Genomic DNA, 115,343 nt, shown 5'->3' with positions numbered 1-115,343 from the left:
TGAAAGACATGATCGTGAAAGCGAAAACGCTGAGCGATTTTGATGCGCCTTATGTGCCAGGCTGGGACTGTCACGGCTTGCCAATTGAGCTGCAAGTTGAAAAGAAACATGGCAAACCGGGCAAAAAACTGAGTGTGGCTGAGTTTCGTCAAAAATGCCGCGAGTATGCACTGACTCAGGTTGACGGCCAGCGTGAAGATTTTAAACGGTTAGGCGTATTTGGTGATTGGGACAACCCATATTTGACCATGAACCCGAAGCAAGAAGCCGATAGCATTCGTGCGCTGGCGAAAATTATTGCCAATGGCCATATGCAACAAGGTTTCAAGCCGGTGCATTGGTGTACCGATTGTGGCTCGGCACTGGCTGAGGCGGAAGTTGAGTACCAAGATAAGCGCTCCCCAGCTATCGATGTTGGTTTTACGCCTGTAAACGAAGACGAGTTGGTGGGTAAATTTGATCACCCAGACGGCCATGCTGGCGAGGGTGAGGTGATGGTTGTTATTTGGACTACCACGCCGTGGACTATTCCAGCAAACCGCGCAATTTCGTTGCATCCGAGCCTTGATTACACGCTCGTTCAGGTTGAAGCCACCGATGAGCGGCCGGCGATGCGTTTGGTACTTGCTGATGAATTAGTTAAATCAGCAATGGAACGCTGGGGCATTGATGCTTATCACAAGCTTGGCTTTGCGAAAGGCGAAGCACTTGAAAATGTGAAAGTGAATCATCCGTTGTTTGCAGATATTCAGGTGCCATTGATTCTTGGTGAGCATGTGACCACTGATTCGGGTACGGGCTGTGTGCACACGGCGCCAGGCCACGGTGTTGATGACTTTATTGTAGGTCAACGTTACGGCATCGAGGTGTATAACCCGGTTGGCGATAACGGTGTGTACAAAGATGACACGCCAATGTTCGCTGGTCAGCACGTGATGAAAGCGAACCCCAATATTGTCGATGCGCTACAAGAAGCTGGGCGCTTGATTCATCATGAAGCCTATAATCACTCGTATCCACATTGTTGGCGCCATAAAACGCCGATTATTTTCCGTGCTACCCCACAGTGGTTCATTAGCATGGACAAACAAGGCTTGCGCGCGAAAGCATTAGAACAAATTAAGCAAGTGCGTTGGGTACCTGAATGGGGTCAAAGCCGCATCGAAAGCATGGTGGATGGTCGTCCTGACTGGTGTATTTCGCGTCAACGCACTTGGGGTAATCCGATTGCTGTATTTGTACGTCGTGATAATGATGAATTACATCCGCGTACGTTGGAGCTGATGGAAGAAGTTGCGAAACGCGTTGAAAAAGATGGCATTCAGGCGTGGTTCGATTTAGAGCCAGAAGCGTTATTAGGTGATGAAGCCGCGGATTATCGCAAAGTGACCGACACGCTAGATGTCTGGTTCGATTCGGGTGTGACGCACGAAGCTGTGTTGAATAAAACGCCTGGCTTGCAGTGGCCTGCGGATTTATATCTTGAAGGTTCTGACCAACACCGTGGCTGGTTCCAGTCGTCATTGTTAACTGGTGTGGCGATGTACAAAAAAGCACCATATAAGCAAGTGCTAACGCATGGTTTCACGGTTGATGGGCAAGGCCGCAAAATGTCGAAATCGATCGGCAACGTCATTGCTCCGCTTGAAGTGATGAACAAGTTAGGCGGTGACATCTTACGTTTGTGGGTTGCGGCAACGGATTACTCGGGTGAAATGACGGTTTCTGATGAAATCTTAAAACGTTCAGCCGATAGCTATCGTCGTATTCGTAACACCTCGCGTTTCTTATTGGCTAACATAAACGAGTTTGAGCCAAGCAAACACGCTGTTGCGGCCGACGATATGGTTGCGATTGATAAGTGGATTGTGGCGCGCGCCGTTAGCTTGCAAGAAGAGATTCTAAAAGCGTTAGATGACTACCAGTTTCACGGCGTCGTGCAAAAGATTATGCACTTCTGCTCAATTGAGTTAGGCAGCTTCTATCTAGACGTGATTAAAGATCGTCAGTACACAGCGAAACGAGACAGCGTGGCGCGTCGTTCATGTCAGACTGCGTTGTATCACATTGCCGAAATGCTGGTTCGTTGGTTGGCACCGATATGTAGCTTTACAGCGCAAGAGATTTGGGATGCCTTACCGAAGCAACTCGCCAACGGGGAAGCGCGCTCGCGTTATGTGTTTACCGAAAGCTGGTATCGTGACGCCGCACAGATTACTGTGAGTCCAGCGGATAACGCTTTGTGGCAAACAGTGCTTGAAGTGCGTGATGAAGTGAACCGTATGCTTGAACAAGCGCGTCGCGATGATGTGATTGGCGGTAGTTTACAAGCCGAAGTGACGGTATACGCAGTAGCTGATATTGCTGCGCAATTAAATAGCCTTAAAGATGAGCTACGCTTTGCCTTTATTACCTCTGCCGTTGACGTGGAAACTGTTGACGCGGCACCAGCGGGTGCTGTCGCAACTGAACTTGACGGTGTTTGGGTGAAGGTAGCGAAATCGGCTCATGAAAAATGCGAGCGCTGTTGGCACCATCGTGAGGAGGTTGGCACGATTGCGAACCACCCAACGCTATGCCAACGCTGTGTGACCAACGTTGATGGAGCTGGAGAGGAGCGCCATTTTGCTTAAGCCAACTGATTTACAAAAGCGCGCCAGTGGGTTGCGCTTTTTGTGGCTAACTCTATTGCTTATTGTTTTGGATCAATTTACCAAGCAATGGGTGATTCGTGTTTTCGATTTATACGAAAGCATTGAGGTGATGCCCTATTTAAATTTGACCTACGTGCGTAACATGGGCGCCGCTTTTAGCTTCTTGAGCGATCAAGGCGGCTGGCAGCGCTGGTTATTCACATTTTTAGCGATTGCCGTGAGCGTGGTATTACTCATTTGGCTACGCCGTAATCCTGCCAACATGTGGCGTCAAAATCTTGCTTTTGCGCTAATTTTGGCTGGCGCGATTGGAAATGTTATCGACCGCATCATGTATGGTTATGTTATTGATTTTATTGATGTGTATGTGAATGATTGGCACTGGCCGGCATTTAACGTTGCCGATATGGCGATTACTATCGGCGCAGTACTCATGTTATTAGAGGCGTTTTTTGAGCAACGTCAGGAGCCACAGTCATGATCAGTCGTCTCCCGATCGAACACGGTCGCGAAGTGATTTTGCATTTCACTATTAAATTAACCGATGATTCGGTTGCTGATAGTACTAAGATGTCTGGCAAACCAGCGAAATTTCGAATGGGCGATGGCTCATTAACGGAAAATTTTGAATCGTGTTTGGTCGGCTTAAAAGCCGGCGATGCCCGCGAGTTTGAATTGGCACCAGAAGATGCTTTTGGTATGCCGAACAAAGACAACTACTATCAGGTAGATACCACCAAGTTCGGCGCAGATCGCCCCGAAGTTGGTCAAATTTTTACTTTTCCACAACCTGATGGCACCGAGTTGCCAGGCATTGTGCGGGCAATCAATGATCAGTTTGTGACGATTGATTTTAATCATCCGTTGGCAGGCCAACGTGTACGATTTGCCGTTGAAATTATTGAGGTAAATCCGTAAAAAAGCGAAAGCGATATTAGCACTTAGATATTAGATATTAGGAAATCGAAAACGATATTAGCTCTTAGATATTAGATATTAGCTCGAAAATTTTGGCTTGTTCCAATATCTGATATCCAATAGCTAATATCGACCTTGCTCTTCTAATATCTAATATCCAATAGCTAATATCGCACTTGGAGTTTTTATGAATATTGTTTTAGCGAATCCGCGTGGTTTTTGCGCCGGCGTTGACCGCGCGATTACTATCGTCGAGCGTGCATTAGAAATCTTCGAGCCACCTATTTATGTGCGTCATGAAGTGGTGCACAACAAATATGTGGTGGATTCCTTGCGCGCACGTGGTGCGGTATTTGTTGATGAACTGCATGAAGTGCCAGACGATAGCATTGTGATTTTCTCGGCTCACGGTGTGTCACAGGCCGTGCGTCAAGAAGCGAAAGATCGTGGTTTGCGGGTGTTTGATGCAACCTGTCCGTTGGTGACTAAGGTGCATATGGAAGTGACGCGCGCGAGCCGTAAAGGTCATGAGTGTGTATTAATTGGGCATGCGGGGCATCCGGAAGTTGAAGGTACCATGGGGCAGTACAATAACCCAAAAGGTGGTATCTACCTGGTGGAATCGGTCGACGATGTCGCAAAACTTGAGGTGAAAGATCCGAAACAATTGCATTACATGAGCCAAACCACGTTGTCGGTTGATGATACCGCCGATGTGATTGATGCGTTGCGTGAAAAATTCCCAGAAGTACAGGGGCCGCGTAAAGACGACATCTGTTATGCCACCCAAAACCGTCAAGATGCGGTGCGTGAACTTGCTGCTGAAGTTGATGTGTTATTAGTGGTTGGAGCGCGTAATAGCTCGAATTCGAATCGTTTGCGCGAATTGGCCGAGAAAATGGGTACGCCTGCTTATCTCATCGATGATGCGACCTGCATTGACCAAGCTTGGCTTGATGGCAAAGAGAATATTGGTGTTACGGCCGGTGCTTCAGCACCAGAAGTTCTTGTTCGCGATGTGGTGAAGCAGTTGCAATCGTGGGGCGGTCAGACGGTACAGGAGCGTAGTGGGCGCGAAGAAAATATCACGTTCTCTATTCCACCCGAACTCCGCGTCGTCGAATTGTAGCCCGGCGTTTCACGCCGGGTAGCGCATCGCGCTGTTAATACACCACTTTTATCAATGTGCGTTCAATTCGACAATAACCGCACCACTTTTATCAATGTGCGTTCAATTCGACAATAACCGCACCACTTTTATCAATGTGCGTTCAATTCGACAATAACCGCACCACTTTTATCAATGTGCGTTCAATTCGACAATAACCGTGGCGTAGCCACGTCCCGGCGTAAAACGCCGGGCTACTGCCAGCAGGCGGTGGGGGTTTTTTGATCGTTCTGATTGATACTCATCGTCGCACATTCCGTATCTGAAACCTGAGCACCAGTCGCTGTAGCCGTCAACGTATACGTTTCAGCACCGATGTTCGATACACTAAAAGTGTAAAATTCGCTTGACGATGTAAAGCCAAGATCGGCTATCGTCGCATAGCTTGAATTGCGTAATCGGTACTCTTCTTGAGCCATCTGTAACTTCATTAATTCGCCCATGGCGTCTGCTCTGCGGCTCTGTTTGACGTAGTCGGTAAAGTTCGGATAAGCAATGGCTGCAATGATGCCGATAATTGCTACAACAATCATCAATTCAATCAAGGTCATACCGGATAACTTTTTTTCAACTTGCATTTATTCCACCTGTTTATACTATGCTTAATGCATCTGCTCATTAGTACGACAATTTTGGAACAAACGCAATGCGTCAAGGATTTACTTTACTAGAGCTTATCATCACGTTGTTAATTCTCAGCATTGTGCTGGGTTGGGGTGTGCCTGCGACGATTGAAATGGCTCGCACCATGCGTTTGCAGGGGGCTGCCCAAGACACCTATGCATTATTGCAATATGCGCGCTCTGATGCTTTAAGTAGCGGCGAGAACCGGTTTGTGGTGTGGGACGACGAGGATGGCGCTTGGTGCGCAGCGGTTGCAGACAATGATGATTGTGACTGTTTAACCGAGGATTGTTCCATTGATGGTGTGTTACGCCAAATCAATGGGGCTGATTATTCTGGGGTAACGATGGCATCCGCGTCTTTTTCCGGCGGCGATCACACGCGGTTTGACGCACTTCGCGGATTGGCTGAAGGCAATGCGGGTACCGTTAGCTATCAGTTGCGCGACAGTAGCAATGCAGTCGAGAAGGAAATTCGCGTGGTTGTTAGCACGCTTGGACGTTTGCGTTATTGCCAAGTAGGCAGTGTGGGGAGTTATCCGGCATGTTAAAGCAGCGCGGTTTATCACTTGTTGAATTAATGATCACCATTACGCTCGGCTTGATTTTAATGGCGGCGCTGACATCTGTGTTTTCGGCAACCCTTGGGACCAATTCGCGAAGCCTCCAGTTAAGTCAGCTCCAAGAGGAATCAACGGCAGTTATGGATTTGCTTTTGGGTGATTTGCGGCGAGCGGGATACCGCGGTAACGCGCATTTATTGGTGGTCGACCCAGATAACGCGGTGACGGCTTTCAACAATACGATTACGGTTTCACAGCATCCTAGCGAAGTCGGTTCGAGTTGCTTACTGTTTGAATATGACGCTGATAATGATGCGATTCATGACGGTGCTGTTGAGCAATTCGGTTATCGGTTGCGTAATGGCCAAGTTCAGCGTCGTCAGGGTGGCGCGACCTGTGACCAAGATGGTTGGGAAGGCTTAACCAGCCCCGATTTAATTCAAGTGGATGTGCTTGAGTTTATTCTTACCGAGCGCATGCTTGATGAAGTCAATGAACAAGTTGTCGAGGTATTGATGGTGGTGTCGCTACCAAGTGACGCCCAAGTATCACGAGAGTTAGCAACAGAGGTGGTGCTTCGCAATGCGTTTTAAACAATCGGGCTTTGCCACAATCACAATTACGGTTTTATTACTCTCCATTATTATTTTGGTGACGCTTTATACCGCGCGCTTTAAAGTTCAAGAGCAGCGTATTACGCGCAATCACGCCAGCATGCAAGAAGCGACCTTGGTGGCCGATGCGGCGATTGAGCAAATTGTGATGGAAGTGAACGCGGAGAAATCAAACCTTAACCGCACCATTGACGGTGTTATTGGCGGTGCTCAATACAATGCAACGCTTTCGAGTACGCGGTTTGACGATACTATTCGCGGCGATGTGGATATTGTTGACGTGGTATTAACCGCCACATCGGCCGATGCGCGTGCGACACGAACCTTGCGCCAGCAAGTTGCGGTGCTTCCGATGATACGCTCGGCCCCAGATACACCGGTTGCGATTAAAGGCAGTATGAACGTTTCGGGTAACTTTGAGGTGGTAGCTAACCCTAACGGTGGTGGTGATGGTGTACCGTTATCAATTTGGACTGAAGGTGACGTTGATATTAACGGTAGCGGAACCACGTGTGGTCAGCAGGAATACAGTGAAGGTATGTGCTCGTCGCAACCGTTCAGTGAACGTGGCGACCACGGCGTCGATATCTTAGATAACGACCCTAATTTCCCTGATGATCTCTTAGAGTATTTGTTTGGCGTGCCCGAGCCGAAATGGGAAGAATTACGTGATTCTGCCAATCAGATTGTGAATGGCTGTGATTCAATTGGGCCTGCATCAACCGGCTTAATTTGGGTGATCGGTAATTGCTCGCCTTCGGTTGATATTGGTTCCCCTGAAAATCCTGTAGCGTTGGTAATTCAAGATGGCGACTTGTCGATTAACGGTAATACGGTAGTCAATGGCTTGGTTTTCGCATTTAGAACGCCAGGTAACCTTGCTGATTATGAGTTAAAACTGAATGGTGGAGCGACCATTAACGGTGCTGTTATGGCTAACTTTGATCCAACTTTATCAAATGGAACACTGTTAGTTCGTTACCACGAAGAAATTCTCACTAATTTAGTCAGTAATGATGCTTTCAAACGAGTTTTGCGAGTAGGAGGAAGCTGGCGTGATTTCTAATTTTGCGAGTTCGGCGCAGAAGCGCGGATTTACCTTTGTTGAGGTGCTGGTTGCACTGGTAATTATTGCAATCGGTGTCACGGGTCTTGTTAGCTTGCAACGCACGTTCATGCAAAGTTCAGTAAGAGCTGCAGAACATGCTGCTGCTTTGAAGATAGCGCAACAGCGTCTTGAAGAATTACGTTTTGAGATTTATGCGGATATTGATTCGGGCACGGACAGTGTCGTTCTCGATGACAAGACGTATGCGGTTAGTTGGACGGTTGCGCCGCAATACTTTAATGGCTTATGGCGAACCACGGGTGATCCTGATTTGCCGAACCCATTACCGCCAACGCCGGACGCAAAGTCGGTTAATATTGAGGTGGCCTGGCAAATGCGGGGCGGGGAAGACCAGCTCTTAACTTTAGAAGGCTGGGTTGGCCGCATTGCGATGCGTGATGGTGGTCTGGCTGTAACCGCACCACCGCCGCGTAATGAGCCGAGTGTCACTTATAACCCAGGGGCTGCACCCGAGGTAATCGCGGTTAAATTGACTGAAGACGAGACGGCGACGCAGTACCAAGTGAAAGAAACCACGCGCCCAACACCGACAGTGATGCAGCGCGGCGACAAGTTAACCGTGCGATTTGATACCGTAACGTATGATGAAGCCACACAAACCCAACGCGTTGAAGACTTTATCACGATTAATTGTTCGTGCATGTTTACTGGGTTTGAAGATAACGCGAATACGCCGCATCGGCTAATGCTGAAAGATGGTCGCTTGGTTTTAGATCCAAATGGTGGTCAAAAAACCAAGAAAATGACCGGTGTTGTGAACCCTGCTGTTTCTAACCAACCTGAGCTATGTACGCAATGTTGTCGTGACCACCATGATAACTCGACCATGGTTGCAGAGCAGGTTGTGTTTAAACATGACACAAACCGTAAGACGAACGGCAACCATCGCCATTTTTATCGTGACGCCAGTGGCAACTTGGTTGAAGCAAACCAAGGCTCTAATAACGTTTACGAAGAATCATGTCGTATGCGTCGCATTGACGGCTGGTATGCCATGTATCCTGACTGGCAGTTCCACGCCGTAACCGCGACTTCGGCAAGTTTTTTGATTAACGAAACTGGCGCACAAACCTATACGCAGTATGTTCGAGATGTGGTGAAAGCGCTGGTGATGGGCAATGATCTTCCGGCGTCTCCAAGTGGTCGTGATATTTCTGTGACACCGGGCTCATACCAGCTCATCGGTCGCGGTATTTATTTGGATGATATGACTGATGCGCATTTGCAGGAAGTTAGACAATCGATTTTGAATAATGAACCTGACTGGATTGCTAAAGTACCATTTTATGAGGTCAACCTGACATTGTTGGGGGGCTGGGATACCACCAACACAGCGGTTGCTGATGTGACGAATGAGCCTATTCAGACGATCGTTGATCCTGAACAGAATTATTACGGTACCTACAGTCGCGGACGTATAAGTGCGCTCGATGGTGGTGTTGCAACAGTCACCATGAATGCGGCACTTGGTAATGCAAGTGTACTCGGAAGTAAACCAATTCATCCGCTGGAAGATGGCGAACTTAACAGCAGCGTCAATGTCACTGTTACCGCATCGGATGGTACAACACCGTTATACTCGGTTACCGGTGAAATTTACTGTCTTCAGTACAATGGCGATGCCTGTAAAAACACGCACTATCGTGACGTTAGCGTCTCGGGTGTCGATGTTACCTGTACTTTCTCGAAACAAGGGAATGCAGATACTGGTGCGTATGCGTGTAATGGCATACCGGCGGGTACCTCAACCGTAATTAACTTCAGTAAATCTGGATTTACCTTCACACCATCGAGTGTGACGATTTCAAACTTAAGTTCGAACGAAGTTCATAACGTACGAATGGACGAAAATTGATAGGTAAGGCTTATATGGCCTTGTAAACCTGTGGTACTATCGGGTCACTTTTTTTGACCCGATAGGTTGCCTCAACTCCAATGTCTGTTGTTATCGAAGCCAAACAACTCACGTCGGTACGTGCGGGACGCACGTTATTCTCCACACTCTCGCTGCAACTCGGCGCCGGTGAAATTCTCCATGTTGAGGGGCCAAACGGTGCGGGTAAGTCGACCTTACTTCGAATCATCGCTGGATTATTACAGCCACTTGAAGGTGAAGTGTGGTTATTTGGTGAACCACAACATCGAGATCCTGAGCTCTGGCAACGTCAAACCCTATTCATTGGGCATAAGCCGGCCGTAAAAGCTGAGCTCACCGCCTTAGAAAATCTTCATTTCCAGACACAACTTGATGGCGCCACTGATGTTGATGCGTGGCAGTTACTCGAGACAGTGGGCTTATTAGGGCTAGAAGACATTTCTGCACAGCAACTTTCGGCTGGCCAGCAACGACGCATTGCCTTAGCACGTCTTTGGTACAGCCAAGCCAAACTATGGATTCTTGATGAGCCTTTCACCGCGTTAGATACGTACGGGATTGAGTTACTCCATCAGCGCTTTCAACAGCATCTCGAAAATGGTGGTTCGCTTATTTTAACATCACATCAACCGCTGACGTGGTCGGGTGAACGATTACAGAAAATTCGAATCGAACATAACGACGAGGAGCTCACCGATGAATAAGGCGAGCTCCTGGCAGTTGATGACAACTGTGATGCGGCGCGATTTAGCCGTAGCGTTGCGCCGACGCAGCGATATTATCAACCCGCTGTTGTTTGTCGTGATTGTAGTGACCTTGTTTCCGTTAGCCGTAGGGCCCGGTCCTGATATTTTAGGGCGTATTGCTACTGGGGTGATCTGGGTGGCAGCGTTGTTGTCATCGTTAATCGGTTCTGAGCGCTTATTTCGCGATGATTTTTTGGATGGCAATTTAGAGCAACTGGTTCTATCGCCAGCGCCGCTGCCGTTGTTGGCGTTGGGCAAGGTTGTTGTGCACTGGTTGCTCAGTGGCTTGCCGTTGGTGATCCTCGCTCCGGTTTGTGCGTTATTACTTAAACTGCCGTTTGAAGCTTGGGGCACGTTGATGCTCACTCTCTTAGTAGGTACCCCAATGTTGAGTGCGATGACAGCCGTTGGTGCCGCATTGACAGTGAGTTTAGGGCGCGGTGGCGCCTTATTAAGCTTGTTATTGCTGCCATTGTTTATCCCTTTGTTGATATTTGCAGCGGCAGCCGTTGAGAGTACGCTGGTGGGTACATCTGCTTATGGGCAAGTGTTACTATTAGCCGGACTGATGTTATTGACGTTAATGTTGGCGCCTCTGGCCGTCGCAGCAGCAATTCGAGTGAGCGTGAATTAATATGTGGAAATGGTTACATCCGTACGCAAAAGGCGAAGCAACCTATCGATTATTAGGCTTATGGCAGCCGTGGTTAAGCGGTTTAGCCTTGGTTTTTGTAACCGTCGGGTTGGTGTGGGGATTGTTTTATGCACCACCTGATTATCAACAAGGCGATAGCTACCGCATCATTTTCATTCATGTTCCAAGCGCCATGTTCTCGATGGGGGCATATACCGGAATGGCGATTGCGGCGTTGATTGCTCTGGTGTGGCAAATTCGCACGGCTGAATGGGCGATTGCCGCGATTGCGCCGGTAGGTGCGGTGCTCACTTTTGTCGCATTGTTTACTGGGGCTGTTTGGGGCAAACCGATGTGGGGCACTTGGTGGGAATGGGATGCGCGCTTAACGTCACAACTTATTTTATTGTTTTTGTATATCGGTGTGCTGGCGCTTTACTATGCCTTCAATGACGCACGAACTGGCGCTAAAGCAGCTGCAATATTGGCTTTAGTTGGCGTAATTAATGTGCCGATTATTCACTTTTCGGTGTATTGGTGGAATTCATTGCATCAGGGAGCCACGATTACGAAATTCGAAAAACCGTCCATGCCACCTGAAATGCTTATCCCGTTACTGATTAGCATCGCCGGCTTTTTGTTCTTAACCGCTGCGCTGATAACACAACGGTTGCGTAATGAGATATTAAAGCAAGAGCTGCACCGTCCGTGGGCAATGGAAAAACTGGGTGTGGAGGCCAACCATGGCGTTTGATAGTTGGCAAGAAGTGATTTGGATGGGTGGCTATGGGTTTTATGTATGGCTCGCCTTCGGGGTTTCAATATTAGCTATCGCAATATTAGTGGTGCACGGGTTGCTAACGCGCAAAAAATTAGCGCAAATGGCTGTAAAAAAACAGCAACAACAGCAACGTATCGCGCGTCGTAAACAGCAAGAGCGTCATAGGAGTATGGTGACCAATGATTCCACGTCGTAAAAAACGCCTCGCTTGGGTTTTATCTTTGGTGGTTGGCGTAGCCGCAGCCATTAGTTTGATTTTGTATGCGTTAACGCAAAACATTGACCTGTTTTATACCCCGTCAGAAATGATTGAAGGGAAGGGTGTTACTAAGGTTCGCCCAGAAGTAGGGCAGCGTATTCGAGTTGGCGGCATGGTTGTTGAAGGTTCGGTGAAGCGCAACCCGAAAACACTTGAAGTAAGTTTTCAGGTAACCGATACCGGCCCTGAAGTGACCGTACTCTACACCGGTATTTTGCCGGACTTGTTCCGTGAGGGGCAGGGTATTGTCGCGCAGGGCGTTTTGATTGAACCAACCGTGCTAAAAGCAACCGAAGTATTAGCGAAGCACGACGAAGAGTATATGCCTCCGGAATTGGCAGAAGCCATGAAGGGCATTAAACACGTCAATCCGAACCAGCCGGATTACACCGGTTCAAAAGCAGAAGATTCTGACCAACAAGACAGCTCTGGAAATAACCAATGATTGCTGAATTTGGACAATTAACGCTGGCGTTAGCGCTTGCGTTCTCCGTTTTACTCGCGATTTATCCATTATGGGGCGCTTGGCGCGGTCATAGCGGCGCGATGTTGCTGGCTCGGCCTCTTGCCTATGGTCAGTTCTTATTCACGGCGTTAGCTTACGCTGCGCTCACCTATGGCTTTATTGTTAACGACTTCAGCATTTCCTATGTGGCACACAATTCAAATACGGCGTTGCCGTTAGTGTATCGCATCACTGCTGTGTGGGGTTCACATGAAGGCTCGTTCTTGTTGTGGATGCTGATGCAGGCTGGCTGGATTGCGGCTGTCGCTATGTTTTCGCGGCGAATGCCATTAACCATGATGGCGCGGGTGTTGGCGGTGCTCGGGCTCATTAGCATCGGCTTTTACTTGTTCATGCTGAGTGTATCGAATCCGTTCGATCGGGCGTTACCACTGATTCCAGTGGATGGGCGTGACTTAAACCCGCTGTTGCAAGACCCAGGCATGATCTTCCACCCGCCACTGTTATACATGGGCTATGTCGGCTTCTCGGTTGCCTTTGCTTTCGCAATTGCAGCACTCGTTAGTGGCAAGCTTGATGCTTCATGGGCGCGTTGGTCACGGCCGTGGGCGACGGCAGCATGGTGCTTCTTAACCTTAGGTATTGCGCTGGGCAGTTGGTGGGCTTACTACGAATTAGGCTGGGGCGGCTGGTGGTTCTGGGATCCGGTTGAGAACGCCAGTTTTATGCCGTGGCTGGTTGGTACTGCATTGATTCACTCTTTAGCTGTTACGGAAAAACGGGGCGCGTTTAAATCGTGGACCGTGCTTTTAGCAATCTCCGCCTTCAGTTTGAGCTTGCTTGGTACCTTCTTGGTGCGTTCTGGTGTGATTGTCTCGGTGCATGCGTTTGCAACAGATCCTGCTCGTGGTCTATTTATTCTCGGCTTGCTAGCCGTTGTTATTGGTGGCTCGCTATTATTGTTTGCCTTGCGCGCTGGCGCCGTTAACAGCCAAACCAAATATGAAGCGGTGTCGCGTGAAGTGATGTTGCTTGGTAATAATATTTTATTAATGGCGGCAACCTTAGTTGTGCTCCTTGGCACGTTGTTGCCATTGGTTCACAAAGAACTTGGTCTGGGCTCAATATCGATTGGCGAGCCGTTCTTTAATCAAATGTTTACTTGGCTGATTGTGCCGTTTGTGTTGTTGATGGGCTTAGGGCCGCTATTGCGTTGGCGTCGCCAAGAACTGAAGCCGTTAGCGACTGATTTGTTCCTTGCACTTGCTCTTGCTGTATTGCTTGGTTTCGCTCTGCCGTACGTGTTTGCCGATCAAGTTCTGGCAATGACGGTGTTAGGTTTGGTGATGGCGTTGTGGATTGTGATGACGCTGGTTACTGAGTTGAAGCAGCGTATACAGCAACGTGGTGAAGGGCTGGCTAGTCTAACTAAATTAGGGCGTAGCCACTGGGGTATGGTGCTTGGCCACCTCGGTTTTGCCGTGACACTGGTTGGTATTGCGGCGGTAAGCCAATACGAAGTTGAACGTGATGTCCGCTTGGCACCAGGTGAATCGGTACAAGTAGAACATTATCGTATTCAATTTGATTTACTTAGCGAGCAGCAGGGACCAAATTACACGACAGACCATGCTGAATTTAGTGTGTATAAAGATGATCGTAAAATTTCAGAGTTAGTCTCTGAAAAACGGTTCTATACCGTACAGCGCATGAGCATGACCGAAGTCGGTTTAGACTCTGGCTTTTTACGTGACGTGTACGTCGCATTGGGCGAGCCATTACAAGATGACGAAAATCCGAATGCGTGGGCAGTACGCATCTACATTAAACCATTTGTGCGCTGGATTTGGCTTGGCGCCGTGATCATGGCTTTAGGTGGTGCATTAGCGATGAGTGACAAGCGTTATCGGTCACAGCGAAAACAGCGAGGTAACTATGGCACAGCGTAGTAAATTACGTTGGGTAATTTTGGCCCTGCCGTTGTTGGCATTTATATGGTTAACCCTATTTTTGTTGCGCGGCTTGTTTTCTGATCCAACCGAACTTAGCTCGGCACTCGTTGGAAAACCGGTGCCGCAGTTTACGGTGCCTGATATCTACGATACGAGCAAAATGCATACTGAAGCCGTGCTGCAAGGTCGTCCGATGTTATTGAACGTATGGGCAACTTGGTGCCCAACGTGTCGCGCCGAGCATGAATATTTGAATAAGCTCGCAGCGGAAGGAGTTTATATTGTTGGTTTGAACTACAAAGATGACTCGCGTGCGAAAGCCGTCAACTGGCTCAACACCTTAGGTGATCCGTATCAACTCAATTTGTTTGACGAACGTGGCATGGTTGCCCTTGATTTCGGTGTATATGGCGCACCCGAAACGTTTTTGATTAACTCGGCCGGTGAAGTTGTCTATCGTCATGTGGGCGATGTAAACGACCGTGTTTGGAATACGATATTAGGACCACAATACGACGAATTAATGCAGTCTTATCAAGGCGCGGGAGCGAAGCAATGATGAGAAACTTAATCACCATGCTCGTAGTCGCGTTTAGCGTGACCCTTAGTTCGTTAAGTGTCGCTTATGCGGTTAACCTTGAAACCTATAAATTCGATGACCCGCAGAAAGAAGCCTTATTCCGCGAGCTTATCGATGAGCTGCGCTGTCCGAAATGCCAAAATCAAACGATAGGCGATTCTGATGCGCCCTTAGCCAAAGATTTGCGTGACCGAACTTATATGATGGTGCAGCAAGGCGCATCGAAGCAGGAAGTGGTTGATTACATGGTTGCGCGCTATGGCGACTTTGCCTACTACCGACCGCCGGTTAAGGTGAGTACCGTTGTGTTATGGCTGGGTCCAGTTATTGTGATTTTAGTTGGCGCAGGTGTCATTTTGATGCGCGTACGAGCCCGCAATAACGCAGAAGTTGAGTTAAGTGAGCAAGAACAAGCGCAATTAGCCGCGCTGCGTGCTTCAAAACAGGATAAATCATCATGATTGTACACATTGCGTTGATTTTAGCCGTGGCATTGGCCGGTGGTTTATTTCTATTGCTAACCGGACGCCGCCAACGTGATCAGCAACGCACACGCTTAGACGTCAACCGCGAGTTATATGAGCAACGCAAACTTGAACTTGTGCAAGAGCGCGAAGACGGTTTGCTCACTCAAAACGCATTTGAGCGTGCTAACAATGAATTAGATAAACGTTTTGTTACTGAAAATACTGAGTTAGAGCAGTTGCATGATGAGCAAGTTGGTCGCAATATTTGGCTACCAGCGGTATTGGTGGTGGTGTTAACTGTCGTACTTTATAGCTTATTTGGTAGCTGGACGCTGCAACGTCAAGCCGATGAAGCCATACAAGCGCTCCCTGAATTAGGTAAAAAGGTACTCACCAACGACAGTGCGCAAACGACTCGCGAAGAACTTGAGACCTTTGCGCTGGGTTTACGTCAGCGCTTAGCGGGTGAACCGAATGATGCTGTCGCTTGGTTGGTTTATGCGCGCTCAATGACTGCTCTGGGTCAATTGGAGCAAGCCATTGAAGCTTATAAGAAGTCATTGAGCATGGAACCGAACCGTATCGGCACACTGCTAAGTTATGCACAGTTATTACTGCAAACGGGTGACGACGAGATGATGCCGGAAGCGGCGACGATGCTACGCCGCGTACTCGAGCAAGAGCCAAACAACCAAGAAGGTCTTTCGTTATTGGGCTTTGTGGCTTTTCAGCGTGGTGATTGGGAGCAAGCCATCACAGCATGGGAGTTGTTATTACAACAAATTCCTGAGTCTGATGAACGCTATCAGCCGGTTGCAACAGCTGTTGCTGATGCACGGGAACGCCTCGAGGCAACGGAATTGGAACTGACTGTTACGGTCGATATTAGTGAAGAACGAATGGCTGACGTGCCCGAAGGTGCAACATTGTTTGTTTACGTACGCGCAGCTGATGGCCCGGGCATGCCAGCAGCGGTTGTTCGTCAGCCAGTTTCCGAGTTCCCGGTTACCGTCACCTTATCGGATGCTAACGCGATGCTACCGGACTATCGCTTGAGTCAATTGAACCAATGGCAGGTGATGGCTCGTATATCAGCTGATGAACAAATTGATGCGGCTGAGGGTGATTTGGATGCGGTGCCACTGATCATCGACCCAGCCACCACCACCGTGCGGTTAGTGATCAAGTAAACGCAAGTACGATATTAGCCGTTAGATATTAGATATTAGCTCGGCTGTTTTAGTTGTTTTCTAATATCTAATATCTAACGGCTAATAACGGTTTTGGTTTTAAGGGAGTTTTTATGAACAGACTTTTAGCAATTGCTGCAGTTGCCTTATTGGCAAGCGGTTGCGCGAGCGCCCCACAGGACGATACTTGGGCTGACGAACGAGACCCGTTCGAGCAAGTAAACCGTGAAGTGTGGGACTTCAACGAAGAGCTTGATGATGCTGTGATCCGCCCCGCTGCAAAAGCATACAGCCACGTGCCAAAGCCGATGCGAAAAGGTTTGTCGAACGCGGTAGAGAATCTCGATGAAGTATCGTCGTTGGTCAATAATGCGCTACAGGGCAAAGTGGTGGATGCTGGTGTGAGTTTCTGGCGTTTCACGATTAACAGCACCGTTGGTGTGCTTGGTATTTTTGATGTCGCTACTGAGATGGGTATCGAGCGTCGCGAAGAGGGTTTTGGCGAAGTATTGGCATCCTACGGTGTTGCTGATGGTCCCTACTTGATGCTACCTGGTCTTGGGCCAACCGTTGTGGTTGATCGTGGTGGTGATGTTGTTGATGGCATGTATTTCCCACTAGATAACTTGAGTGGACCGACAAGTGTGGCGCGTTGGATGATTAAAGGTCTCGAAGCGCGTATTCAACTGATGGACTTAGAGCCAATGTTGGAAGAATCTTTGGATCCGTATTCGTTCGTGAAAGAATCGTATTTTCAGCGCTGGCAAGACAAAGTTTACGATGGAAATCCGCCAGCACAGTCGGAAGAAGAGGAACTGGACGACGATTTTTACGACCAGTTTTAAGCCTCGAAGCCTTGCACCATGCAAGGCTTCTGCGTTATAAAAGCCCGTCACTGTTATAACTTGAATAACTATAATTACATTTACTGAGGAATATTATATGAGCCAGGCGCCTGCGAAGTCTGAACTTTGGGGTCACCCGAAGGGCCTGTATGTGCTTTTTACTGCCGAAATGTGGGAGCGTTTCTCTTACTACGGCATGCGCGCATTGTTAGTACTTACTTTGGTTGCAGCAACTGAAGCGGCAAACCCAGGATTCGGCATGAGCGATGCGGATGCATTATCGCTTTATGGTATGTATACCGGTCTTGTTTATTTTACGCCACTGATTGGTGGTTGGTTAGCTGATAACTATTTAGGACAGCGCCGCTCGATTCTACTCGGCGGTATTTTGATGGCTGCAGCGCAGTTCACCTTGTTTGCGGCGACCCCGCACAGCATTGAACTGTTCTACATCGGTTTAGGTATTTTGATAGCTGGTAACGGCCTATTTAAACCAAACATTTCGACCATTGTTGGTGATTTGTATCAACAAGGTGATGCACGTCGTGATAGTGCGTTCTCAATTTTCTACATGGGTATTAACTTAGGTGCGTTTATTGCGCCACTGGTTACCTCGACGTTGGGTGAGAGCCCTGATTATGGTTGGCGCTGGGGTTACTTTGCCGCTGGTATTGGTATGACGCTAGCCGTGATTACTCAAGGTTTATTCTTCCAGCGTTTCTTAGGCGATATTGGTAAAATTCCTGGTGCAAAACGTGACCGTGATGCGGCCGGTGGTGTGAAGAAGCCACTATCAAAAGTTGAGCATGATCGCCTTCGCGTTATTTTGTTCCTATTTGTGTTCGTCACGGTGTTCTGGTTAGCGTTTGAGCAAGCCGGTGGTTTGATGAATATTTACGCTGATCGTTACACTGACCGTAGTTTTGGTGATTCGATTATTCCAGCTGGATATTTTCAATCGCTGAACCCGCTATTTATTCTGCTATTCGCACCTATTTTCTCCGTATTGTGGGTGTGGTTACACAAGAAAGATAAAAGCCCAGATGCGCCGATTAAGATTTTCGCAGGCTTGGTACTCACCTCAATTGGTTTCGTATTCTTGATTTTGGGCTTATTTGAGATTCAAGTAACCGGTCAAGCGAATATGATGTGGTTGATACTCGCGTATCTATTCCACACCTTGGGTGAACTTTGTATTTCGCCAGTTGGTTTGTCACTGATGACAAAACTCGCTCCGTTGCGTTTAGCATCATTAGTCATGGGTGTGTGGTTCTTGATGCCAGCAATTGCCAGCTACCTTGCGGGCATGGTTGGTGCATTCAGTGAAAACGCAGGCGAGTATGACTTCTCGATTCAAGTAGCAACGTCAATTGGCCTTGACCCAGGTTATGCAGGCTTATTAATGGTATTTGGTGGCGTTGCGGTAGGTTTACTATTTTTCGCTGTGGTTCTTTGGTTTATCTCTGGCATGCTTGTTAATTGGATGCATGGGGCAGAGCGTGTGGAGCCAAGAACGACGGCCGAAGGACTTGATCAAGAGCTGGAAGCTGTCGCCGAACACGAAGGCCTAGGCACAAAAGCTGAAAAGCAATAAAACATTAAACAATAGGATTTGTTGAACATGGTAAAAAAAGTTGTGATTCCGGTGGCAGGTCTGGGGACGCGGATGCTGCCAGCAACCAAAGCAATTCCAAAGGAAATGCTGCCGTTGGTTGACCGGCCGTTGATTCAGTATATTGTCGAAGAGTGCGCTGCAGCTGGGCTAACCGATATTATTTTGGTGACTCACTCAAGCAAAAACGCTATCGAAAACCACTTCGACGCCAACTATGAATTAGAGGATATGCTGGAAAAACGGGCTAAAGATCAACTTTTAGCTGAAGTGCGGGCAATCTGCCCGCCTCAGGTTACCGTGATGGCCGTGCGCCAAGACGTTGCAAAAGGTCTTGGCCATGCCGTGCTTTGTGCGCGTCCATTGATTGAAGACCAGCCATTTGCAGTGGTACTGCCAGACGTATTGGTCGACTCAGCAAGCTGTGATTTAAGTCGAGATAACTTGGCCGAAATGGTCGCTAACTTTAACGCCTCTGGCGCAGCACAGGTTATGGTCGAAAAAGTGCCGGCTGAGTTAGTTAATCAATATGGCGTTGCTGACATCAACGGCGTGGAGCTAGCGCCGGGCGAGCAGGCTTCAATTAAACGTTTAGTGGAAAAGCCGCCAGTTGATGAAGCACCATCGGATTTAGCTGTGGTTGGTCGCTACGTATTCCCAGCCGCCTTGTGGGCGCTACTGGAGAAGACACCGCCGGGCGCTGGCAATGAAATTCAGTTGACTGATGCAATGGCAATGCTACTCGAGCAACAGCCGGTTAATGCCTATTACATGAAAGGCAAGAGCCATGATTGCGGCAACAAGCTAGGTTACACGCAAGCCTTCGTTGAACACGCCATGCGTCACCCAGCCCTCGGCACCGACTTCAAAGCCTGGCTCGCCAAGCAAAGCTAATACCTTGACGTTTACAGCCCATCGCGTTGATGCTTAGAAGCCTTGACGTGATGGAGCTTATCCCACCTACATCTGAATATGTCAGCAATAAGCCAAAAAGCTAAGTGGATATGAATTAATTAAAGTCCGCCGGTTTGGTGAGTGCCTATACTTCCTCTTTTCTGTACTCTGGAAGCAAACCAATGAAATCTCCACAAGAACTGCAAGACGAAGTTGTCCGTAAGCTAGCGAAATTTATACGTACCGAACGTGAGTATAGAATGAGTCAGATAGCCTTTTCTGAGAGGTTGTATTGTGGTCGCGCAACCATTTCAAGAATGGAAGGTGGTCATAGTGTACGCAGTGAATATTTAATAGCGGCACTCGTCGAACTCGGTTTAGCCCCGAAATTCATTGAAATCCTTGATGCAGCGCTGGCTGAGCCGCCATCTAAACGCGAAAAGGATGAACGTCAACGAAGATTCGATGCCATTATGGCTCCCTATCTCTAAAGAACCGCAACATCAGTCAATTTGCACAGCCCAAGGCCCATAACTCAAAAATATCGTTATCGGAATAATAATCCAAGGTATCAATTAATGAACTAACAAGCAGAGAAGAGTGGGTATATGCCAATAAAAAATAAGTGTTCAGTTGCATCAAAAAGAGAGCAAAACGAGGGGGCTAAAATGCTCCATTTTTGATGCAACTGAACACTGAAAATAAAATAGGGTGGCATGCCTATGCCTATGACTATGGCCATGCCTATGACCATGCCTATGACTATGGCCATGCCTATGACTATGGCTATGGCCATGCTTATGACCATGCCCATGCTTATGACCATGCCCATGCTTATGACTATGGCCATGCTTATGACCATGCCCATGCTTATGACTATGGCCATGCTTATGACTATGGCCATGCTTATGACTATGGCCATGCTTATGACTATGGCCATGCCTATGACCATCGGCGTAAGCTCGGGCATTCACGATGCTACGCATCACCCGGCGTAAAACGCCGGGCTACGGGTTGGCGATGATGACGGCGCGGCGTGGGGCGGGGTAGCCTTCGATGGTGCGGCTGCGGTCGTTGGGATCGAGGAAGTCGGCGAGTGATTGACCTTGCATCCATTCGGTGGCGCGTTGTTCTTCGAGGCTGGTGATGGATTCGTCGACCACGCGCGCGTTTTTGAAGCCGACTCGGCTCATCCAGTGTAATAGGGCTTTGGTGCTTGGGATAAACCAAACGTTGCGCATTTTGGCGTAGGTTTCGCCTGGCACTAAAACGGTATGTTCGTCGCCTTCAACCACCAATGTTTCGAGTACAAGTTCGCCGCCCGTTTTTAATTGGGCACGAAGTTGTGTCAGGAAATCAATTGGCGAACGACGGTGGTATAAGACGCCCATGCTGAAGACGGTGTCAAACGCACGGAGTTCAGGAAGATCTTCGACACCGAGTGGAAACCAGTGGGCTCGTGCGGCAAGTTCGGCAGGCATGAAGTGCCGAATGGCCATAAACTGTGCCATAAACAACTGGCCTGGGTCGATGCCCCAAACTTGATCGGCGCCGGCTTCAAGCATGCGCCACAGGTGATAGCCACTGCCACAACCGATATCAAGTACTTGGCGGCCGCTGAGGTCGCCGTTATTGCTTAAATGGGGCAACACGCGCTGCCATTTAAAATCTGAACGCCATTCGGTGTCGATGTGCACGCCGTGCAGGTCGAACGGTCCTTTGCGCCACGGTGTGAGTTGCATCATGAGGCCGCGAATACGGTTTTGCTCGCCTTCACTAATATTCTCGTTCGCTACGGTAATCGTATCAGCAAGAGAAACGTGTTGCGGTTCGATTTTAGGTAGTTGCGCAACGCAACGAAGCCACTTGGGTAATTCGCCGTGCTGTTGTTCTTTTTGCCATGTTTCTAACTGCGCTGGCAAGGTTGTAAGCCAATGCTGCAAAGGTGACTGGGCAACAGAGATAAGATCTTGGGCGAACAAATTCATCATTTCTCCGGTTAATTCTCGGCAAGTTATTTAACGGCTAGCTATTTAACGGCTAGTAGTGCCGCGAAATTGTAGCATTGGAACCACACTTGGGTGTGATTAAAGCCAATTTCGTGCAGGCGTTGATGGTGCGCCTCAAGTGTGTCGATGCGCATGACGTTCTCGATGGCTGCGCGTTTCTGGGCAATTTCGAGTTCACTGTAGCCGTTGGCGCGTTTGAATTCGTGGTGAATATCTACAAGCAGCTCGTTCATTTGCTCATCGGCACTGCGGAATTTTTCGCTCAACAACAGCACGCCGCCCGGTTTTAGGCCGTCGTATATTTTTTTCAGTAAGTCGTAGCGCTGCTCTGGCGGCACGAACTGCAAGGTGAAGTTCATGGTCACCACGGAAGCACTTTTAATGTCAGACTGCTGGATGTCTTCGCAACGCACATTCACAGGCACGTCGCTACGATAGCCTTGCAAGTGAAGCTTGCAACGCTCAACCATGGCTTCGGAATTGTCGATACCGATAACCTGAATGCCGCTAAGGTGCTGGCAGTTTTGGCGCATGGCTAAAGTCGCAGCGCCTAACGAGCAGCCTAAATCATAGAGATTAGAGTCAGATTGTGCGAAACGTTTGGTGAGCTGGCCAATGCCTTGCAAAATGCTTTGGTAGCCAGGTACTGAGCGGTTGATCATGTCGGGGAATACTTCCACCACGGTGTGATCAAACACAAAATCGCTGACTTGCGGCAATGGCTCTGCGAATATCGAATCTTTCTTCGTCATACGTCTCAATAATCTTTGGCTGACAGACACTCGATGTATTTTAACGTAACGTAGCCCGAAACAGTAGCACCATGGTTGTTCTCATTATTAAATTGCGCCGACAGTTACTGACATTCAGTGTAAGTCCGTTATAATGTGCAGCTTTGTAAATTCTTAATTTGTGGTAGGGATGATCCCATGCGTAGCCATTACTGTGGACAGCTTGAAACGAGTCTTGTAGACCAATCCGTAACTTTGTGCGGTTGGGTGAATAAACGCCGTGATTTAGGTGGTTTGATTTTTATTGATATGCGCGACCGAACTGGTTTGGTGCAGGTAGTGTTTGATCCTGACCAACAGGCGCTTTTCGAGACTGCAAACAAGCTACGTCAAGAGTTCTGTATTCGTTTAGTGGGCACCGTGCGTGCGCGTCCTGAAAGCCAGGTTAACAAAACTATGGCGACCGGTGCGGTTGAGGTGATGGCGACTGAGCTTGAAATTATTAGCCGTGCCGAGCCACTGCCAATTGATTTTAATCAGCAGGTAAGTGAAGAGCAGCGCTTGCGCTTCCGCTATTTGGACTTACGTCGTCCAAACATGAACCACAACTTACAGTTCCGAGCCAAAGTAACCAGCGCGGTTCGTCGTTTCTTAGATGACCATGGTTTTTTAGACATTGAAACACCAATGCTGACTCGAGCAACGCCTGAAGGTGCGCGTGATTACTTGGTGCCAAGCCGCACACACAAAGGGAAGTTCTTCGCATTGCCACAGTCGCCGCAGTTGTTTAAGCAGTTGCTGATGATGTCTGGTTTTGATCGTTACTACCAAATTGTGAAGTGTTTCCGTGACGAAGATTTACGGGCAGATCGCCAACCAGAATTTACCCAGATTGATATTGAAACATCGTTTATGTCGTCTGACCAAGTGATGGCGGTAACAGAACAGATGGTACGCAAGCTGTTCTTAGAAATGCTTGATGTTGATTTGGGTGATTTCCCGCGGATGACGTGGCACGAAGCGATGCGTCGTTTCGGTAGCGATAAGCCTGACTTGCGAAATCCACTTGAGTTAATTGACGTGGCTGACTTGCTCAAAGATGTTGAGTTTAAAGTATTTGCCGGCCCAGCGAATGATCCGAAAGGGCGCGTCGCTGCGCTGAAAGTGCCAGGCAAAGCGGAAGCAATTTCACGCAAGAACATTGATGAATATACCAACTTTGTTGGTATCTATGGCGCGAAAGGCCTAGCGTGGATGAAAGTGAACGATTTGACTGCGGGCCGCGACGGAATTCAGTCGCCGGTACTTAAGTTTATTCCAGATGCGGCACTTGAAGGCATCCTAACCCGTACTGAAGCGGCTAACGGCGATATTATTTTCTTTGGCGCCGATAAAGCGACTGTGGTTGCTGAAGCCTTAGGTGCATTGCGCTTGAAAGTGGGTAATGATTTTGAGCTTGTTAGCGATGAATGGCGCCCTCTATGGGTAGTTGACTTCCCTATGTTCGAAGAACACGAAGGCCGTTTACACGCAATTCATCATCCGTTCACGGCACCTGTTGGCGTGACTCCTGATGAGTTGAAGGCGAACCCAGAAGCAGCTCTATCGAATGCATACGATATGGTGCTTAACGGCGTAGAAGTTGGCGGCGGTTCAGTTCGTATTCACAATAACGAAATGCAGCAAGCGGCGTTTGAAATTTTGGGTATTGGCAAAGACGAAGCGCAAGAGAAGTTTGGTTTCTTGCTTGAAGCCTTGAAGTACGGCACGCCGCCACATGCGGGCTTGGCCTTTGGTCTTGATCGTTTAGTGATGCTAATGGTGGGCGCAAGTTCTATTCGCGAAGTAATTGCATTCCCGAAAACAACAACCGCGGCGTGTGTATTGACTGACGCACCAGGCGTTGCCAACCCAGAGGCATTGGCAGAACTCAACGTTGCTGTTACCTTGAAGGACAGTGAATAAAATACCTTACTGATAGGAGCGAATCATGGCCATAATTCTGGGAATTGACCCAGGTTCACGCCTTACCGGCTATGGTGTGATTCGCCAATCAGGCAATCAAATTACCTATTTAGGCAGCGGCTGCATCAATGTGATGCGCAGCCTTAAAGGCGAAGCCGAACCAACTCTTGCCGATAAGCTCAAAGTTATCCATGATGGTATTGTTGAGCTTATTGCGCAGTTTCAACCGACTGAATTCGCTATTGAGCAAGTGTTTATGGCACGCAACCCTGATTCTGCGCTAAAGTTAGGTCAGGCTCGAGGTGCTGCGATTGTCGCTGCAGCCGGTGCTGGTTTGCCAGTGGCAGAATATGCTGCGCGTTTGGTGAAACAGGCGGTGGTAGGCACGGGTGCTGCTGACAAGACGCAAGTGCAGCACATGGTCATGGCGATGCTGAAACTGCAGCATAAGCCGCAAGCTGATGCCGCCGACGCGTTAGCTGTTGCGTTGTGCCATGCGCATACACGCACACAACTCATACTAAAAACAACAAGGGGACGCGCGTGATTGGTCAATTAACAGGAACGTTAATCGCTAAGCAACCACCTGAAATTCTCATTGATGTACACGGCGTTGGCTATGAAGTTCAGATGCCGATGACTTGTTTGTATGAACTTCCAGATATTGGCGAGCAAGTAAAAATCATCACACACTTTGTGGTACGTGAAGATGCACAACTGCTTTATGGGTTTAATACGTTTGCGGAACGCATGCTATTTCGGCAACTGATTAAAGCGCAAGGTGTCGGCCCGAAGTTAGCCCTTACTATTATGTCTGGTATGACGGCGCATCAGTTTGTTCATGCTGTAACACACGATGATGTCTCCACGTTGGTTAAACTTCCGGGTGTAGGCCGCAAAACAGCGGAACGCTTAGTTGTTGAAATGCGCGACCGATTAAAAAATTGGGGTACGGCAACACCTGCAACCGATGCTGCACCAATTGACATTGGTGAGATGAATCCAACGATTAGCGGTAGCTCGCGGCGCGACGACGCGCTGAGTGCATTGCTGGCGCTTGGCTACAAGCCAGCCCAAGCTGAGAAAGCTGTCGCGGCTGCACTCAAAGCTGAACCCGAAGCACCAAGCGAAGCCCTCATCCGCTTCGCGCTGAAGAATATGTAGCCCGGCGTTTCACGCCGGGTGGCGCGCAGCGCCGTGAATATCAGGGCTTCCGCGGTGTTCTATTCAGCGTACCAAGATGTCCGAAAATATAGAGATTGGTAGTAATTTGGGAGAATAACAGCGCGTTGCGCTACCCGGCGTTATAAAGTGTAACGACGGGCAATAACAGCGCGTTGCGCTACCCGGCGTGAAACGCCGGGCTACGGGGTGTTAACAATGATTGAGCCAGACCGCATAAATCAACCGCAGGCGAGCAGCGAAGATGAAGTGATTGATCGCGCTATTCGTCCTAAGCATCTTGCTGATTACACCGGCCAGAAGCATGTGGTTGAGCAAATGGAAATTTTTATTCAGGCCGCTAAGCAGCGTTCTGAGGCGCTCGATCACGTCTTGATTTTCGGGCCGCCAGGGCTTGGCAAAACAACCCTAGCGAACATTGTTGCCAATGAATTGAACGTAAATATCCGGCAAACTTCAGGGCCAGTGCTAGAAAAAGCGGGCGACCTTGCGGCATTGTTAACCAACCTTGAAGAGCATGATGTGCTGTTCATTGATGAAATTCACCGGTTGAGTCCGGTGGTTGAAGAAATCTTGTATCCGGCGATGGAAGATTATCAGCTCGATATTATGATTGGTGAAGGCCCTGCGGCTCGTTCGATTAAACTCGATCTTCCACCGTTTACGTTGGTGGGAGCGACAACGCGAGCTGGCGCTTTAACGTCGCCGTTGCGTGACCGGTTTGGCATTGTCCAGCGGCTTGAGTTTTATAACGTGGAAGAGTTAACCACGATTATTCGTCGCTCAGCTAAATTCTTGAACTTGGATTTAGAAGCTGATGGAGCGCTAGAGATAGCGCGCCGCTCGCGTGGTACGCCGCGTATTGCAAATCGTTTGCTACGACGTGTGCGTGATTTTGCCGAGGTAAAGAATAGCGGTCATATTGATCAACCAACAGCGGCAGCTGCACTTGCGATGGTCGATGTTGACGAGGCGGGATTCGATTACATGGACCGCAAGTTGCTATTGGCAATTATCGAGAAGTTTATGGGCGGGCCAGTCGGGTTAGATAATTTGGCGGCAGCGATTGGCGAAGAGAAAGACACGATTGAAGATGTGTTGGAGCCTTATTTAATTCAGCAGGGGTTTTTGCAGCGAACTCCGCGGGGAAGAATAGCGACGCCACACGCCTACGCCCACTTCGGCTTAGGGAAAGACTAAGACGATATTAGATATTAGCTATTGGATATTAGCTATTGGATATTAGCGCTGAAGTATCGGGTATTTGTGGTTTATCTAATATCTAATATCCAATAGCTAATATCGCATTTGAATTTAGGCAAAAAAAAGCCCGCTCATGGAGCGGGCAAAATACAGAACAACAAGGAAGTTAAATCCAGGGAACAATAACAGGAAGAAGTGACAACCGGTCTCTTCGTATCTGATATCTGACGCGCATTATACGGAGGACTGACCACCTTTCAAACGAGAAAAATTGTGTTTCACATTATTTTTACTAATGCGACTCTGGTTTTGGTGGTTAAAAAATGCGCTAACATAAATTGGTCAGACCAAAATAGGGCTCGAATATTAAGGGTTTTGTAAAAATTGGTCAGATCGTTAAGATAAAAAAATGTCTGGTGTAAAATTGAACAAGTTAACATTTGAATGGCCGATTCGGGTCTATTACGAAGATACAGATGCTGGCGGTATCGTTTATTATGCGAACTATCTCAAATTCCTTGAGCGGGCGCGGACAGAATGGTTACGCTCTTTAGGGATTGAACAGGATACGTGGCTGTCGCATCGAATTGGTTTCGTCGTGCGCCAGGTGCAGATGGATTTACTGCAGCCGGCAAGATTTAATGATGAACTGATAGTAACGGTTGTGGTCGAACGCCTCGGAAAGGCGTCGGTGGTATTTACGCAGCAAGTGTTGCATGCCAATCGATCGGTTTTATGTCAGGCGCAAATTAAAGCTGCTTGTGTCAATTTAGGAGAATCTGGTGAGTCGGTGAAAGCGGTGCCGATGCCAGCAGAAATATTTGAGGTGTTAAAACGTGCAAACTGAATTGTCGATAACTGCGCTGATTTTGGAAGCTAGTATTGTTGTCCAGCTGGTAATGCTGTTGTTGTTAGCGTTCTCGGTGGTTGGTTGGATGATGATTTTTCAACGTGCGAAAATTATTAAAACAGCAACGCAACAAGCGTTAAGTTTTGAAGACCGGTTCTGGTCCGGTGTTGATTTGGCTCGTTTATTTCAGGAAGTTTCGGCGCGCGCACAAAACGCCTCAGGAATGGAAAAGATTTTTCACGCCGGCTTTAAAGAATTTGCCCGTTTACGCAAGAACGAAACGTTAAGCCAACAGCAGATGTTGGATGCGTCATACCGTGCAATGCGCGTGGTTCACTCACGCGAACTCGATCGTTTAGAGAGCAATTTGTCGTTTCTAGCGACAATCGGCTCAATTAGCCCTTACGTCGGCCTATTTGGCACGGTTTGGGGTATCATGAATGCGTTTATTGGCTTAGGAGCGGTGCAGCAAGCAACACTTGCTATGGTTGCACCAGGTATCGCTGAAGCACTGATTGCAACAGCGATGGGCTTGTTTGCGGCAATTCCAGCAGTTATTGCGTACAACCGATTTACATATCGTGTGGAAAAAGTAGATAACCAATACGTCAACTTTATGGACGAATTAATGGCGATATTGCAGCGCCAAGGTTCGCAATCAAAAGCAGGTGCTGCGGCATGATGACGGTAACGCGTCGGCGCCGGAAGCAGGTGTCGGAAATCAATGTGGTGCCATACATTGATGTCATGTTGGTTCTACTGATTATCTTTATGGTGACGGCACCATTGATTACGCAAGGTGTGAAAGTGGATTTGCCGAAAGCATCAGCAGAGCCGCTCGACCCTGAGAGTAAGCCGCCAATTGTTGCGTCAGTAGATAAGGATGGTAATTACTATTTGAGCACCAATAACGACCCCAATGCCGCTATGGATGTGGTTGATTTGGCGGTTGCTGTACAGGCTGAGCTTCAGGTAAGTCCTGATCGTCCCGTGGTTGTGAAAGGCGATGGTTCGGTACAATACAATCAGGTTGTCCAGTTAATGGTGCTGTTGCAGCGAGCTGGCGTACCGCAGGTTGGTTTGATGACAGATAACTCAGCAGGTGATCAGTAGTGGCAAAGAAGAGTTGGTCATGGCCTAGTGATTGGACAGTGCCTTTGGTACTGTCGCTGTTAGTGCATGTTGCGGTTGTCGGTTTGATGATCTTCGGCATGCATTTCCAGATGCCATTTGATAAGCCGCTACAAGTAGAGCTATCAGCTCCTAACGCGCCACAACCTGATAATCAAGAAATTGTACAAGCTGTGACTGTTGACCAAGCGGCAGTTGAGAAGCGTGTAAATGAAATTCGTGAGCGTGAGCGTCAAGCGGAGCAAGCCGAGCAACGACGCCAGGCTGAACTTGAACGCAAGGCAGCTGAGGCTCGCAAAGCACGCGAAGCAGAGCAACAGCGGTTACGTGAGTTGCAAAAGCAACAAGAAGATGAACGGCGTCGCTTAGAGCAGGAAAAAGCGGCAGCGAAGAAAGAGCGTGAAGAGGCTGAAAAAGCGGCTGCGGCTGCCGCCGAACGGCGTAAGCGTGAGGAAGAAGCGGCGGCCAAGGCTGAAGCGGAACGTCAACGCAAAGAAGAAGAGGCGCGCAAAGCTGAAGAAGAGCGTAAACGTCGTGAGCAAGAAGCGCGTGAACGTGCCGAGCGAGAGCGACAGTTGCAAGAAGAATTAGCGCGAGAAGCTCAAGAGCGTGCGGCGGCTCGACGCCAGCAAGTTCAAAGTGAGGTTGATCGATATTCAGCGCTGATCAGGAATACGGTTCAACGTAACTGGATTGTCGATGATTCGATGCGCGGTAAAGAATGCCGCTTAAATATCACCCTATCGCGAAGTGGTTTTGTTACTTCAGTAAGTGAAGGTGAGGGTGACCGCGCTGTGTGCGAATCGGCCCGACGCGCCATCTTGAAAATTGGTACACTACCGATGTCAAATGACCCAGACGTGTACGAAGAAATGAAAAATATTACGTTCCCATTTATCGCGGATTAAATGAAGAAGCTTATGATGAAGAAACTGCTCATTTGTGTTGTAACCGCGGCTAGTTTGCTGATTTCTAGCCAGCCGGCCAAAGCCTCACTTGAAATTGTCATTACTGGCGGTATCGATTCGGCGCGTCCTATTGCTGTCGTACCGTTTAAATGGTTGGGGAATGGTCCGAAGCCGGAGGGGCTTACGGAAGTTGTAGCTGCCGATTTAATGCGCAGTGGTAAATTTAATCCAATTCCGGTAAATGGTATGCCGCAGCGGCCATCAAGCTCCGCTGAAATCGATTATACGGCGTGGGCAGGTTTAGGCGTCGAGGCTGTACTGGTAGGCACGATTGAGCCACATTCGATGGATCGCTATACCGTCTCGTTCGAGATTGTTGATATTTTGCGAGGGCAAATTACCAGCGGTACTCAAGTTCTTCGTAACGGTCAATTGGTGACATCAGAAGATCATATACTGGATGCACGCTCGAGTGTTATTTCAGGTGATCAATTCCGCCAGTATTCCCATCGTATTTCAGATATCTTTTACGAAACCTTAACCGGTCAACGCGGTGCGTTTATGACCCGTATAGCGTATGTTACTGTTAACCATGAGTTAGATAAGCCGTATGAGCTTGTGGTGGCGGACTACGATGGTTATAACGAGCGGGTGCTGCTACGTAGCCCTGAACCGTTGATGTCACCGTCTTGGTCGCCAGATGGAAATAAACTGGCGTATGTCAGCTTTGAGAACAAAAAACCTGAGATTTTCATTCAGGACATCTATACTCGTAGTCGAGAACGGATGACACAGTTCCCTGGCATTAATAGTAGTCCAGTGTTTTCGCCGGATGGCAAAAGCTTAGCTATGGTGCTATCGAAAGATGGCAACCCAGAACTTTACGTGATGGATATCGCGACAAAGCGTTTACGTCGAATTACGAATCATCACGCGATTGATACTGAGCCAGCTTGGTCGCCAGACGGTAACTCGCTGATTTTTACGTCAGAAAGGGGTGGCAGACCACAACTTTATAGCGTAAATTTAAGTTCAGGCCAGGTTCGCCGATTAACCTTTGAGGGCGAACAAAACTTGGGCGGAACGTATTCGCCAGATGGTAAGCAAGTGATTATGGTTAACCGGACACAAGGTAACTATCACATTGCACGTCAGGACTATCCAAATGGTACGATGCAGGTTTTAACGCAGACAGCTTTGGATGAGTCGCCAAGCTTGGCACCGAATGGTAGTATGGTGATTTACAGCACCACCCATAATAACCAGCAAGTACTGGCGCTGGTATCGGTAGACGGACGATTTAAAGCGCGTTTACCTGCGCGAGAAGGTGAAGTAAAATCACCGTCGTGGTCACCGTTTTTACGTTAGTACGAATGTTTTAAAGCAAGTTCAATCACTTACATGAAAGAAAGGAACGCGGACATGAACGCAAACAAAGCCTTAAAAAGTCTGTTCATTGCAGTACCTATGCTGACTCTTGCAGCATGTAGCTCTAACCAAGGTGCTGAGGACGCTGTTGACCAGCAAACTAACCAGCAGCAAGAGCAGCAACAAGATCAATCAGGTGTTGATGTTGGCGCTGTAGAGCGTGAAAAAACTCCTGAAGAAATTCGCGCTGAAAAAGTTGCTGAATTGCGTCAAGAAAACATGGTTTTCTTCGCATTCGATGATTCACGTATTTCATCTGAGTATGCACAAGTATTAGCAGCGCACGCTGACTTCTTGGTTGAAAACCCGAACGTAACAGTAACTGTTGAAGGTCACTGTGACGAGCGTGGTACACCTGAGTACAACATCGCGTTGGGCGAGCGTCGTGCGAAAGCTGTTGCACAATACTTGCAGAACTTGGGCGTAAGCTCTAGCCAGATCACGACCGTTTCTTACGGTGAAGAGAAGCCGTTAATCAACGCTTCAAACAATGACGCCTACGCGAAAAACCGCCGCGGTGTACTCGTTTACTAAGTAACTCTGGTTGAGCCAATGCAAAAAGTAATCTTAGTATTGGCCTTTCTGATTCCCGGTGTCCTGCATGCGCAGGCACCGGTTTCTAAGTTAGGCAGTGGATCGTTAGAAGAACGTCTTAATCAACTCGAACGTGTTATGGATGCGCGTAATGCAGCGCAGATGGCACTGTTAGACCAAATGTCTCAGTTGCAAGATGAGGTTGCTGAACTTCGTGGTAAAACGGAAGAACACGCATATCAAATTGAGCAGATTCTGCAGCGTCAACGTGAAATCTATCAAGAAATCGATCGACGTTTAGCGTCACAGCCAGCAGCTCAATCACAACCGGCGCAAGTGAATACAACAGCGGTTGATACGAGTAGCTCAACGAATTACTCAGCAGATCTATCAGAAAACGAAGCTTACGAACAAGCCATTCAATTGGTTCTTCGCGATAAACGATATGATGCTGCAGTGCCAGCCTTTGAATCATTTATCGAAAAATATCCGAATTCTACGTACGTGCCAAACGCGCACTATTGGTTAGGTCAGTTGTTATTTGCTGAAAGCAAATACGACCAAGCGAAAGGTCATTTTGCGACTGTTGTTAGTGACTTCCCAGATAGTAATAAGCGTGGTGATTGTCTTTTGAAACTGGGCATTATTGCGCAGCAGCAAGATGATAAAGCGAAAGCGCGCGAGTTATATAATCAGGTGATTAGCGAATATGCTGATTCGACGGAAGCTGGCTTAGCACGTAAACGCCTCGATAATTTGTAAAATTCCTGTAGAAAATTCGGGTAAATGTTCGCAAATTGAGCAAACGCACCCGATTCCTTCAATTTACAGTTGCAACGAGCGGCTTTTTAAGTAAACTATGCCGCCGTTGCCACTGATAAGTGTGTAACGCGAAAGTGATGGGTTGTTAGCTCAGTTGGTAGAGCAGTTGACTTTTAATCAATTGGTCGCAGGTTCGAATCCTGCACAACCCACCAATCACTCTCACCTCCTTCAAAGTTTTATTATGGGTTGTTAGCTCAGTTGGTAGAGCAGTTGACTTTTAATCAATTGGTCGCAGGTTCGAATCCTGCACAACCCACCACTTTATTTTTTCCCTTCGCGCCCCAATTTGATTTATAATCGTCAAACTTTTTTAAGGCATTGAAGTGGTACCATGAGCATTACGGCAGAAATTCAAGCACGGGTAATTGATAGCTTAGATTATCCATTCCCGCCTAAACCCAAAGCGCTATCAGACGCTGAAAAAGCAGAATACACCGCACGTATTAAACAATTATTACGTGAAAAGAATGCGGTATTGGTTGCGCATTATTACACCGATCCGGAAATTCAGGCTCTCGCTGAGGAAACTGGCGGTTGTGTAGCTGATTCGCTTGAAATGGCGAGATTTGGTGCGAAGCATGAAGCAGACACGCTGATTGTTGCTGGGGTGAAGTTCATGGGCGAAACCGCCAAGATTCTTACTCCGCATAAGCGCGTGCTGATGCCAACGCTAGAGGCGACTTGCTCGTTGGATATAGGCTGTCCTATTGAGGAGTTCTCGCGGTTCTGCGATGAACACCCTGATCGTACTGTGGTGGTCTACGCGAACACCTCGGCAGCCGTTAAAGCACGGGCAGACTGGGTTGTCACTTCAAGTATTGCGCTTGAGGTTGTTGACCATCTTGATGCGAATGGCGAAAAGATTTTATGGGGACCTGATAAACATTTAGGGGCCTACATTGAGAAGCAAACAGGCGCTGACATGAACATGTGGCAGGGCGCTTGTATAGTTCACGATGAGTTTAAAACGAAAGCTCTCGAAGACCTGAAGCGTGTTTATCCAGATGCGGCAATTTTGGTACATCCAGAGTCGCCACAGTCCGTCGTCGAAATGGCTGATGCCGTAGGTTCAACATCGCAGCTCATTAAAGCAAGCCAAGAGTTGCCAAATGATACCTTTATTGTGGCAACTGACCGTGGCATTTTCTATAAGATGCAGCAGTTGTCGCCGAATAAACATTTCATTGAAGCGCCTACTGCTGGTAACGGTGCGACTTGTCGCAGCTGTGCTCATTGCCCGTGGATGGCCATGAACGGTCTTGTAGCAATTGCAGAAGCGCTTGAAAACGGTGGTGCAAAGCACGAGATTCATGTTGATGAAACATTGGCTGAACGAGCTTTGAAACCATTAAATCGCATGCTTCAGTTTAAAGGTTAGCGCCAACTCCAATCACCGTACTTTATAGTGATTATATTTGCGTCAAATTAACTTCATGCTTAAGGTGGATTATTCACTTTTTGCATGAGGTTGTATAAATGGCGCTCTATTCACATGACGACGTACGCGACAACTGTGGATTCGGACTGATTGCTCAAGTTGATGGGCAATCCAGTCACGCCATTATTACCAAGGCGATTACCGGGTTAGCAAACATGCAGCATCGCGGTGGTATTAATGCTGATGGCAAAACCGGCGATGGCTGCGGATTACTCCTCCAGTTACCCCAACAATTCTTTCGTGATTATGCGACGAAGCAGAATTGGCACCTGAGTAAGAAATTTGCCGTTGGCATGGTGTTCTTAAGTACGGCCCCAGAAACTCAAAAAACTCAGAAGCAAACTCTAGAAGCGGAATTGCGACGCGAAACGCTCAGTGTGGAAGGTTGGCGTGAAGTACCTACAAACGCCGACGTACTTGGCTCGATAGCGCGGACAACGCAACCAAGTATTCAACAGGTGATTGTCAGTGCCCCGCCTGGTTGGCGTAAAAAAGATTTAGAGCGACGGTTATACATGGCTCGGCGCAGAACCGAGCAATTGTTGGCTAACGACTCGAGTTTCTATGTGTGTTCACTTTCTTGCTTGGTTATCGTTTACAAAGGTCTGATGCTGGCGAAAGATCTTGCCAATTTCTACCTTGATTTAGCTGATCCAACGTTAACAACGAGCCATTGCGTATTTCACCAACGATTTTCAACTAATACTCAGCCACAGTGGCGCTTAGCTCAACCCTTTCGCTTTCTTGCACACAATGGCGAGATAAATGCCATTCGAGGCAATCGCCAGTGGGCCTTGGCGCGACAGTACAAATTCCATTCGCCGTTATTACCCGATTTGCAACAAGCAGCTCCGTTTGTAAACAGTGATGGCTCGGATTCATCGGCGTTGGATAATATGCTTGAATTACTTTTAGCCGGAGGCATGGATTTGTTTCGTGCACTACGGCTTTTAATTCCTCCAGCCTGGCAGGGTAATGCGACGATGTCTGACCCGTTGCGCGCTTTTTATGAATTTAATTCAATGCATATGGAGCCATGGGATGGTCCAGCCGGAATCGTCATGAGTAATGGACGGCAAGTTGCCTGTAGCTTAGATAGAAACGGATTGCGCCCCGCCCGCATGATTGCCACGAATGATGGTTTAGTTACTATCGCATCAGAGGTTGGAATTTGGGATTACAAAGACGAAGACGTGGTCGAGAAAGGACGGCTCGGGCCTGGTGAAATGGTGGCCATTGATACCTATACCGGGCGTATTTGGCGCAGTGGTGAAATTGACGACGATTTGCAGCAGCGACATCCTTATCGCGATTGGTTGAATCAGCATATCCGCCATCTTACGCCGTTTCGCGAGTGTGCTGCGGAACATCTTGGTCAGCGCCTATTTGACGACGCAACGATGGCTATTTATCACAAGTTACATATGTATAGCCGCGAAGAATTACTGCAAGTGCTGGCCGTGCTGGCGGAAGATGGTCATGAGGCAACTGGCTCGATGGGCGATGACACGCCAATCGCTGTTCTTTCGCAACAACCGCGCGATGTTTTTGATTATTTCCGCCAGCAATTTGCGCAAGTGACGAACCCGCCGATCGATCCAATTCGTGAACGACATGTCATGAGTCTCGCGACTTGTATTGGTCGCGAGCAAAATGTCTTTAATGAGACGTCAGGGTATGCGGAGCGCGTTGTGATTGAGTCACCGGTATTAATGTATACCGACCTCAAGCAGTTACGGGAGTTGCCAAGTGAACATTATAAATTAGCCGTTTTAAATCTAGGCTACGATGCGCATTCCGATAACTTGCAACAGGCGCTCGTCAAGTTAACGACGGAAGCCGTGAGGCTAGTACGCGATGAGGCTGTGGTGTTGGTTGTTTTGAGTGACCGAACCCTCAACAAAAATCATCATCTGATTCCGGCGGCACTGGCGGTGGGAGCAGTACAACAAGCATTAGTTCGTGAAAGTCTGCGTTGTGATTCGAATATTATTGTTGAAACTGGTGCGGTTCGCGATGCGCATCAAATGGCCGTGTTAATTGGACTTGGCGCTACCGCGGTATACCCATTTTTAGCGTATGAATCGATTGAACAACTGGTCGAGCGAGGCGATATCGACCTACCAGTTCGCGATGCACTGCAAAACTATCGTGAAGGGATCAATAAAGGGCTTTTGAAGATCATGTCCAAAATGGGCATCGCTACGGTTGCCAGTTACCGCGGTGCGTGTTTGTTTGAGATTGTTGGTTTAGCTGCTGAAGTTCGTGAGCGTTGTTTTGCGCATGCACCCGCTCGCATTGGCGGCGCCACCTTCGCAGATCTTGAGACACAAATTCAGAAGATATATTCAAAAGCATGGTCTAGCCATCATAAGATCACTGCCGGAGGCCTGCTGAAGTACGTGCACGGTGGTGAGTACCATGCTTACAACCCTGACGTGGTGATGAGTTTGCAGCAAGCTGTTAATCGAGGCGATGCAAATGCCTACCAACAATTTGCCGATCATGTTAATCAGCGTCCAATTAGCTTTATTCGGGACCTTTTGGTACCCACAGCCGTCGCCAAGCCGCTAGATATTTCTGAGGTGGAGGCTGTAACTGAACTATTCCATCGTTTTGATACGGCGGCCATGTCAATCGGCGCATTAAGCCCCGAGGCGCACGAAGCGTTAGCGCAAGGGATGAACCTGATTGGCGGACACTCTAATTCTGGTGAAGGGGGCGAAGACGCACGGCGTTTTGGTACGGATAAGAATTCGCGAATTAAGCAAGTTGCTTCGGGTCGGTTTGGGGTGACGCCGCACTACTTGGTAAACGCCGACGTACTACAAATAAAAATAGCTCAGGGCGCAAAACCCGGAGAAGGCGGGCAGCTTCCTGGTGAGAAGGTCACGGCTGAAATAGCGAAGCTACGCTATGCCGTGGCCGGCACGACATTAATTTCTCCGCCGCCGCATCATGATATCTATTCGATAGAAGATTTAGCGCAATTGATTTTCGATCTAAAACAAGTAAACCCAAAGGCTTTGGTTTCTGTAAAGCTCGTATCATCGCCGGGAATCGGCACCATCGCGACTGGTGTTGCAAAAGCTTATGCCGACTTAATTACCGTATCGGGCTATGACGGCGGTACCGGTGCTAGCCCGCTAACTTCCGTAAAACACGCTGGTTCTCCGTGGGAACTAGGGTTAGCAGAAGTTCACGAAGCGCTGGTGAGCAATAATCTGCGCCATAAAGTGCGTGTTCAAGTGGATGGTGGCTTAAAGACAGGGTTAGATGTGATCAAAGCGACTATTTTAGGTGCTGAGAGCTTTGGTTTTGGTACGGCACCAATGATTGCTTTGGGGTGTAAGTACCTGCGCATCTGTCACCTAAATAACTGTGCAACAGGTGTCGCAACGCAAGACGAAGCATTGCGCCGTGAGCACTTTACAGGCTTGCCAGAGCGGGTTGCTAAGTATTTTGAATTTGTCGCCGAAGAAGTACAGTTTTGGCTCGCACAACTTGGCGTGACACAGCTCACCGATCTCATCGGGCGAGTCGATCTGCTGACCCGTGTTGCCGGTGTAACGCGAATGCAAGAGCAGTTAGATTTATCGAAATTACTTGAGGCTGCAGCCACTGATAATGGGCTACCACGCTATTGCACCGAAGCAAATATTCCGCATGACTCTGGCGAGTTAAATCGAGAGTTAATGGCGGTCACGCATGATGCTATCGAACAGCGATTAGGCGGTACATGGCAGTTTAAAATTCGCAATTATGATCGTGCCGTGGGGGCAAATTTAGCTGGTGCCATTGCGAAAAAATACGGCAACCAAGGTATGGCGCCGCATCCAATTGCCCTGCAGTTTCAAGGCTCGGCAGGTCAAAGCTTTGGTGCATGGAATGCTGGCGGGTTGCGTCTTGAGCTCATCGGGGATGCCAACGATTACGTTGGCAAAGGTATGGCGGGTGGGCGAATTGTTTTACGTTTTCCGGCGTCAGCCAACTACCGTAACGATAATCCAATCATCATGGGTAACACCTGTTTGTATGGGGCAACAGGCGGCAAAGTATTTGCTGCTGGTTGTGCTGGTGAACGATTTGCTGTGCGCAATTCTGGGGCAACAGCTGTCGTTGAGGGAGTGGGCGACCACGCTTGCGAATATATGACAGGCGGTATTGTTGTGGTGCTTGGTAACACGGGTATCAATTTTGGCGCAGGGATGACTGGCGGATTTGCTTTTGTTCAAGATTCCGACGGTAGCTTGAGTAAACGAATTAACGCTGAGCTCATTGAGCTTTGTACGGTTGAAGATGCGCGATTACAAGAGCTTTTACGCGGTCTTATTCATGAACACTATGAGCACACCGGCAGTGAGCGAGCGCATCAGTTACTAGCACAGGGGCAAACGACATTTTCGCAGTTTGTATTGGTGAAGCCAAAGGCGGTGCAGTTGGCTGATTTGGTCGGTCATCGCGCGCGATCAACCGCTGAACTGCGCGTGGAGGTGATGTAATGAGCAAGAACATCTATCAATTTCTTGATGTACAGCGTATCGATCCTCCCAAAAAAGCGTTGCGGGAGCGCCAAATTGAGTTTGTCGAAATTTACGAACCGATGTCGGAGCTACAAGCGCAAGGCCAGTCTGATCGTTGCTTAGATTGCGGCAACCCATACTGTGAATGGAAGTGTCCGGTGCACAATTATATTCCGCAGTGGCTGGAGCTGGTGCAGCAAGGTCGCATTTTTGAGGCCGCAGAGCTTTGTCATGAAACGAACAGTTTGCCCGAAGTATGCGGTCGCGTGTGTCCGCAAGATAGGCTATGTGAGGGCGCTTGTACGCTCAATGATGACTACGGTGCGGTGACTATCGGCAGCATTGAGAAATACATTACCGATACCGCATTTGCGCAAGGGTGGCGACCCGATCTTTCCCATGTTGAAGCGACCGATTTCAAAGTCGCGGTGGTTGGCGCGGGACCTGCAGGATTAGCATGTGCAGATGTTTTGATTCGCCATGGTATTACGCCTGCTGTTTACGATAAATATCCAGAAATTGGTGGTTTGCTGACGTACGGCATTCCGCCTTTTAAACTGGAAAAATCGGTACTTGAACGCCGTCGTGAGATATTCACCGATATGGGCATTCAATTTAAGTTAGGCGTGGAAGTTGGTCGCGATGTGCTATTTGCAGATCTTGTACAGAAGTATGATGCAGTATTTGTGGCATTAGGAACCTACCAAGCGCTTGACGGCAAACTCCAAGGCTTAGATGCCAAAGGTGTGCACCATGCGTTGGCGTACTTGATTGGCAATACTCAGACATTAATGAATCAACAGATGCCCGCGTATCCGCTGATAAATCTTGAAGGCAAAAGGGTTGTGGTTCTAGGCGGTGGTGATACTGGTATGGATTGCGTGAGAACGGCGATACGCCAGCAAGCTGAATCGGTGGTTTGTGCTTATCGACGTGACGAAGGCAACATGCCGGGCTCGCGTCGTGAAGTACAAAATGCTCGGGAAGAGGGCGTTCAGTTCGAGTTTAATTTGCAACCGATTGCAATTGAAACCAAAGAAAATCAGGTGGTGGGTGTGCGAATGATTCGTACCGAGCTGGGGTCGCCTGATAGTAATGGACGACGTCGACCACAACCGGTACCCGATTCTGAGTTTGTGATGCCTGCAGATGCAGTTGTGATTGCTTTCGGTTATCAACCCAACCCACCGCAGTGGCTGCAAGATGAAGGTGTTGAACTGTCGGAGTGGGGCACGGTAATTGCCGACGAATCAAGTCGTTACCCACTACAAACCAGTAATCCGAAAATATTTTCTGGTGGCGATATGGTACGCGGTGCCGATTTAGTGGTTACCGCCATAGCCCAAGGCCGAGCCGCCGCACTCGGCATCATGGATTACCTGACTGAGCGTTAGTTTTGGTTTGTAGCTTTTTCGAATAACCAATAACGAATAACGAACAACGAATAACCAATAACGAACAACGCGATTAGAGATGCGGGTGGCGCAGTTGATAGCCGGTAGCACGCATCTTAGCATTGCTGAGCCGTTTGCTGCCGCGAGGCCCGACTTCATTCGTGCGCTTTAACCCGTCAATGGAAACGCCAAGTTGCTGTGCGATGCGCGCATAGGCTTGTTCTTGCAAGAGTGGCTCGTTGTCGCTAACGACGTAGATTTCTTCTTGTTGCTCAGGATGCTCGAGTAAATAGGTAATAAATCCAGCGACATCGTCGCTATGAATGCGATTTGTCCATGCTGGGGTGATCACAGCAGTACCGTCTTTTATTTGCTGCTTCAGACGCTCGCGACCCGGACCATAAATACCCGAACAACGTAATACCGAAACTTTTGCTGGGCTGCCAAGAATCACCTGTTCCGCTTGCAATAGCATTTCGCCACTATCGGAATCTGGTAACGTTGGGCTCGTTTCGTCAACCCACTCGCCATCGCGTTGGCCGTACACTCCGGTACTCGAAATATAAATAACTCGAGGCGCGGTAGTAAGTTGATGTAGCAAATGCTGTAGATGTCGGCATGGCACAACATAAGCCTGGTGGTAACCATCTCGACTGTAATTGGATGGTGTAAGAGTAATTACGATTGCATCAAATTGACGCGACAGTAATTGGTTTAAGTCGTGTTCACTATTGGCGTCGGCAGCGACGAGCTCAACGCCATTTATAACAGGTTTCGCTTCCGGTGTGCGACATGCCCCAACGACTTCCCAGCCAGATTCCAGTAACAAAGGTGCTGTGCGCTGGGCGATATCACCATAACCTAACAAAAGTACCTTGGGCATGTTTAAACAGCTCCTAACCAAACGTCCAAAAATAGCATGACGACTAATCCAACCATGAGCCCTGCAGTAGCGCGGCTGTGATGACCGTGTCGGTGCGTTTCAGGAATGATCTCATGACTAATCACAAACAGCATAGCACCGGCAGCAAATACCAATCCCCAAGGTAACAACAGCTCAGATAGATTCACGAAAACGCCACCAAACAGGCCCCCGAGAGGCTCAATAAGCCCGGTTAATCCGGCAACTAAAAAGGCTTTGATATGACTGTAACCAACTGCTACCAAGCCAACGGCAACGGCTAGCCCTTCTGGTAGATTTTGCAACCCGATACCCAGTGCTAATGAAAAAGCTGTTTCCTGCTGACCGCTTCCATAAGCGACGCCTACAGCTAAGCCTTCAGGAAAATTATGAATCGCAATAGCAAATATAAATAACCATACGCCGGCAATTTTGTCGCTGTTCGGCCCCTCGACGCCACTGATAAAGTGTTCGTGCGGCACCATCCGATCAAATAGCGCGATGGCAAAAGCACCAAGTAAGATACCGATAACAGCTATCGCGGCCGGCCATGGACCAGGACCATAAATATCGGTCGAAATATCAATTGATGGGACAATCAGTGAGAAAAAAGAAGCGGCGAGCATCACGCCTGCCGCAAAACCTAGTAGGGTATCGTTAAATCTCTCAGACGGCTTTTTTCCAATTAATATTGGCAGCGCCCCCACAGCTGTTAAACCACCAGTGATTGTACTCGCCAGTAACGCCGTGAGGACTAACTCCATGATTTATTCCTTTAGTTTTAATAACCTGCCGCATGACCGTCTTTACGGCTTTCTGATGCACCGTAATATACGCCTTCTTCATGATTACGCCAAATGGCTTGATAGCCGCCATACGGTCCCACAGCTTCTTGCAATGTATGCCCCATTTTGATGAGTTCGCGGCGGGTGTAATCGGAGAAACCATTCTCTAAACTAACGGCACCGCCATCGGTCATGACCTCACCCGTAGGCTGGCTCGAGCCGGTATGAAGAATTCGCGGCGCATCACCAGCTTCTTGTAGGTTCATGCCAAAATCAATCATATTGATGAGAATTTGTGCATGCATTTGCGGCTGCGTTGCACCCCCCATTACGCCATAACTCATAACTGGCTTACCATCTTTAGTGACGAAGGCGGGGATGATGGTATGAAACGGACGCTTGCCTGGCTCAAAAACGTTACGATGATTTTTATCAAGCGCAAATAATTCGCCACGGTTTTGAATCACAAAGCCAAGCCCTGTTGGCGTGATTCCCGAGCCCATGCCACGATAGTTGCTTTGAATGAGCGAGACCATGTTGCCATCTGCATCTGCAGTGGTGAGGTAAATGGTATCGCCTTCGGTTGGCGGATTGCCCGGTTCAAACGATTTGCCAGCGCGATTCATGTCAATGAGCTTCGCACGCTGTTTGGCGTAATCTTTGTCGAGTAAGCCTTGCACCGGTACTTCGTTAAAATCTGGGTCAGAGTAATATTTTGCGCGGTCTTCAAATGCCAATTTTTTTGCTTCAACAAATAAGTGAACATATTCAGGGCTATCAAAACCCATGCTAGCCAAGTCGTAGTTTTCTAGAATATTCAGGATTTGTTGAGCTGCGATGCCTTGTGTATTCGGCGGTAATTCCCACAAATCGTAGCCACGATAGTTGGTCGAAACAGGATTTATCCATGTTGATGTATGGCTCGCAAGATCGTCGTAACTTAAAAAACCACCATGCTTTTTCACAAAGGCATCGATGGTTTTGGCGATTTTGCCTTTATAAAACGCATCGCGACCTTCTTTTGCAATGAGTTTGTAGGTAGTGGCAAGGTCAGGGTTTTTGAACATTTTGCCTTTTTGCGGGGGGAGGCCATTCTTCATGAACACATCGGCAAAGCCCGGTTGATTTTTTAGTACGTCGGCGTTGCGCTCAAAATAGTAGGCAATCACTTCAGTAACTGGGAAACCGTTTTCAGCGTATTGAATAGCCGGTGCTAATACTTGTTCCATTGGCAATTTGCCGAATTTTTTATGCAGTTCAAACCAGCCATCAACTGCACCAGGTACAGAGAGCGGCAGAACCCCGCGTGCAGGAATAGACTCATACCCGTTCTCTAAAAAGTAATCTAAGGTAAGCGACTTCGGCGAACGACCAGACGCATTCAGACCGTGCAGGCGCTTGCCTTCTGCGTCCCACACTATTGCATATAAATCACCGCCAATACCGTTGCCCGTTGGCTCAACAAGTCCGAGAAGCGCATTTGCTGCAATAGCGGCGTCAATAGCATTACCGCCTGCTTGCATAATATCGAGTGCAACTTGAGTTGCGAGCGGTTGGCTGGTCGCTGCCATTGCATGTGGAGCCATGGCTTCTGAGCGGGTGGCAAAGTGATGACCGGTTATACGGTCAGCGGCAATGGCACTCATGCTCGCAGAGGCGCAACTAAGCGCAAAAAGGCAGCTCGCCGCCGCCACTTTCGATTTCTGAAAAAGAGACTTCATAATTAGACACTCCAGTTTTTCGTGAGGTATCGCTTCACTATATGGAGTGTGCATGGAATGAGCAATGTCCGTGATCGCAGATAACAGACCTACTACCGAGCCAACACCTCCTGACAAAATGGCTCAGCTTTGACTTTCGTGATGGATTGAGATGATTGCTGAATATCGTACTGAGCTTGACGCGTTAGCCAGTACTCGGCGGAAACACCAGTTGCAACCTCTAACTTAAGAGCAAGTTCAACCGACACCCCAGTGTGCCCATTAATGAAGCGCGATAATTGTTCACGTTTCATATATAACTTAGCCGCAGCTTCGGTTATTGAAATACCAAAACGCTTCAGGAACCGATCATTCAGTACTTGCCCCGGATGTTTGATTGCATGCTCTGTACTTGGTAATAGCTGCATAACTTATCCCTCTGAAAAATAATCGACATGGATAACAATGTTACCTCTATACTCGAAAGTGATAGCACCGCAAGATTCAACACCGTTGACGGTTAATACAACATTATTTACGCCGTGATATTGATAGACAGTCCAAAGTTTCGTGAAATCTTCTATGTGAAATTTGTCTGAGTTTAAATCAATTAAAATCTCCAAAATTTCAGATAATGTGGGTTCAGTAAAAGGTAAGCCTTCCACAATATTTTCACAGAAAAACGCCTCCAACGCTTTTGATCGAAAGTTATCAATCAAATAAACCTCCTTGTTTATTTTAGTTGAGCATTCGTAACACATCAAGTTACGGAGATATTCAGGCAACGCAAGTGGGCAGGGGAGAGAATAACGAGAGGAAAGTAAATTTTTAAGATTACTAAAAATTATTTATCTATTTAAAAACAAAAAGATAAATCTAGATATTCCACTATATAAGGTCGTTAAATAGCTTTAATCGTATGTTCAATTACGAACGTGATGAGCTTCAAATATGAAAAAACCGCCTAACGGCTGTGCCAAACGGCAATCCTGCCGTTTGGTCGAACCCTGAGAGTTCTCATCAAGTCCGCACTCTCCATCAGATACAAAAAAACCGCCTAACGGCGGTTCTCTTGTATCTGGCGGAGAGAGAGGGATTCGAACCCTCGATACAGCCTGAAATCTTATAACCTATTGAATTTATTGACTTCCTGAAGCCTATATTCTTTTGCTACTGTACCACTTTTCTGTACCGAATTAAATGCATAAACCTCTATATTCTCAATTGTATGGTCATATTTCAAACATTGATTTGCGCCTTAGAAAACACAGGAGGCTATCTAGTTGCTGAATCACATCCTCTAAGTTTTGGCTGGTTATTTTCTGAAGTTGGGTGCCCGAAGTTAAGCGGTCTAACTCAAACGTAAATGCTTCCACCTTGTCGTAAAAATCCGAACCTAAGATAGTCGAGCGAGGTACTATGAAATCCTTTAGTACCATTAAAAGTTCTTCGATATCTTTTATAATCTCTTGTTTTGCTAAAGCTTTTTCAGATGGGATGTTAGTAGAGTGACTATTGTCGCTTATAAATTGAGCGGCTCGGAAGTTGGGAATATCAGTATTAAGTTTGTAGGTAATCAACGAGAGTTTTGCATAGCACTCGGCTGAAATACTTGCTTGAAATCGACTTCGTTGCTGTTGTGTCCAAATAGGAAACGCAAGAAAAGCGGCAAAGCCAAGCATTAGCGTACCTATCGCCGTGATGATATTGCTAACCCCTTGGAACTGTGCAAGGTCATATCCAAACAAAGCACCGAGAGCAACAAGTCCAATAACGACTATGAAACAGGATATCCAACTTTCAAATATTTTTGCCATAATTTCAATCACCATCATCAAAATTCAGCTCAGGAACAAATCTTTTAAACCAATTCTTTAAAAGGGTATCTGTATTATTTTCCTCTGTCAGGTCTTTTACCAATCGCATGTAGGACATCACAGAGAACCTAGCAATATCATGAACCTTGTTAATCGACAAATTCAACGTTTCTTCAAACGGGGAAGACGCCCCGTGGCTGATTTCACTTCTTATCCTGTACAAGTCTTTACATGCTAGATGCATTTGACCTGCTTCAGCCCGAGATATAAAACCTATTTGTATCAATAATAGTGTGATGCGGTTTGCAAAAATCTTTTTCTTGCAAGAACGTTCTTTCTTGAAAAATACAAGGCGTTCTAGGCCCATTACATATTTAATTATTCGTGTGGGCGCACTCGTCTCACGAATAGCATCACCAATCCAGTATGTGGCATCAAGTAACCTACTTACTGCTGGTGGTGGTTTGCGAAGATTCAAAAATGAATCAATGCATATTGACTGGATCTCAATGTATTCGCGCATTTCGCCGTTTTGAACGTCATCCCAAAAACTGGGGTCGATTCCGGCATTTCCACCAGTAAAGCTTTGTTCAATATAATAATTCAATTTTCGAGATTCGCTAAATATCGAGTAGGCTTGTGGGGTGGGATTCAAATGAAACCCAACCTCCCATTTATTTGAATAAATTTGAGGCAAGAACAAATGGAGCAGATTGATAGCGTGGTACGCTGTTGTCTTTGCAATTTTTCTCGCAATCTCAAGTGAAGATACCGGAGGAGTATCGATGACTAAAAACCAAAAGAATTTTCTGTAGTGATTTTCAGTTTCAATCCAGTATTTTTCTATCACTTGGTCATCTAAATGTTTCCACTCACTATTGAGTAAGCGTTCAAGTTTCATCACGTTAATTAGTTTGGCAGAGCCGAAGTTTATTTCGTGTTCCTTATCTGTTGGGTAGCCTATGTTACAAGGAACTACGACTTGAAATGACTTGAGAGTTTCCATTATTCGCTCATTTAACTTTTTTAAAAATTTTTCGTCCGTTTCTAACCCTTGTATACGTCCAAATAAAAAATCACCGAACAACCCTAATGCAAGGTGGCGAACTTCATTAAATGTAACCCTCTTAAGATTGTTATCTTGCTGATAAGCGAGCTTAATCAAGGGAGTTAGTGCCTCGTATGATTTATCACCAATGTATATTTCACCACCCTCAGGGTGAGCAATTCTGGGTATGAATAACTTCTGCTTGCCCCTGAAATAGCTTGCGAGGTTGTTCTCTTTGGCAAATTGCTCGGCGAGCGTCGCCGCAATTAATATATTTTGTACGTTGTTCAATATAAAATCCCTATAAATTGAATTGGTCGAGTGGTTGTATGCCTATAGTTAGCCTGAAAATCGGCTTCTGGTAATAATGAAACATTGAATAATACATATTTCTTTCAGAGCTGAACTCTAAGCAATAATCGAAAGTCCTTATAACGTGTTACAACCCTATTGGTTTGGTTTAAAGGTAAAGCCCGAAATATCAGCTAATAAACCACGCAAAATTCTCTCTAGAACACTCTAATATCTACTAGTCTATATCTATCTTTATGTAATAGTTGATTATTTCGACGCCCGAACATTTTTCTAAAAAAATTTGTAAGCTAACTCGACTTGTTAAATTTCCAAGTCCCCCCCATAGAGGGAGGAGGTCATATCTTTGAGCTAATCATTTCTCCTGCTGTTTAATTTTTTCATTTAAAAATGAGGCAAGTGACTCGTCCAAAAATAATTTTGGGTTCCAATGGTCGGCTATCATATTTAACAAAAATGACTCTCCAGCTGCGGCAATTACCCCGAGTGCTGGGTTAATGAGCCCCAAACTAGTTGGAACTATAAAAGAAACGAGTCTTGATTGTATGTTCGACCTGCACGGTTTTAGTAACTCAATCATGACCTCTCTCTCGTCATAGTCCTTTTGTTTTATCCACTGCCTAAACAGTTCTGCTTGTCGGCTGTTTCGAATTTTGAGCACGTCTTGAAAATCAATTATTCCACCTTTCAGGAGTTCATATATATCTGGAACACCTTTATTTGAAAGAATCGTTTCGAAACACTCTACTGATTGGTCTTTTTGGCCGGTTAGTAAAATTTTTTGCTCTATATAATCTCGTGCAAAAGCGTCTTGAATTACTGTCTCTACACCTAGCTCTTTTTGCATGGCATACCCAGTTAGAACATCACATATTCTCAGGCCATTTAACGCTTTTTCAAGTGAGAATTGGGCATTTGGTCGGAAACCAAATTTCAGAGCATAGGCTTCCTGTTCAACATCCATTGATGCCTCTCTGACAATTAAACTCGAGTATTTATCAGTTGTTCCATCTTTTGGATTTACATCGAAAAATAAACGATATCTCTCTGTGAGCGTCCTAAGCTCTCCTTGAATCTTTTTATTTTCATGGCAGATTGATGATTCGTCTTTATAGATATCTTTGAGTGGAGCAAGTCGAATCATCGTTTCTAATTGCCAGTTGTCATTGTCACGATTACTAAACGTATAGTCATGAACATCATAAACCACTCTTATGGCATCATCTTTTAGCAAATCTAGCATATTCTCCCCACCTATCAGCTCGATGCAGTCCAAGTAATCTTGGTGACGTAAATAGACGGTGTTGTGGAGAATAAGACTCAAAAACAGCTTACGTATGGCAGAGTTGTATCCGTTAATAAATTCACTAGGTGAGCTGTAAAATCCAAGGAACGCTTTTGCGTCACTCATCCATTCTTGACGTTGCTCATTCCATGACTTCATTAAATTTAATTTCTTCGGGAAGTTATTAATTAGTATTGACGACAAAACTCTGCTCCAGTCGAAGGTTAAACTATTTCACTGTAACTCTAATTGATATTTTTTGCATGCCAGCTTAACAACCACAGATTTATCTTTTTTAGGTATAGAGTAGCGATACACTCGTATGAGACACAAAAAGTGTATCAATAGAGTTGATTTTTATATTTTGAGGCAGTATAACTTTAGCGGTCTAGACTTAAAAGAGACAGTTGAGGTTATACAGACATGCAAAACATTGGTTACATCCGAGTATCAACAGTTGACCAAAAGACCGACCGACAGCTTGACGGTATTCAGTTAGACCGAGTGTTCACTGATAAATGCTCAGGCTCTACTACCGAGCGTCCACAACTAGAACAGCTAAAGGCTCATGTCCGAGAGGGTGACATCGTTCATGTGCATAGCATTGACCGAATGGCTCGTAACCTAGAGGACTTACTCGATTTAATCAGGTTCTTCGATAACAAAGGTGTTCAGGTTCAATTCAAGAAAGAGAACATGACCTTTGGTGGTGCTGAGAACAACCCCATGCAGAAGCTCATTCTGTCAGTTATGGGATCTGTCGCTGAGTTTGAGCGAGCGATTATCTTAGAGCGCCAGCGAGAGGGTATAGAGAAAGCTAAACAACGTGGCGTTTACAAAGGGCGTAAGAAGTCTGTCGATAGAGACAAGGTGCTTGAGCTTCGCCAGCAAGGCGTTAAGAAGATGCAGATAGCCAAGAAGCTAGGGATTGGTCGAGCGACGGTCTATCGGATACTTGAAGAACAGGCTGAGGGCTAGTCTCTCAGTCTGCTTTAGTTGGCTCTATATAACTATCATTTATGGATTAGTTAATTTTTATATCACATCCCTATGGGGAGGCTAAGCCCCTGTTTTAGCGTTATCAAGTAACTCCCACCCCTATGACAAAGTTGCCGCAGTTGTGGTGGTCTTGTCGATACTTTGTCAGTGGCTAGTGATTTTCTGGTCATTGGCTTGGTAGATAATTACTCAATAACAATCAAGGTAACGGTGAGCTAAGAGTCGGTCTGTTAGTTACCAGTTAACTTGTCTTGGGTTGATTGATTAATAATCAAACTAAGTGATTTCGACTGGTCTATAAACAGATGACTAGCCTTGTCTTAGTAACCATCAACCATCTACTAGCCAAGCATTGACCAAGCACTAGACCTCACTGACTTCCTTTCATTAGTTGTTATTTAACCAAGCAGACGCTGGGGGTGACTTAGCTATCTTAGAGACGACCTTAAGTCATTAGGGTATGGTTTAGAAAACCTTGAGCCTACCTAGCGTCCTCTTACGGAGGACTACATGATTCAACAGTCAATTACACATTCAAAACGTAACTACGAATGGTCAAAGACATTATGTGAACACCATGATTTCACTGAGTTTGTTCGAGATGTATCTCTAGACACCAGCTCAGGGTTATCAGGTAGTGCAATAGATGACCTGCTTAGTGAGTGGTATCCAAGCATTAGCAACAGAGCTAAGCGTGGTACAAAGCAAGCCTTTCAGTCAGCCTTATTGAACATCGCTAATGCGCTGAGTGAAACCGACAGATACCAAGAGCCTACTGGATTTCTCTGCTCTACGCTGAGCAAGTACAAGCGAGAGATTAAGCGGTACAAAGACAACGACTTTAGCCGTGTACTCTTTGCATCGGTACTGAGAGATCTGGCTAATAGAGGCTTCTTGGCGCTTTACCGAGGGTTTAAAGGGAAGAACCATACGAAAGGACTGCTCTCCCTTTGGTTGCCAACAAATAGCGCTAGAGAGCTTCTCAGTGAACTTAGCGCCAGCTCTGAGGTGATACCATTTCACGATAGCGTTGAGCCGATTGTGCTTAAAGATGACGAGGGTGAACTCATCGACTACCGAGACAACGAAGAGACACGCTTAATGCGCTCAGAGCTAGAGCTATTGAATGAACTGAGAGAGTCAGTAACGTGGGCTTATCGTCCTGCTGAACGCATCCATATCGACACTGGTAAAGCGTTTCTAAGTGACCAATATGTGGCGCTAGGCTCTCGTAATGTCCGCTTCAAACGCTCATTCAAAGGTTCATTCAGTATCGGTGGTCGGTATTACGGGAATGCTCAGTGTCTAAGCAAGACTGAGCGCTCGACTATCATCATTAATGGTGAGCCAACGACTGAACAAGACATCAAAAGCATGCACGTTCGTATGCTCTACAACTATCTGGGGAAGCCAGCGCCAGCCGATGGTTATGACATTGACGGATATGACCGAGAGACAGCCAAGAAAGTGGCGTTAATTGCGCTTAATGCTGACTCAGAGAAGTCTGCCGCTGGCGCTATTCGTCAAAGTTTAGGGTTTACCTCAAATGAAGCAAAGCAAGCCATAGAGAGCTTTAGGCAAGCCCACAAGCCAATCGCTGAGTTCTTGTATTCGTCGAGTTGGAAGCAACTGCAATACTTAGATAGTGAACTGGCGAGGGGGATACAGCTAAAAGCCGCTGAACAGGGGATTCCAGTGATACCCATTCACGATAGCTTTCTAGCTGGTGCGAGCAAAGCTGATACTCTGGCTGAGATAATTCATAGCGAATACGAGCAACGCTTCGGTTTTCTACCTGTAATCTGTGCCTAGCGACAGCCCGAACATGCGTCGTGATGCTCTCGCAGTTTATTGCGAACAGATACGCACTGATTAGCGATACGCTTAGCTTCCTCAGTGTCACCACGAGTTAACGCTGCGAATGCTTCAACAACCACCATGTAGAACTTAACGTCTACCCACATGGCGTATGCGTAGAGTGCTTCTAGTGTTGCTAAGGTTTGCCAACCACCGTCTTTCTGAGAGTCGATTCTACGAACCTGCATATTTGCAGTCTCGTCAAAGTGCTTACTTACCTTTTTGACCGCCATTAACAACCTGCATATTTGCAGTTTCTTCCAAATGGTCACGTACCTTGTTACGCCATTGACTCGGTATACAAATATGCACAGCGAGTTAATTGGTCACGAGTATGACCGAACTGCAAATTTGCGGTATGGTTCAAATGAGTTCTGAGTTTACGTCGCCACTCGCTAGGACGTTTGTTTTCTTTGTCAGAAACGAATATGCGCCAAATATCATTAAGGTCGAACATTCCGTCTTCATTGGAAACGATGGTTGCGGTTGTGTTGTTGATTCAAAGCGCCAGCTTTGGAATCTTGTTCAACTCTCTACTCATCAGCTCTAATGAATACTCACCGTAAGTATCCGCTACATCACCTGAGCTATGACCTGTAATTCTGTCGCTGATTTCTTTCGGAATGCCAACGTCACGAGCGATGGTCTTGAATGAATGCCGAAAGCCATGCATTGGTTTAGCGTTGCTACCTAACTTGAGTTCTTCTCGGAAGTATTCACCAAGCCATTTTGAGACTCGACCTGAGAAGCGTCCGTCGCTACCTTGCTTGAGTTTCGGGAATACTCGACCATCATTCGCTTGTTGAGCGACATAACCCAAGAAACCAAGCTCTAACAGATGGGCGTGAAGCGGCACTCTGCGAACGCTAGATTTGTTCTTCACGCTCTTGTCTGAGCTATCAGCGATGATATGAATGTAAGCAATACTGTTTTCATGTTTGATGTCACGAACGTAAAGCTGAGCTAGTTCCTCTACCCGAGCGCCAGTGTAGTAGGCGAGTAACGGCAACCAATAGACGGCTTCACCGTAAACGCCAGTCTTAGGTCGGTGATTATCAGTAAAGATGCCACTAGAGAATATGCGTTTGAGTTGCTCAGCGTTGTATTGTTTCTGAGAGCCATCGTTTCGTTCATCAGCTAGCGTTAAGCGCTTGGTTGCTCCGTGAACAGGGTTGCTGGCGCACAACTCATTTTCAACGGCATATTCAAACAACGAGCTAACCGCCATGAGTTGCTTGCGAACGGTTTTAGGCGAAAGCAGGGTTAGACCTTTACGTTGAGCGAGGTCGATCTGCTCGTTTAATGGTCGACCTGCGACATCTCGTGTCGGTCTACTCGGTAGCTGTAACAATATCGCTCTGAATTCATTGATGTCTCGCTTTGTTACTTCAGCAATTGACTTGTCACCAGTGAACTCAATAAAGCGTTTTATGGCTATCGAGTAGTCTCTCAAGGTTTTATCTACCGTACGCTCGTTCTTCGTACTATGGAGCCGCATAGACACTTTGTAGCGTTCAAATACAGAGGATATTTCGTCCTCTGTTTTTTTCTTTTCACTGTATAAACGAACGACATTAGGTGACTCAGTGTTTGACTGAGACAGCTCAGCGTTCGCCATTGGTTGTAGCTGTGGCTCTGTACCTGTTAACCGTACAAGGTCAATGACATCTTGGCGTAGCTTAGGGATGACCTCAGCGATAGCTTGAAGTAGTCGTTTGAACTGCTCACTATCACGAGGAACAGCTCTGTTGGCTTCTCTGAGCAGACTCTCCGCATCATCAGCGAATAACTCGTAAAGCTCAGCGTTCACATCAAGAGGTACTTCGCTGGCGCTTAGGTCATTTGCTAGGTCGACTGCTGTTACCACTTCATCAGGCATAGCGTTGGCATGAGCTTGCCAAGCATTCAACCTAACTATCATCATGTCGTACTTAAGCATGTCAGGAGTGCCAAGCGTAGGGCTATCCATCATGCGCTTAAGTTCTTGGTTGTAGTAGCGTGTCGCTAGAATCTTGATGTCTCGTAGGTTCAGATTGTCGGGCTGAGCTAGAGCTTTTTCTTCGTATTGCTGGCGCTGTTGAACGACAAGCCGAGCTTTTTCAAACTCAGCGTCAATGCCAGCGTATATCGTGGGAAATAACTTGCGAGCTTCGGCAAGACTCTTTGTACCAAGTGAGCGCTTGATTTCGTGCTTGCCGATAATTTCTCTAAGAGCTTTCGGAACAGCTCTACGGACTTGATAAACGCCCGTTTTCGGATGCTTATATGGTTGTGCCATAACACTCATTCTGTACCACCTTTCTGTACCACTCTTGTACATACTCAGGGTCAATAAATCACTGTTATATAAGCTAATCTTTGAATTTCAAAGACTTAAGTAATCTGGCGGAGAGAGAGGGATTCGAACCCTCGATACGCGGTTAGCGTATACACACTTTCCAGGCGTGCTCCTTCAACCACTCGGACACCTCTCCTGAAGGTGGCGGTATGATAGGGAAAAGCCCCGGTTAAATCAACTACGCTTGGAAAACAAAAGCGATATTCGCTATTGGATATTCGATATTAGAACTGATGTATCGGGTATTTGGCTTTAACCAATATCCAATATCCAATAGCTAATATCGTAATCGCAGTTCCGTTTCAGACCTAAGTCGTATGGGAAAAAGCTGGTAACGCGCTACATTAGACGAAGTAGTAGTAGATAAGGATTTTTACCATGAGTTACCCGCGCGAATATGAATCTTCGTTGCAACGCACCGAGGCGTTTTGGCTAAAGCAAGCAGGGCAGTTGCACTGGTTTAAGGAGCCGAGCAAAGCATGCCAGTTAAAGGCTAATGGAACGGCTGATTGGTTTGCGGATGGTGAGTTGAATGTGTCGTTTATGGCATTGGATTACCATGTTGATAACGGTAGGGGTGACCAAATTGCGCTGATTTATGACTCGCCAGTAACCGAAACGAAACAGCAGTATACATATCGCCAGTTGCGTGATGAAGTTGCCTTGTTTGCTGGGTTGTTAAAGAAACACCATGTCAAAAAAGGCGATCGTGTTGTTATTTATATGCCGATGATTCCTCAGGCTGCTATTGCAATGCTCGCCTGCGCTCGGTTAGGTGCGATTCACTCGGTGGTGTTTGGTGGTTTTGCACCCCATGAACTTGCTGTGAGAATTGATGATGCGACACCTAAGGTGGTGGTAACAGCTTCATGTGGTGTCGAGGTGAATCGCGTTATTCCGTATAAGCCGATGGTAGATAAAGCAATCGCTGAAGCCGTACATAAGCCAGCAAATGTGATGGTATATCAGCGTGAACAATGTCATGCCGATTTAACTCAACCGGGCGACTTAGATTGGCAGGCTGAGGTTGCGAAAGTGACGCCAGCCGAATGCACCGTAGTACCAAGTACACATCCGCTGTATGTGTTGTATACATCGGGTACCACGGGTAAGCCAAAGGGCGTGGTACGCGACACCGGCGGCTACGCAGTAGCGCTTAAGTATTCCATGCAAACTGTTTATGACATCAAGCCGGGTCAGGTTATGTTTACGGCGTCGGATGTCGGCTGGGTTGTTGGTCATTCGTATATTGTTTATGGTCCATTGCTCGCTGGCGCGACGACTATATTGTATGAAGGAAAACCTGTTAGAACGCCGGATGCAGGGGCATTTTGGCGTATTTGTTCTGAGTATAAAGTTGCGGTTTTATTCAGCGCGCCAACTGCGTTTCGCGCGGTTAAAAAGGAAGATCCCGAAGGTAAGTTATTAGAGCAATATGATCTTAGTGCGTTAGAGCGTATTTATATGGCAGGAGAGCGTCTGGATCCGCCAACCTATGAATGGACGACCGAAGTTACCGGAAAGCCAGTTTATGACCATTGGTGGCAGACAGAATCTGGTTGGCCGATTTGCGCAAACCCAGTTGGTATTGCGGAGCATCCCATTAAGCCAGGCTCAGCGACCTTGCCAATGCCGGGTTACGATGTGCGTATTTTGGATTATAAAGGCCAAGAGATTGCTGCCAATGAGCAGGGTGCAGTAGCGATTAAGTTGCCGTTACCGCCAGGTTGCTTGACCACAATTTGGAATGATGAAGCGCGTTTTGTTAGTGGCTATTTGCGTGAGTTTGATGGTTACTATTCAACTGGCGACGGTGGTTATAAGGACGATGATGGTTACGTTTTTATTATGGGACGTACCGATGACGTCATTAATGTCGCCGGGCACCGTTTATCCACCGGCGAAATGGAAGAAGTTCTCGCGAAAGATACTGCCGTTGCCGAATGCGCAGTCATTGGTGTGCAAGACTCTTTGAAAGGCCAGGTACCGGTTGGTTTGGTGATTACGAAAGATGGCGTGACGATCAGTGATGACGAGTTGAGCTCTCGTCTTGTGCAACTGGTGCGGGATGAAATTGGTGCCGTCGCGTGTTTGAAGAAAATTTTAGTAGTACCGCGGCTACCCAAGACTCGCTCAGGTAAAATTTTGCGGCGCGTCTTGCGCCAAATTGCTGATGGCGAAGAGGTGGTGGTACCGTCAACGATTGATGACCCTACCTGTATTGACGAAATTCGCGAGCGCTTAAGCTAACTCGCGATTCGTTTAAAGTTCTTCGGCAGCGTCGTTTTCGGGGCGTTTCTTTGACTTCGATGCGGTGCTGCTTTTCTTTGCTTGCGTTTTTGATAGTGATTCGGTTTGTACTCTTGCGTCGCTATTCCAACTACGAATATGCAAGTCGCGTTGCGGGAATGGAATCTCGATACCATGTTCTTCCAACGATGTATGAATTTCCCACATAAACGCCGCTCTCACGGCACTTGGACGATTCACAGCCTCAGGTTTGAGCCAGACCACGAGTTCAAAGTTCAGCGAACTGTCACCAAACTCGGTAAGCCATACTTGCGGTGGACGGTGACTTCCATCATTCAGGGTATGTGGAACGCGCTCTGCGGCCTCGAGGACGGCTTTCCTGACCAGCTCTTTGTCGGTACCGTAAGCAACGCCGAAGCCAATCTTAATTCGGCGTAATGTATCGCGCATAGTCCAATTGGTGACGCGTCCGGAAACAAACTCCGAATTAGGGACAATAATATCGATGTTGTCATTGGTTGTGACAATGGTGCTGCGGATATTAATTTCTTTCACTTCGCCGGTAACACCTGACTCAAGTTCGACAAAATCGCCAACTTTTAAGGTTTTTTCGAATAACAACATGATGCCGGCGGTGAAGTTGCTGATGAGGTTTTGCAAACCAAAACCAACGCCCACACCAAGCGCACTAGCAAAGATGGCGAATTTTGTCAGATCAATGCCTACTGATGACACGGCAATCAAGGCACCAATCACCATCACCACGTAATGAGTGATACGTGTTAGTGCATAAACTGACGATTGCGCCATTGATTTACGATAGCTGGCAATACGACGCAGGGCATTCTGTAATAGCCGCGAGAAGATGTAAGTGACGACCAGTATCAGCACCACACGGAAAATCGAACCGTAGGTGATTGATGTTTCGCCTACTTTAAAGAGTTCGGTTTGCAACCATCCAAACAAATGTTTCGTTTCAGCGAGAAATTGCTCCATGCAGCGTTATCCCATTTGTGCTTGTAAATAAAGCTCTAATCCTAACTTCTCGATGAGTTCTAATTGCTGGCGTAGCCAATATGCATGATCTTCTTCCGTGTCTTTTAAGATTCCAATGAGCATATCTCGCGAGACAAAGTCACCGGCCTGTTCGCAAAACTTAATCACACTGCGCAGTGTTCGCGCATTGCCGTACTCCAATTCTAAATCGTTCGCGAGCATGGTAGGTACTTCGTTAGCAATGGTGTGAGGTTCGCGCCCATTCATATTGGGTTGACCACCCAGAAACAGAATGCGTCGAATCAGTAAATCGGCGTGTCCACGTTCGTCATCCACTTCGTGGTTAATGCGTTCATAGAGTTTTTCTAAACCCATATCTTCATAGATACGTGAATGCGCGGTGTATTGATCGATAGAGGTTAGCTCGTACGCAAGTAGCTTATTCAGTTGCTCTACAATGGCTTGATGGTCAAGATTCATGTTCACTCCTTATTCGCTATCAAGTTTGGTTTGTAAGTACTTCGCTAGACCAATCTTTTCGACCAAATCAAGCTGCGTTTCTAACCAGTCGAGATGCTCTTCTTGTTGTTCAAGTATTTCTGTTAATTCGTCACGGCTCACGTAATCCTGTGCACCTTCGCACACAGCAATTGCGGCGCGAATAGCGAGAACATCGTCCATTTGAACTTTGTGATCAAGCTGCAGCATTTCATGCGGATCTTCACCAATATAGAGTTTGCCAAGATCTTGCAGGTTCGGCAGGCCACCTAAGAATAAAATACGCTCGATGATGTCATCAGCGTGTTTCATTTCATAAATAGATGCTTTATAGATTTTGCTATTGAGCTCACCAAATCCCCAGTTTTTGTACATGCGGGCATGCAAAAAATATTGATTAATAGCGGTAAGCTTGCGGGTGAGTATGCGATTAAGCTCTTGTAAAACCTTACTGTCGCCTTTCATGACTACAACTCCTAACTGTTATTTTCTAACAGCTTAAGCGTAGCACACCTCGACTGGCAATAAAGTTTCAGATTTTAATCGTGCATTACGTTCAGCGACGGCGTCTTTTACAATGTCTTTCGCACACTGATTACAGCAGCCACACTGCGTTCCAACGCCATATTGCTGGCGCAGTTCACGCATACTGCTTAAGCCATCGTCGACGGCACGACGAATGGTTTTATCTGTGACACCTTTGCATAGACATACGTACATAGTTAGCTCCGTACTTTAACGGAACTAATGATAACGCAAACAAGAATGATTCGCAATAAAAACGAAAAAGGATATTTGCTATTGGATATTAGATATTAGTAAAAGATACATACCTGATACATCGGCGCTAATATCTAATATCCAATAGCTAATATCGCCTTTGCTCTTCAGAGGCTGATGATGAGTAGGATGACGTGCAGTGCTACCACCGTAAATGTCAAACGGCCGCGCAACTCTAGATACCAGGCATGTGCGCTGAGCTTGCGGCGTTCATAGTTAAGCCAGAATAGATGAAGTAGCGCTAGCACCGCTAAGAACGAAAGTGTTGAATCGCGACAAATGGGGAGCTGGGTTGCAACGAGCACGGCAAAGCCGGTAACGGACGGCACCATGCTCCATTGCAGGCTGCGGCGATGGTCGCGGTCGTCGTCGGTCATGCATAGTCCCCAATGGATACCGCCAAGGAAACTGAAAATAATAGCGCTATAAAGAATAAACAGTGTCATGGCGAGCTCGCCTTGAAGATCGAGCAACGCCATGACGGTCAACACAATAAACGGTGCAAGTCCTGCGAAGCCAAGGCGCTGAGCCGTATATTGTGAGATTAAATTCATGCGATAAATCCTGTTTGTAGTACGTAAATGGTGTAGCCAATATAGCATGCCACAAAGATGCCGCCATGAACTCGGTTTATACGATTCGGTCGGTTATTTGGGCGGAATGCAAAAATTAGCAACATAAAGGTTAATACGGTCATCATTAACCAATCGCGGCTTAACACCAACGGTTCAAGCGATATTGGTGTAATGGCACCGGCTATACCGACAACGGCGAGCGTATTAAACATGTTAGAGCCGATGACATTACCGAGCGCTAAGTCATGTTCATTTTTACGAACAGCAGCTATCGCCGATGCTAATTCGGGTAATGAGGTTCCGACTGCAACAACGGTGAGACCAATAACGAGATCGCTAACGCCTAATGCGGTCGCAATATCGACGGCGCCCCAAACTAGGATACGTGAGCTGATGATTAATAAGATCAACCCGACTACGAGCCAAGTAATTGCACGGCTTACTGGCATCGCTGTTTCTTTGAGTTCTTGATCAAATTCGCTACTTAATACGTCATCACTGCCGGTCATGCCTTGATAGATACTCCAGCCGAGATAGCTCGCAAAGATGGCCAGTAAAATCCATGCTTCTAATTTCGTGATAACGCCATCGACAAGTGGCCAAGCGGCCAGAAGGGTAATCGCTATGAGCATGGGCGCTTCGCGCTTTAATACCTGGCTGGCAACGGCTATTGGCGCCAAAATGGCAGTGATGCCTAAAATAAGTGCAATGTTCGTGATATTTGAGCCGTAGGCATTTCCTAGTGCAAGACCTGGATTACCTTGCGCGGAAGCTAAAGCGGAGACGACCATTTCAGGTGCTGAAGTACCAAAACCGATGATCACCATACCGATAAGGAGGGCAGGCATACCGAAATGATTGGCTGTAGCAGCGGCACCATCAACAAATCGGTCGGCGCTCCAAACTAACAAAGCTAATCCAACAACAATGGCCGCAATCGCGAGTAACATAAAATTCCTTGGTGTTTTATTAAGTTGGTCAATATTTTAACTTGAATTCGTAGTACTTGTGAATGCAGTGTTGAACAGTCTAGACTGAAAGCACGAACAAAAAGAGGATTTCGTTATGACGGACAAGCAGTTAGCTCGACCAGAATTTATGATTGATAGTTGGGATTTCAGTCAGCATCCTGCGCAACCGATTCATGACAAATTTCATGAACGACAAAATAGCTGGTTTCATTTTCAACGAAATATTCCCGGACTAGCCGATTGGCTCATTGACTCAGGCATTCCGGAACCGATTATTGATGCCGTTTTAGAGGAAGATACGCGACCTCGCTTTGATCGTCTAAATGATGGTTTTTTGCTTATTCTTCGCGGTGTAAATTTAGCTGAAAGTGATCAACCTGAAGATATGGTGAGTCTTCGTATTCTGTATTTTAAGGGGAACTTGTATAGTTTTCGCCGGCGTCCCGTTAAAGCTGTTCAGTTAATTCAACGTGCTTTGGAGCAACAACAAGGACCTCAATCATTACCTGATTTTATGTTGCATCTTGTCGATGAAATGACCAATAAAATTGAACAACTGCAAGATAACATTGAAGCCGAAATGGAAGCCTTGGAAGATGATGAACAAGGAACAACCAGCGAACGCCAGTCAGCGTTGACGCAATTGCATCGTCGCCTGCTACGACTAACACGCTTTGTTCGCCCTCAATTAACAGCCTTGGATAAGTTGGCCGCCGATAGCAGTAAATGGTTTGATGCCGATTGGACACAGTGGTTATTGAACGAGCGTGACAATACCCATCGTGAACTCGAAAATATGGAAATGTTGCTTGAGCAGGTGTGGATGTTGCGCGAGCACTTACAGCAGGATTTGGCGGAAAAGATGAATCGCAACACTTACTGGCTGTCGATGGTTGCTGGGGTGTTCTTGCCGATTAGTTTTCTGACCGGTTTGTTTGGCATCAATATAGGCGGAATGCCAGGCGTTGACGACAACAGCGCGTTTTGGATATTTAGCGCTGCGTTACTTATCATTGCCGTCGTTGAATTTTTATTATTACGCCGATTGCGTTTTTGGTAACACCGTTGGTAGCGGCTGCACAGTCGGGGCTTGATCGTGAAAGCCTGGCAGTTCACAGTGATCTGCAGCAAATACAACGAGGTGATCAAACTCAGGTCTTAGGCCGATATTGGCACCGACAGTGAACTCTTCATGGGATGGACTTAGTGTCAGAATCTCAACGCCGCTTGCTAGTTCAATCGTATAAAGGTTGTGCGCACCACGGAAACCACGCGCTTTAATGGTGCCGCGAAGACGTGATGTTGGATCAGGAACTAAATCATCTGGACGTACAAGAAAGCTCACTGGTGTTCCTGCTGGAATTTGCAATAAGCTCGGGTGCTCAAGCATACCAAGTGGTGATGCCAACGAACCTTCCGTGTTCACGGTGCCTTGTAGCAAAACGCCGTGCCCAATAAAGTCAGCAACTAGCTGATGCTTTGGTTGGTGATACAGCTGATACGGGGTATCCCATTGCAACAATTCGCCTTGATACATGACACCAGCTTTGTCTGCCATGGCAAAGGCTTCTTGTTGATCGTGCGTGACTAATAACGCAGTAATTCCTTCTTTTTTCAGCAACTCACGTACTTCGACAGCTAACCGTTCGCGCAACTCGGCATCGAGACTGGAGAATGGTTCATCAAGTAACAGCAATCGTGGCTTGGGCGCAAGAGCTCGGGCTAAAGCGATGCGTTGTTGCTGTCCCCCCGAAAGTTCGTGGGGGAAACGTTTGTGATATCCGGGTAAACCGATACGATCAAGTAGTTCATCTACGCGTTTGCTTCGCTCAATCGCGCTGGCCTTACGCATGCCAAAACTAATGTTGTCTTCAACGTTTAAGTGCGGAAATAAAGCAAAGTCTTGAAAAACCATGCCAACGCCACGCTGTTCAGGTGCTAACGTGTGTTTTTCATCGGATACACTTGAGTCGTCAATATGAATGAAGCCTGACTGTAACGCTTGAAAACCGGCAATGGCGCGCAATAACGTTGTTTTACCGCACCCGCTTGGGCCTAACAGGCAACCAATTTCGCCTTGCTTGAGCTCCAAGGTAACGCCACGAACAATGTGTAGTGCACCGAAGCTAATGTGAATGTTATCAAGCTGTAACCGGGACAAACTCTTGCTCCTTTAATGCAGATTGTTGCGACTTTAACATAGCGCGAGACAATAAAATAACTGGAATCAGCCCCACCAATACCATCATCAATGCTGGCGGGCCAGCATCGGCGAGACGTTCGTCTCCTGCCATTTCGTATGCGCGAACGGCGAGAGTATTAAAGTCAAAAGGGCGCAATACCAAGGTTGCTGGTAGCTCTTTCAAAACATCGACACCAACTAAAATGAGTGCGGTAAGAACGCTTGGGCGTAACAATGGCAAATGAATTTTGCGCAACACCTGTAGTGGTTTGTAACCTTGAATACGTGCTGCTTCATCCATACTTGGACGAATCTCACCGAGCCCGGCCTGAATTGTCTGTAGCGAAACACTTAAAAAGCGAACGCTGTAGGCAAATAATAAGGCAAACACTGTACCCGATAATAATAATCCGGGATTCACACCGAACCACGATTCGCTAAGGGCAATGATGACGTGATCAATACTGGTAAGAAATACCATTAAGCCAACCGCTATCACTAGACCCGGAATGGCGTAGCCCAAACCTGCGAAGGCAACGCTGGTGCGGACAATTTTGGTTGGGATTTGGCGGCGACCATAGGCTAACCACAACGCCATTGTCACTACCAGAACAGCTGCAAGCACGGCAAGGCCAAAGCTATTCATCGTCAGTTGCCAAAACTCAGGATCTTGCCAGACTTCGCTGCGCTCAATCGACCAGCTTGTCAGTTGCAAAGCCGGTAAAATAAAGCCAAACAGTAATGGCAGCCAGCACGCAATACTCGCTGCAATGGCTTTCCAACCGTTCAGTTGAAATGGCGGCGCCGGGCGATTGTTGCGTTGATCGTATCGCGCTTGGCGACGCGACCAGCGCTCAATGAATATTAATAAAATAACTGCCACAAGTAGCATGCCAGCGAGTTGCAATGCGCCTTGTAAGTCTCCCAGACCGTACCACGTTCTAAAAATACCGGTAGTAAATGTCGTGACGCCAAAATACTGGACGGTGCCATAATCGGCTAAGGTTTCCATCAATGCTAATGTGGCGCCAGTAACAATAGCGGGGCGAGCTAGCGGCAAGGCTAAACGTAGGAAGCATTGCCATGGGTTTAATCCTAAACTGCGTCCGGCTTCTAAGGTTGTCGCAGATTGTTGGATAAACGTCGCACGGGTAATGAGGTACACGTATGGAAACAGAACCAAACTCAGCACGACAATGGCACCACCAAGACTGCGAATCTCAGGAAACCAATAATCGCCGTAACCCCACCCAAACCAATCGCGCAAAGTCGATTGCACAGGACCGGCAAAGTCCAGCATGCCAGTATAGGTGTAGGCGGTAATGTAGGCGGGCATTGCCAGAGGGAGTAATAGCGCCCAACTGAGAATTCGTTGCCCTGGGAAGCGGCAAGCCGTTGTAAGCCATGCGGTAGTGACGCCAAGCGTAATGACACCGACAGCGACACCCACTAACAGGATGATTGAATGTCGAATGTACTCCGGAACGACGGTGGCCCAAAGATGACTGAGCGTAGAGGTGTCGTTACTCCATACGAGTTGTAGCACCGACCAGAAAATAACGAGCAACGGCACGCCAATAACGACGGCCGTTGCAATTAATGTCAGTTGGCGCCACAAATTAAAGCGCATTAACGCCAGCCAGCTCGATTCATCAATTTAACGGCTGCAGCGTTATTTTCGCCTAAGAAAGTCATCGACAAATCATCAGCTTTGAAGTCGCCCCACGCCTGCAACGTCTCACTCCACTCAACGCCTTCGACGGCAGGGTACTCATTGTTGGTAGCCGCATACCAAGCTTGTGACTCAACCGACAGCAAAAACTCAATCAGTTGCTGCGCTTCAGTTTTGTTTTTTGCATGCTTGGTTAAGCCGATGCCAGAAACGTTCACATGAGTGCCGAAACTATCTTGGTTCGGCCAGAAAATTTTGAGTTTACTCGCGGCTTCACGTTGTTCAGCGTCATCGCCGGTCTGCATAAGACCAAAATAGTAAGTGTTTGCTACTGCTATATCGCAGACACCAGCTGCAGCGGCTTTTAACTGATCACGGTCACCGCCAACAGGTGGTTTCGCTAAGTTATTTACGAGACCTTTTGCCCATGCTTCTGTTTTTTCTTCGCCCCAATGCTCAATCAAAGCAGCAGTAAGCGATTGGTTATAAATATTGTCTGATGAACGAATACAAACTTTCTTGTTCCACTCAGGTTTTGCCAAATCTTCATACCCAGTCAATTGGCTCGGGTCGACACGGTCAGCAGCATAAAAAATTGGGCGAGCGCGTAAGCTCAAACCAATCCAAAGGTTATCGGTACCGTGCAAATGTGCTGGCACGGACTCTAATGCTTTGGCTGATGTCAGCGGTTGGAATACGCCTGCTTCAGCGGCACGATGCAAGTTGCCAGCATCAACCGTCAGAAATAAATCCGCAGGGGTGTTTTTGCCTTCATTCTGTAAACGAGCGAGAAGGGCATCACCACCACCCGTTAAAAGGCGTACTTCAATACCGGTTTCTGCGGTAAACTTTTCTAAGACCGGCTTAATTAGCGCTTCTTTGCGCGCAGAATACAGGTTAACTGTAGCTGCTTGTGCTACCGTTGCTGTTAAACTTGCTGCAATCGCGGTTACAGTGAATATTTTACGCAACATAGTTGAACTCATGATTGAATACCTCGTATTGATGGGTTGAAGTATATCGAAAAAAGATAACGAACGATATTGATTCGCATTTGGTACCTACAATTAGTTTGACGCAAATGAGAATTGTTATCAACAACTGATTGTAAAAAAATACAAAAGGAAGACTTATGTCAAATATGTCAGCACTTGCATTGATTGGTGTGCTCTCAATTATGTGCCAGTGGGGCGCATGGCGGATGAAAGTGCCGGCAATTTTGCCGCTGTTAATTGTGGGGATTGTGATTGGGCCGGTATTTGGCGTACTCGATCCGGACGCCGTGTTTGGTGATATTTTATTTCCATTAGTCTCGTTATCAGTTGCAATCATTCTGTTTGAAGGTTCGTTAACTCTCAAGTTTGAAGAGATACGTGGGCATGGCCGAATGGTAACGAACCTCGTCAGCATCGGTATGGTTGTCACCTGGGTGACTATTGCGATTGCTGCGTACTACCTGATTGGGTTTGGCTGGGAGCTCGCCGCGTTATTTGGCGCATTGGTTGTGGTCACAGGGCCGACAGTGATTATGCCGATGTTGCGCTCAGTGCGACCGTTGGCGCGACTCGGCAATATTCTGCGTTGGGAAGGCATCATCATTGATCCGATTGGCGCGTTATTGGCTGTGCTGGTCTATGAATTCATTATTTCGAGTCAGGGCGCTGGCTGGTCACAGGCATTACAGGCCTTTGCCACAACCATTGGCGTCGGCTTTGCACTTGGCTTTGCCGGCGGTAAATTACTCGGTTGGGCACTGATTAAAAATATCTTTCCGCACTACTTACGCAATGTCGCTACGTTAGCTGTGGTGTTAGGCGTCTTCGCGGTTTCAAATGCCATGCAACATGAGTCAGGCTTACTGACCGTAACCGTCATGGGAATGGTGATGGCGAATATGCGTGGTCTTGATTTAGATGAGATTCTTGAATTTAAGGAGACGCTGTCGGTACTTCTCATTTCAGGGCTATTTATTATTCTTGCGGCCCGAATACAGCCTGACGCATTTAATTCGCTTGGTTTGCCGGCAGTCGTTCTGTTGGCAATTATTATTTTTGTAGTGCGTCCACTGAGTGTGTGGTTGTCATCGATTGGTACGCAAACCGAATTCAAAGAGAAAGTCTTGCTCAGTTGGATTGCTCCGCGCGGTATTGTTGCTGCCGCAGTATCTGCATTGTTTGCATTGAAAATGCAGCAAGCCGGTTGGGAGCAAGCGGAAATACTTGTTCCTTTAGTTTTCTTGGTCATTTTAAGTACCGTCATTCTGCAAAGTCTAACGGCCAAACCTCTTGCTCATGCGCTGAAACTTCGGGAACCTCCCGCGCGTGGTTTTTTAATTTTCGGCGCAAATCCAACCGCGCGGTTGATTGCTAAATCGCTGCAAGAGAATAAATTTCCGGTGATTTTGGCTGACACTAACTGGGAACACATCAAACAAGCCAGAATGGAAAACTTGCCGGTTTACTTTGGCAACCCGACTTCCGAGCACGCGGAAAATAATATGGATTTAACCGGTATTGGCAACGTTCTAATTTTGTCGCCTTATCGGCAGTTAAACCCCGTGGTAGCGATGCATTTTATGGACTGGTTTGATGCAGAGAAGATCTTTGCGCTACATAGCACCGACCATGATGCGCCAGCGCGAAACCAATTACCGGACGTGTACCGTAAGCGCTTGAAACTATTCGGCAAGGGAGTCACGTTCTCAAAACTGGCAAGCCTGACCTTTCAGGGGGCGCAAGTTAAAACAACCGCATTAACTGAATCATTTCACTATGACGATTATCAGGATCGCTATGGTAACAGAGCGTTACCATTGTATGCACTGGATGAACGCGGGCATTGCCATTTATTCTCAAGTGACCAAACCTTTGAGCCAAAGGCCGGTTGGCAGATTGTGGCATTGGTTAGTCCCGAGCAAGAATTGGACGGAAACTAACATTTTTTTAAATTAAATCGTTTTTAAAATTAAAAACTTATAAAAATGTTACCAAATTGTAATTGAAATGCGTTTTTTTATTAGATAAGATGCCTGCATGGATTTGGGATGACACTCATGGAATGACGTTATCCCCTCGAACACGGATGTTCCATCCTCTTTTTTCTTCCGCCAATAGTCTTTATACTGCAGAGCCATTCATTCGTTGTTTTGGAAACGCATCATGCCGTTTACTACGTGGCTTAAAGCAATCTATAGATCGATTCTATCGGGCACCTTAGCGCTGATGTTATTTGGGTGCGAGCCGCAACAGCCAGTTGATGAACTTGAACAACATGTTATTGCGATTGATCAAACTCAGTTACCAACCGGAAATTGGGCGTTATCTAACTCGGCAATTCAACTAAGTTTTTGCCGCGATCGCGTTAATGAAGCGCTGATGGCCGAGGCCGATGAGCTGAATCGTTGGCGCTTGGTTGGCGAACAATCGGTATTTCCAAAGAATCGTCGCGAAGGTCTACAGCAGCTCGTTGAGTTATATCGACAACACGGTGTGTTGTTATATCAACTATCGGGCAATTTCGGGGCGCAATGGTATCGGATTGCGTACCGTCCGAATGAACCTGAACCCAATGTTATTGATGCATTTGCTAAAATAGGGCGTGATTCGCGAATTTGCTTTAGCTCACTCGATAACGATTAGCGAGGCGCATATGACGACGCTGCAGGAAGTAATTCAAGACAAACTACTTACGGAATTTTCTCCTCTACACTTAGACGTTATTAACGAAAGCCACTTGCATGGTACGCCAAGCGATGACTCGCATTTTAAAGTAGTGATTGTGGCGGAACTGTTTGATGGTATGCGTTTATTACAACGCCATCGCGCAATAAACAAGATTTTAAGAGATGAGTTGGCGGGGCCTGTGCACGCATTAGCACTGCATGTATATAGCCCAGTAGAGTGGCATCAGTTGCATGAAGTGCCGTCATCACCGGCGTGTCGAGGCGGCAGCAAGCTCGACTGAAGCTAACAGCTCAGATCACTTGCTGCACTGCAGTCGGTTACACTAGCCGCCATTTATATTGATATGAATTCAAAACAATAGGACATAACAACATGGTTATTCATCCAAAAATTCGCGGGTTTATTTGTACCAATGCGCATCCAGTAGGTTGTGCAGCACATGTTCAACAACAAATTGATTACGTGAAGCAACAACCGGCGTTGACTGATGTGCCCAAACGCGTTTTAGTCATTGGGTGTTCGACTGGATACGGCTTAGCGACGCGCATCAATGCTGCCTTCGGTGCCGGCGCGAAAACATTAGGTGTTTGTTTCGAAAAAGAGCCAACCGAAAAGAAAACAGCAACAGCAGGTTGGTATAACACGGCTGCATTCCACAGTGCAGCGAAAAAAGAAGGTTTATATGCGCACACCATCAATGGTGATGCCTTCTCAAACGAAATCAAACAAGAAGTGATTGCCAAAATTAAAGAAGATTTGGGGCAAGTCGACTTAGTGGTTTACAGCTTGGCATCACCAAAGCGCAAAGACCCAGAAACTGGTGAAGTTTACAGTTCAACATTAAAGCCAGTTGGTCAGGCTTACACCACTAAAACTTATAATACTGACAAAGATGAAGTTTCTGAAATAACACTTGAGCCGGCTAACGAAGACGAAATTCAACAAACCATCAAAGTCATGGGCGGCGAAGACTGGGAACTTTGGATGGCCGCATTGCATGATGCTGGTGTGCTTGCTCCGAATGCAAAAACCACAGCATATACCTACATTGGCAAAAAACTAACATGGCCAATTTATGGTCACGCGACTATTGGTAAAGCCAAAGAAGATCTTGATCGCGCGGCGGCGGCGATGCGTAGCCGTTATGCAGACATTCACCTCGAAGCTTATGTTTCTTCGTTGAAAGCCTTGGTTACACAAGCCAGCTCAGCGATTCCAGTTATGCCTTTGTACATCTCGCTTATTTACAAAGTGATGAAGGAAGAAGGAACTCACGAAGGATGTATTGAGCAGACTCATCGTTTATTACGCGATGCGCTTTATGCTGAAAATCCAAAACTGGATGAAGCAGGGCGCTTATTTATGAATGACTGGGAAACCAACGATCAAACTCAAGCAAAAATCGAGCAGCTCTGGAATCAAGTGACTCAAGATAACTTCCATCAGTTAGCTGACTATGCGGGTTATCACAGTGATTTCTTGCAGTTGTTCGGCTTTGGGATGGAAGGTGTTGATTATGACGCCGACGTCGATCCCGTCGTCACCTGGTAGAAAGGCAAAAGCGCTATTAGAAATTAGATATTAGATATTGGGAAAAGACAAAGCCGATAGCCAAAAGATGAGAGATGTTAGTGGAGATCAATGCCTACTAATATCTAATATCGAATAGCTAATATCGGTTTTGTTTTACCCGGTAAAAGTGCTAAAATGCGCGCCCTAGGTGAAAATGGACAGAATTTGGTCAGTGTAGGCATTTAAACCTTCGTTTACATGCCTGCGCTGGAGTGAGATTAATCTTCCCTAACGAGTAGTGCAAACGCGTATGATTACGATCAAGAAAGGGCTGGATATCCCGATTTCGGGTGCGCCCCAGCAAACTATCGAGGATGGCCAAGCCATCACCACCGTTGCCGTACTGGGTGAAGAGTATGTGGGAATGCGCCCAACCATGCATGTCAAGGTTGAAGACCGCGTTAAAAAAGGCCAGGTACTTTTCGAAGACAAGAAAAACCCAGGGGTTAAATTCACTGCACCTGCTGCGGGCGTTGTTAAAGACGTGCTGCGTGGCGCAAAGCGAGTTTTGCAAGCCGTTGTCATTGAAATTGACGGCGATGAGCAAGAAACCTTTGCCAAATACGACAGTAACGAATTAGCGAGCCTTGATCGTGCAAAGGTCGTCGAGCAATTGAACAACTCAGGTCAATGGGTTGCATTGCGGACTCGTCCATTTAGCCGTTCACCAAAGCTTGACGCAGAGCCTACCGCAATTTTTGTCAACGCGATGGATACCAATCCATTAGCCGCTGACCCAGCCGTTATTATCAACGAACACAAACAAGCATTTATTGACGGTTTGAAAGTTCTTGGTAACTTGACCCAAGGCAAAGTTTTTGTGGTTAAGGCGGCTGATGCTGACGTTGATGTTGGCGATGCCAAAGTACAACTAGAGAGCTTTGCAGGACCTCATCCAGCGGGTTTAGTTGGTACCCATATTCACTTTTTGCAGCCAGTTTCAATGGCCAAGCATGTTTGGCATATCGGTTATCAAGACGTAATTGCTTACGGTAAGTTGTTTACTACTGGTGAACTATTTACCGACCGCGTTGTTGCTTTGGGTGGCCCGTGCACCAAGAAGCCACGTTTGTTGCGCACGCGTTTAGGTGCAAACTTGCGTGAGCTTACCAAAGGTGAATTGGCGCAAGGCAACAATCGTATTGTCTCTGGTTCGGTGTTAAACGGCCATAAAGTTGACGATGCGCACCAATGGTTGGGTCGTTTTCATAACCAAGTCAGCGTATTAGCTGAAGGTGATCAAAAAGAATTCTTTGGCTGGATCAAGCCTGGTGTTAATCAACACTCGGTTACTCGTGCTTATTTAGGCCATTTGAATCCAAAGAAATTGTTTGCGATGACTACTACCACTAACGGTTCTGACCGTTCGATGGTTCCAATCGGCAACTATGAGCGCGTGATGCCGCTTGATATTTTGCCAACGATTTTGCTACGTGACTTGCTCTCGGGTGACACTGAACAAGCTCAAAAATTGGGCTGTTTAGAGTTGGATGAAGAGGATTTAGCGCTGTGTTCTTATGTTTGCCCAGGCAAATACGAGTACGGTCCTGTGTTGCGTAACATGTTGACCGAAATTGAGAAAGAGGGCTGATCATGGGCTTGAAAAGTTTTCTTGAGAATATTGAGCCAAACTTTGAAAAAGGCGGTAAGTACGAGAAGTTTTATGCCTTATACGAAGCGGCTGCAACCATTTTCTATACGCCAGGTAAAGTAACCAAAGGCATTACCCACGTAAAAGACAGCGTTGATTTGAAACGTATTATGATCTTGGTGTGGATGATGACTTTCCCAGCAATGTTCTGGGGTATGTACAACATCGGTAATCAAGCGGCTATGGCATTGGTAAACGGTTACGAGCTCGCTGATATTTGGCAAGTAGGCTTGTTTACTGCACTAGGTGGCGATTTAAGCACAGCCGGTTGGGCTGGTAAGCTGTTTTATGGCGCTTGCTTCTTCGTTCCTGTTTACGCCACAACCTTTATTGTCGGTGGTTTCTGGGAAGTCTTATTTGCTTCAATTCGTAAGCATGAAATCAATGAAGGCTTCTTCGTAACGTCAGTATTGTTTGCATTGACGCTGCCAGCAACCATGCCATTGTGGCAAGTTGCTCTAGGTATCACCTTCGGTGTGGTGATTGGTAAAGAGGTATTCGGCGGTACTGGGCGTAACTTCTTAAACCCGGCACTGACTGGTCGCGCATTCTTGTACTTCGCGTTCCCGGCTTCTATTTCGGGAGAGCAAGTATGGACCGCGGTTGACGGCTTCTCGGGCGCCACACTGCTCGGTCAAGCAACGTCAAGCACAGACTACATTACTGACACCGCATTATGGTGGGATGCTTTCTTAGGCAACATTCAAGGTTCAATGGGTGAAGTATCGACCCTGATGATTCTTATTGGTGGTTTGGCGCTTATCTACTTCCGCATCGCGTCATGGCGCATCGTTTCTGGTGTGTTTGTTGGTATGGTGGCATTGTCATTCCTATTTAACATGCTTGGTAGCGATACCAACCCAATGTTTGCTATGCCGTGGTACTGGCACTTGGTCGTTGGTGGTTTCGCTTTCGGTATGATGTTCATGGCGACCGATCCAGTTTCAGCGTCGTTTACCAATAAAGGTAAGTTCGCTTACGGTTTCTTGATTGGTGCAATGACCGTACTTATCCGTGTGGTAAACCCTGCGTATCCAGAAGGTATTATGTTAGCGATTCTATTCGCCAACGTATTTGCCCCGCTGTTTGACCACTTTGTTGTTCAATCAAACATTAAACGGAGAATGGCACGCAATGGCTAAGAAAAACGAATCACTCGGCAAAACGCTATTTGTCGTAATCGCGCTCTGTTTAGTGTGTGCGATTATTGTGGCGGGCTCGGCGGTTGGTTTGAAACCGCTGCAGCAGAAAAATGCTGCATTAGATATGCAACGCAACGTGCTTGATGCGGCTGGCTTATTAACGCCTGAAACAGACGTTATTGCAGTATTTGAAGAGCGTGTTGAAACACGTTTGTTCAACCTAAATACGCTTGAGGAAGTCGATTCAGTCGATGGTAAAAATCCTACTGAATATGACCCGATTGCTTCTGCTAAAAAGGCAGGGTTAGGCACCAAGTTAGAAAAATCGAACGATTTGGCTGGCATTGGTTCTCGTGAAGACGTTGCTAAAGTTTACTTTATCAACGACAAACAAGGTGAGCTAGAAACGGTTGTTGTTTACATTCGTGGTTATGGCTTGTGGGGTACTATGTATGGCCTCATGGCTGTTGCGCCCGATATGAATACCGTGAAAGGCATCAACTATTACGAGCACACCGAAACTCCGGGCCTTGGCGGCGAAATCCAGAATCCAAACTGGACAGCGAGCTGGGAAGGCAAAGAAATTTATGAAAACGACAGTGTGGCATTGGAAGTTACAAAAAATGTAACTGACAAAGACCATCAAGTGGATGCACTCTCTGGTGCGACGCTAACTAGTAACGGTGTTGAAAACACCATGAAGTTCTGGTTCAGCGAAAACGCTTACGGCCCACTGTTTGATAAAATTCGCAAAGGGGAGCTGAACTAATGGCCAGTGCAAAAGAAGTCAAAGAGGTTCTATTTGGGCCGATTTTTGCCAACAACCCGATTGCCCTACAAATCTTAGGTATCTGCTCGGCGTTGGCAGTAACATCGAAAATGGAAAACACTTTGGTTATGTGTATTGCACTAACCTTCGTGACGGCATTTTCAAACCTATTTATTTCGATTATTCGAAACCATATTCCATCGAGCGTGCGAATTATTGTGCAAATGACCATTATCGCCAGCTTGGTAATTGTGGTTGACCAAGTTTTGCGAGCCTATGCATATAGCATCGCGAAGGAACTTTCGGTATTCGTTGGTTTGATTATTACCAACTGTATCGTTATGGGCCGTGCTGAAGCGTATGCGATGAAAAGCACGCCAGGTCTGTCATTCTTAGATGGTATTGGTAACGGTTTAGGCTACTCAGTGGTCTTGCTAACGGTTGGCTTTATTCGTGAACTGTTTGGTTCTGGTAGCTTGTTCGGTTATCAAATTATGCAGCTCGCTTCTGAAGGTGGTTGGTATCAACCAATTGGCTTGTTGGTATTGCCACCAAGTGCGTTCTTTATTATCGGTGGCTTCATTTGGGTACTGCGTACCTTCCGCACCGAGCAAGTAGAGCCGAAGGATTAAGGAGCAGACCATGGAAGCCTATATCAGTTTATTTATTAAATCGATTTTCGTTGAGAACTTAGCGTTATCGTTCTTCCTTGGTATGTGTACTTTCTTGGCAGTATCTAAGAAAGTTACCACTGCGTTTGGTTTGGGCGTTGCTGTTATTGTAGTACTAGGCATTTCAGTACCTGTTAACAACTTGGTTTACCACAACATCTTGGCACCTGGTGCATTAGATTGGGCTGGTTTCCCAGATGCCGACTTAAGTTTCTTGCGTTTCTTGACCTTTATCGGCGTTATTGCAGCGCTGGTACAGATTCTAGAAATGGCATTGGATAAATACGTACCAGCGTTATATAACGCGCTGGGTATTTTCTTGCCATTGATTACAGTGAACTGCGCAATTTTCGGTGGTGTTTCGTTCATGGTTGAGCGTGATTACACCTTTGGTGAGAGCGTAGTATACGGTATCGGTAGCGGAATTGGCTGGGCACTTGCGATTGTTGCTTTAGCAGCGGTACGTGAGAAGTTGAAATATGCGGATGTACCTGATGGCCTACGCGGCCTAGGTATTACCTTTATTTCAGTAGGTCTGATTGGTTTGGGCTTTATGTCATTCTCTGGCGTATCCCTGTAATAGCACCGGTAACGATAGAAACGGATTAACGAGAGGTACAAGTCGATGCAAGGGCAAGATTTGACACTAATAGCGCTCGGCGTAGGCATGTTTACCTTGATTGTATTGATTTTGGTTGCGGTGATTATGTTCGCCAAATCAAAATTGGTCCCTCAGGGTGATGTCGAGATTTTAATTAACGATGACGAAGACAAGAAAATTACCACACAACCTGGCACGAAGTTGCTAGGTGCGTTAGCTAACGCTGGTATTTTCGTATCGTCAGCGTGTGGTGGCGGTGGCTCATGTGGTCAGTGCCGCGTGGTTATCAAAGAAGGTGGCGGCGATATTTTGCCAACTGAGCGTGACCACATTAACCGCAAAGAAGCACGTGAAGGCTGCCGTTTATCATGTCAGGTAAACGTAAAGCAAAATATGAAAATCGAACTTCCAGAAGAAGTATTCGGTATTCGTAAATGGGATTGTACGGTTAAATCGAACAATAACGTTGCAACTTTCATCAAAGAATTTGTTGTTCAGCTACCTGAAGGCGAAGAAGTGCCATTCCGTGCTGGTGGTTACATTCAGATTGAATGCCCACCGCATCACGTGAAGTTTAAAGATTTCGACATCGAAGAAAAATTCCGTGGCGACTGGGAGCACTTTGGCTTCTTTAACCTCGAATCGAAAGTTGATGAAGAAGTTATTCGTGCATACTCAATGGCGAACTACCCAGATGAAAAAGGCATTATCATGTTGAACGTGCGTATCGCTACGCCGCCACCGCGTGATATGAGCTTGCCACCAGGTAAAATGTCGTCTTACATCTTTAGCCTGAAGCCAGGTGATAAAGTGACGATTTCTGGACCATTTGGTGAATTCTTCGCGAAAGATACCAAAGCAGAAATGGTGTTTGTTGGCGGTGGTGCTGGTATGGCGCCAATGCGTTCACACATCTTCGACCAATTACGTCGCTTGAAGTCTGATCGTAAGATGACGTTCTGGTACGGCGCACGTTCGAAGAAAGAAATGTTCTATGTTGAAGATTTCGATATGTTGGCGCGTGAAAACGACAACTTCGAATGGCACGTTGCTTTATCTGATCCGCAACCAGAAGATAATTGGGAAGGTTACACCGGCTTTATCCACAATGTGTTGTATGAAAACTATCTGAAGGACCATGAAGCGCCAGAAGATTGTGAGTTTTACATGTGTGGACCACCGATGATGAACGCTGCGGTCATTAAAATGTTGAAAGACTTAGGTGTCGAAGACGAAAACATCTTGTTAGATGACTTCGGTGGCTAACCGTAACGGTTAACTGTAAGGTGAAATAAATCGGATGAAGATGAATCAATCATCGACTCTGCGAGTTTGGCTAGCCCTGTTAGGGCTGGCCTTTTTCGTTTCATGCACGCCTGCACCACAGCAAATTTCGGTGTCGGGTGAGACCATGGGTACGACCTACCATATCCGCTATGTAACTGCGAATCCGAATCACTCGCCGGAGCGTGTGAAAGAGCGTGTGGACGCTGTGCTAGAGCAAGTTAACAGCCAAATGTCGACATACGATCCGAACTCAGAGTTGTCGTTGTTTAATCAGCGTCAGACCACAGATCCGGTAGTTATTTCTCGTTCGTTAGAGACGGTTGTTCGCCGTGCACTCGAGATTGGTGCAGAAACGAATGGGCTGCTCGATGTTACTGTAGGGCCGTTAGTAAATTTATGGGGTTTTGGCCCACTAGGTCGGCCTGAGCGCGTGCCGTCGGAAGAGCAATTACAAGCTATTCGCAAACAAATTGGTTATCAATATTTAACCGTTGAAAACCATCAGTTAACTAAAGCGATTCCTGACTTGTATGTTGATTTGTCCACGATTGCGAAAGGCTATGGTGTTGATCGCGTTGCGGTGCTTCTGGAGCAAATGGAAATCAAGAACTACCTCGTAGAAATTGGTGGTGAGATGCGCATGCGTGGCACAAAGCCAGGTGAGCAACCATGGCGAATTGCGGTTGAGCAGCCGGTTTCTTTGGATCGTGCGGTACAACGCATTATTGAGCCAGGTAACAATGCCGTTGCAACGTCAGGTGATTATCGTAACTACTTTGAGGAAGATGGCGTTCGCTATTCGCATATTATCGATCCGCGTACTGGGTATCCCATTCAGCACAATTTAGTTTCGGTAACGGTGATCAGCGAAACCTGTATGGATGCAGATGCTTATGCGACAGCGTTAACGGTAATGGGCGCTGAGCAAGCATTAGCGTTTGCGAACCAAAAAGCTCTTGCGGTGTTGCTAGTGACCCGTGAAAACGATCAATTTAAAGAGTACACTAGTACTGCATTCAAACGATTTGAGCAGTAGCTCAGGAGGTCCACATGGGCGTTTTTATTGCTGTATTCGTCATCATGTTGGTGGTGGTATTAGCCATGTCGGTGGGTTTCATCGCCCAACGTAAATCTATTTCCGGTAGTTGCGGCGGTATCTCGTCATTAGGTATGGAAAAGGCTTGCGACTGCAAAGATCCGTGCGATGATAAGAAAGCCCGCATGGCTGAAGAAGCTCGAGCTGCGAAAGAAAAGCAGTGGCAGGAAAATCGAATCGATTAAGTTGAAGGAGTTACACTGATGGTTACACCGGTACAAATTCGCCCGAAAACGGCTGAAATTTACCTTGATTGCAACGCAACAACACCGGTGTTACCTCAGATAGCTCAAGCCGTCGAACATGTGATGGAGCATGTGTTTGGAAACCCTTCTAGTAGTCATATCACCGGCCTTCAGGCTCGATATATTCTCGATAACACGCGTCGCCTTGGGCGCCAAGTTATTGGTGCACCGCGCGGGCGCCTATTTTTTACGAGCGGTGCAACCGAAGGTATTCAGACAGCGGTGCTATCGGCGTTAACGGCGGCGCGTAATAGCACGAATTTGGGCGGTAAACGTTGGTTACTCTATGGGGCAACCGAGCATAAGGCCGTACCGCAAGCGCTCGAGCACTGGAATAAGTTGCTACAGCTTAATGCTGAATTAAAGCCTATCCCTGTAGATAAACGCGGTAAATTAGACCTGCAATTTATTGCTGAGCATGTGGGCGCCGCGCACATGATTTGTACCATGGCCGTGAATAACGAAACGGGTGTAATGCAAGATTTAAGCGCCTTAGAAGAAGTTATTCGAGCCGAAAATACAACTGTCCCGTGGATGGTTGATTGCGTTCAAGCTCTCGGAAAGCAATCGCTGCAATTGAGTGAGACAACAATTGATTATGCGCCTTTCAGTGGTCACAAGCTTTATGGCCCTAAAGGGATTGGGTTTATGTATGTGCGTGAAAATGCGCCTTTTACGCCACTAATTATAGGTGGCGGTCAAGAGCAGGGGCAGCGCTCTGGAACCGAGAATCTACCGGGCATTGCTGCGTTACATGCGCTGTTTGAGTTGTTGTTAGATAAAGAGCAGCAAGTTTTTCAGAGCCACGCAGTTCTCGAAGGATATCGAGAAAAATTATTGAAAGCGTTGCGTAGCGCGTTTCCCACCTTGGTTTTGAATCATGAGCTTGCAGATTCAGTGCCAACAACCTTGAACTTTTCAGTACGTGGCGTTCCGTCGCGAGACATTATGGATGTATTTGATGCGGCGAATATTCGCGTCAGTTCCGGTTCGGCGTGTAGTTCTGGTGTCACCAGAAGCTTCGTGCTGGATGCCATGGGCTTAGAATCGTGGCGTTCTAGCTCAGCCATTCGTCTTTCATTCGGGCCCGCAACGTCACCGGCAATTATTGATGCTGCGTGCGAACGCATTCGTGATGCCGCGATGGCTTTACGCCAATCTTGTTTATTAGTGTCTGACACCAATGAAGATGTTGATAGCAACCTAGATGGGGTTGTTCAGCTTCGCTTTGATAGTCACTGTTGTTATTTGCTAATTGATAAAGCCGCTGGCGAGATGGCGGTGATCGATCCGGTGCCTGAGCTGGCTGAACGAATTGAACGTTTGGTAGCGTGCCAAAACTACCGGGTGAAGGCTGTATTGACAACCGAAGCGCAGGCGACAGACAGCCCCGCAGCCATGCTAGCTCAGCTTCTTTGTGCAAGTGGTTGTAGTGCCCAACGTGATGCCGTTGGTTGGCCATTGGATGCGGTTGGCGGCTGTGAAGCGCCGGTCGAGTGTCAAGTTGAAGTGTTCGGGTGCTTGCGTGTGGGCGCGAGACGTTTATATCGCGTTGGAACGCGAGAGCCGATGTTTTTGCTGAGCTCACCACTCACTAACGAGGTAGCCGCACCTCATGTCGATTTTGCATTTATTGGCGAACAGCATGATGTCAAAAAGCTTGCAAAGATTGTACATGAGCAAACACTATTGCTTGCTCGTCGTGATGATGCGTTTCGTGTGGTCGAGAAACTTTGTGAAGTTTCAGGTGATTGTTTGCCATGCCAACTTATTGATGTGTCACTTGAACAGCAGCAAGAATGGTTGGAGCAACCTGAAACCTTGGTTGTTGACGTGCGCGAACAGCAAGAGCATCAAGTTCGGAAATTATCGGTTGATGCCGAAGTGATTAACGTGCCGCTCACACGATTAGCGCAGTTTATTTATAGTCATCGAGCGCAATATAATCAGCGTCCAATTGTCTGTGTGTGCCGTTCCGGACACCGCAGCGCAGTGGCTGCGCAAGTGTTAGCTAGACACGGTTTTGAACAGGTCAGTCATTTGTCGGGCGGTACCGCACTACTCATCGAAGCTGATACGCGCAACAAAGCCATCTTTACCAACTAAATAACAGCGCTGATTAATACACGCGCTGTTCCAAATGTTGGCATCACTCAGTTTTTCCCATGTCATATCGGCGCTGTTTAGGTATGCAGCGCCATTCGGATTACTCACTAACATATCGCCGTTCGGGCGCACCGTTAAACTGTATAAGGCGCCATCAAAATCCGGCTCTGGCAGAGCGGCAAACTCGCCATTTTGATAACGCATGAGTCGCGGTACCGCGGACGGATCATTGAGGTCACCGCCGGCGATAATGGCGTCGTTTTCAGACAATGGCCACACACTCGCAATGCCAGCACTCGGACCTGCGGGAAGCGGGGTATCAATGGCTTTAAAGCGAATACCAAAATTGCGCTTTAATAATAGTCGTGCCTTGCTTCCGTTGGCCGTACCTATTGCCCACACGTTGTTGTTATAGCGCACGCATCCACCGCTAGCAGCTAATCCGCCTTCATCGGAAAGTGGTGCGCTATCAACGACATTACTTGCCGACAACCAGTTCCGGCCATCGGTACTTCGAACCATTTCCCAACGACCTTCAAGACTGTCCCCATAAACCCATGCTTCGCCACTGCTAGCCATGGCGATACAATTGAGAAACTGATTGGAGCCAGCACGAAACCGCAGCTGCCAGTTACGTCCACCATTCGATGTGTAGTAAACGCGTGAGTCGCCATTATCGCCAATACTTAATGCATAGGCATGATTTGCGTCGAGTGCTTCAATGTCACGAAACTGCAAGGTTTCGTTGGCGGGATTAAAATACTCCCACGTCTCACCGGCATCAGTGCTACGCGCAATCGTCGCGTTTGAGCCACTTAGCCACACCACATTATTTGTCGGCGCACTGACACCAATCCAGTGCACATCAGGCTTGCTCTCTAAAGAGGTGACGCTTAATGCTGTTGCAACGACCAAACTGACCGCAATCATAAAACCTCGTTTTTTACTTAGCGAATGTCACTATCGTGGCTGTTTCAGCGCGCAAACACAAGCTAACTTCGACGCTTTGTTGGTAATCTTTGTAAACGCAGTGCGTTCAACACAACTGAAACCGAGCTCAATGCCATAGCGCCACCGGCTAACCAAGGTGCCAATAATCCAGCGGCAGCCACGGGAATACCTAACGTGTTATACGCGAATGCCCAGAATAAGTTTTGTCGAATATTACGAACGGTTTTATTGCTTACATACAATGCATCAACGAGACTTCGTAAGTCGGCTCGCATGAGCGCAATATCTGCGGTTTCTAAAGCGACATCGGTGCCAGTTCCCATGGCGATACCGACATGGGCCGTGGCGAGAGCAGGTGCATCGTTAATGCCGTCGCCAACCATTGCCACAATTTCGCCTTGGTCACGCAGTTTTGTAATGTGCTCCGCTTTATTTTCCGGCAATACTTCAGCAAATATATGCTCAATACCAACTTGTTTCGCAATCGCCTCAGCAGTGCGCTGATTGTCACCCGTAATCATGACGACTTTGAGTCCGCGTTGCTTCAAGTTGGTAATTGCATCCTTCGAATACTCCCTCACCGTATCGGCGACCGCGACAAGGCCTACCAATTGCTTTTCAAAACCAATCAGCATTACGGTTTTACCTTCTTGCTCAAGCGCCTCTTTACGTTCGAGCCAAGCATTGCAGTCAATGTCATTTTCTTGCATTAGCCGAGTGGTACCGATATGCATCAGGTACGCCTTATTGTCGGTGTTCAATGTGGCTGAAACACCACGTCCTTCATGTGCTTTGAAGTTTTCGATAGCGATTGCTTTTGCATCGTCAGAAATACCCGCAACAACGGCCTGCGCGAGTGGATGCTCTGATTGTTGCTCAAGGGCTTTTACAGCAGCTTTCAATTGTCCCTCATTGAGTTGTCGCTCGGCCGTATTGAATTCAATATCAGTTAATTTGGGTTTGCCTTCGGTGATTGTCCCGGTTTTATCTAGCACCACGGTGGTTACCGTGTGTGTGATTTCTAGGGTTTCACTTTGTTTAAACAACACGCCCATTTGGGCAGCACGACCCGAACCAGCCATTATTGACGTTGGTGTTGCCAACCCGAGCGCACAAGGACACGCGATAACAAGCACGGCAACTGTTGCCTCCAGCGCCGATCCGTAATCACCGGGCTGATACCAAAATGCCCAAACGAAAAAAGTAATAACCGCAATACCGAGTACCACTGGAACAAATATTGCGGACACTTGGTCGGCTAAACGCTGAATCGGGGCTTTTGACGTTTGTGCTTGCTCAACAACTTTAATAATCTGTGCTAGCGCAGAGTCTTTGCCAAGTTTCTTAACTTTAGCTTTCATAAAGCCATTTTTATTAATGGTGCCGCCAGTTAATGAATCACCTTGTTTTTTATCAACAGGAACACTTTCGCCCGTCAACATCGACTCATCAACCGCACTGTCGCCAGACATGACTTCACTGTCCGCCGGAACTTGTTGCCCAGGCTTGATGTGAATGACATCGCCCACCTTTAGTTCGGCCACGGCAACTTGTTCGGTTTCGCCGTCGTTACGTTCGCGCAACGCTTGTTTTGGTTGCAGGTTTAATAACTGTTTGATGGCTGCGGATGATCGCCCTTTGGCGCGAGCCTCAAACCACTTACCTAATACAATGAGCGTGATAAGAACGGCACTGGTTTCGAAATAAAGACCTTCGTGAATGACATGGTCACTCGCAAATGCGGCTAAAAATACGCTGTAAAAGTAGGCGGCTGATGTGCCGAGTGCAACGAGGACGTCCATATTGGCGGCACCGCCGCGCAGCGCAGTATAGCTACCTTTATAAAACTGCCAACCGATAATAAATTGCACCGGCGTTGCTAATGCCATTTGTACCCAAGGATTCATTAACCAATTCGGTACGTAAATAGAGTCTGTCCAACTAAAATGGCCTAGCATGGTGTATAACAACGGCGCCGAAAGAATAGCCGCGGCAATAAATTTATAAAACTGAACTTGCTGCGCTCGCTCGCGCGAGTCGTCTGGCTCAGATTGCTCATGATCGATGACACTGGCGTCGTAACCTGCACCTTTCACCGCCTCGACTAATTTAGCGGCAGCAACATTGTTTGCCTCTACGGCGGCAATTTCGGTTGCAAAATTGACGTTTACCGAGCTAACACCATCGACACCTTGAAGTGCACGCTCAATTGTTTTTGCGCATCCGGCGCAACTCATTCCTGACAGCTGTAATTGATACTGTTGCGTTGCCATAGTTAGCTCCCTAGCGCTTCAATAAACGCTCAATAGTTGTATCTAGTTCGTCCAATACGCTCTCGTCACCCGATTGAATTCGCTGTTTGACACAGCTATGCATATGTTGCGTGAGTAACTTACGAGCGACGCCAGTCAGCGCTGCTTGCACCGATGCAATTTGATTTAGAACATCATCACAGTATGTGTCATTTTCAATCATTCGCTGCAGTCCGCGTACTTGCCCTTCGATGCGCGCAAGTCGCTGCTTGAGATTCTGCTTTAATTTATCTGGATGGGGGGTAACGGTGTGTTGCATCACGGTATCCTCAATGAAGTGATGTATATAATATAGGGGGCTACCCTATAAAGATCAAGTGCGATATTAGCTATTGGATATTAGATATTAGCGCCAATGTATCGGGTATTTGGCTTTAACTAATATCTAATATCCAATAGCTAATATCGTTCTAGCAGTTATTGGGCGTTGAGGGACTGATTGTTGACGCCGATGCTATCGTCCGACATCAAATACACGTACGTCGGCATTAAATCTGCTGGCGTTTTAAGTTTATTCGGATCTTCCGCTGGGTAGGCTTTCGAACGCATGGTCGTGCGCGTTGCTCCGGGATTAATAACATTGACGCGCACGTTCGTGCCGTCATATTCATCAGCCATCACTTGAGCAAGACCTTCGGTGGCGAACTTGCTGACGGCATAAGGGCCCCAGAATGCGCGACCTTCACGACCTACACCGGATGATGTAAAGATGATGCTCGCGTGCGGCGCTTTTTTTAATGCTGGCATGAGCGCTTGAGTCATCATGAATTGTGCGGTCACGTTCACCTGCATAATGTCATTCCACGAGTCGTGATCAATATGTTCGAACGGTGACAATACGCCGAGTAAACTCGCATTTTGAAGTAAGCCATCTAAACGACCGAATTGTTCGATGATGGTTGCTGCCATGCCTTGGTAATGTGATTTTGTCGCACCTTTCATATCCAGCGGCACAATCGCGGGCTCTGGATGACCGGCGGCAATAATTTCGTCATAAACTGCCTCGAGCTTTTTGACTGTGCGACCAAGTAGAATCACCGTTGCGCCACAAGCAGCAAATGTTTTTGCTGCTTCACGGCCGATACCATCACCGGCCCCGGTTACTAAAATAACCTTACCTGTTAGCGAACCTTCTTGGATGACGTAGTTTTTCGGATCATTATGCATTGCAGTCATTTTCGGCTTACACTCTTGTTTAACTGAACCTATGAATACGCTAAGTGTACTGGTTTTTGCTATTATTCTCAGTAGCTGGGGATAAATTATTGAGAAATACTTTCAAGTTAAGCTCAGACAGTGTATAAAATTTTGTTAATTAAAACGTCTTGTCGTACCAGTTTAAAAAAGCGATGATAGGCAAAATGAACAACAGCATCCTGCAGGTGCTCAATACATAACAACACGAACAAGGATTGGGGAAGCCTCATGAAAAAACTCTTGCTTGTAACTGCCATCGGTAGCGCGCTCAGCTTAGTTGGCTGTGGCAGCGGCGAAGATGCGCCAGAATCGGTAAAAACCGAATATCAAGTCGCAGCAACCCGTGCCGTTTTTGATCCATCAAATGGTGAAGTTCCGGTACCTAGTAATATACTTTTGAGCGGCACTGTTGACGGTACGCTCAATATTCCAGTGGCCGATCCGAGTGATGGTGGTGATCCGCAAGTTGCTATCAACGGCCTTGATGGTTGGGGTACGCATTCAACATTGACTTTTGATTTCTCGTTACCGGTTGACGAAAACGGTGATCAAGTTGTTGTTGATTCAGCTTCACTTGAAGCGGCAGGCTCAATTCGTGTGTTCGAAACCATTATGGGCGGCAGTGACGTAAGCGAATCATGCGCAGCTGCACCAAGCCCAGCAGTAACCTGTGCGGTGGCTGCGGAACTGGTGCATGGTGAAGATTTCATTGTGCGTGCAACCGGCGCTGGTGGTGTCGCTGTTATTCCATTAAAGCCATTCAAGGCCAAAACCGGTTACATGGCGGTACTAACAGACAATATCCAGGATTCTTTGGGACGTTCTGTGAAGCCATCACAGACCTATGGTTTAATGAAGCGCCCGGTAAGTACTGACCCAGTATCTTCAGACCCAGCAGCCCAAAGCTTGCAAGGTTTGATTAACAGCCATGAAGCTGCGCTTGCGGCGGCTGGTGTTGATACCGATACGGTTATCTATACCTCGAGCTTTACAACACAATCGACAGCTGATGCATTCCACATGGTGAAAACCATGATGGCAGCACAATTCTCTGCGACCGCTGCGGCGGGCACACCATCACCATCGTTGGGCGTCGCGCCGTTGGGTTACAATGCCGCTCAAGCATTGGTTCAGGCTGGTGCTTTACCGGATGATCCGACGAATCCTGCTTATGCGGTATCGAGCACTGCACAAGTTTATGGCGGTCAAGTGACTTTGCCGTACTTCTCACCATTGCCATCTACTGAAAATCCAACTGCGCCTTTAACTGGTCGTTGGATGGCAAAATGTGATAGCGGCGTCTCTGTACTTGGTGCGATTCAAGCTGGTGCGATTGATCCAATGAATACCCCATCAATTGACCCGTCTTGGTTGAGTGGTGGTGCTGCGACCTTTATTCCGGCTTGGGTTCAAGCTTGTTTACAAGCGAGCACGCCAGAAGCTGTTGCAGCAATGGATTTTCCAGGCGTTGACGAAGAACGTCATGTGACGAAATTCAACCCGGTGCCGGCGGTGCAGGGCGATGTAACCGTGAATGCTGTGATGACCGTGCCAGACTTGGCGACGGTAAACGCGGTGCGCGGAGCTCAAGGGCTTGACCCAATCACTATGCCAGCTGATGGATGGCCGGTGGCGATTTTCCAACACGGTATTACGGCTTACAAAGAAACTTCATTGGCATTGGCCGGCATGATGGCATTGAACGGCGTTGCTACCGTGGCAATTGATCATCCACTACACGGTGACCGAGGTTTCGGTGCGATTAACGCGACTGCGGGTGAAGGTCCGGCAACGGCTTATATGAACTTAGGTAGCTTGCTGACGACGCGTGATAACTTGCGCCAGTCAGTTTCTGACTTGCTTGGTTTACGTTTAAGCTTAAATGCAACGAATGCTCCAATTGATGCCAGCCGTGTTTACTTTGCTGGTCATTCATTGGGTGCAATTGCCGGTACTGCGTTCAGTGCTGTGGCAAACACGCCAATGACGGGGCCTCTTGAAGCGGCAACGCCGTTGTTTGCAGTAAACGGTAGCTCATTGATGGCGCCAGGCGGAAGTATTGCTAATTTCTTGTTGGAATCAAACAGCTTTGGTCCGGTGATTAAGAGTCAATTGCTATATGCACAGAGTGCTGACTTTGCTGCGGCGGTGAATGCGACCGCTGAAGCTCAAGGCGTTGCACCAACTGACCCTGAGTTCCAAGGCCTGTTGATTGAGGTTTATGACCAATTCTGGGCGAGTTTGAGTGCCGCTGAGCAAGCAGGTATTAACGCTGTGTTCGAGCAGTTTGCTTTTGCAGCTCAAACTGTGGTTGATTCGGCAGACCCAATTAACTATACCGACACGTTGTTAGCAACTGAAACGCCTATCCACTTAATTGAAGTAGTGGGTGATGGTGGTGAAAACTTGCCAGACCAAGTGATTCCGAATGCGGTACAAGGTAAGCCTTTGGCTGGTACTGAGCCGTTAATTACAGCGCTTGGTTTAGAAACCGTTGCAGAAACGCTAGTTACTGTTGATGGTACGCCAGTATCAGGTGCAGTTCGCTTCACTGAGGGTAGCCATGGTTCAATTGTTGATCCATCAGCATCTCCTGCGGCGACTCAAGAAATGCAAACGCAAACAGCGGTTTGGTTCAGTACAGATAACACGGTTATCCCTGTTCAAAACCCAGATGTTGTGCAACCATAAGCAACATCGACGCGAGATTAAAAAGGCCGCTTCGACGGCCTTTTTTTATGGAGAAAACAAATGTGGGATATAGCACAAGACCTGATTCTATTTGTCTTAAAAGCCGCCATTATTGTGTTTGCGGTGATGATGATCGTCGGCGTTATGGCACAAGTAGCACAGCGGCAGAAGGGCAAAAAGGGTGAGCTCGTTATCGATCGGCTTTCTGATGATCTACGTGATGGTGTTCATCGATTGAAACTTGAATTGCTTGATAAAAAACACCGCAAGAAAGCGCAAAAGGCGCTTAAGAAAAAACAAAAAGAAGAAAAGAGCGATACACCACGTAAACGCATTTTTGTCATCGACTTTAAGGGAAGTATGGATGCCCATGAAGTCGACTCACTCCGTCGCGAAGTAAATGCGATTGTTGCTGTTGCTGAGCCGGGCGAGCAAGTCATGGTTCGTCTTGAAAGTCCAGGTGGTGTTGTTCACGGTTATGGCTTAGGTGCAGCTCAGTTACAGCGTTTGCGCGATGCACAACTCGAACTAATTGTCAGTGTTGATAAAGTCGCTGCAAGCGGCGGTTACATGATGGCATCCGTTGCGAACCATATCCAAGCCGCTCCATTTGCTATTATCGGTTCAATTGGCGTGCTCGCTCAGTTACCTAATTTTCACCGTTGGCTGAAAAAGCACGATGTTGATTTTGAACAAGTTACCGCGGGTGAATATAAGCGCACGTTAACGATGTTCGGTGAAAACACCGAGGAAGGACGTCGCAAATTTAAACAAGATCTTGAGAATATCCATGAACAATTTAAAGAGCATATTCGTAAGTATCGGCCTGAGCTCAATTTTGACAAAGTTGCTACCGGCGAGTATTGGACAGCGCAAGAAGCTCTTGAATATGGCTTAGTCGATTCATTAACTACGAGCGATGCATGGTTGTTGGAACGTCGCGAGAGCCACGATATGTTCTTGGTGCGATATGTGGTGAAGAAGAACATTGGAGAGCGCGTGGGGCGCAATGTTTCTGCCGTGCTGTATGCCGTGAAGAACTTTCTCAGTAAAAATTAATCTTAGTAACCATGTGGTACGGGTAACGGGTTAAGTGAGGGAAACCATGAGCGATGATTTTGAGCTGTTTCGCCGTGAAATGACCGACGTCACTCCCCTTGCTGGGGAGGACGTTGCGGATATCCGAACAGCGTTTACACCTACTCTTGCGCAGCTAGAGCGCCGTAAAGCAGCAGAACAGCAGCTTGAGGAAGACATTAACTTCTTATCCACCGAATACGTGGAACTTGTTGAGCCGCTCGATACCATCGCGTTTCAGCGCGACGGTGTGCAACACGGTGTTTATAAGCGTTTGCGTTTAGGGCAATACCCAATTGAAGCCAGCTTGAACTTACATCACCACACTCTGCGAGAAGCGCGTGTTGCGTTATTTGAGTTCATTCAAGACTGTCATCGCAGTGGCGTTCGGTCAGCTTTAGTTATTCATGGTCAGGGGAAGCATTCCAAACCACACCCAGCACTGATTAAAAGTTACGTGAACAAATGGCTGCGCGAACTAGAGCCGGTGATGGCATTCCATAGTGCACAACGCCATCATGGTGGTAGTGGGGCTGTATATGTGATGTTGCGGAAGAATGCGACGCAAAAACAATTGAATCGAGAGCGACATCAACGCCGCTGAGGAGCTCTTTCGTCGTGAAAAAATATTTTGGTTTACGTGAAGCGATACTTGGTGTCGTGGTCGCTATGAATAGTTTACCAGCAAGTGCTGAGCAAACGATGTCGGAACGTCTGGGTGAGATCCTCGAACAGCGCGCTGACAGTCACCTTGATGCTGATTTTGCCTACAAAAATTTAGAGTTAGTGACGTTATTGGGCGAATTACGCGCTCAAGAGATTCGACTCAGTACACGTGCAGTAGAATTAGATGCTGGCTTAAACGAGGTGTTGCGTGCTGATTCGGTGATTGTCGAAGGGGAATGGTTAGGTAGCGGTCACAACACCTTAATCGTTGATTCAGTTACGGCAAAAGATGCCCAGTTGACCATTGCCTATTGGGACAAAGGCCAATCGAATCTTCATGCGTTATACAATGCAGCAAATCAACAAGCACAGTTACAACGTGCATCGCAGCCGATCATTTGGCAAATAAAACGAGCTTATCTGGACAACGTTGTACTCAATTTGTTTGATCAAGGACAACCCATTTTGAGTGTGCGTTTAGCATCGTTAGCGCTTCCTGAGGCGAGCGTTGATGATACTGCTGATGATTATATTGCGAGATTGTTGTGGCCGGTGTTGGAGCAGGTATTGGAGCAAGCGATGACGGGAAGTTCGGATGCGGTGGTTGATTATGGCCGTTTGACGCAATTCATCTGGCGCGAAATCCGTTAAGAGCAAGTGCGATATTAGCCGTTAGATATTAGATATTAGAAAAACACCTGAAACAATCGGTTCTAATATCCAATATCTAACGGCTAATATCGTTTTTGGTTTTAGAGGTTTCTTTCTTTTAGGTCGGCTTTGGCGTCGTTGAACACATCTTCATCCAACGCACCTTCACTTTTCGCCACAATCACTGAAACCATCGCATCACCAGTGACATTGACAGCCGTGCGAGTCATGTCGAGTAGGCGATCGACACCAATGATTAAGCCGATACCTTCAACAGGAAGGCCAACCTGGCCGAGGACCATGGCGAGCATAATCATGCCAACGCCTGGTACACCTGCAGTACCAACTGAAGCGAGTGTTGCGGTGAGGACGACCATAAGATAATCGGCGATGGTTAAATCAACTAAATAAACCTGCGCGATAAATACCGTAGCTACACCTTGCATAATAGCGGTGCCGTCCATGTTGATGGTTGCACCTAGTGGCACCGTAAATGAACCGACACTGTTATGTACGCCGAGGCGCTTGGTCACTGTCTCTAACGTGACCGGCATGGTGGCGTTAGAGCTTGCCGTACTGAAACCGAAAATTTGAACCTCACGCAGTTTGCGTAAGAAAATAATCGGATTCATGCCAGATAATCCTTTTAGAATAATCGGATAGGTGACTAGGGCGTGAACAATGAGGACAAATAACACCAGCAAGAAATATTTGCCAAGACTGAAGATAGTCTCAAATGACGTTTCTGAAAACAGCTTCGCCATCAGCGCAAATACGCCATATGGTGCAATATTCATTAAGATAATGACTAACTTCATGATGACGTCGTTAAAGTCATCGAATAATGTTTTGATGCGTTCACCTGGTTTGCCAACTAATGCCATAGCGATACCGAATAACAGCGCAAAAACAATGATTTGCAGCATATTCCCGTTGGCAAATGCATTAAATGGGTTGGTTGGGAATAAATCGATAATCACTTGAGCAAGCGATGGTGCTTGGGTAGGTTCGTAGGTTGCATCAGTGGCAAGCTCGATGCCGGTGCCGGGCTGTACAATAACCCCCATCGCGATGGCGAAGGTAATCGCGATGGCAGTGGTAATTAAATAAAGACCAACGGCTTTACCGCCGAGTCGACCCAATTTACTCGGATCACTTAACGAGCAGGTACCCACCACAAGTGACACGAAAACTAAAGGGACAACCAACATCTGTAGTGACGAAATGAAGATTTGGCCTACAACGTAGAACAAGCCTTTCGTTAGGTAACCTTCGACAATCGTGTTATCAGGGAAAATTGCCTTTAATAGAATGCCAACGGCAATACCGGCAAACATCCCGATAACAATACGGCTCGTGAGACTGAGCTTCTTTTTATTTTCAGACATAAATATTCCTTTCGATCACGTCGAGATAGGAGGTGACGTGTACGTAACAAATTGAGATCGGCTCAAGACTACCAGAATTCTTATTTAAACAGTAGCACTGTGCGTTTGACTGTCATTGAATTGCCATGAAAGTGCCAACGAACTGTCACTCTCTCAACCTATGCTAACGCAACAGACGCAGAATGAGAGAGTAACAATGATCGAAGTTGAGCAACTACTTAATAAGAATTTGCCTACTTTACACCATCACCAGTTGTTGCATAAATCTGCATTGTGGGTGTTGCGTGGGTTGTTGTGTGAGCGTGAAATAAAGCGCTTTGCCGAGGCTTACCCAAACCTTCAAGGGGTTGAATTTGTTGAGCATGTGCTTGATTTTTTCAACTTTAGTTTTACCGCTCGCGATAGCGAACTTGATAACATTCCGACCGAAGGTCGACTAATTATTGTCGCGAACCACCCGATCGGGTCGCTCGATGGCTTGGCTCTACTAAAGCTAGTTAGCAGCGTGCGTAGTGATGTGAGAATACTCGCCAACGACTTGCTGCAGGCGATTGAGCCGTTGCAAGAATTACTGATTCCAGTGCCGGTATTCAAGTCCTCAACTACGGGGGGACGCAGTGAACCATTGCGACGTCTGTATCAGCACCTCGAAGATGAAGGGGTGTTGATTGTGTTCCCAGCTGGCGAAGTGTCACGATTGCGGCCGCAAGGGGTTCGTGATCATCACTGGAATACTGGCTTTTTGAAAATGGCTTTGCGTGCACAAGCGCCGATACTTCCCATTCACGTGAAAGCGCATAATTCAGCCTGGTTCTATGGTGCCTCAATGCTCTATAAACCCCTAGCAACGTTGCTCTTAGTGCAAGAGATGTTTCGGCAGCAACAGGGTCACATTGATTTTCGCATTGGTGAATTGGTACCGCTGAAATCATTTCAAATTGAGCAATTAACACTGTCGCAACGTGCGAAGATGTTTCGACGTCATGTTTACCGTCTTGGCCAGAATAAGAAGGGGGTTCTTAAAACCCAGCGACCAATTGCTCGGGCGGAGTCGCGGCAAGCGTTGAAAAAAGCCGTCGAGGCTTGCGAGCGACTGGGCAGTACGCAAGATGGCAAACATATCTATTTGTATCGATACGATGGGAATTCGCCGATTCTTCGCGAAATAGGAAGACTACGTGAAATCGCTTTTCGCGCGGTTGAAGAGGGTACTGGACGGCGGCGAGATCTCGATAATTTTGATACTTGGTATACCCAGTTAATTTTATGGGATGCCGAGGACTTAGAGATTGCTGGTGCGTATCGTCTTGGTGATGCGAACGCGATAGTCGCTGAACGTGGTTTGGAGGGACTCTATAGTCACTCGCTATTTCAATACCATCCACATCGTATGGCGCCATTTATTGCACAGGGCTTAGAGCTTGGACGTAGCTTTGTGCAGCCGAAATATTGGGGTAAACGTAGTTTAGATTATCTCTGGCAAGGTATTGGCGCGTTACTGCAGCAACATCCGCAGTATCGCTATTTATTTGGTCCAGTGACGATGAGTGCAGGTTTGCCAAGCGTTGCGCAAGATGCGCTTGTGCAATTTTTTGGTGATCATTTTCCCGACCCAGATAACTTGGCTTTACCACGCACGCCATTTCTTCCAAACAGCCGGCCGCTGCCTGATATCAGTGATGATTATGCGGATGATCTGCTTCATTTAAAGCATTTTCTAGCTCATCAAGGCGCTGCAATTCCGACGCTATATAAACAATATGCTGACTTATGTGAAAAGGGCGGGGTGCGGTTTTTAGGTTTTAATGTCGATGCTAATTTTGCAAATGCAGTTGATGGCTTAGTTATGGTTGATATACAGCGTTTAAAAGAGCACAAAAGAAATCGCTACATCGGGGGATAACAACCGGTGATTCGAGCTACAAAAAAGCCCAGCTAATTCGCTGGGCTTTTTTTAAATCACGGTTACATGTATTCAGGACCGAAGCCGTTGGTCCAAATAATCGCTGAGGTTACCATGAGTACAACCAGCATGATTAAGCCAGCAGTAACAACCGAAGAAGCATATAAAAAGCCGCGCTCTTCCGGAATGTGCATCAAAATGGGCACGCCTGAGTAGAGCAGGTAAACCGAATAGGCAACACCCGCTAAAAACACCATAGTGACGAACCACAATTCTGGGTACAATGACGCAATACCTGACATGATGACAGGCGTCGCTGTGTAGGCAGCCAGCTCTAGTGATTGGGTAAAGGTTGGCGCAGCGCCAAAGGTTTTTGCCATCCAATGAATTAAATAAGCGAGTGCAAAGGTTGCTGCGATTATGCCAACGTACATGGCAACGGCCATCAACATGGCACTGTTTTGAGTTAAAAAGGTGACTTCACGTGCGCCAATGCTCCAACCAATATGTGCGGATGCATAGTAAGCCGCCGCGCATGGTAACAACGCAACAATTAAGATGTGACTTAGTGCAAAGCTCATGCTTTCGTGACGTTGATCAATCGATTTCCATTCATCAACTGGATGAGCGTAAAGGCCCCAAATGTGATTTAAAATCATGACATACCTCAACTTCTGTTGTTGTCTGTAGTTACAGTTATTATTTTTTGACGCTTTTTTGTGCGCCTTACATTCAATATTGGTCGGATTTTCAACAGAGTCAAGCCATTTTGATGCAAATAACCATATTTAATTTGTGTGATTAAAATTTAACCAGTTTTTTAACCCTGAGAGTTTAAAGAGAGCTTATCGTGGAGTCTTTGCTACAACCAATTCGTCAGTTTCTTCATTGTGACACGCCGCGCGAGTGGATAGAAGCTGCCCGCGAGCCAGAAAACCTATCGATATTACTGATTGATCATTTAGTTTGCGAGCTCAAGGCCGCGCAATCAGCGATGTTACTGATTCGTCGTTACGCAGATGATGCGGCAAGTGGCGATGCGCTATTGGCTTGGTTAAAGCCTTATGAAGATTTCACTTATCGGATGCAGGGGGATTGGCGACAGTTAGCTGCCCATGAGCGCCTGACAAAAGCGATGTTGCCAAAGCGAGATGCGCCGTATAGCCAAGAACTTATTGATAAAATGGTATTGCTTATCAAAGAGGAGCTGCATCATTTTTATCAAGTGCTGGAGATCATGGATGAGCTTGGCATTGCATACGAGAATATCAGCTCAAGCCGCTATGCCAGAGGAATGCTTAAGCACGTGCGTACGCATGAGCCGGCAACATTAATTGATAAATTAATCTGTGGCGCCTACATCGAAGCTCGCTCTTGCGAGCGCTTTGCTGCATTAGCACCTCATGTGGATCCGCAGTTGGCGAAATTTTACGTGAGTTTACTTCGTTCTGAAGCGCGTCATTTCCAAGACTACTTAGAATTGGCTGAGCAACTAGCCGGGCATTCGATTGATGAGCGGGTAAGGTTCTTTGGCGAGGTCGAAGCGCAGTTAATTCAATCACCAGATACCGAGTTTCGTTTTCATAGTGGGCCAGTTTAAGATTTGAGTCCCGCTAATGATTAATTATCAGATGCGAGTGGGCTGACAATGAGTTCGCGCTCTGTGGCGGTTACCTTTAGAAAACTACCTTGTGTGTACCAGTCACCAAGAACAATGCGCTCAGCCATTTCGCCATTAGGTAATCGATGTTGGTGAACCGCTGGTCGATGGGTATGACCATGGATCATGCGTTGAACGTCATGTTCAATAAAGAGTTCGCGAACAGCATGTTCATTGGCATCCATAATTCGCAATTGCTGTTCAGTTAGTGGCTGTTGCGTTTTGCTTGACGCACGTAATTTATTAGCAATACGCATGCGTAAACTGAGCGGCAACGCCAGTAGTAGTTTCTGTACCCAGCGATTACGAATGACTTTACGAAATCGTTGGTAACTGACATCGTCTGTGCACAACGTGTCGCCGTGGAGAATAAGGGTCGGTACACCATACAGATCGACGATGCTTGGCTCTTTGAGTAGCTTGATGCCGGTGATTTGTGAAAATCGTGGGCCAATCAAAAAATCACGGTTACCAGCAATGAAATAAACTGGAACCCCGCTGTCGGTTAATTGCCGCAGCGCAACTTGCACTGCAGCAACGAAATCGCTGGTATCATCATCGCCAATCCACGCATCAAATAAATCGCCAAGAATATACAAAGCGTCGGCGTGAATTGCTTGCTCTTGCAAAAAGCGCTGAAACAAACCGGTAATATCCGGTCGCGCAGGACTTAAATGCAAATCGGAGATGAACCAAGTTGTCATGGCTTACTCGCTGATTGTCGCGCTTTTAATAATCACGTCATCAACCGGAACATCTTGATGGAAGCCTGCGTGGCTAGTACGAACAGCTTCAATCGCAGTAACAACGTCCATGCCTTCAACAACTTCAGCAAAGACGCAGTATCCCCAGCCACCCATGCTTTCATTTTTGAAGTTAAGGAAATCGTTATCAGCAACGTTAATAAAGAACTGCGCGGTAGCTGAATGTGGATCTTGCGTACGTGCCATAGCAACGGTGCCACGATTGTTTTTCAAACCATTGTTCGCTTCGTTTTTAACCGGCGCGTGAGTCGGCTTTTGCACCATCTCTAGATTAAAACCACCACCTTGAATCATAAAGCCACGAATGACACGGTGGAATAACGTATTCTCATAAAAACCTTCACGCACATAAGTCAGGAAGTTTTCCACAGTTTTTGGTGCTTGTTCGGCGAATAACTTTAAGGTGATGTCGCCGTGATTGGTGTGTAGGGTTACCTGCATTGAGGATGCTCCATAATTAGTAACGAAATTGATGTTATATACAGATTTAATTGGTGTTGTAGTTTAGCATTGTTTGTGACCATGGCGCACCTTGCGTTATTATGTCAGCCTCTTTTGAATAGTGTTGTCATGCAGTGAGACAGGAGCAACTGTGCATGTTGAAAGTTTTTAATACGTTAACCCGCCAGAAAGAAGAGTTTAAGCCAATTACGCCAGGTGAAGTAAAGCTATATGTGTGCGGGGTAACTATTTACGATTACTGTCACATTGGTCATGCCCGTACTTATGTAGCCTTTGATGTTGTGGTGCGGTATCTGCGCTCACGTGGTTATAAGGTGAAATATGTTCGTAATATCACAGATGTTGATGACAAAATTATTCGCCGTGCCGCGGAGAATAACGAAAACATTAATGCAGTGACTGAGCGTTACACGCAAGCCATGCATGAAGACTTCGATGCGTTGAATTTGGTTCGACCAGACGTAGAGCCGACAGTTACTGGTCATATGGGCGACATTATCGCCATGATTGAAACACTGATTGCTAATGGTAATGCCTATATTGCTGGCGACGGTGATGTGTTGTTTGATGTGAGTACCTTTACACCGTACGGCAAGCTTAGCCGCCAGAACCTAGAACAACTGCAAGCCGGCGCCCGAGTCGATGTGGCGGATAACAAACAAGACCCACTCGACTTTGTTCTATGGAAACAAGCAAAAGCTGGTGAACCAAGTTGGCCATCGCCATGGGGCGCAGGTCGACCAGGCTGGCACATTGAGTGCTCTGCTATGAATAAACGGCACCTTGGTGAAAACTTCGATATTCATGGCGGTGGTTCCGATTTGATTTTTCCGCACCACGAAAACGAAGTGGCACAAAGCTGCTGTGCAAATCACAGCGACTATGTGAACTATTGGATGCATAGTGGCATGGTGCAGGTTGATGAAGTGAAGATGTCAAAATCCTTAGGAAACTTCTTCACGATTCGCGATGTACTTGCGCAATATGATCCGGAAACCGTGCGATATTTCCTGATTTCCAGCCACTATCGTTCGCAGTTGAACTATTCTAAAGACAACCTTGAGCAGGCGCGCGCTGGTTTAGAACGTCTGTATACCGCTTTACGTGATGCGCCAGAGAGCGGCGTTGATCCAGCACTAACCGCTTCGCACATCGAGCGCTTCAATGCGGCAATGGATGATGACTTTAATGTACCAGAAGCACTATCGGTGTTGTTTGAATTGGCGCGCGAGATAAACCGTACGGTGCAAAGTGAGCCGCAAAAAGCTGCGGCTTACGCCGCACAGCTGCGTGAGTTTGGGCATCTTCTCGGGTTACTTGAACAGCAACCAGAGGCCTTTTTACAAGGTGATGCTGCTGATGTTGATGTGGCAAAAATTGAAGCTTTGATTGCTGAGCGAAATGATGCGCGAGCGGCCAAAGATTGGGCTCGTGCTGATGCAGCGCGTGATGCGTTGAAGTCTATGAATATTGAATTAGAAGATGGTCCAACCGGCACCAAATGGCGCCGCATTTAGGACGCAGCTCCGCTGCGAGATATTAGATATTAGCCGTTAGATATTAGCGAAAGCTAAAAAAGACCAAGCCTGAAAGAACAGAGCTAATATCTAATATCCAATTGCTAATATCGAACTTGATTTTAACGAGGGGTTTAATTATGGCATTTCCAACGGTTAATGTATTTGATAGTTACGCGGCGACAGCCGGTAGCGATTTTGACGCAGTCATTTTAATAGGTGATTTTGCCGAGACGATACCTGACGATTTCAGTGATTACGTGTCGCAGGCGCAGCAATTTGATGCGCGCGTTGGCAAGCACCCATTATTAGTTCCTGCAGATGTGGCCGGTGGTCGTTTGATTCTTGCGCCAACTGGACCATTAACTCGTGATTATGATGATGTTCGAAATATTAGTGACGCTGCTGGCGCCGCTGCACGAATTGCTCAACAAGCGGGTGTTACAAAGCCATTAATGATTGTATTTGGCGTGCCAAGCGAGGCTCGTTATGGCCAAGCGGAAGCCGTTGCTTACTGGGGCTTCTGCCAGGCTTTATATGAGCCACTAGAAGCACGTGAATATCATGGTGAAGAGGTGCTGGAAACCGTCACCAGCGTCGGAATTGTCGGCGCATTAGATGAAACTTGGTTGCAAGCTGTCGAAGCCGGTAAACGGGTAGCTCGCGATTTGGCGGGCACGGAACCTGAGCGCATGGCACCGCCGCGTTTTGCGGAATATTGCCAACAGGCGTTTGCGCATTCTCCGGTACGTGTCACCGTTATTGACGACGTGCAGCAACTTCAACATGAATATCCGCTACTGATGGCAGTAGCGCGAGCATCGTTAGGCGTTACGCGTCACCAACCATGTGTCGTGCGTTTAGAATATAAAGCCCCGGCAGCAGAGCAAACGTTAATGTTTGCTGGGAAAGGTATTGTTTACGATACCGGTGGTGCGGATGTGAAAACCGGTGGCCATATGGCTGGTATGAGCCGCGACAAAGGTGGCGCTGCTGGCGTAGCCGGTTTTGTAAAAACGGTCGCCGAGATGCGACCAGAAACCTTAAACGTAGTGGCTGAACTGGGAATTGTACGCAATAGTATTGGTGCTGATGCCTTTGTAGCTGATGAAATTATTACCGCGCACAGCGGTGTAAGAGTGCGTATTGGTAACACCGATGCGGAAGGTCGTTTAGTGTTAGCTGATTTGCTATCACATCTACGCGAAGAAGCAACGGATTATCCTCGTCCACAATTATTTAGTGTGGCAACGTTAACGGGACATGCTGCATTAGCGAAGGGGCCATATACGGCATTGATCCCGAATGGGCCAGCGCGCGTAAATGAAGTGACAGAAAAACTATGGGAAGCTGGTGAAGTGTATGGCGACCCGACGGAAATTTCATGGTCACGACGTGAAGACTACGATTTTGTGCGTCCGCGAACCAAAGCAGACGACACGCTATCGAGTAATAACGGACCTTCAGCAACAACCAAACGCGGGCACCAATTTCCGATGGCATTTTTAGCAATTGCTTCAGGATTGGATAAGCATGGTACTGATAGTCAACAACCGCTGCCTTATGTGCATGTCGATATTGCTGGTAGTGGTGTGGAAGGTGGTGATTGGCAACACGGAAAGCCAACTGCAGCCCCGGTGACTTGTTTTGCTGGATGTTATTTACACCAATAACGCAGACATCTTATTAACGGGAGATTCTCAATGCGTGGTTTGAAACTAGGATTAGTGAGTGCAGTTTTATTGTTTACAACAACGATGACTCAAGCACAGTCAAATATGGATGACGTGGAGATTAAAGCCACGCAATTGAGTGAACGAGTTTATATGCTAACTGGCATGGGCGGCAATATCGGCGTTTATGTTGGTGATGACGGCGTGGTTATGATTGACGCGCAATATAAAGGCCTAGCTGATAAAATTTCAGCAGCAATTGCAGAAATCTCTTCGCAACCCATTCGCACTTTAGTAAATACCCACTTTCATGGTGATCACACGGATGGCAACGCTGCATTTGCAAAGCAAGGCGTGAAAGTCGTGGCACATGAAAATGTGAAAACGCGTTTGGCCGCAAATGAGAAGTTTGATCGCGAAGGCCTTCCGACCATTACGTTTGATAAAGCACTTGAAGTAAAAACTGGTTCAACGGCTGTAAGATTGAAGCATTATCCGAACGGTCACACTGATGGTGATGTCGTGGTTTGGTTCCCTAGCAGCAACGTGATTCATGCCGGTGACTTGTTTTTTGTGGATCGCTTTCCGTTCATTGACTTGAATGCTGGCGGCAACGTTCAAGGCTTTATCGATAACGTTCGTGCGGTCATCGCAGATATTGATGGGGATACCCAAATCATTCCTGGTCATGGCGGCTTATCAAAGCGTAGTGACTGGTTGCGTTTGGTGCATATGATTGAAGCGACACGCGAAGAAGTGATGACGATGAAAGAACAAGGCTTGAGTGAAGACGAAGCTGTGGCAAAAGGTTTGAGTGACCAATGGGCCGATTGGGCATGGAACTTTATCACTGAAGAGCGTTGGATTCGTACACTTTACAAATAACGCTATGATTTTCTGATGGACAAAAAAAAGCCGCTTGATGCGGCTTTTTTTATGCAAATAAATATTACGCCGGTGTTTCGATTGGTAGTGCGTCGAGCTCGGCTTTCGTTTTACCGTGCGGTTGGGGCGTGCGAGTTTCTGGATCAATATGAACGAAGACAATATCATCGGCCACACAAATGTTTTGTTTGGTTTGTTTGTTGCGAACCACACAAGTGAGGGTAACAGACGTTATGCCGACTTTTTTCACGCCCAAACCGAATTCAACCACGTCGCCTTGATAGGCCGATGTTTCAAACGCAATAGCGCCGATGTGTTTGGTAACTAAACTTTTTGCATCGAGTTGGCAAGCAGCAAAAATATAGGCTTCTTCGTCAATCCATTCGAGAATACGGCCACCAAATAAAGAGCCGGCAAAGTTAAGGTCGTTCGGCATAACGAGGCGACGAGATAAAAAGCGCATCAATGTTCACTCCTTGTGGGTTGGGATGCGCTTAGTATAACGTATTCATGAAACTTATCGTAAGTGTCGATTGAAAAACTCGGTGATCAATTGATAGCGATGGATACTCGCCTCACGGCCCCGAATTCCGTGGGCTTTACCAGGGTAGGCCATCATTTCAAATGGAATCATCGATTGTTGCAATCGGTGAGCTAGCATCGCGGTATGGGTAAATAGGACGTTATCATCAGCCATACCATGATAAATCATCAGGGGCTTGTTAAGGCTATCCGCATAGGTCAATACATTCGCTTGTTCATAGCCTTCAGGGTTATCCTGCGGTGTTCCCATGTAGCGTTCGGTATAGTGCGTGTCATAGAGAGCCCAATCGGTAACAGGCGCTCCAGCCACCGCCGCAGAGAATAACTCAGGTGCCCGCATGATTAAATGTAATGCCATGTAGCCACCGTAGCTATGTCCAAATACACCAATGCGATTGCTATTCACATAAGGTTGTTTAGCTAGCCATTGTGCACCAACCTTTTGGTCTGCCACTTCGAGCTCACTAAGTTGGCGATAAATGCCACTTTCAAACTGCCGACCACGATTGCCACTACCGCGATTATCTAATTTAAAGACAACGTAGCCTTGTTGCACAAGATATTGCGTGAAGTAATCGCCCCAGCTATTGGTAACACGTTGCGCACGAGGGCCGCCGTAGACCATCACGATGGCTGGATGATTCTGATTATCTGCAACTTGAGCTGGTTTATTAATTTGATAGTACAACCGCTGGCCATCTTCGGCTTCTAAATGACCGAATTCGGGATAGCTCCACGTTGCTAAGTACGGGCTAAGCGGATGGTTTTGGTCTAGCCGATTTTCATGCAGCCAAGTGATACGTTCACCAGTCGGTCCATGCAGACTGACCTGAGGTGGCTGTCGGCTACTTGAAAAGTAATCGATATAGCTGCGCCCATCGGCAGCAAATACCACCTCATGCATGCCTGCTCGGCTACTCAGTTGACTCGGCTGCCCGGGTGAACTGTTATTTAAATTCGCGCGATATAAATGGCGCTCTAATGGTGTTTGTTTTCGACCGGTAAAGTAGACAACCCCAGTAATTTCATCAACATGGCTTAGGTTATCAACCATCCAGTCGCCACTGGTTAATTGCCGAATGAGGCTACCATCAGTGCGATAAAGGTAAAGATGCTTAAAACCACTGCGCTCAGAAGCCCAAATAAAATATCGGCTATCGCTTAAAAAATAGAGGTCATCGTGTAAATTAACCCAAGTCGCGCTGGTTTCTTCTAGAATTGGCTTTGGCGACTTTTCATTTAATGAATGCAGAAAAAGCGTCAGTTTGTTCTGGCTACGGTTTTGCCACTGATAGCTGAAACTTTGGCTATTTGGAAGCCACTTAACGCGTGCTAAATACCCCGGTTCATCATGTTGTTCGGTTAAGTCTATCCAACGAATAGATACCGGCTCGGTCGGTGATTCTTCGTCGTCGCTTTTCGGTAGTGCCTCGTTAACATTTAGCCAACCCAGATCGATTGTGACGTTGTTGGTACCGGCCGCAGGGTAGTGTTGTTCAACGAGCTCAGTGCGTTCAGCGTAAACATCAACCCGTTGTTGAATTTCAACAGGTGATAAATCAATGCGCGTCAACGCAATTTGCTGCTCATTCGGGCTCCACCAATAGCCAGTCATGCGTTTCATTTCTTCTTGCGCAACAAACTCTGCCGTCGCAAATTGTTCCGTTTCCGATTGGCGCTGCGTTAATTGATATGTCTCTCCTGACGCACGTTCGATGATAAATAAGTTGTAATCATGAACAAAGCTGATGAAATTACCTTGCGGCGAAAAGCGCGGGTCAGTTGCGAACGTGTTAGATGGGGTTAACCGATTTACCTTGCGGTTTTCTAAGTTAAATAAATAGAGTTCACCATTTAGAGGAAATAATAGCGCATCACCATCAGGGGACCACTGGTAATCGACGATGCCGCTTGCTTGAATCCGTAAGCGCTCGCGCCGCGCCTTTTCTTCGGCCGACAAGCGTTGATTCGGATCAAGTAAATCAGCTGCTTTGACGATAATGCGATGTTTATTTTCGCGCACATCATACAACCATAAATCTTGCACACTTGGGTTCTCTGCCGAGCCTGCTAAATAGCTAATCTGTTGGCCCGAAGGGGCGAACTGAATTTGTTGTGGTGCTTGGGTGGAAAGGTTGGGTGCTGAGAATATCCTCTCAATTGAGAGTGGTTCAATTTGTTGTATCGCATTTTGCGGGAGTGGCTTTGCGCCTATTGCAACACTAACGAACGTGCAGAGAATGAATAAAGATTGTATTACACGAGTACAACGCATTGCGACCTAGCCCTGATTATTGAATCAACAATGACAGTTTATCAAAGCTAGGCGCAATACTTGTTACAGTGCGATAAAGCGCACGGTGAGTGCGCTAGAATTCACCTCGTATACCAATACTAAAGTTACGACCGCGCATTGGTGCATCCTCTTTTAAGAATGAAGAATGCACGTAGCCGAGTTCATCCGTGAGGTTATCAGCTTTAACATAAACGCTAATATTTTGCTTAGCGAGTGCTTGTGGGAACCAGTTAAACTGTGCATTCAACAAGCCAAAGCTTGCCGTTTGTTCTTCAAGGGCCGCGACATAAGTTTGTTTGTTATACCAAGTGTAGCCAAGTTTGGTTTCCCAACGGTCGGCAGAATATCGAAGTTCTGCACCAATGCGTTGAGAAGGAATACGCGGTAAGTTTTCGCCGCCATCACGAACTTTGGCTCTAACGTAATCGCTGAATCCGTGTAATTGCCACTGATCGTTAAACTCATATCGCGTGCTCAACTCATAACCATAGAGATCGACATCGCGCTGCACGTAACTAATGACCGGGAGGCCGTCGTCGTGGTCGTGGTCGTGGTCGTGTTCGCCACCTAGTTCACCTTCGTCGCCGTGTGCGTCGCCATGCTCGTCTTCCAATTCAAGGTCAACGCTATTAATGTTTGTAAACGCGCCATATACGAAGTCATTTACGCGGTTATAAAACACATTCCAGTCCATGTGGAATTTGTTGTAATCCAGATGGATTCCGACATCGATGTTGTTTGACATTTCAACTTCTGGTGCGACTTCAGCTGGTTCGATGTGATAAACATGTTCAGCTTCTTCATGCACCGCATAGGCGAGACCAATTTCGTACGTTTGTGTGGCCAAATGAGCGCCATTGGAAAGCAATTCGTTTGCTGAAGGTGCACGTTGCGCATGGCTTAGATTCGTTGATAGCTGCATACCCTCAACCAATGGGTAGGTAAAACCAACTGATGCAGATATCGGCGTAAACGAGTAATCGTTTACATCGACGTCTTCTACGCGCGCTCCGAGCTGCCAATTTAGATTATCGAACTTGCGTTCGAGTAACCAAAATAGTCCGTGTTTAGTGGTAGAGGAGTTTGGCGTATAGGCCTCTTCGCCAAAAGCTTCTTGTTCTTGGTCGAAATAATGATAACCAAAGGCGCCCTCCCAGCCATAAAGGGCTTCATGATTTGCGGTTAATCGCAGTTCATGCTGATTATTAGTAAACGTAGTACTTGGTGCGCCATCTTCAATTTCTTGGTGTTGGTAGTCAGTAAAGCCATAACGCAACTCAACACGTTCAATTGAGTTGAAAGGATTTACCCAACCGCCGTGAACTTGAATACGATTTTGCCACATGTCAGCATAAGGACCTGCTTCAGTATGCTCATCGGCACCTGCAGGTTCATCTTCGCTGTGTTCATCCTCGCCATGAGCGTGGCCGGGAATACCATATTGTTGTTCTAAGCGACCGTAGGATGCTCCTAAATAACCACTATCGAAAATATAGCTCACACCGATATTGGCACCTTGGGCATCGATAAAACTGTTTTCAATTTCGTCAGTAGTTTCACCTTCATCATTGGTAAACTCTGGTACTTGGTAGTCATCGCTACGGCGTTTGAAGGCATCAAAGTGCCATACTGTATTTTTATGGTCACCGGTAAAGCCAACGGTGCCTTCGCGCAAGTTGCTCGCGCTATCAAATTTGGTTCCATAGAACCCTTGCGCTCCGCCGGTTAATTCTTGAGCAATACGATTATCAACTACGTTGACTACTCCGCCAATCGCACCAGAACCATAGAGAAGCGTTGCGGGACCGCGGAAAATTTCAATTTGTTCAGCAACTGACGTTTCAGTTGTTACTGCGTGATCAGGCGAGCCGCGCGAAACATCGCCGCTATCAAGGCCATTTTGCGTTATTTTAACGCGCGGGCCGTCTAATCCGCGGATAATTGGGCTACTGGCGACCCCAGCAAAATGCGTCGCATTGACACCTGGCTCCTGCGCTAGCGTTTCACCGAGCGTATGTGCGTGCTGTTCACGCAACTCATCGCCTGCCATCACCGAGATCGGTTGTGCTGATTCTAAAGCTGTTCTATTTAACGGGCTGGCGGTAACAACAATCACTTCCGTATCTTCGTGCTCATGAGCTTCTTGCTCAGTCTGTTGCGCTGATAAAGACGCGCTTGCCGTCAAACTGACAAAACTTGTTACGAATATTGCCAATGGGCTTTTACGAAACTGCGATACCATGGGTTGAAATCTCCGATAAACTGCTTGTGTTGTAATGTTATAATATAACACTACATCAAGTTTTATCTTCTCGCAAGCGCTAGTATGCGGTGCAGAGGTTGGTTACACTCTCGGAGACCTTTTAATAATGACAATAATTGGACGTTAACTATGCGATTTTTTTCTTATATCGGTGCTATTGCGGTAGCACTGAGCCTCTCGGCTTGTGCCGATGAATCTCCATCGAATGAAGCAGTTAGTGCTGACGCTTTGGCATTACAAGCGCATCTTGAATTTTTGGCCAGCGATGATCTTGAGGGGCGCGACACCGGAAGCCGTGGCCATGAGATTGCGGCGAAGTACATTGCTGCTAAGTTTAAAAGCTTAGGTTTGGAACCTGCTGGCGATGACGGAACATACTTTCAGCGCATTAAATTTCGCCGCAGTTTTCTTGAAGAAAACAGTGCGTCGTTCACTTTGAACACCGGTGAAGACGAAATCAGTCTCGATTATCCGAAAGAATTTATTACTGGCCCCAGTGCATACAGTGAAGAAGATGACGTTGAAGCGCCATTAGTTTTCGTAGGTTACGGATTGGTTTCAGAAGCTTTTGGTATTAATGACTACGAAGGTCTTGATGTTGAAGGCAAGATTGTGGTTATGGTGAGTGGCCGTCCGGAAGAGCTTCCTAGCGAAGAGGGCGCTCATTTAAATAGTAGCAAAACAAAGTTCGCGGCAGAGCGCGGAGCGGTTGGCATCATTAATTTGCATACGCCGGCTCGTGAGAAGGTGCGTCCGTTCGAAGTTAGCGTGATGTATCAGCGTGCACCAAGCGTTCGTTGGTTACATCCAAACGGTGAACCTAACGTTGCGTTTAAGAATATCGCTGCATCAGCCTATGTTCAGCATGAAGCTGCTGAAAAATTATTCGTAAACGCGCCAGTTCAGCTTGAAGAAATTTTTGCCCAGCTGGAAGCAGGTGAATCGCCAAAAGGATTTGATTTAGGCGTAAGTGCCCGATTGCAACGTGCATCGCGTCACGAAGAAATAAGCAGCCCTAATGTAGCCGCCGTATTACCTGGCAGCGACGACAAATTAAAAAATGAATATGTGCTATATACCGCTCACTCAGATCACATTGGCATGACCAAAGATTTAAGCCAAGACGATCACATCAATAACGGCGCCATGGATAATGCTTCAGGTGTATCGGTGATGCTCGAAACAGCGCGTATGTTTAAAGAGAGCGGTCAGCAGCCGAAGCGCTCCATTATGTTTTTATCAATTACTGCCGAGGAACGCGGTCTGCTCGGCGCTGATTATTTCGCACACCACCCAACCGTGCCGTTGAGTCAGATTGTGGCAAACGTCAACCTTGATATGCCGGTATTACTGTATGACTTCGCTGATGTGATTGCGTTTGGCTCAACGCATTCGACTCTTGGTGATACGGTTGCGCGAGCTGCTGGTCAATTCGGTATTGATTTGAGCGAAGACCCAATGCCAGAACAGGCGATTTTCACCCGTTCAGATCACTATCCATTTGTGAAAAAAGGTGTACCTGCCGTATTTTTGATGACCGGATTCACTTCTAAAACGGAAGGTGAAGATGGCGGTGAAGTTTGGGGTGAATTCTTTGCTGAGCATTATCACCGTCCAAGTGATCAACCAGACTTACCAATTAATTATGAAGCCGGTGTTACTTTCACCAATATTAACTTTGCAATTGGTCAAGAAATAGCGAATCAAGTGGAACGTCCTCGCTGGTTACCAGAGAGTTTCTTCTCGCAGCTTGATTAAAAAACGGCTGATTATAAAGTGAGCAGGGGCGTTGCTTTTTTGAGCGACGCCTTTTTTTTATCGGATATATCCCGCAAAACAACTAATTTTCATTGTCCTTTTCCCTCGTCTTGGTAGTTTGCTTCGCCTTTTGCTCGAAAGAGCGGGAGATTTGGTAAGAGCAGCGAAGCTCTTACAACAAAAAATAACTAAGACTTTATCTGGAGAGATGATGAAAAATAGTCGTATCGCCAAATCGGTACGTCTTGCGCTAGTGTTTGGCGCTGCTTCAACGCTGTTTTCAACAGGCGCGATGGCACAAGACGTAACTGATGCGGAAGAAAATATCGACACGGAAGAGCGTGCAGAGCGCATTACCGTTGTCGGTTCGCGTATTCGTTCTGATGGTTTAGATAATGATTCGCCACTTGAAGTGATTTCAACAGAAATTGCAGTCGAGCAGGGGTTAGGCACGTTAGGTGAATTGTTGCGTACGTCAACCGTTGCATCTGGTTCAAACCAGTTAACTTCTGCAATGTCGGTTGGCAGCGTGACGGAAGGTGGTGCTGGTAACGAATCGATTTCAATGCGCGGTCTTGGAGCCAACCGTACCTTGGTATTGTTGAATGGTCGTCGTGCAGGACCTGCTGGAACGCGTGGTCAGGTTGCAGCGTTCGATATGAACTCGATTCCAGTATCTGCGGTTGAACGTGTTGAAATCCTGAAAGATGGCGCTTCATCTTTGTATGGCTCTGATGCGGTTGCAGGTGTTATCAACATCATTACCAAAAAAGGTGATGACTCATCGTTCAACGTTAGTGCTAACCAGCCAATGGAATCGGGCGGCGAGAACTACCGTTTGAACGGTACGATTGGTCGTGCGTATAGCAAAGGTTCGGTACGTTTAGTTGCTGATTACCGAGTACAACAAGAACTCGCACGCGGCGATCGTGACCATTTTGCCTGTGGTCAGCGCATGTATTTTGACCAAGAAACCGGCGAACGTGCTGATCCAATCGATCCGCGTACGGGCGATTACCACTGTAACGATTTGCCATACGGTATGTGGATGTGGGATTACGGCGCAGAAGACTATATCTCGCTAATTCAAAACTACGATTATGATGGCTCAAAAACTGCAGCTGGTTTACCAACCTATGATCCGCAAAACCCAGGTGATATTGCGGTTCCTGAGGGCTGGTTCCCAGTTGGCTACGATAAAGTAAGCGATGGTTGGTCAGACGCTGATCACCCATTCCAAGACTTAGAAAGCATGATTCCACGCACTGAAGCGTGGTCACTGTATGGTCAGGCTGATTATGATTTGACCGACACCGTACGTTTTTACTCAGAGTTCTTGCATAGCCGTCGTGAAACTAAAATCAACAGCTATCGCCAATTCTGGGAACCGTTCATCCCAGCTTGGTATGGTTTAGTTGAAGGTTGGGATGGTTATGTTGCCCTTGATCCAACTGCGGTAACCGACCATTCAGGTAGCACCACCACCATCGATTATACTCGCGGCGTTTTGGGCCTTGAAGGTTCCATTGGTTTTTGGAACTGGGACGTCTCTTGGCAGCGCAGCTTAAGCAGCGGTACTTATGCGACCAAAATCATCTATCAAGATGCTTTGGAAATGGCTGCAAATGCAATTTGGGGTGATCCGTGTGAAGGTGAACTCTCGCCAATTTCACAGCGTGAATGCTATGCGGTTGATTTCTTCGACCCAGAATACTTACGCGGAAACTTTGATCAAGGCACGCGCGACTTCTTGTTTGGCGTAGACCACGGTAAAACAATCTATAAGCAAGACACTGTTGATGCTTATATTACCGGTGACTTGTTCGACTTGCCTGCAGGTACTGTTGCAACAGCTGTTGGTATGGCTTACCAAACCGATGAAATCGTTGATACTCCAGGGGAAGCTACCTTAGCGAAAAACTCATGGGGTATGAGTAGCGCCGGTATTACTGCTGGTCGTCAAACCACAGTAGCTGCCTACGGTGAAGTTCAAGTACCAGTACTCCGTGACCTACCAGGTATTTACAACTTGGATGTAACGGGTTCTGCGCGCTGGACTGACGTAAACACCTACGGTAACGATACCACCTTTAAATTAGGCGTGAACTGGGCGATTACCGATAGCTTCCGAGTTCGTGCGTCGCGCGGTACATCGTTCCGTTCGCCAGCCTTGTTCGAATTGTACCTCGGTGACCAATCAGCATTCTTCGATCAGCGTAGCGATCCTTGCTGGAACTGGGCACAGCGTGAACAAGACGGCACCATCAACCCAACTGTACTGGCGAACTGTCAAGCAGATGGCATTCCAGGTGATTATGCTCAGGACTTCGGTTCAGGTACAGCATACACTGGCGGCGGCGCTGGCACATTACGTGCAGAAACCTCTGTTTCTGAAGGTATCGGTTTTGTTTGGTCGAGCCCTGAAGGCGTGTGGGCAACCTCGGTTGACTACTACAATGTTCAAATCGATAACCAAGTTGACGATTTGTCAGGCGTCCAGATTCTGAACCTGTGCTATACCTCTGAAAACTTCGAAAATGAACCATTCTGCGATCGCTTTACTCGTAACGACGGTAGCGAATCAGGCAACTGGGGTATCGACGAAGTGTATGGCGGCTACGTGAACGTTGCTAGCCAGAAAGTTCGTGGTATTGATACTGTCGTGAGCTATCAGGATGAAACTGATGCCGGTTTCTTGCGTGTACGTCTTGACCACACCGTTCAAATTGAACGTACTTATCGTCAATTTGAAGATAGTGCGCCAATTCAATACGTTGGTCGTTTAGGTAACCCACGCCACTCGGGTTCATTAACCGTATCACTTGAGCGTGATAGCTGGTCATATACCTGGGCTGCTCGTTACGTCGGTAAAGTAAACGATTACGATCGTTTCGCAAACGGCAATGAGACAACGTATCGTGGTACACCGGTAACCTTCATTGCTGAAGCACCGACCACGGTTTATCACACAGCGTCAGTCAACAAAAGTTTCGACAACAATGTTGATGTTACTTTAGGTATGACAAATGTGTTTGATAAGAAGCCTCCGATGGGTAGCCCATCAGCTGCTTACACCGTTGGTAATGCCATGTTGTACTCGCAGTACGATCAACTGGGTCGCCAGTTGTTCTTGAATGTTGGTTACTCGTTCTAAGCGATATAGCCATTCGTTCATAATAAAAACGCCAGCATGATGCTGGCGTTTTTTGTTCTTGTCGGCGTTAGCTCGGCGTTTAAATAGGAGAGCCTGGCGGTAATTCAGGCGCCGGCTTGAGCGGCCATGGTTTACCAGCAAACCATTGTTCCAATGCATACACAGCGTAATTACGATGAGCAGAATTCGGAGCCTGTTGCCAGCGTTCTAGTTGACGTTGTAAAAAGCTAAATATAGGCGCTTTCACCGAAGCACTTACTTTATCGTGACCATAAGTCGATACAACCGCATCGAGAACCTCATAAGCTAAACGTTGTTCAAGTGTTGACGCATTAGCTTCATAGGCAGGCGTTATCGCGGCTTCAGCAACTTGATTAAGAAGAGCGGTGACGTCAGGAATGGCTTTATTGCGGCTGTGTTGTTGCTGTAATCGCTCGAGACGTTGCGAATTCAGCATCAAGTTCAACACAAATCGTGCAGAGCTTGCGGCCATGGTGTCAGGATCTGAAACGAGACCAGTCAAGCCGTTAAAACGCTCACGATCATTACCTTCACCATAGGACGGTGGTGCAAGCAAGCTGATGATATGCTCTGGCAATGCAAGAGTTTCTGCACGTAATGTCTTACTCAACACTCGAATTGCGCGCAACTGTTGTGACGCGTTAACCGAGCGAATATCAATATCACCCTCACCTTTTACGGCGTAGTCATAGTGCAGACCGGCGATCATCTTCACCGCCGCTTCGGCTTGATAACGATGTAACAGATACATTGGTACTAGCAGATTCTGTAACTCACTGAGCGGGCGGCCATCAGCAAGATTACCTAAACCGAACTGCTTCAGCGCGGTTTCACGCACTGCCAATACGCGCTCGAGTTCGGTAACTGCATCACTGCCATTATCCCATAAGTGGGCATCTGGATGCGCACCACCGGCAGCGCGAGCATCTCGGTCTGAAATGAAACTTAAGCCGAGACGACGATTCTGCTCTAAAACTGTGGCAGGGTCGCCCTTACCGTAGCCGTAAGCAATCACTTGCATATCCCATAAGCCAACGCCTTCGGTGTATGCATCGGCCAAGGTTAAACCGCCGGTTTGGGTATCAATGCTGATCAATGGGTGCGGGTAGTCCATCACTGAGGCGCGATCATCGGCACTTGCAGCGAAGTTGTGTGCAATCCCAAGGGTATGACCAATTTCGTGTGCTGAAAGTTGACGAATTCGGGCTAAAGCCATTTCTTCAATTTTCTTTTTAATTTGCGTTTGCTGCTCGGCATTGTCGGCTGCAAAAGGCGCTAATAAACCTTGCGCAATTAGCATATCTTGACGAACACGAAGCGAACCTAAAGTTACGTGTCCTTTGAGAATTTCGCCGGTACGCGGATCGATCACCGAGGCACCATAGGACCAACCACGAGTAGCGCGATGTACCCACTGTATCACGTTATAACGAACATCCATTGGGTCTGCGTCGGCAGGCAATTCGCGTACTTGGAAACCATTGGGTAAATCAATGGCAGCAAAGGCTTCAGCCCACCACCGACCGCCTTCTAGCAAGGCAGTTCGAACTGGTTCAGGGACACCTGGATCGAGGTAGTAAATAATGGGTTCGTCTTTACTGACGCGGTGGCGTGGAATGTACTGTACTGTGGTTGGTGCACCGAGTGGAGCGGCATAATCGCGGTGTGCTTCCGACCAAAAACCACTTTGTGGGTGAAATTCACGCGGCTGGTATTGAGAATCGGGCAAACGAATGAACGAATGGTGCAAATGCATGGTTAAGTGGTCGGCATCGGCGGCAACACTGCGCACGTATTGTCCGGTACCTTCACCACTAAACGTAATTTTTGCTTCGAGTTCGGTGTTGTCGGCAAACGATTTGCTACGCGCTGGATAAATCACCGATTTCTCGGTGCTGAGTTTATAGCTACCTTGCTTGGTATCTCGCAAACGTTTTACTACACCATGGGTGTCGCTCAATAAAAACGGTGTGTAATCAATTAACACATGATTTTCATCGCGCGCGACCACGCTAAAGCCCGCAATGACTGAATCGGCGAACGCTTCGTTGATACTTTGACGCTCTGCTTGATTGTCGCTATTCGCACGAAACTGAGTGTTGTGCTGCATCAACAGTACTTTATCACCTTCGATATAGAAGCTAGCGAGCCTCGTTGCGCCAAGTTGACCGCGATCTAGGCCAATATCGTTTGAGCCTAGGCCCCACGGTAAGCTCGTTTGATAAATAAACGGCTGATGTTGTTGTGGCACGAGCAAGTAAATTTTGCCCTGCTCTTGATCGTGATAAAAGGTGAAAAAGCCTTCATGTACACGCATCTCAGCGGTAAACTGGGTGACAGCTGAAGCTGTTGACTGAGTTTTTGAATTTGCAAAAGTGACAGTCGAAAAACTTGTGGTTATAAGTAAAAACGTAAATAAAACAATGCGTAGCATGATTTTGGCTCACCGTTTTAATAACTGATTTATGGATTATTGGATGCAAAACACAACCTCAAAAAACCGTTATAACAAACTCGCTGTGCAAAGTAACGTAGCGAATGCATTGAACGCGGTTGACGGTGACAAATTCACGTTAGATTCTCGCCTAGAAGCAGATAGTTTCTTATTGGCACGCTGGCCGCTGTGCGATGTTCGGCGGTTTGATGATCAGCGTTACGATTGGTTGATGTTAATACCGAGAGTACCTGATAGCGTTGAGTTTACCGATTTATCAGAGCTACAACAGCAGCAATTGGCGGTTGAAGTACAGCAAGTTTCGTTGTTATTAAAAGAGTTTGGTACGGGGCAAAAGCTAAATATTGGTGCGCTCGGTAATGTTGTCAGTCAGTTGCACGTGCATTTGGTGATGCGCCATGCGCAAGATCCAGCGTGGCCTGGACCCGTGTGGGGACATTCAGCCGCCAAGCGCTTTGACGACGCGACCAAAACGACAGAAGTTAAACGCTGGCAAGCTCTTCTTTGAGCTGCGCACACCACTGTTGTATGCGCTCTTCGCTGTATTCATATTGACTGTCTTCGTCGAGCGCTAAACCAACAAAAAACTCGCCATCGGCAGTCAATGCTTTTGAAGCGGCAAAGTCATACCCTTGATTTGGCCAGAAACCGATGCGAATGCAGCCTTGTGTGCCAGGATTTGCCGCCAATTCATCATGCAACATACCAAGCGCATCTTGAAACCAATCGGTATAACCGACCTGATCACCCATTCCGAACAAAGCAACAATTTTGCCGTTCAGCTGTAAATCCGCAATATCACTCCAATGACTTTCCCAATCTTCTTGAATTTCACCGAAATCCCAAGTTGAAAGGCCAAAAATAATCACATCAAATTGCTCGGCGTCACGCAAAGGTACATCTTTAATATTGAATAACTCGATCTCACCCGGCGCAAACTGAGCTTGAATTTTCTCTGCTGCAATTTCAGTAAAACACGTGGTTGAGCCGTAAAATAAACCAATGCGTAAAGCCATGTCTTGTCGCCTAATCATTGATGAGTTCGAGGAATAAATGAGGTAGGTAGTGTATCAGAAATTACCGCTAATATGGTATGCTTGCGCATCGAATTCATTGAGCCAATCGAGTGTAACTAGGGGATATTTTATGGCATCGGCAGCATTTAACGACTACGTTCAATCACTTGAGCAAGTATTTGACGAGGTCGTCGCCACGGGCACTGATGATGAGCTGTTTGCTAGCGGCTATTTGCGCGGTCATTTTGACTTGGTCGTTGCGCAACTCGAACTGAATGATCATGCCAGTGCCGATGCTGTACTACCGAGCGTGCAAGCCTCTGTTGAACAGGCAAAACACGAGCTGGCGCCGGCCGATATGGCACATATTCAGGCTATGCTGAATCGACTTGAAGCCGTTGCGGCGCAAGTCGCTTAATTAGCGCATCAGCCAGTGGTTGGGGTTCCCCAAGCCACTGGCTAACTAACAATTCAGCGCACAGCGGAGCACTGGTAAAGCCGCGTGAACCAAGGCCACTTACTACTCCTAAATTATCTGTTAACCAGCCGCAAGCCGGTAAATGGTCTCGCGTGGTATTGCGCAATGAGGCACGGTTGTTGACTGCGTTTAGCGGAAGTGTCCAAGCTTGTGCAAGATTATCTTGAAGCGTTAGTAAGTTTTCTTCAGTGTCAGCCGGTTCAATGTTTTGGTAACTCTCTTGCTTAAATTCACGGTTGTAGGTAGCACCTACACAATGAGTTAACTCGCCGTTGTGATTCTCAGCTGGCGTGAAATAACCTTTGTAGCACACAACTATCGGACAACTAGCGCTTACTTCGGTTGCCGCAACTTGCGTTACTTGGCCGCGTACATTCTGTGTTTCTATCTGCCATTGGGCTAGTAGCGTTGAGGTATTTGCTCCTGCGGCAACAATTAAAGTGCTGGCTTCATAACGCTTTCCGGAGCTTGCGTCCAGTCGCCAAGTGTTACTAGCCGTCTGTTGGAGTTCCGTGATTTCGGAAACTTCTGTAATGGCAAGGCGCTCTCCACAGTTCTGCAATATTTGTTGAACTAAGCGTTGCGGCGGCACCCAACCTGAATTTGGATAAAATAATGCCGGCAGTGCAGGTAAGAACTCCCAAACTTGTTGTGTTTCTGCCGCAGTCAGTGACCTGACCAGGTCGGGCGCATAGCAACCGCTGTCAGCAATTTTTTGCTGGCGCTGTTCACGAATGGCATTAAAGGCAAGCTGAATCACACCGGTTGCATGCCATAAATTCGGACAATTGCTTTGATAAAACTGCCGCGCATGGTCAAACGCACTCACGTAAAACTGACTTAACGGACTGAGTTCTGCATGTAACAGCGGATACACCGCCCCCTGAGCGTTGCCAGAGGCACCATCGGCGATGCCTTGAGTAAGCAAGTGAACGGGGTAGCCGCGTTGGGTAAATGACCAGGCAAGGCACGCCGCGGCAATACCACCGCCTACAATCGTTACTGTTTCGGGCGGTCGCGGTGTAATGGTTGTTTCTTTATGAATTAGGCCACGAAGCATTTCGCGTTTGCGCCCAAAACCCTTGGCCTTAGTGACCGCAAAACCGGCTTCTTGCAAACCACGACGAACAGCACCTGCTGCTGTAAAAGTGGCAAAAGTACCTGAAGGTCGACAGCTTTTGGCCATGGCTTGATAAACATTGGCCTGCCACATTTGTGGGTTCTTATCAGGCGCGAAACCATCGAGAAACCAAGCGTCAACGGTGTTTTCAGCGTTCGGAAGCCAATTCGGCAATTGCTCATGAATATCACCAAGCCACAAATCGATAATCACTCGGTTATTATCAAACTGCAGGCGGTGACATCCAGTTTGCGCTGCGGGATAGGCATCGAGTAACGCTTGAGCGAACGCCGCGAGCTCAGGAAAAGCACTGAGCGCCCGTTCAAGATCGGCCTTAACCAGAGGGTACTTTTCAAATGAAATAAAATGTAGCCGCTGATTAGCGGGCGCCGTTTGTTGAAACAACTGCCAACAGGCGAGAAAGTTCAATCCAGTACCAAATCCGGTTTCGGCAACGGTGAAGGTACTGTGCAAAGAGGTTTGCCAGCGTGTTGGGAGATCGTTATGCTGAAGAAACACGTAACGGCTTTCGGCTAATCCGTTTTCATTGTTAAAATAAATATCATCAAATTCAGTGGAAACAGGGACGCCTAAATGGTTAAAAGTAACCGTAGCAGTGGCAGGTTGCTCACTGATTGAACGTTTGTTGAATTGATGACTCACGGAACTTACCTACTGCAGTCAATGAAACATGCGTCATAGTGTAACAATATTTAGGTAAAAAGGCGGAAAGCAGACCACTTTTTTCAAGAAGTGAGCTACCATACAGCAGCGCTCAGCAAGACAGGATAATAGAATGAGAAGAGCAGTGATTACCGGTATGGGCATTGTGTCCAGTATCGGCGTGAACAAACAAGAGGTGTTGGAGTCGTTACAACAAGGACGCTCGGGCATCGAATTTTCTCAAGAATTTGCCGACATGGGATTACGGTGTCAGGTATGGGGACCAGTTCGTGCCAATCCAGCCGACCACATTGATCGTAAAGCACTTCGCTTTATGGGCGATTCAGCCGCTTATGCTTATATGGCAATGGCGCAAGCGATTGAAGATGCCGGTTTGACCAACGAGCAGGTTTCTAACCCGCGCACCGGTCTTGTGGTAGGTTCAGGCGGTGCGTCCGGCGAGCATCAAGTTGCGGCCGCTGACATTATGCGTGAAAAAGGCGTGAAACGAGTGGGCCCATATATGGTTCCGCGTTGCATGGCTTCAACAACTTCCGCATGTTTGGCGACGCCATTTCAAATAAAAGGTGTGAACTATTCAATTAGTTCAGCCTGCGCAACATCTGCACATTGTATCGGCCACGCATTAGAGTTGATTCAGTTTGGTAAGCAAGACCGCGTGTTCGCCGGTGGTGGCGAAGAATTGCATTGGACTCTTGGGATGGAGTTCGATGCTATGGGTGCGCTGTCAACCAAATACAATGAAACGCCAAGCAAAGCATCGCGTACTTACGATGTGGATCGTGATGGCTTCGTGCCAGCCGGTGGTGGCGGTATTTTGGTCATTGAAGAGCTAGAAACTGCCTTAGCCCGCGGTGCTCATATTTATGCTGAAATTGTTGGCTATGGCGCCACGTCAGATGGTTATGACATGGTTGCACCATCAGGTGAAGGTGCAGTGCGTTGTATGAAGATGGCGATGGATACTGTCGACACGCCAATTGACTACCTGAATACTCACGGTACCTCAACACCCGTCGGTGACACCAAAGAGCTTGAAGCCATTCGCGAAGTTTTTGGTGACCAGGCGCCGTATATCAGTGCAACCAAGGCGATGACCGGTCACGCGTTAGGTGCAGCAGGCGTACATGAAGCAATTTACTCATTGCTGATGTTACAACATGGCTTCGTCGCACCATCCATTAACATCGAAAACTTAGACCCAGCGGCAGAGGGCATGAACATTGTTCGTGAACCGCAAAAAGCTGAGTTAACCACAGTGATGTCGAACAGTTTTGGTTTCGGTGGAACTAACGCAACGTTAGTTTTGCGTAAATATCAATAAAATTAACATCTTCATCATGCATACGGTGGTAAAAAGGTGCGCAAATGCGCACCTTTTTGTTGTATGCTCTTTAACAATTCATCCATCGTTATCTGACAAGGTTTGATTGATGCACCTTTTGGCCGATGCTTCGATGCCGCTGGTTGCCCAACTCGCTGAGACGTTTTCTGATGCGCTTCGTGAGCAGGGCATCCCGTTTACGTTGAGTACCTTTCACGGCCGTCAACCTACACCTGAGCAACTTGCGAGTGCCGATTTGTTAATGATTCGCTCAATCACTCGAGTGGATGCTGAACTATTACGTCATGCGCCACGTTTAAAGTGGGTGGGCACAGCAACTATCGGTACCGAGCATGTTGATGCAGACGCGTGTCGGTATGCAGGCGTCGCTTTTGTTTCTACGCCAGGTGTGAACGCCAATGCGGTAGGCGATTATGTCGCCAGCGCCATTAGTAATATTGCGTTAGAACAGGGAGCTTTACCCGCTGGTGACGTGGCAATTATTGGTGCTGGCCATACTGGGCGAGCTGCGGGCCAACGACTGCGCGGACTT

At 47.2% G+C, this 115,343-nt stretch carries 104 protein-coding genes and 3 tRNA genes (2 of these 107 running past the window's edge); 70 read left to right on the top strand and 37 right to left on the bottom strand.

Features of this window, described 5'->3' with window-relative positions:
- The 4 genes from ileS to ispH all read left to right on the top strand — a co-directional run.
- Positions 1-2,633 carry the 3' portion of an isoleucine--tRNA ligase gene (gene ileS / locus LG272_RS10755; RefSeq protein ID WP_404408475.1) on the top strand. 220 nt of this gene lie to the left of the window's left edge, so 2,633 of the gene's 2,853 nt are visible here — the last part of the coding sequence; the start codon falls outside the window, past its left edge; its stop codon occupies positions 2,631-2,633.
- Positions 2,626-3,135 (top strand): signal peptidase II, encoded by a 510-nt coding sequence (gene lspA / locus LG272_RS10750; RefSeq protein ID WP_404408473.1) that lies wholly within the window; start codon positions 2,626-2,628, stop codon positions 3,133-3,135. The genes ileS and lspA overlap by 8 nt, the downstream gene beginning before the upstream one ends.
- Complete coding sequence (gene fkpB, locus LG272_RS10745; RefSeq protein WP_126759294.1) at positions 3,132-3,572, top strand: FKBP-type peptidyl-prolyl cis-trans isomerase; 441 nt, start codon at positions 3,132-3,134, stop codon at positions 3,570-3,572. Before lspA ends, fkpB begins: the two co-directional genes overlap by 4 nt.
- Positions 3,573-3,759: 187 nt before the next feature.
- Positions 3,760-4,701 (top strand): 4-hydroxy-3-methylbut-2-enyl diphosphate reductase, encoded by a 942-nt coding sequence (ispH, locus tag LG272_RS10740; RefSeq protein WP_404408471.1) that lies wholly within the window; start codon positions 3,760-3,762, stop codon positions 4,699-4,701.
- A 233-nt stretch (positions 4,702-4,934) separates the two neighbouring features.
- Here the strand turns inward: ispH and LG272_RS10735 are convergent, their stop codons facing one another.
- Positions 4,935-5,318: a type IV pilin protein gene (locus LG272_RS10735; RefSeq protein WP_404408469.1), complete on the bottom strand. Its 384-nt coding sequence runs from the start codon at positions 5,316-5,318 to the stop codon at positions 4,935-4,937.
- A gap of 68 nt (positions 5,319-5,386) precedes the next feature.
- Here LG272_RS10735 and LG272_RS10730 point away from each other — a divergent pair, with 68 nt between their 5' ends.
- From LG272_RS10730 to LG272_RS10645, 18 genes are all read left to right on the top strand, one after another.
- Positions 5,387-5,914 (top strand): GspH/FimT family protein, encoded by a 528-nt coding sequence (locus LG272_RS10730; RefSeq protein WP_404408467.1) that lies wholly within the window; start codon positions 5,387-5,389, stop codon positions 5,912-5,914.
- A complete protein-coding gene (locus LG272_RS10725; protein WP_126759290.1) occupies positions 5,908-6,519 on the top strand; it encodes a prepilin-type N-terminal cleavage/methylation domain-containing protein in 612 nt (203 codons plus the stop codon). Before LG272_RS10730 ends, LG272_RS10725 begins: the two co-directional genes overlap by 7 nt.
- On the top strand, positions 6,509-7,606 hold the full coding sequence (locus LG272_RS10720; RefSeq protein WP_126759289.1) for a pilus assembly PilX N-terminal domain-containing protein: 1,098 nt from the start codon (positions 6,509-6,511) through the stop codon (positions 7,604-7,606). The genes LG272_RS10725 and LG272_RS10720 overlap by 11 nt, the downstream gene beginning before the upstream one ends.
- On the top strand, positions 7,596-9,524 hold the full coding sequence (locus tag LG272_RS10715) for a prepilin-type N-terminal cleavage/methylation domain-containing protein (RefSeq protein ID WP_404408465.1): 1,929 nt from the start codon (positions 7,596-7,598) through the stop codon (positions 9,522-9,524). Before LG272_RS10720 ends, LG272_RS10715 begins: the two co-directional genes overlap by 11 nt.
- 80 nt (positions 9,525-9,604) lie before the next feature.
- Positions 9,605-10,249, top strand: coding sequence for a cytochrome c biogenesis heme-transporting ATPase CcmA (ccmA, locus tag LG272_RS10710; protein WP_404408463.1), 645 nt, complete (start codon positions 9,605-9,607; stop codon positions 10,247-10,249).
- A complete protein-coding gene (gene ccmB / locus LG272_RS10705; RefSeq protein ID WP_404408461.1) occupies positions 10,242-10,925 on the top strand; it encodes a heme exporter protein CcmB in 684 nt (227 codons plus the stop codon). Before ccmA ends, ccmB begins: the two co-directional genes overlap by 8 nt.
- 1 nt (position 10,926) lies before the next feature.
- Positions 10,927-11,679 (top strand): heme ABC transporter permease, encoded by a 753-nt coding sequence (locus tag LG272_RS10700; protein ID WP_404408459.1) that lies wholly within the window; start codon positions 10,927-10,929, stop codon positions 11,677-11,679.
- Positions 11,669-11,902, top strand: coding sequence for a heme exporter protein CcmD (ccmD, locus tag LG272_RS10695; protein ID WP_126759284.1), 234 nt, complete (start codon positions 11,669-11,671; stop codon positions 11,900-11,902). The genes LG272_RS10700 and ccmD overlap by 11 nt, the downstream gene beginning before the upstream one ends.
- On the top strand, positions 11,886-12,410 hold the full coding sequence (gene ccmE / locus LG272_RS10690) for a cytochrome c maturation protein CcmE (protein WP_126759283.1): 525 nt from the start codon (positions 11,886-11,888) through the stop codon (positions 12,408-12,410). The genes ccmD and ccmE overlap by 17 nt, the downstream gene beginning before the upstream one ends.
- On the top strand, positions 12,407-14,380 hold the full coding sequence (locus LG272_RS10685; protein ID WP_126759282.1) for a heme lyase CcmF/NrfE family subunit: 1,974 nt from the start codon (positions 12,407-12,409) through the stop codon (positions 14,378-14,380). The genes ccmE and LG272_RS10685 overlap by 4 nt, the downstream gene beginning before the upstream one ends.
- Positions 14,367-14,942 carry a DsbE family thiol:disulfide interchange protein gene (locus LG272_RS10680; protein WP_404408456.1) on the top strand — a complete coding sequence of 192 codons (576 nt, stop codon included), beginning with the start codon at positions 14,367-14,369 and terminating at the stop codon, positions 14,940-14,942. The genes LG272_RS10685 and LG272_RS10680 overlap by 14 nt, the downstream gene beginning before the upstream one ends.
- Positions 14,939-15,424: a cytochrome c-type biogenesis protein gene (locus LG272_RS10675; protein ID WP_241967954.1), complete on the top strand. Its 486-nt coding sequence runs from the start codon at positions 14,939-14,941 to the stop codon at positions 15,422-15,424. The genes LG272_RS10680 and LG272_RS10675 overlap by 4 nt, the downstream gene beginning before the upstream one ends.
- On the top strand, positions 15,421-16,620 hold the full coding sequence (gene ccmI, locus LG272_RS10670; protein WP_404408453.1) for a c-type cytochrome biogenesis protein CcmI: 1,200 nt from the start codon (positions 15,421-15,423) through the stop codon (positions 16,618-16,620). Before LG272_RS10675 ends, ccmI begins: the two co-directional genes overlap by 4 nt.
- Before the next feature lie 113 nt (positions 16,621-16,733).
- Positions 16,734-17,465: a VacJ family lipoprotein gene (locus LG272_RS10665; protein WP_404408451.1), complete on the top strand. Its 732-nt coding sequence runs from the start codon at positions 16,734-16,736 to the stop codon at positions 17,463-17,465.
- Positions 17,466-17,562: 97 nt separating this feature from the next.
- Positions 17,563-19,059: a peptide MFS transporter gene (locus tag LG272_RS10660; protein ID WP_404408449.1), complete on the top strand. Its 1,497-nt coding sequence runs from the start codon at positions 17,563-17,565 to the stop codon at positions 19,057-19,059.
- A 27-nt stretch (positions 19,060-19,086) separates the two neighbouring features.
- Positions 19,087-19,971 (top strand): UTP--glucose-1-phosphate uridylyltransferase GalU, encoded by an 885-nt coding sequence (gene galU, locus LG272_RS10655; RefSeq protein WP_404408447.1) that lies wholly within the window; start codon positions 19,087-19,089, stop codon positions 19,969-19,971.
- A 182-nt stretch (positions 19,972-20,153) separates the two neighbouring features.
- Positions 20,154-20,462 (top strand): hypothetical protein, encoded by a 309-nt coding sequence (locus tag LG272_RS10650; RefSeq protein WP_404408445.1) that lies wholly within the window; start codon positions 20,154-20,156, stop codon positions 20,460-20,462.
- A gap of 191 nt (positions 20,463-20,653) precedes the next feature.
- A complete protein-coding gene (locus LG272_RS10645; protein WP_404408443.1) occupies positions 20,654-20,995 on the top strand; it encodes a hypothetical protein in 342 nt (113 codons plus the stop codon).
- Here LG272_RS10645 and cmoB read toward each other — a convergent pair.
- On the bottom strand, positions 20,979-21,962 hold the full coding sequence (gene cmoB, locus LG272_RS10640; protein ID WP_404408441.1) for a tRNA 5-methoxyuridine(34)/uridine 5-oxyacetic acid(34) synthase CmoB: 984 nt from the start codon (positions 21,960-21,962) through the stop codon (positions 20,979-20,981). The two genes, LG272_RS10645 and cmoB, sit on opposite strands and share 17 nt — an antisense overlap.
- Before the next feature lie 38 nt (positions 21,963-22,000).
- Positions 22,001-22,732 carry a carboxy-S-adenosyl-L-methionine synthase CmoA gene (gene cmoA, locus LG272_RS10635; RefSeq protein WP_404408439.1) on the bottom strand — a complete coding sequence of 244 codons (732 nt, stop codon included), beginning with the start codon at positions 22,730-22,732 and terminating at the stop codon, positions 22,001-22,003.
- Between the two features lie 177 nt (positions 22,733-22,909).
- On the opposite strand from cmoA, the gene aspS reads away from it, so the two are divergent.
- The 16 genes from aspS to LG272_RS10555 all read left to right on the top strand — a co-directional run bounded on the left by aspS (position 22,910) and on the right by LG272_RS10555 (position 40,092).
- Entirely contained in the window at positions 22,910-24,676 is a 1,767-nt protein-coding gene (aspS, locus tag LG272_RS10630) for an aspartate--tRNA ligase (protein ID WP_404408437.1), read from the top strand.
- Between the two features lie 25 nt (positions 24,677-24,701).
- Positions 24,702-25,223, top strand: a complete 522-nt coding sequence (gene ruvC, locus LG272_RS10625) for a crossover junction endodeoxyribonuclease RuvC (protein ID WP_126759272.1) — start codon at positions 24,702-24,704, stop codon at positions 25,221-25,223.
- Entirely contained in the window at positions 25,220-25,840 is a 621-nt protein-coding gene (gene ruvA, locus LG272_RS10620; RefSeq protein WP_404408434.1) for a Holliday junction branch migration protein RuvA, read from the top strand. The genes ruvC and ruvA overlap by 4 nt, the downstream gene beginning before the upstream one ends.
- 216 nt (positions 25,841-26,056) lie before the next feature.
- The gene (ruvB, locus tag LG272_RS10615; protein WP_126759270.1) at positions 26,057-27,058 is read left to right on the top strand and encodes a Holliday junction branch migration DNA helicase RuvB; all 1,002 of its coding nucleotides are present in this window, start codon (positions 26,057-26,059) and stop codon (positions 27,056-27,058) included.
- 412 nt (positions 27,059-27,470) lie between these two features.
- On the top strand, positions 27,471-27,908 hold the full coding sequence (ybgC, locus tag LG272_RS10610; RefSeq protein ID WP_198678559.1) for a tol-pal system-associated acyl-CoA thioesterase: 438 nt from the start codon (positions 27,471-27,473) through the stop codon (positions 27,906-27,908).
- A complete protein-coding gene (gene tolQ / locus LG272_RS10605) occupies positions 27,898-28,593 on the top strand; it encodes a protein TolQ (protein ID WP_126759269.1) in 696 nt (231 codons plus the stop codon). Before ybgC ends, tolQ begins: the two co-directional genes overlap by 11 nt.
- Positions 28,590-29,024: a protein TolR gene (gene tolR, locus LG272_RS10600; protein WP_126759268.1), complete on the top strand. Its 435-nt coding sequence runs from the start codon at positions 28,590-28,592 to the stop codon at positions 29,022-29,024. Before tolQ ends, tolR begins: the two co-directional genes overlap by 4 nt.
- Complete coding sequence (tolA, locus tag LG272_RS10595; protein WP_241967953.1) at positions 29,024-29,950, top strand: cell envelope integrity protein TolA; 927 nt, start codon at positions 29,024-29,026, stop codon at positions 29,948-29,950. Before tolR ends, tolA begins: the two co-directional genes overlap by 1 nt.
- A 12-nt stretch (positions 29,951-29,962) precedes the next feature.
- A complete protein-coding gene (tolB, locus tag LG272_RS10590) occupies positions 29,963-31,318 on the top strand; it encodes a Tol-Pal system beta propeller repeat protein TolB (protein ID WP_404408431.1) in 1,356 nt (451 codons plus the stop codon).
- A 54-nt stretch (positions 31,319-31,372) separates the two neighbouring features.
- Positions 31,373-31,912: a peptidoglycan-associated lipoprotein Pal gene (gene pal, locus LG272_RS10585; RefSeq protein WP_404408429.1), complete on the top strand. Its 540-nt coding sequence runs from the start codon at positions 31,373-31,375 to the stop codon at positions 31,910-31,912.
- A gap of 18 nt (positions 31,913-31,930) precedes the next feature.
- Complete coding sequence (ybgF, locus tag LG272_RS10580; protein ID WP_126759265.1) at positions 31,931-32,674, top strand: tol-pal system protein YbgF; 744 nt, start codon at positions 31,931-31,933, stop codon at positions 32,672-32,674.
- A 139-nt stretch (positions 32,675-32,813) separates the two neighbouring features.
- Positions 32,814-32,889 (top strand) — tRNA-Lys (locus LG272_RS10575).
- 31 nt (positions 32,890-32,920) lie between these two features.
- Positions 32,921-32,996 (top strand) — tRNA-Lys (locus LG272_RS10570).
- A gap of 72 nt (positions 32,997-33,068) precedes the next feature.
- Complete coding sequence (nadA, locus tag LG272_RS10565; protein WP_404408427.1) at positions 33,069-34,115, top strand: quinolinate synthase NadA; 1,047 nt, start codon at positions 33,069-33,071, stop codon at positions 34,113-34,115.
- 98 nt (positions 34,116-34,213) lie between these two features.
- Positions 34,214-38,677 (top strand): glutamate synthase large subunit, encoded by a 4,464-nt coding sequence (gene gltB, locus LG272_RS10560; protein WP_404408425.1) that lies wholly within the window; start codon positions 34,214-34,216, stop codon positions 38,675-38,677.
- Complete coding sequence (locus LG272_RS10555) at positions 38,677-40,092, top strand: FAD-dependent oxidoreductase (RefSeq protein WP_404408423.1); 1,416 nt, start codon at positions 38,677-38,679, stop codon at positions 40,090-40,092. The genes gltB and LG272_RS10555 overlap by 1 nt, the downstream gene beginning before the upstream one ends.
- A 73-nt stretch (positions 40,093-40,165) precedes the next feature.
- Here the strand turns inward: LG272_RS10555 and LG272_RS10550 are convergent, their stop codons facing one another.
- From LG272_RS10550 to LG272_RS10515, 8 genes are all read right to left on the bottom strand, one after another.
- Positions 40,166-40,975 carry an SDR family oxidoreductase gene (locus tag LG272_RS10550; RefSeq protein ID WP_404408421.1) on the bottom strand — a complete coding sequence of 270 codons (810 nt, stop codon included), beginning with the start codon at positions 40,973-40,975 and terminating at the stop codon, positions 40,166-40,168.
- A gap of 2 nt (positions 40,976-40,977) precedes the next feature.
- Positions 40,978-41,757, bottom strand: a complete 780-nt coding sequence (locus LG272_RS10545; protein ID WP_404408419.1) for a ZIP family metal transporter — start codon at positions 41,755-41,757, stop codon at positions 40,978-40,980.
- Positions 41,758-41,774: 17 nt separating this feature from the next.
- The gene (ggt, locus tag LG272_RS10540; protein ID WP_404408417.1) at positions 41,775-43,499 is read right to left on the bottom strand and encodes a gamma-glutamyltransferase; all 1,725 of its coding nucleotides are present in this window, start codon (positions 43,497-43,499) and stop codon (positions 41,775-41,777) included.
- 92 nt (positions 43,500-43,591) lie between these two features.
- Positions 43,592-43,906, bottom strand: coding sequence for a HigA family addiction module antitoxin (locus tag LG272_RS10535; protein WP_404408415.1), 315 nt, complete (start codon positions 43,904-43,906; stop codon positions 43,592-43,594).
- Between the two features lie 3 nt (positions 43,907-43,909).
- The gene (locus tag LG272_RS10530; RefSeq protein WP_404408413.1) at positions 43,910-44,197 is read right to left on the bottom strand and encodes a hypothetical protein; all 288 of its coding nucleotides are present in this window, start codon (positions 44,195-44,197) and stop codon (positions 43,910-43,912) included.
- Between the two features lie 513 nt (positions 44,198-44,710).
- Positions 44,711-45,313 carry a hypothetical protein gene (locus tag LG272_RS10525; protein ID WP_404408411.1) on the bottom strand — a complete coding sequence of 201 codons (603 nt, stop codon included), beginning with the start codon at positions 45,311-45,313 and terminating at the stop codon, positions 44,711-44,713.
- The gene (locus tag LG272_RS10520) at positions 45,300-46,634 is read right to left on the bottom strand and encodes a hypothetical protein (protein WP_404408409.1); all 1,335 of its coding nucleotides are present in this window, start codon (positions 46,632-46,634) and stop codon (positions 45,300-45,302) included. The genes LG272_RS10525 and LG272_RS10520 overlap by 14 nt, the downstream gene beginning before the upstream one ends.
- 376 nt (positions 46,635-47,010) lie before the next feature.
- Complete coding sequence (locus LG272_RS10515) at positions 47,011-48,099, bottom strand: hypothetical protein (protein ID WP_404408407.1); 1,089 nt, start codon at positions 48,097-48,099, stop codon at positions 47,011-47,013.
- 264 nt (positions 48,100-48,363) lie between these two features.
- Here LG272_RS10515 and LG272_RS10510 point away from each other — a divergent pair, with 264 nt between their 5' ends.
- Both LG272_RS10510 and LG272_RS10505 read left to right on the top strand, forming a co-directional pair.
- The gene (locus LG272_RS10510) at positions 48,364-48,918 is read left to right on the top strand and encodes a recombinase family protein (protein ID WP_404408405.1); all 555 of its coding nucleotides are present in this window, start codon (positions 48,364-48,366) and stop codon (positions 48,916-48,918) included.
- A 531-nt stretch (positions 48,919-49,449) separates the two neighbouring features.
- Positions 49,450-50,751: a hypothetical protein gene (locus LG272_RS10505; RefSeq protein WP_404408403.1), complete on the top strand. Its 1,302-nt coding sequence runs from the start codon at positions 49,450-49,452 to the stop codon at positions 50,749-50,751.
- Here the strand turns inward: LG272_RS10505 and LG272_RS10500 are convergent.
- The 3 genes from LG272_RS10500 to LG272_RS10490 form a co-directional block, all read right to left on the bottom strand.
- On the bottom strand, positions 50,748-50,984 hold the full coding sequence (locus LG272_RS10500; protein ID WP_404408401.1) for a hypothetical protein: 237 nt from the start codon (positions 50,982-50,984) through the stop codon (positions 50,748-50,750). The genes LG272_RS10505 and LG272_RS10500 overlap by 4 nt on opposite strands.
- Positions 50,985-51,295: 311 nt before the next feature.
- A complete protein-coding gene (locus LG272_RS10495; RefSeq protein WP_404408399.1) occupies positions 51,296-53,083 on the bottom strand; it encodes a DUF6538 domain-containing protein in 1,788 nt (595 codons plus the stop codon).
- A gap of 96 nt (positions 53,084-53,179) precedes the next feature.
- Positions 53,180-53,270 (bottom strand) — tRNA-Ser (locus tag LG272_RS10490).
- Positions 53,271-53,512: 242 nt separating this feature from the next.
- On the opposite strand from LG272_RS10490, the gene LG272_RS10485 reads away from it, so the two are divergent.
- Entirely contained in the window at positions 53,513-55,384 is a 1,872-nt protein-coding gene (locus tag LG272_RS10485) for a propionyl-CoA synthetase (protein ID WP_404408397.1), read from the top strand.
- Between the two features lie 12 nt (positions 55,385-55,396).
- On the opposite strand, the gene LG272_RS10480 is transcribed toward LG272_RS10485, so the two are convergent.
- The 6 genes from LG272_RS10480 to LG272_RS10455 form a co-directional block, all read right to left on the bottom strand.
- Positions 55,397-56,380 (bottom strand): mechanosensitive ion channel family protein, encoded by a 984-nt coding sequence (locus LG272_RS10480; protein ID WP_404408395.1) that lies wholly within the window; start codon positions 56,378-56,380, stop codon positions 55,397-55,399.
- 6 nt (positions 56,381-56,386) lie between these two features.
- Positions 56,387-56,860, bottom strand: coding sequence for a bacterioferritin (gene bfr, locus LG272_RS10475; protein WP_126759256.1), 474 nt, complete (start codon positions 56,858-56,860; stop codon positions 56,387-56,389).
- A 9-nt stretch (positions 56,861-56,869) separates the two neighbouring features.
- Positions 56,870-57,343, bottom strand: a complete 474-nt coding sequence (gene bfr, locus LG272_RS10470; protein ID WP_126759255.1) for a bacterioferritin — start codon at positions 57,341-57,343, stop codon at positions 56,870-56,872.
- A gap of 33 nt (positions 57,344-57,376) precedes the next feature.
- Positions 57,377-57,598: a bacterioferritin-associated ferredoxin gene (locus tag LG272_RS10465; RefSeq protein ID WP_126759254.1), complete on the bottom strand. Its 222-nt coding sequence runs from the start codon at positions 57,596-57,598 to the stop codon at positions 57,377-57,379.
- Positions 57,599-57,765: 167 nt separating this feature from the next.
- On the bottom strand, positions 57,766-58,212 hold the full coding sequence (locus LG272_RS10460) for a DUF3429 domain-containing protein (RefSeq protein WP_157980806.1): 447 nt from the start codon (positions 58,210-58,212) through the stop codon (positions 57,766-57,768).
- Positions 58,209-59,183, bottom strand: coding sequence for a calcium/sodium antiporter (locus tag LG272_RS10455; RefSeq protein WP_404408392.1), 975 nt, complete (start codon positions 59,181-59,183; stop codon positions 58,209-58,211). Before LG272_RS10455 ends, LG272_RS10460 begins: the two co-directional genes overlap by 4 nt.
- A gap of 115 nt (positions 59,184-59,298) precedes the next feature.
- On the opposite strand from LG272_RS10455, the gene LG272_RS10450 reads away from it, so the two are divergent.
- The gene (locus tag LG272_RS10450) at positions 59,299-60,264 is read left to right on the top strand and encodes a CorA family divalent cation transporter (RefSeq protein WP_126759251.1); all 966 of its coding nucleotides are present in this window, start codon (positions 59,299-59,301) and stop codon (positions 60,262-60,264) included.
- Here LG272_RS10450 and LG272_RS10445 read toward each other — a convergent pair.
- From LG272_RS10445 to LG272_RS10435, 3 genes are read right to left on the bottom strand one after another with little or no spacing between them, the layout of a single operon-like run.
- The gene (locus LG272_RS10445; protein WP_126759250.1) at positions 60,241-61,365 is read right to left on the bottom strand and encodes an ABC transporter ATP-binding protein; all 1,125 of its coding nucleotides are present in this window, start codon (positions 61,363-61,365) and stop codon (positions 60,241-60,243) included. The two genes, LG272_RS10450 and LG272_RS10445, sit on opposite strands and share 24 nt — an antisense overlap.
- Complete coding sequence (locus LG272_RS10440; RefSeq protein ID WP_404408389.1) at positions 61,346-63,016, bottom strand: ABC transporter permease; 1,671 nt, start codon at positions 63,014-63,016, stop codon at positions 61,346-61,348. The genes LG272_RS10445 and LG272_RS10440 overlap by 20 nt, the downstream gene beginning before the upstream one ends.
- The gene (locus LG272_RS10435; protein ID WP_241967952.1) at positions 63,016-64,044 is read right to left on the bottom strand and encodes a Fe(3+) ABC transporter substrate-binding protein; all 1,029 of its coding nucleotides are present in this window, start codon (positions 64,042-64,044) and stop codon (positions 63,016-63,018) included. The genes LG272_RS10440 and LG272_RS10435 overlap by 1 nt, the downstream gene beginning before the upstream one ends.
- Positions 64,045-64,190: 146 nt before the next feature.
- Here LG272_RS10435 and LG272_RS10430 point away from each other — a divergent pair, with 146 nt between their 5' ends.
- From LG272_RS10430 to LG272_RS10370, 13 genes are all read left to right on the top strand, one after another.
- Complete coding sequence (locus LG272_RS10430; protein WP_404408387.1) at positions 64,191-65,993, top strand: cation:proton antiporter; 1,803 nt, start codon at positions 64,191-64,193, stop codon at positions 65,991-65,993.
- Positions 65,994-66,216: 223 nt separating this feature from the next.
- Positions 66,217-66,696, top strand: a complete 480-nt coding sequence (locus tag LG272_RS10425) for a hypothetical protein (protein ID WP_404408385.1) — start codon at positions 66,217-66,219, stop codon at positions 66,694-66,696.
- Positions 66,697-66,706: 10 nt separating this feature from the next.
- Complete coding sequence (locus LG272_RS10420; protein ID WP_126759246.1) at positions 66,707-67,021, top strand: BolA/IbaG family iron-sulfur metabolism protein; 315 nt, start codon at positions 66,707-66,709, stop codon at positions 67,019-67,021.
- Between the two features lie 92 nt (positions 67,022-67,113).
- Entirely contained in the window at positions 67,114-68,292 is a 1,179-nt protein-coding gene (gene fabV, locus LG272_RS10415; protein WP_404408383.1) for an enoyl-ACP reductase FabV, read from the top strand.
- Positions 68,293-68,563: 271 nt separating this feature from the next.
- The gene (locus tag LG272_RS10410) at positions 68,564-69,904 is read left to right on the top strand and encodes a Na(+)-translocating NADH-quinone reductase subunit A (protein WP_126759244.1); all 1,341 of its coding nucleotides are present in this window, start codon (positions 68,564-68,566) and stop codon (positions 69,902-69,904) included.
- 2 nt (positions 69,905-69,906) lie between these two features.
- On the top strand, positions 69,907-71,106 hold the full coding sequence (locus LG272_RS10405) for an NADH:ubiquinone reductase (Na(+)-transporting) subunit B (RefSeq protein ID WP_092855951.1): 1,200 nt from the start codon (positions 69,907-69,909) through the stop codon (positions 71,104-71,106).
- Positions 71,099-71,875, top strand: a complete 777-nt coding sequence (locus tag LG272_RS10400) for a Na(+)-translocating NADH-quinone reductase subunit C (protein WP_126759243.1) — start codon at positions 71,099-71,101, stop codon at positions 71,873-71,875. The genes LG272_RS10405 and LG272_RS10400 overlap by 8 nt, the downstream gene beginning before the upstream one ends.
- Positions 71,875-72,507 carry an NADH:ubiquinone reductase (Na(+)-transporting) subunit D gene (locus LG272_RS10395; RefSeq protein WP_126759242.1) on the top strand — a complete coding sequence of 211 codons (633 nt, stop codon included), beginning with the start codon at positions 71,875-71,877 and terminating at the stop codon, positions 72,505-72,507. The genes LG272_RS10400 and LG272_RS10395 overlap by 1 nt, the downstream gene beginning before the upstream one ends.
- 10 nt (positions 72,508-72,517) lie before the next feature.
- Positions 72,518-73,126 carry an NADH:ubiquinone reductase (Na(+)-transporting) subunit E gene (nqrE, locus tag LG272_RS10390; RefSeq protein WP_126759241.1) on the top strand — a complete coding sequence of 203 codons (609 nt, stop codon included), beginning with the start codon at positions 72,518-72,520 and terminating at the stop codon, positions 73,124-73,126.
- 45 nt (positions 73,127-73,171) lie between these two features.
- On the top strand, positions 73,172-74,413 hold the full coding sequence (gene nqrF, locus LG272_RS10385; protein ID WP_404408380.1) for an NADH:ubiquinone reductase (Na(+)-transporting) subunit F: 1,242 nt from the start codon (positions 73,172-73,174) through the stop codon (positions 74,411-74,413).
- Positions 74,414-74,447: 34 nt separating this feature from the next.
- Positions 74,448-75,470, top strand: coding sequence for an FAD:protein FMN transferase (locus LG272_RS10380; RefSeq protein ID WP_404408378.1), 1,023 nt, complete (start codon positions 74,448-74,450; stop codon positions 75,468-75,470).
- 14 nt (positions 75,471-75,484) lie between these two features.
- Positions 75,485-75,715 carry a (Na+)-NQR maturation NqrM gene (nqrM, locus tag LG272_RS10375; RefSeq protein WP_092855940.1) on the top strand — a complete coding sequence of 77 codons (231 nt, stop codon included), beginning with the start codon at positions 75,485-75,487 and terminating at the stop codon, positions 75,713-75,715.
- Positions 75,716-75,733: 18 nt separating this feature from the next.
- Positions 75,734-77,881 carry an aminotransferase class V-fold PLP-dependent enzyme gene (locus LG272_RS10370; RefSeq protein WP_404408375.1) on the top strand — a complete coding sequence of 716 codons (2,148 nt, stop codon included), beginning with the start codon at positions 75,734-75,736 and terminating at the stop codon, positions 77,879-77,881.
- Here LG272_RS10370 and LG272_RS10365 read toward each other — a convergent pair.
- The 4 genes from LG272_RS10365 to LG272_RS10350 all read right to left on the bottom strand — a co-directional run bounded on the left by LG272_RS10365 (position 77,834) and on the right by LG272_RS10350 (position 82,311).
- Positions 77,834-78,811, bottom strand: a complete 978-nt coding sequence (locus LG272_RS10365; protein WP_126759238.1) for a hypothetical protein — start codon at positions 78,809-78,811, stop codon at positions 77,834-77,836. The two genes, LG272_RS10370 and LG272_RS10365, sit on opposite strands and share 48 nt — an antisense overlap.
- 62 nt (positions 78,812-78,873) lie before the next feature.
- Positions 78,874-81,105 (bottom strand): heavy metal translocating P-type ATPase, encoded by a 2,232-nt coding sequence (locus LG272_RS10360; protein WP_404408372.1) that lies wholly within the window; start codon positions 81,103-81,105, stop codon positions 78,874-78,876.
- A 10-nt stretch (positions 81,106-81,115) separates the two neighbouring features.
- A complete protein-coding gene (locus LG272_RS10355; RefSeq protein ID WP_198678557.1) occupies positions 81,116-81,403 on the bottom strand; it encodes a metal-sensitive transcriptional regulator in 288 nt (95 codons plus the stop codon).
- Positions 81,404-81,561: 158 nt separating this feature from the next.
- Positions 81,562-82,311: a YciK family oxidoreductase gene (locus tag LG272_RS10350; protein WP_126759381.1), complete on the bottom strand. Its 750-nt coding sequence runs from the start codon at positions 82,309-82,311 to the stop codon at positions 81,562-81,564.
- Between the two features lie 258 nt (positions 82,312-82,569).
- On the opposite strand from LG272_RS10350, the gene LG272_RS10345 reads away from it, so the two are divergent.
- Genes LG272_RS10345 through LG272_RS10330 form a run of 4 tightly spaced genes read left to right on the top strand, consistent with a single transcriptional unit; the run spans position 82,570 to position 87,426 of the window.
- Entirely contained in the window at positions 82,570-85,032 is a 2,463-nt protein-coding gene (locus LG272_RS10345) for a VolA/Pla-1 family phospholipase (RefSeq protein WP_404408370.1), read from the top strand.
- A 60-nt stretch (positions 85,033-85,092) separates the two neighbouring features.
- Positions 85,093-86,091, top strand: coding sequence for a protease SohB (gene sohB / locus LG272_RS10340; protein ID WP_126759234.1), 999 nt, complete (start codon positions 85,093-85,095; stop codon positions 86,089-86,091).
- 46 nt (positions 86,092-86,137) lie between these two features.
- A complete protein-coding gene (gene smrA / locus LG272_RS10335; RefSeq protein ID WP_126759233.1) occupies positions 86,138-86,713 on the top strand; it encodes a DNA endonuclease SmrA in 576 nt (191 codons plus the stop codon).
- Between the two features lie 14 nt (positions 86,714-86,727).
- Positions 86,728-87,426 (top strand): hypothetical protein, encoded by a 699-nt coding sequence (locus LG272_RS10330; RefSeq protein WP_404408368.1) that lies wholly within the window; start codon positions 86,728-86,730, stop codon positions 87,424-87,426.
- A 101-nt stretch (positions 87,427-87,527) separates the two neighbouring features.
- Here LG272_RS10330 and LG272_RS10325 read toward each other — a convergent pair whose 3' ends face one another.
- Positions 87,528-88,814: a dicarboxylate/amino acid:cation symporter gene (locus LG272_RS10325; RefSeq protein ID WP_126759231.1), complete on the bottom strand. Its 1,287-nt coding sequence runs from the start codon at positions 88,812-88,814 to the stop codon at positions 87,528-87,530.
- 196 nt (positions 88,815-89,010) lie between these two features.
- Here LG272_RS10325 and LG272_RS10320 point away from each other — a divergent pair, with 196 nt between their 5' ends.
- Positions 89,011-90,717 (top strand): GNAT family N-acyltransferase, encoded by a 1,707-nt coding sequence (locus LG272_RS10320; RefSeq protein WP_404408365.1) that lies wholly within the window; start codon positions 89,011-89,013, stop codon positions 90,715-90,717.
- A 62-nt stretch (positions 90,718-90,779) separates the two neighbouring features.
- Here the strand turns inward: LG272_RS10320 and LG272_RS10315 are convergent, their stop codons facing one another.
- On the bottom strand, positions 90,780-91,376 hold the full coding sequence (locus LG272_RS10315; RefSeq protein WP_126759229.1) for a Yip1 family protein: 597 nt from the start codon (positions 91,374-91,376) through the stop codon (positions 90,780-90,782).
- 191 nt (positions 91,377-91,567) lie between these two features.
- Between LG272_RS10315 and miaE the strand changes: the two genes are divergently transcribed.
- On the top strand, positions 91,568-92,317 hold the full coding sequence (miaE, locus tag LG272_RS10310) for a tRNA isopentenyl-2-thiomethyl-A-37 hydroxylase MiaE (RefSeq protein ID WP_404408363.1): 750 nt from the start codon (positions 91,568-91,570) through the stop codon (positions 92,315-92,317).
- A gap of 20 nt (positions 92,318-92,337) precedes the next feature.
- Here miaE and LG272_RS10305 read toward each other — a convergent pair whose 3' ends face one another.
- Positions 92,338-93,081, bottom strand: a complete 744-nt coding sequence (locus tag LG272_RS10305) for a UDP-2,3-diacylglucosamine diphosphatase (RefSeq protein WP_404408361.1) — start codon at positions 93,079-93,081, stop codon at positions 92,338-92,340.
- 3 nt (positions 93,082-93,084) lie between these two features.
- Positions 93,085-93,582: a peptidylprolyl isomerase gene (locus LG272_RS10300; protein ID WP_126759226.1), complete on the bottom strand. Its 498-nt coding sequence runs from the start codon at positions 93,580-93,582 to the stop codon at positions 93,085-93,087.
- Positions 93,583-93,737: 155 nt separating this feature from the next.
- Between LG272_RS10300 and cysS the strand changes: the two genes are divergently transcribed.
- The 3 genes from cysS to LG272_RS10285 all read left to right on the top strand — a co-directional run bounded on the left by cysS (position 93,738) and on the right by LG272_RS10285 (position 97,678).
- Positions 93,738-95,120, top strand: coding sequence for a cysteine--tRNA ligase (gene cysS / locus LG272_RS10295; protein ID WP_404408359.1), 1,383 nt, complete (start codon positions 93,738-93,740; stop codon positions 95,118-95,120).
- Between the two features lie 140 nt (positions 95,121-95,260).
- Positions 95,261-96,793, top strand: coding sequence for a M17 family metallopeptidase (locus LG272_RS10290; RefSeq protein ID WP_404408357.1), 1,533 nt, complete (start codon positions 95,261-95,263; stop codon positions 96,791-96,793).
- A gap of 30 nt (positions 96,794-96,823) precedes the next feature.
- A complete protein-coding gene (locus LG272_RS10285; protein WP_198678556.1) occupies positions 96,824-97,678 on the top strand; it encodes an MBL fold metallo-hydrolase in 855 nt (284 codons plus the stop codon).
- Positions 97,679-97,742: 64 nt separating this feature from the next.
- Here the strand turns inward: LG272_RS10285 and LG272_RS10280 are convergent, their stop codons facing one another.
- From LG272_RS10280 to LG272_RS10270, 3 genes are all read right to left on the bottom strand, one after another.
- Positions 97,743-98,141, bottom strand: a complete 399-nt coding sequence (locus LG272_RS10280; RefSeq protein WP_126759223.1) for an acyl-CoA thioesterase — start codon at positions 98,139-98,141, stop codon at positions 97,743-97,745.
- A gap of 54 nt (positions 98,142-98,195) precedes the next feature.
- Positions 98,196-100,268, bottom strand: coding sequence for an alpha/beta fold hydrolase (locus LG272_RS10275; protein WP_404408354.1), 2,073 nt, complete (start codon positions 100,266-100,268; stop codon positions 98,196-98,198).
- A 322-nt stretch (positions 100,269-100,590) separates the two neighbouring features.
- A complete protein-coding gene (locus LG272_RS10270) occupies positions 100,591-102,759 on the bottom strand; it encodes a TonB-dependent receptor domain-containing protein (protein WP_404408352.1) in 2,169 nt (722 codons plus the stop codon).
- A 150-nt stretch (positions 102,760-102,909) separates the two neighbouring features.
- Between LG272_RS10270 and LG272_RS10265 the strand changes: the two genes are divergently transcribed.
- A complete protein-coding gene (locus LG272_RS10265; RefSeq protein ID WP_404408350.1) occupies positions 102,910-104,538 on the top strand; it encodes a M28 family metallopeptidase in 1,629 nt (542 codons plus the stop codon).
- A gap of 208 nt (positions 104,539-104,746) precedes the next feature.
- Entirely contained in the window at positions 104,747-107,692 is a 2,946-nt protein-coding gene (locus LG272_RS10260; protein WP_404408348.1) for a TonB-dependent receptor domain-containing protein, read from the top strand.
- Between the two features lie 79 nt (positions 107,693-107,771).
- Here LG272_RS10260 and LG272_RS10255 read toward each other — a convergent pair whose 3' ends face one another.
- On the bottom strand, positions 107,772-110,147 hold the full coding sequence (locus LG272_RS10255) for a zinc-dependent metalloprotease (RefSeq protein WP_404408346.1): 2,376 nt from the start codon (positions 110,145-110,147) through the stop codon (positions 107,772-107,774).
- A gap of 43 nt (positions 110,148-110,190) precedes the next feature.
- Here LG272_RS10255 and LG272_RS10250 point away from each other — a divergent pair, with 43 nt between their 5' ends.
- Positions 110,191-110,676, top strand: coding sequence for an HIT domain-containing protein (locus LG272_RS10250; protein WP_404408344.1), 486 nt, complete (start codon positions 110,191-110,193; stop codon positions 110,674-110,676).
- On the opposite strand, the gene fldB is transcribed toward LG272_RS10250, so the two are convergent.
- Positions 110,651-111,184 carry a flavodoxin FldB gene (fldB, locus tag LG272_RS10245; protein ID WP_404408342.1) on the bottom strand — a complete coding sequence of 178 codons (534 nt, stop codon included), beginning with the start codon at positions 111,182-111,184 and terminating at the stop codon, positions 110,651-110,653. The two genes, LG272_RS10250 and fldB, sit on opposite strands and share 26 nt — an antisense overlap.
- 130 nt (positions 111,185-111,314) lie before the next feature.
- Between fldB and LG272_RS10240 the strand changes: the two genes are divergently transcribed.
- Positions 111,315-111,602: a YfcL family protein gene (locus LG272_RS10240; RefSeq protein WP_126759216.1), complete on the top strand. Its 288-nt coding sequence runs from the start codon at positions 111,315-111,317 to the stop codon at positions 111,600-111,602.
- Here LG272_RS10240 and mnmC read toward each other — a convergent pair.
- Entirely contained in the window at positions 111,559-113,445 is a 1,887-nt protein-coding gene (gene mnmC / locus LG272_RS10235; protein WP_404408340.1) for a bifunctional tRNA (5-methylaminomethyl-2-thiouridine)(34)-methyltransferase MnmD/FAD-dependent 5-carboxymethylaminomethyl-2-thiouridine(34) oxidoreductase MnmC, read from the bottom strand. The two genes, LG272_RS10240 and mnmC, sit on opposite strands and share 44 nt — an antisense overlap.
- 133 nt (positions 113,446-113,578) lie before the next feature.
- On the opposite strand from mnmC, the gene fabB reads away from it, so the two are divergent.
- Both fabB and LG272_RS10225 read left to right on the top strand, forming a co-directional pair.
- On the top strand, positions 113,579-114,790 hold the full coding sequence (gene fabB / locus LG272_RS10230; RefSeq protein WP_126759214.1) for a beta-ketoacyl-ACP synthase I: 1,212 nt from the start codon (positions 113,579-113,581) through the stop codon (positions 114,788-114,790).
- A 109-nt stretch (positions 114,791-114,899) separates the two neighbouring features.
- A protein-coding gene (locus LG272_RS10225; RefSeq protein ID WP_404408338.1) for a 4-phosphoerythronate dehydrogenase crosses the window boundary here: on the top strand, positions 114,900-115,343 show its start. Its footprint extends 768 nt past the window's final position; 444 of the gene's 1,212 nt are visible here — the first part of the coding sequence; its start codon is at positions 114,900-114,902; the stop codon falls past the right edge of the window.

The sequence above is a fragment of the Pseudidiomarina marina genome (assembly GCF_044807045.1).
GTDB lineage: Bacteria > Pseudomonadota > Gammaproteobacteria > Enterobacterales > Alteromonadaceae > Pseudidiomarina > Pseudidiomarina marina.
This window is presented reverse-complemented; position numbering and strand designations above follow the sequence as displayed.

Bases quoted from the DNA above. Each gene is read 5' to 3' on its own strand.
- LG272_RS10250 (WP_404408344.1), top strand. From the start codon at position 110,191: ATGCAAAACACAACCTCAAAAAACCGTTATAACAAACTCGCTGTGCAA.
- cmoB (WP_404408441.1), bottom strand. From the start codon at position 21,962: ATGATGAATTTGTTCGCCCAAGATCTTATCTCTGTTGCCCAGTCACCT.
- LG272_RS10675 (WP_241967954.1), top strand. From the start codon at position 14,939: ATGATGAGAAACTTAATCACCATGCTCGTAGTCGCGTTTAGCGTGACC.
- aspS (WP_404408437.1), top strand. From the start codon at position 22,910: ATGCGTAGCCATTACTGTGGACAGCTTGAAACGAGTCTTGTAGACCAA.
- LG272_RS10410 (WP_126759244.1), top strand. From the start codon at position 68,564: ATGATTACGATCAAGAAAGGGCTGGATATCCCGATTTCGGGTGCGCCC.
- LG272_RS10440 (WP_404408389.1), bottom strand. From the start codon at position 63,016: ATGCGCTTTAATTTGTGGCGCCAACTGACATTAATTGCAACGGCCGTC.
- LG272_RS10660 (WP_404408449.1), top strand. From the start codon at position 17,563: ATGAGCCAGGCGCCTGCGAAGTCTGAACTTTGGGGTCACCCGAAGGGC.
- LG272_RS10355 (WP_198678557.1), bottom strand. From the start codon at position 81,403: ATGCAACACACCGTTACCCCCCATCCAGATAAATTAAAGCAGAATCTC.
- LG272_RS10345 (WP_404408370.1), top strand. From the start codon at position 82,570: ATGAAAAAACTCTTGCTTGTAACTGCCATCGGTAGCGCGCTCAGCTTA.
- tolR (WP_126759268.1), top strand. From the start codon at position 28,590: ATGATGACGGTAACGCGTCGGCGCCGGAAGCAGGTGTCGGAAATCAAT.
- LG272_RS10545 (WP_404408419.1), bottom strand. From the start codon at position 41,757: ATGGAGTTAGTCCTCACGGCGTTACTGGCGAGTACAATCACTGGTGGT.
- LG272_RS10395 (WP_126759242.1), top strand. From the start codon at position 71,875: ATGGCCAGTGCAAAAGAAGTCAAAGAGGTTCTATTTGGGCCGATTTTT.
- ccmE (WP_126759283.1), top strand. From the start codon at position 11,886: ATGATTCCACGTCGTAAAAAACGCCTCGCTTGGGTTTTATCTTTGGTG.
- nqrM (WP_092855940.1), top strand. From the start codon at position 75,485: ATGGGCGTTTTTATTGCTGTATTCGTCATCATGTTGGTGGTGGTATTA.
- LG272_RS10510 (WP_404408405.1), top strand. From the start codon at position 48,364: ATGCAAAACATTGGTTACATCCGAGTATCAACAGTTGACCAAAAGACC.
- cmoA (WP_404408439.1), bottom strand. From the start codon at position 22,732: ATGACGAAGAAAGATTCGATATTCGCAGAGCCATTGCCGCAAGTCAGC.
- LG272_RS10645 (WP_404408443.1), top strand. From the start codon at position 20,654: ATGCAACTGAACACTGAAAATAAAATAGGGTGGCATGCCTATGCCTAT.
- LG272_RS10455 (WP_404408392.1), bottom strand. From the start codon at position 59,183: ATGTTACTCGCGATTGCGGCCATTGTTGTTGGATTAGCTTTGTTAGTT.
- fkpB (WP_126759294.1), top strand. From the start codon at position 3,132: ATGATCAGTCGTCTCCCGATCGAACACGGTCGCGAAGTGATTTTGCAT.
- LG272_RS10305 (WP_404408361.1), bottom strand. From the start codon at position 93,081: ATGACAACTTGGTTCATCTCCGATTTGCATTTAAGTCCTGCGCGACCG.
- ruvC (WP_126759272.1), top strand. From the start codon at position 24,702: ATGGCCATAATTCTGGGAATTGACCCAGGTTCACGCCTTACCGGCTAT.
- LG272_RS10465 (WP_126759254.1), bottom strand. From the start codon at position 57,598: ATGTACGTATGTCTATGCAAAGGTGTCACAGATAAAACCATTCGTCGT.
- nqrE (WP_126759241.1), top strand. From the start codon at position 72,518: ATGGAAGCCTATATCAGTTTATTTATTAAATCGATTTTCGTTGAGAAC.
- ruvB (WP_126759270.1), top strand. From the start codon at position 26,057: ATGATTGAGCCAGACCGCATAAATCAACCGCAGGCGAGCAGCGAAGAT.
- LG272_RS10300 (WP_126759226.1), bottom strand. From the start codon at position 93,582: ATGCAGGTAACCCTACACACCAATCACGGCGACATCACCTTAAAGTTA.
- LG272_RS10240 (WP_126759216.1), top strand. From the start codon at position 111,315: ATGGCATCGGCAGCATTTAACGACTACGTTCAATCACTTGAGCAAGTA.
- cysS (WP_404408359.1), top strand. From the start codon at position 93,738: ATGTTGAAAGTTTTTAATACGTTAACCCGCCAGAAAGAAGAGTTTAAG.
- bfr (WP_126759256.1), bottom strand. From the start codon at position 56,860: ATGAATCTTGACCATCAAGCCATTGTAGAGCAACTGAATAAGCTACTT.
- LG272_RS10485 (WP_404408397.1), top strand. From the start codon at position 53,513: ATGAGTTACCCGCGCGAATATGAATCTTCGTTGCAACGCACCGAGGCG.
- fldB (WP_404408342.1), bottom strand. From the start codon at position 111,184: ATGGCTTTACGCATTGGTTTATTTTACGGCTCAACCACGTGTTTTACT.
- LG272_RS10365 (WP_126759238.1), bottom strand. From the start codon at position 78,811: ATGATTGCGGTCAGTTTGGTCGTTGCAACAGCATTAAGCGTCACCTCT.
- LG272_RS10400 (WP_126759243.1), top strand. From the start codon at position 71,099: ATGGCTAAGAAAAACGAATCACTCGGCAAAACGCTATTTGTCGTAATC.
- LG272_RS10320 (WP_404408365.1), top strand. From the start codon at position 89,011: ATGATCGAAGTTGAGCAACTACTTAATAAGAATTTGCCTACTTTACAC.
- LG272_RS10725 (WP_126759290.1), top strand. From the start codon at position 5,908: ATGTTAAAGCAGCGCGGTTTATCACTTGTTGAATTAATGATCACCATT.
- LG272_RS10315 (WP_126759229.1), bottom strand. From the start codon at position 91,376: ATGATTTTAAATCACATTTGGGGCCTTTACGCTCATCCAGTTGATGAA.
- LG272_RS10280 (WP_126759223.1), bottom strand. From the start codon at position 98,141: ATGCGCTTTTTATCTCGTCGCCTCGTTATGCCGAACGACCTTAACTTT.
- ccmB (WP_404408461.1), top strand. From the start codon at position 10,242: ATGAATAAGGCGAGCTCCTGGCAGTTGATGACAACTGTGATGCGGCGC.
- fabV (WP_404408383.1), top strand. From the start codon at position 67,114: ATGGTTATTCATCCAAAAATTCGCGGGTTTATTTGTACCAATGCGCAT.
- ybgC (WP_198678559.1), top strand. From the start codon at position 27,471: ATGTCTGGTGTAAAATTGAACAAGTTAACATTTGAATGGCCGATTCGG.
- LG272_RS10360 (WP_404408372.1), bottom strand. From the start codon at position 81,105: ATGGCAACGCAACAGTATCAATTACAGCTGTCAGGAATGAGTTGCGCC.
- LG272_RS10650 (WP_404408445.1), top strand. From the start codon at position 20,154: ATGAAATCTCCACAAGAACTGCAAGACGAAGTTGTCCGTAAGCTAGCG.
- nqrF (WP_404408380.1), top strand. From the start codon at position 73,172: ATGCAAGGGCAAGATTTGACACTAATAGCGCTCGGCGTAGGCATGTTT.
- LG272_RS10265 (WP_404408350.1), top strand. From the start codon at position 102,910: ATGCGATTTTTTTCTTATATCGGTGCTATTGCGGTAGCACTGAGCCTC.
- LG272_RS10515 (WP_404408407.1), bottom strand. From the start codon at position 48,099: ATGAAGTCATGGAATGAGCAACGTCAAGAATGGATGAGTGACGCAAAA.
- gltB (WP_404408425.1), top strand. From the start codon at position 34,214: ATGGCGCTCTATTCACATGACGACGTACGCGACAACTGTGGATTCGGA.
- pal (WP_404408429.1), top strand. From the start codon at position 31,373: ATGAACGCAAACAAAGCCTTAAAAAGTCTGTTCATTGCAGTACCTATG.
- ggt (WP_404408417.1), bottom strand. From the start codon at position 43,499: ATGAAGTCTCTTTTTCAGAAATCGAAAGTGGCGGCGGCGAGCTGCCTT.
- LG272_RS10460 (WP_157980806.1), bottom strand. From the start codon at position 58,212: ATGAATTTAATCTCACAATATACGGCTCAGCGCCTTGGCTTCGCAGGA.
- LG272_RS10325 (WP_126759231.1), bottom strand. From the start codon at position 88,814: ATGTCTGAAAATAAAAAGAAGCTCAGTCTCACGAGCCGTATTGTTATC.
- LG272_RS10535 (WP_404408415.1), bottom strand. From the start codon at position 43,906: ATGCAGCTATTACCAAGTACAGAGCATGCAATCAAACATCCGGGGCAA.
- ybgF (WP_126759265.1), top strand. From the start codon at position 31,931: ATGCAAAAAGTAATCTTAGTATTGGCCTTTCTGATTCCCGGTGTCCTG.
- galU (WP_404408447.1), top strand. From the start codon at position 19,087: ATGGTAAAAAAAGTTGTGATTCCGGTGGCAGGTCTGGGGACGCGGATG.
- LG272_RS10505 (WP_404408403.1), top strand. From the start codon at position 49,450: ATGATTCAACAGTCAATTACACATTCAAAACGTAACTACGAATGGTCA.
- LG272_RS10720 (WP_126759289.1), top strand. From the start codon at position 6,509: ATGCGTTTTAAACAATCGGGCTTTGCCACAATCACAATTACGGTTTTA.
- LG272_RS10405 (WP_092855951.1), top strand. From the start codon at position 69,907: ATGGGCTTGAAAAGTTTTCTTGAGAATATTGAGCCAAACTTTGAAAAA.
- ccmA (WP_404408463.1), top strand. From the start codon at position 9,605: ATGTCTGTTGTTATCGAAGCCAAACAACTCACGTCGGTACGTGCGGGA.
- LG272_RS10435 (WP_241967952.1), bottom strand. From the start codon at position 64,044: ATGAGTTCAACTATGTTGCGTAAAATATTCACTGTAACCGCGATTGCA.
- LG272_RS10350 (WP_126759381.1), bottom strand. From the start codon at position 82,311: ATGCATAATGATCCGAAAAACTACGTCATCCAAGAAGGTTCGCTAACA.
- LG272_RS10735 (WP_404408469.1), bottom strand. From the start codon at position 5,318: ATGCAAGTTGAAAAAAAGTTATCCGGTATGACCTTGATTGAATTGATG.
- sohB (WP_126759234.1), top strand. From the start codon at position 85,093: ATGTGGGATATAGCACAAGACCTGATTCTATTTGTCTTAAAAGCCGCC.
- ccmD (WP_126759284.1), top strand. From the start codon at position 11,669: ATGGCGTTTGATAGTTGGCAAGAAGTGATTTGGATGGGTGGCTATGGG.
- LG272_RS10290 (WP_404408357.1), top strand. From the start codon at position 95,261: ATGGCATTTCCAACGGTTAATGTATTTGATAGTTACGCGGCGACAGCC.
- LG272_RS10425 (WP_404408385.1), top strand. From the start codon at position 66,217: ATGCCGTTTACTACGTGGCTTAAAGCAATCTATAGATCGATTCTATCG.
- LG272_RS10285 (WP_198678556.1), top strand. From the start codon at position 96,824: ATGCGTGGTTTGAAACTAGGATTAGTGAGTGCAGTTTTATTGTTTACA.
- LG272_RS10700 (WP_404408459.1), top strand. From the start codon at position 10,927: ATGTGGAAATGGTTACATCCGTACGCAAAAGGCGAAGCAACCTATCGA.
- LG272_RS10495 (WP_404408399.1), bottom strand. From the start codon at position 53,083: ATGAGTGTTATGGCACAACCATATAAGCATCCGAAAACGGGCGTTTAT.
- nadA (WP_404408427.1), top strand. From the start codon at position 33,069: ATGAGCATTACGGCAGAAATTCAAGCACGGGTAATTGATAGCTTAGAT.
- LG272_RS10370 (WP_404408375.1), top strand. From the start codon at position 75,734: ATGGTTACACCGGTACAAATTCGCCCGAAAACGGCTGAAATTTACCTT.
- LG272_RS10450 (WP_126759251.1), top strand. From the start codon at position 59,299: ATGACGGACAAGCAGTTAGCTCGACCAGAATTTATGATTGATAGTTGG.
- LG272_RS10380 (WP_404408378.1), top strand. From the start codon at position 74,448: ATGAAGATGAATCAATCATCGACTCTGCGAGTTTGGCTAGCCCTGTTA.
- LG272_RS10270 (WP_404408352.1), bottom strand. From the start codon at position 102,759: ATGGTATCGCAGTTTCGTAAAAGCCCATTGGCAATATTCGTAACAAGT.
- LG272_RS10480 (WP_404408395.1), bottom strand. From the start codon at position 56,380: ATGGAGCAATTTCTCGCTGAAACGAAACATTTGTTTGGATGGTTGCAA.
- LG272_RS10430 (WP_404408387.1), top strand. From the start codon at position 64,191: ATGTCAAATATGTCAGCACTTGCATTGATTGGTGTGCTCTCAATTATG.
- LG272_RS10525 (WP_404408411.1), bottom strand. From the start codon at position 45,313: ATGATGGTGATTGAAATTATGGCAAAAATATTTGAAAGTTGGATATCC.
- LG272_RS10685 (WP_126759282.1), top strand. From the start codon at position 12,407: ATGATTGCTGAATTTGGACAATTAACGCTGGCGTTAGCGCTTGCGTTC.
- LG272_RS10550 (WP_404408421.1), bottom strand. From the start codon at position 40,975: ATGCCCAAGGTACTTTTGTTAGGTTATGGTGATATCGCCCAGCGCACA.
- ispH (WP_404408471.1), top strand. From the start codon at position 3,760: ATGAATATTGTTTTAGCGAATCCGCGTGGTTTTTGCGCCGGCGTTGAC.
- LG272_RS10420 (WP_126759246.1), top strand. From the start codon at position 66,707: ATGACGACGCTGCAGGAAGTAATTCAAGACAAACTACTTACGGAATTT.
- LG272_RS10260 (WP_404408348.1), top strand. From the start codon at position 104,747: ATGATGAAAAATAGTCGTATCGCCAAATCGGTACGTCTTGCGCTAGTG.
- LG272_RS10730 (WP_404408467.1), top strand. From the start codon at position 5,387: ATGCGTCAAGGATTTACTTTACTAGAGCTTATCATCACGTTGTTAATT.
- bfr (WP_126759255.1), bottom strand. From the start codon at position 57,343: ATGAAAGGCGACAGTAAGGTTTTACAAGAGCTTAATCGCATACTCACC.
- LG272_RS10680 (WP_404408456.1), top strand. From the start codon at position 14,367: ATGGCACAGCGTAGTAAATTACGTTGGGTAATTTTGGCCCTGCCGTTG.
- fabB (WP_126759214.1), top strand. From the start codon at position 113,579: ATGAGAAGAGCAGTGATTACCGGTATGGGCATTGTGTCCAGTATCGGC.
- tolB (WP_404408431.1), top strand. From the start codon at position 29,963: ATGATGAAGAAACTGCTCATTTGTGTTGTAACCGCGGCTAGTTTGCTG.
- LG272_RS10500 (WP_404408401.1), bottom strand. From the start codon at position 50,984: ATGCAGGTTCGTAGAATCGACTCTCAGAAAGACGGTGGTTGGCAAACC.
- LG272_RS10255 (WP_404408346.1), bottom strand. From the start codon at position 110,147: ATGCTACGCATTGTTTTATTTACGTTTTTACTTATAACCACAAGTTTT.
- smrA (WP_126759233.1), top strand. From the start codon at position 86,138: ATGAGCGATGATTTTGAGCTGTTTCGCCGTGAAATGACCGACGTCACT.
- ccmI (WP_404408453.1), top strand. From the start codon at position 15,421: ATGATTGTACACATTGCGTTGATTTTAGCCGTGGCATTGGCCGGTGGT.
- LG272_RS10555 (WP_404408423.1), top strand. From the start codon at position 38,677: ATGAGCAAGAACATCTATCAATTTCTTGATGTACAGCGTATCGATCCT.
- LG272_RS10665 (WP_404408451.1), top strand. From the start codon at position 16,734: ATGAACAGACTTTTAGCAATTGCTGCAGTTGCCTTATTGGCAAGCGGT.